Origin of the sequence: Parasedimentitalea psychrophila (genome assembly GCF_030285785.1) — a bacterium.
Lineage (GTDB): Bacteria > Pseudomonadota > Alphaproteobacteria > Rhodobacterales > Rhodobacteraceae > Parasedimentitalea > Parasedimentitalea psychrophila.
In genome coordinates this window covers 3,753,038-3,868,380 of record NZ_CP127247.1, presented here as the reverse complement: position 1 = coordinate 3,868,380, position 115,343 = coordinate 3,753,038, and the positions used below count along the sequence as shown (strand labels likewise).

94 protein-coding genes, 2 tRNA genes and 22 pseudogenes (2 of these 118 running past the window's edge) are annotated in these 115,343 nt (G+C 54.4%); 55 read left to right on the top strand and 63 right to left on the bottom strand.

Annotated features, from left to right (window positions below):
- The 8 genes from QPJ95_RS18780 to fabD all read right to left on the bottom strand — a co-directional run.
- Nucleotides 1–106, bottom strand: partial view of a VOC family protein gene (locus tag QPJ95_RS18780; protein ID WP_270920913.1) — the 5' end (the start) only. The gene continues 287 nt to the left of window position 1, outside the view; the window shows 106 of its 393 coding nt (coding positions 1–106); the start codon lies at nt 104–106; its stop codon lies beyond the left edge, outside the window.
- A 67-nt stretch (nt 107–173) separates the two neighbouring features.
- Nucleotides 174–749: a hypothetical protein gene (locus QPJ95_RS18775; RefSeq protein ID WP_270920912.1), complete on the bottom strand. Its 576-nt coding sequence runs from the start codon at nt 747–749 to the stop codon at nt 174–176.
- 165 nt (nt 750–914) lie between these two features.
- Nucleotides 915–2,069 carry an endolytic transglycosylase MltG gene (mltG, locus tag QPJ95_RS18770; RefSeq protein ID WP_270920911.1) on the bottom strand — a complete coding sequence of 385 codons (1,155 nt, stop codon included), beginning with the start codon at nt 2,067–2,069 and terminating at the stop codon, nt 915–917.
- Complete coding sequence (gene fabF, locus QPJ95_RS18765; RefSeq protein WP_270920910.1) at nt 2,069–3,334, bottom strand: beta-ketoacyl-ACP synthase II; 1,266 nt, start codon at nt 3,332–3,334, stop codon at nt 2,069–2,071. Before fabF ends, mltG begins: the two co-directional genes overlap by 1 nt.
- A gap of 318 nt (nt 3,335–3,652) precedes the next feature.
- Nucleotides 3,653–4,396, bottom strand: a complete 744-nt coding sequence (locus QPJ95_RS18760) for a 1-(5-phosphoribosyl)-5-[(5-phosphoribosylamino)methylideneamino]imidazole-4-carboxamide isomerase (RefSeq protein WP_270920909.1) — start codon at nt 4,394–4,396, stop codon at nt 3,653–3,655.
- A 157-nt stretch (nt 4,397–4,553) separates the two neighbouring features.
- Nucleotides 4,554–4,787: an acyl carrier protein gene (locus QPJ95_RS18755; protein WP_108800206.1), complete on the bottom strand. Its 234-nt coding sequence runs from the start codon at nt 4,785–4,787 to the stop codon at nt 4,554–4,556.
- 330 nt (nt 4,788–5,117) lie between these two features.
- Nucleotides 5,118–5,855: a 3-oxoacyl-[acyl-carrier-protein] reductase gene (fabG, locus tag QPJ95_RS18750; protein ID WP_270920908.1), complete on the bottom strand. Its 738-nt coding sequence runs from the start codon at nt 5,853–5,855 to the stop codon at nt 5,118–5,120.
- A gap of 82 nt (nt 5,856–5,937) precedes the next feature.
- Nucleotides 5,938–6,873: an ACP S-malonyltransferase gene (gene fabD / locus QPJ95_RS18745; RefSeq protein WP_270920907.1), complete on the bottom strand. Its 936-nt coding sequence runs from the start codon at nt 6,871–6,873 to the stop codon at nt 5,938–5,940.
- 184 nt (nt 6,874–7,057) lie between these two features.
- Here fabD and QPJ95_RS18740 point away from each other — a divergent pair, with 184 nt between their 5' ends.
- Nucleotides 7,058–8,299 (top strand): cytochrome b/b6 domain-containing protein, encoded by a 1,242-nt coding sequence (locus QPJ95_RS18740; RefSeq protein WP_270920906.1) that lies wholly within the window; start codon nt 7,058–7,060, stop codon nt 8,297–8,299.
- A 30-nt stretch (nt 8,300–8,329) separates the two neighbouring features.
- Here QPJ95_RS18740 and QPJ95_RS18735 read toward each other — a convergent pair whose 3' ends face one another.
- The gene (locus QPJ95_RS18735) at nt 8,330–8,905 is read right to left on the bottom strand and encodes a YceI family protein (RefSeq protein ID WP_270920905.1); all 576 of its coding nucleotides are present in this window, start codon (nt 8,903–8,905) and stop codon (nt 8,330–8,332) included.
- 156 nt (nt 8,906–9,061) lie between these two features.
- Nucleotides 9,062–9,595: a hypothetical protein gene (locus tag QPJ95_RS18730; RefSeq protein WP_270920904.1), complete on the bottom strand. Its 534-nt coding sequence runs from the start codon at nt 9,593–9,595 to the stop codon at nt 9,062–9,064.
- A 314-nt stretch (nt 9,596–9,909) separates the two neighbouring features.
- Here QPJ95_RS18730 and rpsF point away from each other — a divergent pair, with 314 nt between their 5' ends.
- The 8 genes from rpsF to QPJ95_RS18690 all read left to right on the top strand — a co-directional run bounded on the left by rpsF (nt 9,910) and on the right by QPJ95_RS18690 (nt 16,437).
- Nucleotides 9,910–10,263 carry a 30S ribosomal protein S6 gene (rpsF, locus tag QPJ95_RS18725; RefSeq protein ID WP_270920903.1) on the top strand — a complete coding sequence of 118 codons (354 nt, stop codon included), beginning with the start codon at nt 9,910–9,912 and terminating at the stop codon, nt 10,261–10,263.
- A 25-nt stretch (nt 10,264–10,288) separates the two neighbouring features.
- Nucleotides 10,289–10,516 carry a 30S ribosomal protein S18 gene (gene rpsR / locus QPJ95_RS18720; RefSeq protein ID WP_005852865.1) on the top strand — a complete coding sequence of 76 codons (228 nt, stop codon included), beginning with the start codon at nt 10,289–10,291 and terminating at the stop codon, nt 10,514–10,516.
- A 12-nt stretch (nt 10,517–10,528) separates the two neighbouring features.
- Entirely contained in the window at nt 10,529–11,128 is a 600-nt protein-coding gene (rplI, locus tag QPJ95_RS18715; RefSeq protein ID WP_270920902.1) for a 50S ribosomal protein L9, read from the top strand.
- A gap of 138 nt (nt 11,129–11,266) precedes the next feature.
- Nucleotides 11,267–11,629: a hypothetical protein gene (locus tag QPJ95_RS18710; protein WP_270920901.1), complete on the top strand. Its 363-nt coding sequence runs from the start codon at nt 11,267–11,269 to the stop codon at nt 11,627–11,629.
- Between the two features lie 121 nt (nt 11,630–11,750).
- Entirely contained in the window at nt 11,751–12,224 is a 474-nt protein-coding gene (locus QPJ95_RS18705; RefSeq protein ID WP_270920900.1) for a lytic transglycosylase domain-containing protein, read from the top strand.
- A 108-nt stretch (nt 12,225–12,332) separates the two neighbouring features.
- Nucleotides 12,333–14,291: a bifunctional 2',3'-cyclic-nucleotide 2'-phosphodiesterase/3'-nucleotidase gene (locus QPJ95_RS18700; protein WP_270920899.1), complete on the top strand. Its 1,959-nt coding sequence runs from the start codon at nt 12,333–12,335 to the stop codon at nt 14,289–14,291.
- A 121-nt stretch (nt 14,292–14,412) separates the two neighbouring features.
- Nucleotides 14,413–15,042: a glutathione S-transferase gene (locus QPJ95_RS18695; RefSeq protein WP_270920898.1), complete on the top strand. Its 630-nt coding sequence runs from the start codon at nt 14,413–14,415 to the stop codon at nt 15,040–15,042.
- Between the two features lie 552 nt (nt 15,043–15,594).
- The gene (locus tag QPJ95_RS18690; RefSeq protein ID WP_270920897.1) at nt 15,595–16,437 is read left to right on the top strand and encodes a flagellin N-terminal helical domain-containing protein; all 843 of its coding nucleotides are present in this window, start codon (nt 15,595–15,597) and stop codon (nt 16,435–16,437) included.
- A 203-nt stretch (nt 16,438–16,640) separates the two neighbouring features.
- Here QPJ95_RS18690 and tig read toward each other — a convergent pair whose 3' ends face one another.
- Nucleotides 16,641–17,972: a trigger factor gene (gene tig, locus QPJ95_RS18685; RefSeq protein ID WP_270920914.1), complete on the bottom strand. Its 1,332-nt coding sequence runs from the start codon at nt 17,970–17,972 to the stop codon at nt 16,641–16,643.
- 206 nt (nt 17,973–18,178) lie between these two features.
- On the bottom strand, nt 18,179–19,294 hold the full coding sequence (locus QPJ95_RS18680) for a porin (protein ID WP_270920896.1): 1,116 nt from the start codon (nt 19,292–19,294) through the stop codon (nt 18,179–18,181).
- A 671-nt stretch (nt 19,295–19,965) separates the two neighbouring features.
- Here QPJ95_RS18680 and QPJ95_RS18675 point away from each other — a divergent pair.
- Nucleotides 19,966–20,040: transfer RNA gene (locus QPJ95_RS18675), tRNA-Asn, on the top strand.
- Here QPJ95_RS18675 and QPJ95_RS18670 read toward each other — a convergent pair.
- The 8 genes and pseudogenes from QPJ95_RS18670 to QPJ95_RS18635 form a co-directional block, all read right to left on the bottom strand.
- Nucleotides 20,026–20,223 carry a hypothetical protein gene (locus QPJ95_RS18670; RefSeq protein ID WP_270920895.1) on the bottom strand — a complete coding sequence of 66 codons (198 nt, stop codon included), beginning with the start codon at nt 20,221–20,223 and terminating at the stop codon, nt 20,026–20,028. The genes QPJ95_RS18675 and QPJ95_RS18670 overlap by 15 nt on opposite strands.
- Before the next feature lie 45 nt (nt 20,224–20,268).
- On the bottom strand, nt 20,269–21,297 hold the full coding sequence (locus QPJ95_RS18665) for a site-specific integrase (protein WP_286018186.1): 1,029 nt from the start codon (nt 21,295–21,297) through the stop codon (nt 20,269–20,271).
- Nucleotides 21,294–21,485 (bottom strand): hypothetical protein, encoded by a 192-nt coding sequence (locus QPJ95_RS18660; RefSeq protein ID WP_286018185.1) that lies wholly within the window; start codon nt 21,483–21,485, stop codon nt 21,294–21,296. Before QPJ95_RS18660 ends, QPJ95_RS18665 begins: the two co-directional genes overlap by 4 nt.
- Before the next feature lie 431 nt (nt 21,486–21,916).
- Nucleotides 21,917–22,894, bottom strand: a complete 978-nt coding sequence (locus QPJ95_RS18655) for a hypothetical protein (RefSeq protein WP_270920772.1) — start codon at nt 22,892–22,894, stop codon at nt 21,917–21,919.
- A gap of 644 nt (nt 22,895–23,538) precedes the next feature.
- A complete protein-coding gene (locus QPJ95_RS18650; RefSeq protein WP_270920773.1) occupies nt 23,539–24,573 on the bottom strand; it encodes an IS110 family RNA-guided transposase in 1,035 nt (344 codons plus the stop codon).
- A gap of 275 nt (nt 24,574–24,848) precedes the next feature.
- A complete protein-coding gene (locus tag QPJ95_RS18645) occupies nt 24,849–25,841 on the bottom strand; it encodes a pentapeptide repeat-containing protein (protein WP_270920774.1) in 993 nt (330 codons plus the stop codon).
- A gap of 7 nt (nt 25,842–25,848) precedes the next feature.
- Nucleotides 25,849–26,499, bottom strand: a complete 651-nt coding sequence (locus tag QPJ95_RS18640) for an LOG family protein (RefSeq protein ID WP_270920775.1) — start codon at nt 26,497–26,499, stop codon at nt 25,849–25,851.
- 131 nt (nt 26,500–26,630) lie between these two features.
- A pseudogene (locus tag QPJ95_RS18635) lies at nt 26,631–26,935 on the bottom strand (IS3 family transposase); the annotation flags it as partial.
- A gap of 149 nt (nt 26,936–27,084) precedes the next feature.
- On the opposite strand from QPJ95_RS18635, the pseudogene QPJ95_RS18630 reads away from it, so the two are divergent.
- The 4 genes and pseudogenes from QPJ95_RS18630 to QPJ95_RS18615 all read left to right on the top strand — a co-directional run.
- Nucleotides 27,085–27,555: pseudogene (locus QPJ95_RS18630) on the top strand (IS21 family transposase); the annotation flags it as partial.
- Between the two features lie 87 nt (nt 27,556–27,642).
- Nucleotides 27,643–28,278: pseudogene (locus QPJ95_RS18625) on the top strand (IS110 family transposase); the annotation flags it as partial.
- A 237-nt stretch (nt 28,279–28,515) separates the two neighbouring features.
- Nucleotides 28,516–28,662, top strand: a pseudogene (locus QPJ95_RS18620) (ATP-binding protein); the annotation flags it as partial.
- Between the two features lie 188 nt (nt 28,663–28,850).
- Nucleotides 28,851–29,267, top strand: a complete 417-nt coding sequence (locus QPJ95_RS18615) for a hypothetical protein (RefSeq protein ID WP_270920777.1) — start codon at nt 28,851–28,853, stop codon at nt 29,265–29,267.
- Here QPJ95_RS18615 and QPJ95_RS18610 read toward each other — a convergent pair.
- Genes QPJ95_RS18610 through QPJ95_RS18590 form a run of 5 tightly spaced genes read right to left on the bottom strand, consistent with a single transcriptional unit; the run spans nt 29,264 to nt 35,065 of the window.
- The gene (locus QPJ95_RS18610) at nt 29,264–29,827 is read right to left on the bottom strand and encodes a hypothetical protein (RefSeq protein WP_270920778.1); all 564 of its coding nucleotides are present in this window, start codon (nt 29,825–29,827) and stop codon (nt 29,264–29,266) included. The two genes, QPJ95_RS18615 and QPJ95_RS18610, sit on opposite strands and share 4 nt — an antisense overlap.
- Before the next feature lie 12 nt (nt 29,828–29,839).
- Nucleotides 29,840–30,346: a hypothetical protein gene (locus tag QPJ95_RS18605; RefSeq protein ID WP_270920779.1), complete on the bottom strand. Its 507-nt coding sequence runs from the start codon at nt 30,344–30,346 to the stop codon at nt 29,840–29,842.
- A gap of 24 nt (nt 30,347–30,370) precedes the next feature.
- Nucleotides 30,371–30,778: a hypothetical protein gene (locus tag QPJ95_RS18600; protein ID WP_270920780.1), complete on the bottom strand. Its 408-nt coding sequence runs from the start codon at nt 30,776–30,778 to the stop codon at nt 30,371–30,373.
- A complete protein-coding gene (locus QPJ95_RS18595) occupies nt 30,766–31,704 on the bottom strand; it encodes a hypothetical protein (RefSeq protein ID WP_270920781.1) in 939 nt (312 codons plus the stop codon). Before QPJ95_RS18595 ends, QPJ95_RS18600 begins: the two co-directional genes overlap by 13 nt.
- Nucleotides 31,694–35,065, bottom strand: a complete 3,372-nt coding sequence (locus QPJ95_RS18590; protein ID WP_270920782.1) for a hypothetical protein — start codon at nt 35,063–35,065, stop codon at nt 31,694–31,696. Before QPJ95_RS18590 ends, QPJ95_RS18595 begins: the two co-directional genes overlap by 11 nt.
- A 287-nt stretch (nt 35,066–35,352) precedes the next feature.
- On the opposite strand from QPJ95_RS18590, the gene QPJ95_RS18585 reads away from it, so the two are divergent.
- The 4 genes from QPJ95_RS18585 to QPJ95_RS18570 all read left to right on the top strand — a co-directional run bounded on the left by QPJ95_RS18585 (nt 35,353) and on the right by QPJ95_RS18570 (nt 39,413).
- Nucleotides 35,353–36,440 (top strand): IS3 family transposase gene (locus QPJ95_RS18585; protein WP_270920783.1). Its coding sequence is split into 2 segments (ribosomal slippage): nt 35,353–35,614 and nt 35,614–36,440, totalling 1,089 coding nucleotides; the frame shifts between segments, so codons are not numbered across the junction.
- A gap of 206 nt (nt 36,441–36,646) precedes the next feature.
- On the top strand, nt 36,647–37,576 hold the full coding sequence (locus QPJ95_RS18580) for a hypothetical protein (protein WP_270920784.1): 930 nt from the start codon (nt 36,647–36,649) through the stop codon (nt 37,574–37,576).
- A gap of 3 nt (nt 37,577–37,579) precedes the next feature.
- Complete coding sequence (locus tag QPJ95_RS18575) at nt 37,580–37,939, top strand: hypothetical protein (RefSeq protein ID WP_270920785.1); 360 nt, start codon at nt 37,580–37,582, stop codon at nt 37,937–37,939.
- Nucleotides 37,940–38,372: 433 nt separating this feature from the next.
- The gene (locus tag QPJ95_RS18570; protein WP_270920786.1) at nt 38,373–39,413 is read left to right on the top strand and encodes a DUF2235 domain-containing protein; all 1,041 of its coding nucleotides are present in this window, start codon (nt 38,373–38,375) and stop codon (nt 39,411–39,413) included.
- A gap of 196 nt (nt 39,414–39,609) precedes the next feature.
- Here QPJ95_RS18570 and QPJ95_RS18565 read toward each other — a convergent pair.
- Nucleotides 39,610–40,221: pseudogene (locus QPJ95_RS18565) on the bottom strand (IS256 family transposase); the annotation flags it as partial.
- A 128-nt stretch (nt 40,222–40,349) separates the two neighbouring features.
- Between QPJ95_RS18565 and QPJ95_RS18560 the strand changes: the two are divergent.
- Nucleotides 40,350–41,353 (top strand): annotated as a pseudogene (locus QPJ95_RS18560) (IS3 family transposase); the annotation flags it as partial.
- Nucleotides 41,354–41,722: 369 nt separating this feature from the next.
- Here QPJ95_RS18560 and QPJ95_RS18550 read toward each other — a convergent pair.
- A pseudogene (locus QPJ95_RS18550) lies at nt 41,723–42,037 on the bottom strand (transposase); the annotation flags it as partial.
- A 144-nt stretch (nt 42,038–42,181) separates the two neighbouring features.
- On the opposite strand from QPJ95_RS18550, the pseudogene QPJ95_RS18540 reads away from it, so the two are divergent.
- Nucleotides 42,182–42,577, top strand: a pseudogene (locus QPJ95_RS18540) (DDE-type integrase/transposase/recombinase); the annotation flags it as partial.
- A gap of 62 nt (nt 42,578–42,639) precedes the next feature.
- Here QPJ95_RS18540 and QPJ95_RS18535 read toward each other — a convergent pair.
- From QPJ95_RS18535 to QPJ95_RS18515, 5 genes are all read right to left on the bottom strand, one after another.
- Nucleotides 42,640–43,254 (bottom strand): hypothetical protein, encoded by a 615-nt coding sequence (locus QPJ95_RS18535; protein ID WP_270920788.1) that lies wholly within the window; start codon nt 43,252–43,254, stop codon nt 42,640–42,642.
- Nucleotides 43,230–44,021 (bottom strand): peptidoglycan recognition protein family protein, encoded by a 792-nt coding sequence (locus QPJ95_RS18530; protein ID WP_270920789.1) that lies wholly within the window; start codon nt 44,019–44,021, stop codon nt 43,230–43,232. The genes QPJ95_RS18535 and QPJ95_RS18530 overlap by 25 nt, the downstream gene beginning before the upstream one ends.
- Complete coding sequence (locus QPJ95_RS18525) at nt 44,022–44,432, bottom strand: hypothetical protein (RefSeq protein WP_270920790.1); 411 nt, start codon at nt 44,430–44,432, stop codon at nt 44,022–44,024.
- A 926-nt stretch (nt 44,433–45,358) separates the two neighbouring features.
- Nucleotides 45,359–46,114 (bottom strand): globin domain-containing protein, encoded by a 756-nt coding sequence (locus QPJ95_RS18520; protein ID WP_270920791.1) that lies wholly within the window; start codon nt 46,112–46,114, stop codon nt 45,359–45,361.
- A gap of 366 nt (nt 46,115–46,480) precedes the next feature.
- Nucleotides 46,481–46,972 (bottom strand): asparaginase domain-containing protein, encoded by a 492-nt coding sequence (locus QPJ95_RS18515; RefSeq protein WP_270920792.1) that lies wholly within the window; start codon nt 46,970–46,972, stop codon nt 46,481–46,483.
- A gap of 77 nt (nt 46,973–47,049) precedes the next feature.
- Here QPJ95_RS18515 and QPJ95_RS18510 point away from each other — a divergent pair, with 77 nt between their 5' ends.
- Nucleotides 47,050–47,634 carry a 3'-5' exonuclease gene (locus QPJ95_RS18510; RefSeq protein ID WP_286018129.1) on the top strand — a complete coding sequence of 195 codons (585 nt, stop codon included), beginning with the start codon at nt 47,050–47,052 and terminating at the stop codon, nt 47,632–47,634.
- 320 nt (nt 47,635–47,954) lie between these two features.
- Here QPJ95_RS18510 and QPJ95_RS18505 read toward each other — a convergent pair.
- Nucleotides 47,955–49,030, bottom strand: a pseudogene (locus tag QPJ95_RS18505) (IS256 family transposase).
- 193 nt (nt 49,031–49,223) lie between these two features.
- Here QPJ95_RS18505 and QPJ95_RS18500 point away from each other — a divergent pair.
- From QPJ95_RS18500 to QPJ95_RS18490, 3 genes and pseudogenes are all read left to right on the top strand, one after another.
- A pseudogene (locus QPJ95_RS18500) lies at nt 49,224–49,490 on the top strand (transposase); the annotation flags it as partial.
- A gap of 437 nt (nt 49,491–49,927) precedes the next feature.
- Complete coding sequence (locus QPJ95_RS18495; protein WP_270921093.1) at nt 49,928–50,269, top strand: RidA family protein; 342 nt, start codon at nt 49,928–49,930, stop codon at nt 50,267–50,269.
- A gap of 523 nt (nt 50,270–50,792) precedes the next feature.
- Nucleotides 50,793–51,860, top strand: coding sequence for a helix-turn-helix domain-containing protein (locus tag QPJ95_RS18490; protein WP_270921092.1), 1,068 nt, complete (start codon nt 50,793–50,795; stop codon nt 51,858–51,860).
- Between the two features lie 412 nt (nt 51,861–52,272).
- On the opposite strand, the gene QPJ95_RS18485 is transcribed toward QPJ95_RS18490, so the two are convergent.
- Complete coding sequence (locus tag QPJ95_RS18485; RefSeq protein ID WP_270921091.1) at nt 52,273–53,124, bottom strand: LysR family transcriptional regulator; 852 nt, start codon at nt 53,122–53,124, stop codon at nt 52,273–52,275.
- A 105-nt stretch (nt 53,125–53,229) separates the two neighbouring features.
- On the opposite strand from QPJ95_RS18485, the gene QPJ95_RS18480 reads away from it, so the two are divergent.
- The 4 genes from QPJ95_RS18480 (at nt 53,230) to QPJ95_RS18465 (ending at nt 56,592) form a co-directional block, all read left to right on the top strand.
- Nucleotides 53,230–53,829: a short chain dehydrogenase gene (locus tag QPJ95_RS18480; RefSeq protein WP_270921090.1), complete on the top strand. Its 600-nt coding sequence runs from the start codon at nt 53,230–53,232 to the stop codon at nt 53,827–53,829.
- A gap of 76 nt (nt 53,830–53,905) precedes the next feature.
- On the top strand, nt 53,906–54,904 hold the full coding sequence (locus tag QPJ95_RS18475; RefSeq protein ID WP_270921089.1) for a haloalkane dehalogenase: 999 nt from the start codon (nt 53,906–53,908) through the stop codon (nt 54,902–54,904).
- A gap of 52 nt (nt 54,905–54,956) precedes the next feature.
- Complete coding sequence (locus QPJ95_RS18470; protein WP_270921088.1) at nt 54,957–55,826, top strand: oxidoreductase; 870 nt, start codon at nt 54,957–54,959, stop codon at nt 55,824–55,826.
- A 43-nt stretch (nt 55,827–55,869) separates the two neighbouring features.
- A complete protein-coding gene (locus QPJ95_RS18465) occupies nt 55,870–56,592 on the top strand; it encodes a hypothetical protein (protein ID WP_270921087.1) in 723 nt (240 codons plus the stop codon).
- 396 nt (nt 56,593–56,988) lie between these two features.
- Here QPJ95_RS18465 and QPJ95_RS18460 read toward each other — a convergent pair whose 3' ends face one another.
- The 3 genes from QPJ95_RS18460 to QPJ95_RS18450 form a co-directional block, all read right to left on the bottom strand.
- Complete coding sequence (locus QPJ95_RS18460; protein ID WP_270921086.1) at nt 56,989–57,702, bottom strand: helix-turn-helix domain-containing protein; 714 nt, start codon at nt 57,700–57,702, stop codon at nt 56,989–56,991.
- Between the two features lie 411 nt (nt 57,703–58,113).
- Complete coding sequence (locus tag QPJ95_RS18455; RefSeq protein WP_270921085.1) at nt 58,114–58,806, bottom strand: hypothetical protein; 693 nt, start codon at nt 58,804–58,806, stop codon at nt 58,114–58,116.
- Nucleotides 58,799–60,106 carry a tyrosine-type recombinase/integrase gene (locus tag QPJ95_RS18450; RefSeq protein ID WP_270921084.1) on the bottom strand — a complete coding sequence of 436 codons (1,308 nt, stop codon included), beginning with the start codon at nt 60,104–60,106 and terminating at the stop codon, nt 58,799–58,801. The genes QPJ95_RS18455 and QPJ95_RS18450 overlap by 8 nt, the downstream gene beginning before the upstream one ends.
- Before the next feature lie 458 nt (nt 60,107–60,564).
- Here QPJ95_RS18450 and QPJ95_RS18445 point away from each other — a divergent pair, with 458 nt between their 5' ends.
- From QPJ95_RS18445 to QPJ95_RS18435, 3 genes are all read left to right on the top strand, one after another.
- Complete coding sequence (locus tag QPJ95_RS18445) at nt 60,565–61,095, top strand: site-specific integrase (RefSeq protein ID WP_286018183.1); 531 nt, start codon at nt 60,565–60,567, stop codon at nt 61,093–61,095.
- Nucleotides 61,092–61,766, top strand: coding sequence for a hypothetical protein (locus tag QPJ95_RS18440; protein WP_286018182.1), 675 nt, complete (start codon nt 61,092–61,094; stop codon nt 61,764–61,766). Before QPJ95_RS18445 ends, QPJ95_RS18440 begins: the two co-directional genes overlap by 4 nt.
- Before the next feature lie 126 nt (nt 61,767–61,892).
- Nucleotides 61,893–62,429, top strand: coding sequence for a hypothetical protein (locus QPJ95_RS18435; RefSeq protein WP_286018181.1), 537 nt, complete (start codon nt 61,893–61,895; stop codon nt 62,427–62,429).
- A gap of 510 nt (nt 62,430–62,939) precedes the next feature.
- Here QPJ95_RS18435 and QPJ95_RS18430 read toward each other — a convergent pair.
- The 6 genes and pseudogenes from QPJ95_RS18430 to QPJ95_RS18405 all read right to left on the bottom strand — a co-directional run bounded on the left by QPJ95_RS18430 (nt 62,940) and on the right by QPJ95_RS18405 (nt 69,022).
- Complete coding sequence (locus tag QPJ95_RS18430; RefSeq protein WP_286018180.1) at nt 62,940–63,884, bottom strand: cytochrome P450; 945 nt, start codon at nt 63,882–63,884, stop codon at nt 62,940–62,942.
- A 298-nt stretch (nt 63,885–64,182) separates the two neighbouring features.
- Nucleotides 64,183–64,596 (bottom strand): OsmC family protein, encoded by a 414-nt coding sequence (locus tag QPJ95_RS18425; RefSeq protein ID WP_270921167.1) that lies wholly within the window; start codon nt 64,594–64,596, stop codon nt 64,183–64,185.
- A gap of 16 nt (nt 64,597–64,612) precedes the next feature.
- A complete protein-coding gene (locus tag QPJ95_RS18420; RefSeq protein ID WP_270921168.1) occupies nt 64,613–65,902 on the bottom strand; it encodes a TRAP transporter large permease in 1,290 nt (429 codons plus the stop codon).
- Entirely contained in the window at nt 65,902–66,453 is a 552-nt protein-coding gene (locus QPJ95_RS18415; protein WP_270921169.1) for a TRAP transporter small permease, read from the bottom strand. Before QPJ95_RS18415 ends, QPJ95_RS18420 begins: the two co-directional genes overlap by 1 nt.
- A 9-nt stretch (nt 66,454–66,462) precedes the next feature.
- Complete coding sequence (gene dctP, locus QPJ95_RS18410; protein ID WP_270921170.1) at nt 66,463–67,473, bottom strand: TRAP transporter substrate-binding protein DctP; 1,011 nt, start codon at nt 67,471–67,473, stop codon at nt 66,463–66,465.
- A 351-nt stretch (nt 67,474–67,824) separates the two neighbouring features.
- Nucleotides 67,825–69,022 (bottom strand): annotated as a pseudogene (locus tag QPJ95_RS18405) (IS30 family transposase).
- Between the two features lie 374 nt (nt 69,023–69,396).
- On the opposite strand from QPJ95_RS18405, the gene QPJ95_RS18400 reads away from it, so the two are divergent.
- Entirely contained in the window at nt 69,397–70,404 is a 1,008-nt protein-coding gene (locus tag QPJ95_RS18400; RefSeq protein ID WP_270921265.1) for an LLM class flavin-dependent oxidoreductase, read from the top strand.
- A gap of 269 nt (nt 70,405–70,673) precedes the next feature.
- Here QPJ95_RS18400 and QPJ95_RS18395 read toward each other — a convergent pair.
- Nucleotides 70,674–70,976, bottom strand: a pseudogene (locus QPJ95_RS18395) (transposase); the annotation flags it as partial.
- 236 nt (nt 70,977–71,212) lie between these two features.
- On the opposite strand from QPJ95_RS18395, the gene QPJ95_RS18390 reads away from it, so the two are divergent.
- Complete coding sequence (locus QPJ95_RS18390; RefSeq protein WP_270921266.1) at nt 71,213–71,413, top strand: hypothetical protein; 201 nt, start codon at nt 71,213–71,215, stop codon at nt 71,411–71,413.
- A gap of 248 nt (nt 71,414–71,661) precedes the next feature.
- On the opposite strand, the gene QPJ95_RS18385 is transcribed toward QPJ95_RS18390, so the two are convergent.
- The 6 genes and pseudogenes from QPJ95_RS18385 to QPJ95_RS18360 form a co-directional block, all read right to left on the bottom strand.
- Nucleotides 71,662–72,791, bottom strand: a protein-coding gene (locus QPJ95_RS18385; protein WP_390922428.1) for an IS3 family transposase whose coding sequence is annotated in 2 segments (ribosomal slippage) — nt 71,662–72,548 and nt 72,548–72,791 — 1,131 coding nt in all. Because the reading frame shifts where the segments join, the coding sequence is not laid out codon by codon here.
- Entirely contained in the window at nt 72,737–73,318 is a 582-nt protein-coding gene (locus QPJ95_RS18380; protein ID WP_286018179.1) for a hypothetical protein, read from the bottom strand. Before QPJ95_RS18380 ends, QPJ95_RS18385 begins: the two co-directional genes overlap by 55 nt.
- 93 nt (nt 73,319–73,411) lie before the next feature.
- A protein-coding gene (locus tag QPJ95_RS18375; RefSeq protein WP_286018159.1) for an IS3 family transposase occupies nt 73,412–74,499 on the bottom strand; the annotation gives its coding sequence in 2 pieces (ribosomal slippage) (nt 73,412–74,238 and nt 74,238–74,499; 1,089 coding nt in all).
- Between the two features lie 49 nt (nt 74,500–74,548).
- Nucleotides 74,549–74,755, bottom strand: a pseudogene (locus QPJ95_RS18370) (IS3 family transposase); the annotation flags it as partial.
- Nucleotides 74,752–75,183, bottom strand: coding sequence for an IS3 family transposase (locus tag QPJ95_RS18365; protein ID WP_286018288.1), 432 nt, complete (start codon nt 75,181–75,183; stop codon nt 74,752–74,754). The pseudogene QPJ95_RS18370 and the gene QPJ95_RS18365, both read right to left, overlap by 4 nt.
- Nucleotides 75,184–75,464: 281 nt before the next feature.
- A complete protein-coding gene (locus QPJ95_RS18360; protein WP_286018178.1) occupies nt 75,465–75,635 on the bottom strand; it encodes a hypothetical protein in 171 nt (56 codons plus the stop codon).
- A 167-nt stretch (nt 75,636–75,802) separates the two neighbouring features.
- Between QPJ95_RS18360 and QPJ95_RS18355 the strand changes: the two genes are divergently transcribed.
- The 3 genes and pseudogenes from QPJ95_RS18355 to QPJ95_RS18345 all read left to right on the top strand — a co-directional run bounded on the left by QPJ95_RS18355 (nt 75,803) and on the right by QPJ95_RS18345 (nt 78,313).
- Nucleotides 75,803–76,237: a site-specific integrase gene (locus tag QPJ95_RS18355; RefSeq protein WP_286018177.1), complete on the top strand. Its 435-nt coding sequence runs from the start codon at nt 75,803–75,805 to the stop codon at nt 76,235–76,237.
- Nucleotides 76,238–76,403: 166 nt separating this feature from the next.
- Nucleotides 76,404–77,210 carry a hypothetical protein gene (locus QPJ95_RS18350; RefSeq protein WP_286018176.1) on the top strand — a complete coding sequence of 269 codons (807 nt, stop codon included), beginning with the start codon at nt 76,404–76,406 and terminating at the stop codon, nt 77,208–77,210.
- A 241-nt stretch (nt 77,211–77,451) separates the two neighbouring features.
- Nucleotides 77,452–78,313: pseudogene (locus tag QPJ95_RS18345) on the top strand (IS5 family transposase).
- Nucleotides 78,314–78,744: 431 nt separating this feature from the next.
- On the opposite strand, the gene QPJ95_RS18340 reads toward QPJ95_RS18345, so the two are convergent.
- Together QPJ95_RS18340 and QPJ95_RS18335 are read right to left on the bottom strand one after the other, a co-directional pair.
- A complete protein-coding gene (locus QPJ95_RS18340) occupies nt 78,745–79,179 on the bottom strand; it encodes a hypothetical protein (protein ID WP_270921205.1) in 435 nt (144 codons plus the stop codon).
- A 148-nt stretch (nt 79,180–79,327) separates the two neighbouring features.
- Nucleotides 79,328–80,200: a hypothetical protein gene (locus tag QPJ95_RS18335; RefSeq protein ID WP_270921204.1), complete on the bottom strand. Its 873-nt coding sequence runs from the start codon at nt 80,198–80,200 to the stop codon at nt 79,328–79,330.
- A gap of 197 nt (nt 80,201–80,397) precedes the next feature.
- Between QPJ95_RS18335 and QPJ95_RS24350 the strand changes: the two are divergent.
- A pseudogene (locus QPJ95_RS24350) lies at nt 80,398–80,612 on the top strand (hypothetical protein); the annotation flags it as partial.
- A gap of 167 nt (nt 80,613–80,779) precedes the next feature.
- Here QPJ95_RS24350 and QPJ95_RS18325 read toward each other — a convergent pair.
- Nucleotides 80,780–80,955: pseudogene (locus tag QPJ95_RS18325) on the bottom strand (IS6 family transposase); the annotation flags it as partial.
- Between the two features lie 270 nt (nt 80,956–81,225).
- Between QPJ95_RS18325 and QPJ95_RS18320 the strand changes: the two are divergent.
- The 3 genes from QPJ95_RS18320 to QPJ95_RS18305 all read left to right on the top strand — a co-directional run bounded on the left by QPJ95_RS18320 (nt 81,226) and on the right by QPJ95_RS18305 (nt 88,641).
- On the top strand, nt 81,226–87,066 hold the full coding sequence (locus tag QPJ95_RS18320; protein WP_286018175.1) for a right-handed parallel beta-helix repeat-containing protein: 5,841 nt from the start codon (nt 81,226–81,228) through the stop codon (nt 87,064–87,066).
- Between the two features lie 403 nt (nt 87,067–87,469).
- A complete protein-coding gene (locus QPJ95_RS18310; protein ID WP_270921172.1) occupies nt 87,470–88,027 on the top strand; it encodes a hypothetical protein in 558 nt (185 codons plus the stop codon).
- A 410-nt stretch (nt 88,028–88,437) separates the two neighbouring features.
- The gene (locus tag QPJ95_RS18305) at nt 88,438–88,641 is read left to right on the top strand and encodes an Arm DNA-binding domain-containing protein (protein WP_270921173.1); all 204 of its coding nucleotides are present in this window, start codon (nt 88,438–88,440) and stop codon (nt 88,639–88,641) included.
- A gap of 202 nt (nt 88,642–88,843) precedes the next feature.
- Here QPJ95_RS18305 and QPJ95_RS18300 read toward each other — a convergent pair whose 3' ends face one another.
- Nucleotides 88,844–91,789, bottom strand: a complete 2,946-nt coding sequence (locus QPJ95_RS18300; RefSeq protein WP_270921174.1) for a hypothetical protein — start codon at nt 91,787–91,789, stop codon at nt 88,844–88,846.
- A gap of 546 nt (nt 91,790–92,335) precedes the next feature.
- Nucleotides 92,336–92,416 (bottom strand) — tRNA-Met (locus QPJ95_RS18295).
- A 115-nt stretch (nt 92,417–92,531) separates the two neighbouring features.
- Between QPJ95_RS18295 and QPJ95_RS18290 the strand changes: the two are divergent.
- Together QPJ95_RS18290 and QPJ95_RS18285 are read left to right on the top strand one after the other, a co-directional pair.
- A pseudogene (locus tag QPJ95_RS18290) lies at nt 92,532–92,717 on the top strand (integrase core domain-containing protein); the annotation flags it as partial.
- Nucleotides 92,718–92,776: 59 nt separating this feature from the next.
- Nucleotides 92,777–93,906, top strand: a protein-coding gene (locus QPJ95_RS18285) for an IS3 family transposase (RefSeq protein ID WP_390922366.1) whose coding sequence is annotated in 2 segments (ribosomal slippage) — nt 92,777–93,020 and nt 93,020–93,906 — 1,131 coding nt in all. Because the reading frame shifts where the segments join, the coding sequence is not laid out codon by codon here.
- A 417-nt stretch (nt 93,907–94,323) separates the two neighbouring features.
- Here QPJ95_RS18285 and QPJ95_RS18280 read toward each other — a convergent pair.
- Nucleotides 94,324–95,175 carry a delta-class carbonic anhydrase gene (locus tag QPJ95_RS18280; RefSeq protein WP_270921111.1) on the bottom strand — a complete coding sequence of 284 codons (852 nt, stop codon included), beginning with the start codon at nt 95,173–95,175 and terminating at the stop codon, nt 94,324–94,326.
- 759 nt (nt 95,176–95,934) lie between these two features.
- Nucleotides 95,935–96,562, bottom strand: a pseudogene (locus QPJ95_RS18275) (transposase).
- A gap of 62 nt (nt 96,563–96,624) precedes the next feature.
- Here QPJ95_RS18275 and QPJ95_RS18270 point away from each other — a divergent pair.
- The 6 genes from QPJ95_RS18270 to QPJ95_RS18245 all read left to right on the top strand — a co-directional run bounded on the left by QPJ95_RS18270 (nt 96,625) and on the right by QPJ95_RS18245 (nt 100,775).
- Complete coding sequence (locus QPJ95_RS18270; protein WP_270921110.1) at nt 96,625–96,906, top strand: hypothetical protein; 282 nt, start codon at nt 96,625–96,627, stop codon at nt 96,904–96,906.
- 133 nt (nt 96,907–97,039) lie between these two features.
- Nucleotides 97,040–97,315 (top strand): hypothetical protein, encoded by a 276-nt coding sequence (locus QPJ95_RS18265; protein ID WP_270921109.1) that lies wholly within the window; start codon nt 97,040–97,042, stop codon nt 97,313–97,315.
- A 9-nt stretch (nt 97,316–97,324) separates the two neighbouring features.
- The gene (locus QPJ95_RS18260; RefSeq protein WP_270921108.1) at nt 97,325–97,597 is read left to right on the top strand and encodes a hypothetical protein; all 273 of its coding nucleotides are present in this window, start codon (nt 97,325–97,327) and stop codon (nt 97,595–97,597) included.
- Between the two features lie 245 nt (nt 97,598–97,842).
- Nucleotides 97,843–98,043, top strand: a complete 201-nt coding sequence (locus tag QPJ95_RS18255; protein ID WP_270921107.1) for a hypothetical protein — start codon at nt 97,843–97,845, stop codon at nt 98,041–98,043.
- 87 nt (nt 98,044–98,130) lie between these two features.
- On the top strand, nt 98,131–98,895 hold the full coding sequence (locus QPJ95_RS18250; protein WP_270921106.1) for a hypothetical protein: 765 nt from the start codon (nt 98,131–98,133) through the stop codon (nt 98,893–98,895).
- Between the two features lie 1,259 nt (nt 98,896–100,154).
- A complete protein-coding gene (locus QPJ95_RS18245; RefSeq protein ID WP_270921105.1) occupies nt 100,155–100,775 on the top strand; it encodes a response regulator in 621 nt (206 codons plus the stop codon).
- A gap of 18 nt (nt 100,776–100,793) precedes the next feature.
- Here QPJ95_RS18245 and QPJ95_RS18240 read toward each other — a convergent pair whose 3' ends face one another.
- Entirely contained in the window at nt 100,794–102,527 is a 1,734-nt protein-coding gene (locus QPJ95_RS18240; RefSeq protein WP_270921104.1) for an ATP-binding response regulator, read from the bottom strand.
- Nucleotides 102,528–102,999: 472 nt separating this feature from the next.
- On the opposite strand from QPJ95_RS18240, the gene QPJ95_RS24345 reads away from it, so the two are divergent.
- Both QPJ95_RS24345 and QPJ95_RS18235 read left to right on the top strand, forming a co-directional pair.
- Nucleotides 103,000–103,413, top strand: coding sequence for a PAN domain-containing protein (locus QPJ95_RS24345; RefSeq protein ID WP_390922494.1), 414 nt, complete (start codon nt 103,000–103,002; stop codon nt 103,411–103,413).
- 8 nt (nt 103,414–103,421) lie between these two features.
- Complete coding sequence (locus tag QPJ95_RS18235; protein WP_270921103.1) at nt 103,422–103,961, top strand: hypothetical protein; 540 nt, start codon at nt 103,422–103,424, stop codon at nt 103,959–103,961.
- Between the two features lie 83 nt (nt 103,962–104,044).
- Here QPJ95_RS18235 and QPJ95_RS18230 read toward each other — a convergent pair.
- A pseudogene (locus tag QPJ95_RS18230) lies at nt 104,045–105,235 on the bottom strand (IS3 family transposase).
- 184 nt (nt 105,236–105,419) lie between these two features.
- Between QPJ95_RS18230 and QPJ95_RS18225 the strand changes: the two are divergent.
- From QPJ95_RS18225 to QPJ95_RS18205, 5 genes are all read left to right on the top strand, one after another.
- Entirely contained in the window at nt 105,420–107,645 is a 2,226-nt protein-coding gene (locus QPJ95_RS18225) for an adenylate/guanylate cyclase domain-containing protein (RefSeq protein ID WP_270921254.1), read from the top strand.
- A gap of 700 nt (nt 107,646–108,345) precedes the next feature.
- Nucleotides 108,346–108,849 (top strand): site-specific integrase, encoded by a 504-nt coding sequence (locus QPJ95_RS18220; protein ID WP_286018174.1) that lies wholly within the window; start codon nt 108,346–108,348, stop codon nt 108,847–108,849.
- Nucleotides 108,846–109,520: a hypothetical protein gene (locus QPJ95_RS18215; protein ID WP_286018173.1), complete on the top strand. Its 675-nt coding sequence runs from the start codon at nt 108,846–108,848 to the stop codon at nt 109,518–109,520. Before QPJ95_RS18220 ends, QPJ95_RS18215 begins: the two co-directional genes overlap by 4 nt.
- 99 nt (nt 109,521–109,619) lie before the next feature.
- Nucleotides 109,620–110,749, top strand: a protein-coding gene (locus QPJ95_RS18210) for an IS3 family transposase (protein ID WP_390922490.1) whose coding sequence is annotated in 2 segments (ribosomal slippage) — nt 109,620–109,863 and nt 109,863–110,749 — 1,131 coding nt in all. Because the reading frame shifts where the segments join, the coding sequence is not laid out codon by codon here.
- A 131-nt stretch (nt 110,750–110,880) separates the two neighbouring features.
- Nucleotides 110,881–111,417: a hypothetical protein gene (locus tag QPJ95_RS18205; protein ID WP_270921318.1), complete on the top strand. Its 537-nt coding sequence runs from the start codon at nt 110,881–110,883 to the stop codon at nt 111,415–111,417.
- A gap of 98 nt (nt 111,418–111,515) precedes the next feature.
- On the opposite strand, the pseudogene QPJ95_RS18200 reads toward QPJ95_RS18205, so the two are convergent.
- The 4 genes and pseudogenes from QPJ95_RS18200 to QPJ95_RS18185 all read right to left on the bottom strand — a co-directional run.
- Nucleotides 111,516–112,316 (bottom strand): annotated as a pseudogene (locus QPJ95_RS18200) (IS5 family transposase).
- A 90-nt stretch (nt 112,317–112,406) separates the two neighbouring features.
- Nucleotides 112,407–112,714 (bottom strand): annotated as a pseudogene (locus tag QPJ95_RS18195) (hypothetical protein); the annotation flags it as partial.
- Between the two features lie 679 nt (nt 112,715–113,393).
- Nucleotides 113,394–113,567: pseudogene (locus tag QPJ95_RS24485) on the bottom strand (transposase); the annotation flags it as partial.
- A 700-nt stretch (nt 113,568–114,267) separates the two neighbouring features.
- A protein-coding gene (locus QPJ95_RS18185; protein WP_286018130.1) for an IS3 family transposase occupies nt 114,268–115,343 on the bottom strand; the annotation gives its coding sequence in 2 pieces (ribosomal slippage) (nt 114,268–115,094 and nt 115,094–115,343; 1,089 coding nt in all); it runs 12 nt beyond the window's last position.

Genomic DNA, 115,343 nt, shown 5'->3' with positions numbered 1-115,343 from the left:
GTGGGTCGGTCAGGACACGCTGCATGCCGATGGTGGCCAAAACACTGTCGTAGAATTGAGTGGCAGCGGCAATGTCATTGGTGCCGATACATACGCCTGACAGCATGTTTTCTGGTTCCTCTTAAACCGCTTGGAGCTTTATGTGTGAATGAGTTCACCAGATTGAAATTTTCTCAGCAAATCCGACCCGAATATGACTTTTCCTTGGTCACGTCACCCCTCATCGCAGGCGCCATGGCACCACAATGGCAAGATAAAAGTGTCTTCACCAAGTAGATGAACCTGTTTTGCTGTTCCAAATTTTGAAATTCCTCGAATTTCTTTTTTTTCGGCAAATTGCTAGAAATTTTTACCCATGGATAAGTCTCATAGTCTGGCAACATCAACGTTCGAAATATTTGGTCGACATGCCAGATCGGCTCTCCCTGTTCAGTTCTTTCCTGGAAGTTGGGGCAAAATGAAACCTGCGCCGGATCGTCCTTTTCACTTGTTACGATTACAAACACGTTATCCAAGTGAAGTTTCGCATAGCTATGTCCTTTGTAATCAAATGCCGCAAATCGATGGAAAGTCATGTAAATGCTCTCGTCGCTTGTACGAATTGAGTCGGTATTGGGATCCAACCAATATTCCAATCCGTCATCAGCAATATAATGGCGTACTCGACTAAGATCGAGAGGGAGTCTGGAGGCCCTGGGATCAACCCAGTTCGGAGGGCGCTTCAGGACATCAAAAATCTTTTCTACCATCGTTACATTTCCTGAAAACTTCCACCCTAGAAGGAGTAAGCCTATGCACTCTCATCCTGGTTTGAAAGTGGGTTAAGTGCGCGTCAATTCTCTTGGGTGTGTTCAGTGCGCAAGTTCAAAAAAAGGGCGCCGAAGCGCCCTCTTCCCTTGGCCTGTGGTCAATCTTTAATTATTCTGCCGCTCCGCCTCAATCGCGCGCCATTTTTTGACGTTGCGGTTGTGCTCGTTCAGGGTTTCGGCAAAGGCGTGACCGCCGGTGCCATCGGCAACAAAGAACACGTATTTGGTCTGATCCGGGTTCACCGCAGCCTCAAGACTGGCCATGCCGGGGTTGGCGATGGGGGTTGGAGGCAGGCCCTCGATCACATAGGTGTTCCAAGGGGTCAGCTTGCGCAGCTCGCTTTGGCGCAGGCCCCGTCCCAGAATGCCCTCGCCCTTGGTGACGCCATAGATCACCGTGGGGTCGGTCTGCAGCCGCATGCCGCGGTTCAGGCGGTTGGTGAAGACGCTGGCGACCTGACGGCGCTCAGATGGGACACCGGTTTCTTTCTCGATGATCGAGGCAAGGATCAGCATTTCCTCAGCATTGGCCAGTGGCAGACCATCGGTGCGAGCCTCCCAGGCGGCGTTGATGCGCAGCATTTGGCGGCTCTGCATCTCGGCCAGAATATCAACCCGTTTGGCACCGGGCACCACCTCGTAGCTGTCGGGGGCCAGCATGCCCTCGGCGGGGCGGATGCCGGGATCACCCTCGAGCATATCCATCATCTTCAGCGCCTCAACCACTTGCCAGCTGGTCACGCCTTCGGCCAGCGCGATCCGGTAGCGGGTGTCATTCTCGCCGCGTTTATCAGTGTAGATGGCTGGGATCTCGTCACTGGCCAGCTGGAAATCGGCGCGTTTAACAAATTTATTGCTGGCCGGATCCAGTTCACGGACCTGCGCCGTGATGCGGGTGATGCCAACGCGGTAGACGATTTCAGTGCCGCAGGAACTGGCCCCCGAGGTGGTCACCTGTTCCACGATCTGTTCCATCGAAGACCCGGCGTTTACCAGAAAACTGCCGGCCTTTAGGTCGCCAGTTCTCTCGCTGTATTTGGCTCCCAATCGGAACATTGCGCCACTGGTCACCGCGCCTTGGGTCTCCAGGTCGCGGCTTACCTTTGTCATGTTCGAGCCCCGCTCGACCCGCAGGCAGATCGCTGTCTCCAGCGGCCCCCCGGCGGTATACTGGGATTTACCCCAAAGGATGACACCGCCCAGCAGGAACAAGCCCACCACCAGCATCGTCAGCATGTTCGAAGCAAGGGCCCGCCACATCAGTCGGCCTTTCCGAAGATCACAGAGGCATTGGTGCCGCCAAAGCCAAAGGAGTTGGACAGCGCCACCTCAATCTTACGCGGGCGTTTGGCGTTGGGGGCCAGATCCACAACCGCGTCCACCGCTGGATTGTCGAGGTTGATGGTTGGGGGTGCCACCTGATCGCGGATCGCCAGGATCGAGAAGATCGCCTCGATGGCGCCAGCCGCGCCCAGCAAGTGACCGGTGGAGGATTTGGTCGAGGACATGGTCACCGAGGCGGCATGATCGCCCAGCATCCGCTCAACCGCGCCCAATTCAATGGTATCCGCCATGGTCGAGGTGCCATGGGCGTTGATATAGTCGATATCCGAAGGCTGCAGCCCGGCATTTTTCAGCGCCGCCCGCATCGAGCGTTCGCCGCCTTCACCGCTCTCGGATGGGGCGGTGATGTGATAGGCATCGCCGGACATGCCATAGCCCAGCACCTCGGCATAGATCTTGGCGCCGCGCGCCACGGCGTGTTCGTATTCTTCCAGAACCACCACGCCGGCCCCCTCACCCATCACAAAACCATCGCGGTCATTGTCATAAGGGCGGCTGGCCTTGGTGGGATCATCGGCCATTTTGGTCGACAGCGCCTTGCAGGCGTTGAAACCGGCAATGCCAATCTCGCAGATTGCCGCCTCGGCGCCACCGGCGATCATCACATCCGCGTCGCCGCATTTGATCAGACGGCTGGCGTCGCCAATGGCGTGGGCACCGGTCGAACAGGCGGTCACAACCGAGTGGTTGGGGCCTTTGAAACCGTGCTGGATCGACACCTGACCCGAGATCAGATTGATCAGCGCGCCGGGGATAAAGAAAGGCGACACCCGGCGGGGACCGCGTTCTTTCATCATGATTGCGGTATCGGCGATGGAACTGAGACCACCAATACCCGACCCAATCATCACACCGGTGCGGAACTGGTCATCTTCGGTTTCAGCCGTCCAGCCAGCATCACGCACCGCCATATCGGCAGCCGCGATTCCATACAGAATGAAATCATCGACTTTGCGCTGCTCTTTTTTGGCCAGCCAGTCATCGGGGTTAAAGCTGCCATCGGATCCGTCACCGCGCGGCACTTCGCAGGCATAGGTGGTGGCGACACCACTTTCGACTGCATCAAACCGGGTGATTGGCCCCGCGCCGGACTTTCCGTCCAGCAACCGAGACCAGGTTTCCTCGACGCCACAAGCCAGCGGTGTGACCATTCCCAGTCCGGTAACAACAACTCGACGCATTCCTTGCTCTCCTCTGCCTCGGCAATTTGTTCTCAAATAACTTAGATTGCCCCAAAAGTGCAAGTGGCCCAAGTGTCTGCTGATTTAACGGGGAACTAACGACGATGGCAGGCTCTGGTTAACCCATCGCCGTCAAACTCGTGGTGTGATGATGTTGAATAGGTAACGAGTATACGATTCCTGACCCCAATATGTTCTTTGGGGCCAGGTTAGATGCAGGCCGCGATCGTGAGCCACGCCTTCCGGTCTGCATCAATTTATTGTGCGCATTCTCCGCCCCCTAGCGCGTCTTGCACCGGGGCCAACATCGGGGCGACGTCAGAGAAAATCAGCCACGATCTCGGGTTCGGGCATTGCGGTCTGCAGGGCCTCCTCGACGGTCAGTGTTTTGCGGAACAAGGCCCGCCCCACCAATGCGCCGGAAATGGTGCCGATGTATTTCAGACGGGAGATATCATCACAGGTCCGCACCACGCCGCTGGCGATTACCGGCGCCCGGGCGCTGCTGGCCAAACCGGCAATAAGCCCAAGCTGCGCCTCGACGTTGGACATATCACTGTCAATGTCGGTGATAATAATGCCGGCAAAAGGTGCGTCACCAAAGGCGGCAATAAAGGCCTCCGGGGTGAAGGCCCCGGACTGGCGCCAACCATCCGTCATCACCTGCCCCTGCCAGATATCAACCGCCAGCACGATCTGATCCGGGTGCTGCCGGGCCAGATCCACAACCAATGTCGGATCCAGCGCCGCCAGGGTGCCCACCACAATGCGGCCTGCCCCCTTGTCCAGCCAATGTTCGATATGTTCGCGACTGCGCATACCGCCGCCCAGTTGCACCGGGATACCAACGCTGCGGATGATCTGTTCGATCAACTCCGCATTGTCACCGTTTCCTTCGATCGCGTTGAAATCGGTCAGATGCATCCACTCAGCCCCAGATGCGGCAAATCCACAGGCAGTTTCAACCGGATCCACATGCCAGAGCATCGGATCGCTTAACCGGCCCTTGTCCAGGGTCACGCAAAGCCCGTTTTGCAGCTCCATCGTTGGGTAAATCATCATGGTGAATAGCCTCCAGTAACTAACACTAAGGGCATGATAGCACATCCTGCCCGGTTTCCTAAGACTGGGCCAATTTCCGCCATCCGCGCCAAACAAAAACGGCGCTTTCCATTGGAAAGCGCCGTTTAGGCAATCACAATAATGCGATTGGAAAGCTTTAGGAAGCTTCGGTGATGAACTTCACTGCATCGCCGAAAGACTGGATGGTCTCCGCAGCGTCGTCAGGGATTTCAATGCCGAACTCTTCTTCGAAGGCCATAACCAGCTCAACTGTGTCCAGGCTGTCAGCGCCCAGATCGTCGATGAACGAAGCGTTCTCGGTTACTTTGTCTTCTTCAACACCCAGGTGCTCTACAACGATCTTTTTTACGCGGTCTGCGACGTCGCTCATGTCATTTCCTCGTTATTCGGGGCTCTATCTGCCCGTTTCTGCCCTTGCCCACTCGGGGGGACATGTTTTACCCGATCCGGGCGGTTCGATCCCCGGCAAGCGGGGCTGCCGAATGGATCCGCTAAGGAAACCACTGCAGCAAATATGCGCCGCCTATAGCACAGCTAACAGCAGAGGCAAACAATTTCGCTTGGTCACTTGCTTGCTGTGCCGACCCTTAACAGGCGTCAAGCAACGCAGATGGGAAGCGCAAAGGCCGGTTACAAGAACGGCATTGAACTTATCGGGCAATCCAATGTTTTATATGGGGTATCCCGGGCGTCCTGCGGTTTAGAGCATCGCCATACCGCCGTTGACATGCAGGGTGGTGCCGGTGACATAGGCGGACTCGACGCTGGCAAGATAGAGCACTGCGGCGGCGATTTCCTTGGCATCGCCCATGCGGCCAGCCGGAATCTGGGTCAGAATCGCGTCTTTCTGAGTCTCGTTCAGCTTGTCCGTCATTGCGGTGGCAATAAATCCGGGAGCGACGGCATTGACCGTGATGCCACGGCTGGCAACCTCGTAAGCCAGCGATTTGGACATCGCGACCATACCCGCCTTGGAGGCGGCGTAATTGGCCTGGCCCGGATTGCCGGTGGCACCCACGATGGAAGAAATATTGATGATGCGGCCCCAGCGCGCCTTCATCATGCCGCGCAGCACCCCCCGGCACAGGCGCATAGTGGAGGTCAGGTTGACGTTTATCACGCTATCCCATTCGTCGTCTTTCATCCGCATGAACAGGTTGTCGCGGGTGATGCCGGCGTTGTTGACCAGAATATCAACCGAGCCCATGGCGGCGATGGCCGCCTTGGGCAGCGCCTCGACCGAGTCCTTTTCGGACAGGTTACAGGTCAGGACATGGGCCCGTTCGCCCAGTTCAGCCGCCAGCGCCTGCAATGGCTCCTCGCGGGTGCCGGACAGCACCACAGTGGCCCCGGCGGCGTGTAGCGCCCGGGCGATATCGCCGCCAATACCACCGGAGGCGCCAGTGATGAGGGCATTTTTTCCAGATAAATCAAACATTTCTTTTCCTTTTTGGCGAAACCGGCCCGCGATCACCGTTTTCTGCGCAGAAAACGGACCGGAATTTTTTGAAAATTCCGGTTTAGCTGGCAACCGTTGCTTTGACGTCGTCCGGGGTGCCGATCTGGCGGCACACCAGGCTGCGGTCAATTTTGCGGATCATGCCGGACAGCGCCTTGCCGGCGCCAATCTCCCAGAACTCGGTGACGCCCTTGGCGGCCATCAGCTGAACGCTTTCACGCCAGCGCACCGAGCCAGTGACCTGCTCGACCAGCAGCGCCCGAATCTCAGTCGGGTCGCTCACTACATCGGCACGGACATTGGCGATCAGCGCAACATTTGGCGAGGTCACCGCAACAGCAGCCAGCGCCTCAGCCATGACTTCGGCGGCGGGTTGCATCAGGGCACAGTGGAACGGCGCGCTGACGGGCAGCATCACCACCCGGCGGGCGCCGCGGCTCTTGGCAATCTCAGCGGCGCGCTCAACCGCGGACTTGTGACCCGAGATCACCACCTGCGTCGGATCGTTATCGTTGGCCGCCTGCAAGACTTCACCGTCAACAGCGGCTTCGGCAGCAATGTCCTTGACGGTGTCAAAATCTAACCCCAGCAGCGCCGCCATGGCGCCGATGCCCACCGGAACGGCACTTTGCATCGCCAGACCACGGGTGCGCAGCAGCCGGGCGGTGTCAGCAATCGAAATGGCACCGGTCGCGGCCAGCGCCGAATATTCGCCCAGCGAATGGCCGGCCACAAAAGAAGCCTTGTCGATGGTGATCCCTTCGCTTTCCAGCGCCCTGAGCGCCGCGATGGAGGTGGCCATCAGCGCCGGTTGGGCGTTCTGGGTCAGGGTCAGGGTCTCAATATCCCCTTCCCAGATCAGGTCACTGAGGCGCTCACCCAGCGCCGCGTCGACCTCATCGAACACAGCCCGGGCTGCCGGATAGGCCTCTGCCAGGGCCTTGCCCATTCCAATTGCCTGCGCGCCCTGGCCGGGAAAAACGAATGCGGTTGTCATCCAACACCTCATCTAATCTGAATATTTAGCGATTTTGGCCGGTTTAGCGGTCTGGGGCGGTTCACACAAGAGAGCTGCAGCACTGCGCACCAATCCTGTGCGCACAGAGAGATCCCGCCACGTTGCAACCCGCCGCGTGATTGTTAGGGTGGGGCCAACTGACCGCCCATAAGGAAAACCGCTCGTGTCCAGATACAACAGTCGCTCCAGATACGGCAGCGTTGCCAAGGGTTTTCACTGGGTGATGGCCTTGCTGATCCTCACCGCCATTCCACTGGGGCTGATCGCCAATGATCTGGCGCAGCATATCCGCAGCCCTGAATTTGATGGCTCTCTGGCGGTTATATCGCGAGTCTTTTTGCTGTTTTCACTGCATAAAACCATTGGCGTCGCAATATTCTTCACCGCCCTTCTGCGCATTCTCTGGGCCATCAGCCAGCCCAAGCCGGGGCTGCTTCACCCGGATCGCAGGCTCGAATCATGGGCCGCCGAGACCGTGCATTGGTTGTTGTACGGATCCTTGGTGCTGGTGCCGCTGTGCGGCTGGATCGAACATGCCGCAACCAGTGGCTTTGCGCCGATCTGGTGGCCCTTTGGCCAGGATCTGCCGCTGGTCCCTAAATCTGAAAGTGTTGCGCATCTCTTTGCGTCGATGCACGTTTTGTTCGTCCGGGTACTGATTGTGTCGCTGCTGCTGCATATCGCCGGCGCGGTGAAACACCATGTGATTGACCGCGATGCCACCCTGCATCGGATGCTGCCGGGCAAGGTGGAGCTGCCGCCAGTGCCGGACCACAGTAGCAGTCACCTGCCACTTGTCACTGCGCTGGCGGTTTGGGCCGCGGTACTTGGTACAGGTGTTCTGTTGGGCTTTTTCACTTCGGCGGATCAAACGGTCACACAGGCCGCTCCGGCTCAATCTGCCCCGCTGCAACAGGTGGCGTCCGGCTGGACGGTTCAAAACGGCACGTTGGGTATCAGCATTACCCAGATGGGCAGTCAGGTGTCGGGCAGTTTCACCGACTGGACTGCCGCCATCAATTTTGACGCCGCCGCCCCTATTGGCGCTGTTGGGGATGTCGAGGTGAATATTGCCGTAGGGTCCTTTGCCCTGGGCACCGTCACTGCCCAGGCGATGGGCCCGGACTATTTTGACAATGCCAGCTACCCAACGGCAGTGTTCAAGGCGCAGTTGGAAAAGCTGGAGCTGGATTATCAGGCTGTCGGGACACTAACGATTCGCGACCAGGTGGTGCCCCTCACCCTGCCCTTTACACTGGAGCTGCACGGCGACCATGCGGAGATGAGCGGCAGTGTGACCCTGGACCGGTTGGATTTCGACATCGGCCAGGGCCTGCCGGATGAGGCGTCTTTGGGGTTTGCCGTTGAGGTTGAAATCAACCTCAACGCGGACCGCGTAAACTAGCGGCCTTTGCCCCTAGACGCCTCGGCTGGCTTATTCAGCCTTCATTGCTTCGATCGAGATCTTGATCTGGACCTCATCGCTAACGAAGGGGGCAAATTTGCCCAGGTTGAAGTCCGAGCGCAGTACGGTGGCGCTGGCATCAAAACCGGCCCAGGGCTTGCCCGCCATCGGGTGATCACCGGACTGGTTCAAAATCGCATCCAGGACCACTGGTTTGGTGGTGCCATTGATGGTCAGATCACCGGTGATCTGCGCGGTTGCTTCACCGGTCACTTCGATGCCGGTGGAGGAGAAGCTGATCAGGTCGCCGTCCTTGGCGCCAAAGAAGTCCTGCGACATGAAGTGGCCAAAGCGCTCTTCCCAGCCGGTGAACATTGATTTGGTTGGCATCGACACAGTCACGCTGGAACCCGCTGGATTTTCCTGGTCGAACATCACGTCGCCCTCAAAACCCGAGAACAACCCCCAGGTGGTTGAGAACCCAAGGTGGTTATAGCTGAACAGGATCTGGCTGTGGCTGGCGTCCAGCACATATTTTTCTGGGGCGGCAACAGCAGCGGTGGCGGCGACAGTCGCCAGGGCGGCAGCAAGCAGGGTCTTTTTCATGGGGAGGCGCTCCGATTGAACATTTGATAGGGTGTTAGAAATCGCAACTGACGCCCCAAATGGGAAGTCAGCAAAAACCAACATACCCTGTGAACCAGCGAACGGAAAACCCGGCCGTGCCGGGCCGGGTTCATTCTCGCGCAAATGTGATGTGGATCAGCTGAGGATTGGCACCAGCCCGCTGAGCTGTTCGCGCAGCAATTTCCGGGTAGACCCGAGACTGAGCGGCAGCCGGATCAGCAGCGAGCCGTCAATCTCGAACAGCTCAACCGAGCGATCCTTGAACCGCACCGAGCCAAGACTGTCATAGCCACGCCGCAGCACGGTGCGGGGGCGGCCCTGGCCAGAGCGTTGCAGCACCCGCAGCTCGCGCCGGATCGGGTCAAAATAAGCATCGGGGTGGTTGTCGGGGTCATTGACCATCATCAGGGCGATGCCGGCAAACAGGAAGAACACCGAAATCCCGATCTTGATCAGCGCCATTTCGGGGTCATAGGCCTCCCCCGGCATCAACCAGATCCCGGTTGAGCTGAGCACCATCGCTGCGCCGACGACCCGCAGCACGATGGAGCGCAGTTGATAGTTGGGGCGAAAGCTGAGCACCAGCGGCAGCGCCTCTGCCATTGCATATAACCCGCGCGGTGACACTATGCCCGCACCGTTCATCGGGATGTTTTCCGTTACTGCCATAACCTCTGCCCGTCCTCATTACCCGTGCCCCTTGGGGGCTGTTAATCATTTGTTAATCCCAATCAAGCCGAACAATGCGACGGCAATAGGGCCGCAACAGGGAAAAGAGCGGGCACTGGCGCCGCTGCACGATTTGCACGATTTGCACGATTTGCGCAGTGCCGCTGCACTGCCGTCTTGCCCTTTTGGCCGTAGCCTGTATATGGGGGCAACCTTCCGTATCTATTTCGATCCGCGCAGACTCTCGTGGTGGGGCAGCGGAAGGTTCAAACGCCCTACCTTTGAAATGCGCCTTGAACATAACAGGAGCACACATGCCGCTATATGAGCATGTTATGATTGCGCGTCAGGACCTGTCCAACACGCAAGCAGAAGGTCTCATCGAACATTTCGGTGCTATTCTGTCCGACAACGGCGGTAGCCTTGTCGACAGTGAGTACTGGGGCGTCAAAACGATGGCCTATAAGATCAACAAAAACCGCAAGGGCCACTATGCCTTCCTGCGCACCGATGCCCCGGCACCGGCGATCCAGGAAATGGAGCGCCTGATGCGACTGCATGACGACGTGATGCGCGTTCTGACCATCAAGATGGACGAGCACAAAGAGGGCCCTTCGGTCCAGATGCAGAAACGTGACGAACGCGACTCCCGTCGCGAGCGCCGTTGATCGCTTAGGAAAAGGACGCTAAACCATGGCCGCAAAACCATTTTTCCGTCGTCGCAAAGTCTGCCCATTCTCGGGTGACAATGCTCCGGCGATTGATTACAAAGACACCCGCCTGCTGCAACGCTACATCTCTGAGCGCGGCAAAATTGTTCCCTCGCGGATCACCGCCGTCTCGGCGAAAAAACAGCGTGAACTGGCCCGTGCCATCAAACGCGCACGTTTTCTCGCCCTGCTGCCCTACGCTGTTAAATAAGGAGCAACTGACATGAAAGTTATCCTTCTTGAGCGCGTAGCGAAACTGGGCCAGATGGGCGACGTTGTTGACGTCAAACCAGGTTACGCACGTAACTTCCTGCTGCCACAGGGCAAAGGCTTGACTGCTTCGGCAGCCAACATTGCCAACTTTGAAACCCAGAAAGCGCAGCTTGAAGCTCGCAATCTGGAAACCAAAGCAGAAGCAGAAGCCCTGGGCGCTAAGCTGGCTGGCCAGCAGTTCGTCGTGATTCGTTCGGCATCGGATGCCGGCGCTCTGTACGGGTCGGTCACTCCACGTGACGCCGCAGACGCCGCCACCGCCGAAGGCTTCTCGGTCGACAAAAAGCAGATCTCTTTGATCCACCCGATCAAAGACCTCGGCCTGCACGCTGTCGCCGTGAACCTGCACCCAGAAGTTTCGGTTGAGATCGAAATGAACGTAGCCCGCTCGGTTGAAGAAGCCGAACTGCAGGCAACGGGCAAGTCGATCCAGGAAAGAGCCGCGGAAGAAGAAGCCGCAGCCGAGTTCGAAATTTCTGAACTGTTCGACGATATCGGCAGCGCCGCATCGGATGATGACGGTGCCCCAATCTCGGAAGAAGAAGCTTAAGCGCTTCGCTTCTCAGCTAAGTCTTTGGAAAAGGCCGCCCCTAGTGGGTGGCCTTTTTCTATGGCAACGCTGGTCCAATCGCCGCCTGCGTCCTATCCTTGGCCCATTGATGGAACATTTTGACAAAGGAAACTGGAAATGACCGGCAAATTTCTGACACTCACCGCATTGATCCTGCTGCTTACGGCATGCGATGAAACCGTCCCGGTGAATGCGCCGTTGCAATTGAATGGGCCCACAGGCACTCATTTTGAAGCCGACGAGGCGCAGTGCCGGTCGATGGCGCGGCAGGTTGGCCAGGGTTACATCCAGCAAAGCGCCGCCCTTGGTGGGGTCGGAGGGGCGCTGGTCGGGGCCACCGAAAGCCGCGACAAGGCAGCAGTCGGAGCCCTATTGGGGGCAGTTACTGGTGCCGCGATAGCTGATGCGCAGGTCAAACAGGCGCAACGGGACTATCTGGTCGACTGTATGCAGCAAGCGGGACATCCGGTGGTCGGCTGATCTGCCCTGAGGGTGGGCCTTGTCGTTGCCCCCTGATCTCATCGGCGGTTTTGCACCCATCCGGTTGCCCTTGGTGGTCGTTCCGCTAATTTAGCATCAAAGCTGACACCGGGAGATCACAATGCATCGTAGAACTATACTGGGGCTGATCGTTATTACTGCGGTTTCTCTCTCGGCTTGCACTGGCAGTTTTGCAGAGCAATCGGGGGATGATTTTGACCCACCGCTCTATCCCAATGAAACGCCTGAGCTGCGCGGCCAGATCAATCACTGGGCAGACCACTATGAGGTACCGCGCGCCCTGGTGCACCGGCTGGCGATCCGCGAAAGCACCCACCGGCCCTGGGCGATGAACTCTCCGTATTATGGGCTGTTGCAGATCCTGCCCGCCACCGCCCGCTCCATGGGGTTCAGTGGCCCGTCCAAGGACCTGCTGGATGCGGATACCAATCTCGAATTTGCAGTCAAATATCTGCGGGGCGCCTGGCTTTTGTCTGACGGCAGTCACGACATGGCGGTGAAACACTATTCGCGCGGCTTTTACCCCGAGGCCAAACGGCGTGGGATGCTGAAAGAGACCGGGCTGGTCAACTAGGCAAGGCGAACACCAAGGCGGCGGACCACACCTATAAAGAATGTCATCTGAATGTCGCGGCACCGTGTTATCCTGTCTGGATAACAACAAAAGCTTTGGGAGTTCACCATGCCTATTCAGATCGATCGCCGTTCCTTTCTGGCCGGCAGCGCCGGCCTTGTTGCGCTGCATCCGTTTTCACTTCAGGCCGCGACCAATCAGGTGCATCTGCGGCTGATGGAGACCACCGATCTGCATGTGCATGTATTCCCCTATGATTATTACGCCGACAAACCGCGCGACACTGTTGGCTTGGCCCGCACCGCCTCTCTCATCAAAGACATCCGCGCCGAGGCCAGCAACTCGTTACTGCTGGACAATGGTGACTTTCTGCAGGGCAACCCGATGGGCGATTACATCGCCTATGAGCGCGGCATGAAGGAGGGTGACATGCACCCGGTGATCGCCGCGATGAACACACTGGGGTTTGAGGCCTCGACGCTGGGCAATCACGAGTTCAACTATGGCCTCGATTTCCTGATGAAGTCACTGGCCGGCGCCAATTACCCGGTGGTCTGCGCCAATATCGCCACCGAGATCGGCGCCTCTCCACGTGACGACAAAACCCTGCTGCCACCCTATGTGATGATTGAGCGGCAGCTGACCGACGGAGCGGGTAACAGCCACCCCATTAAGATCGGCTTGATCGGCTTTGTGCCGCCGCAGGTGATGAACTGGGATCGCCGCCACCTAGAGGGCAAGGTGCAGGCGCGCGACATTCTGCAAACTGCGCGCGCCTATGTGCCCGAGATGAAGGAAAAAGGCGCCGATATCATCATCGCGCTGTCACACTCGGGCATTGGCTCGGCACAGGAAAGCGACGGCATGGAGAACGCCTCGGTGCCGCTGGCCGCCGTTGAGGGCATTGACGCCATCATGACCGGTCACAGCCACCTGGTGTTCCCCTCCTCCAAATACGCCGATTTTGCCGCTGTGGACGCCGACAAGGGCACCATCCATGGCACCCCGGCCACCATGGGCGGGTTCTGGGGCAGCCATTTGGGGCTGATTGATCTGATGCTGGAACGTGATGCCGACGGCTGGCGCGTGGTTGGTCACGCATCAGAGGCGCGCCCCATTTCCAAACGCAACGAGGACCGCAGCTATACTGCGCTGGTTGGCGACGATGCTGCGGTGCTGGCCGCCGTAGAGACCGAGCACGATGAAACCCTGGCCTATATCCGCCGCGCCGTGGGCAAGACCGACGCACCGCTGCACAGCTACTTTGCGCTGGTGGCGGATGATCCCTCGGTGCAGATCGTCTCAATTGCCCAGCAATGGTATATCAGTGAGATGCTGAAGGGCACCGAGTACGCGAGCCTGCCGATTCTGTCAGCCGCAGCACCGTTCAAGGCCGGCGGTCGCGGCGGCCCTGAGTATTACACCGATGTGCCCAAGGGCGATGTGGCGATCAAACATGTCGCTGACCTGTATCTCTATCCCAACACGGCGCGCGCGGTGCTGGTGACGGGGGCGCAGGTCAAGGACTGGCTGGAACGCTCGGCCGGGATTTTCAATCAGGTAGAGGTTGGCAAGCAGGATCAAGTGCTGCTGAACCCCTCGTTCCCCAGCTACAACTATGATGTGATCGACGGGGTGACCTATCAGATCGACCTGAGCCAGCCGTCAAAATTTGGCCCCAAGGGCGAGCCGGGCGATGCCAGTGCCAGCCGCATCGTCAACCTGATGTTTGACGGCAAGCCGATTGATCCCGAGGCCAAGTTCATCATTGCCACCAACAATTACCGGGCCAGCGGTGGCGGCAAGTTCCCCGGCGCCATGGGCGACACCATTGTGTTTGAAGGCCCCGACACCAACCGCGATGTGATCGTGCGCTATATCGTCGAGAAGGGCACCATCAGCCCCCGCGCCGATGCCAACTGGTCGTTTGCCCCGCTGCCCGGTACCTCGGTGTTGTTCGACACGGGCCCCAAGGCAAACGACTACGTTGACAGCATCGAAGGGGTGAATGTCGCCCCGGCCGGCGAAGGCCCCGACGGCTTTGCCCGGTTCAAGATCGAGCTGTGAGCCAATCGAAGCGGCGCGAACTTGAACCGCGCAGCTTCATTTTCCCAGACAGCAGGCTGCGGCCTTGCCTGTTGTCTGGGGGGGATCTAAATTCAGCCAACTTCCGTGATCTGGATCCCCCATGCCCCCTATCTTCTATTCCTTCCGCCGCTGCCCCTATGCCATGCGGGCACGTCTGGCGCTGGTCTCATCCGGCCAGCAGGTCGCGCTGCGCGAGGTGGTGTTGCGCGACAAACCGGCCGCCTTTCTTGAGGCCTCACCCAGTGCCACGGTGCCCTGCCTGGTGACAGTGGACGGTGTGATCGACGAAAGCCTCGACATCATGACCTGGGCCTTGCACCGGTCAGACCCCGAGGGCTGGCTGCAGATGCCGGATGCCGGATGGGACTGGATTGCCCGCGCCGATGGGCCGTTCAAGGCGGCGCTAGACCATACCAAATACGCCAGCCGCTACCCGGATATGGATGCCAGCGAGCAGCGGGCGCTGGCGGCAGAGTTTCTGGCGGATCTGGATCAGCAGATTGACCCGTGGATTTTTGCGCAGCCAAGCCTAGCCGATTACGCCATGCTGCCCTTTGTGCGCCAGTTTGCTTTTGTCGACAAAGCCTGGTTCGACGCCCAGCCCTGGCCGCAATTGCAGGCCTGGCTGGAGCGGTTTCTGGCCTCAGACCGGTTTGCCGCCATCATGAACAAATATCCACAATGGGCCGAGTCGGCCGACGTTATACATTTCCCGCCCAGATCAGCCTGACGCGCCTCTGATGGCCCAGGGCAATTCCCGCATCTGCCGCCAGCAAAGCCATTGAAATGGCTGCCCAGCATCCACAAAACCCGTTCTGGTAGAGTGATCTCCACAGCGCCACCTGCGCCTAGGCATTAATTTTGACCGCAAGGATCGTTTCCAACAGCGACCCCATCCGATTCTACCGGTCAGATCCGGGCCTGCGCCGGTCCGAACCACCCCGTCATACAATCGGAAAATTGAACGTCAACCCATTGTTTTAATGTGGCTATTACCAGACATGCAGAAATCATTGGGCGGCGGTGCGCTGCTCCCTGTCATCGCAGTGACCACAGAAGCCGCTGCTTATATTCAATTTTTCACACATCTTTAATTATCGGCCCAGCCGCAATTAGGGGCCTGTTAAGGTTTAAAGCTCAGATTGGGACCTGCATCCTGGGTGGGGTGGCGCCGATAAGTTGAGTGATAATCGAACAACTATTAGCAAGATCAGAATGACCTTCAATTGCCTTTAGGGGCGACACAGCGTGAGGAATCTCACGTTCCGTAAGGATTATTAATATGACCAGCATTCTGACAAACAACGGCGCAATGGTTGCTCTGCAGACTCTGTCTACGGTGAACAACGATCTGACCACCGCGCAGAACGAAATCTCAACTGGTAAAAGGGTTGGGACCGCCGGTGACAACGCTGCGGTTTGGGCCATTTCCAAAACCATGGAATCTGACATTTCAGGCTTCAACGCGATTTCGGAAAGCCTGGCCGTGGGCGAAGCGACTGTCGCCGTCGCCTCTGCCGGCGCCGAACAGATCGTGGATAAACTGATCGAAATCAAAGAATTGATCGTATCGGCCCAATCTGAGAACGTCGATCACGACAAAATCCAGCTCGACATCTTGAAGAAATCCGAACAGGTTGCTGCGATTATGGCTTCGGCCCAGTTCAACGGCGTCAATCTGCTGCTGGATACCGTTGACGGCACCGAATCCAGTCTGGGCGTTCTTGCCTCGCTTGACCGGGTTGGCCCAACCGGCACACCAGCGGGAACTGAGATTACCATCGATGCTCTTGATTTCACGAACACTTTGGATCTGAGCACCATGCAGACGATCTCAACCTCTACCGAAGCGGCCACCGCCTTGGTTGACATCGAGGCCTTCCTGGCCACTGCCATTACCGGCGCCGCTCAGCTGGGTTCAGATTCTGCCCGCCTGTCCGACCAGGGAGAGTTTGTCTCGAAACTGACCGACGCCATGAAGATGGGCGTCAGTTCGATGACCGACACCAACATGGAAGAGGCCTCGGCCCGCCTGAAGGCCCTGCAGACCCAGCAGCAGCTGGCCGTGCAGTCGCTGTCCATCGCCAACGGCGCCCCGTCCTCGCTGATGACACTGTTCCGCTAAACCAATCCTCCGGGGCGCCCTTGGCGCCTCGGACCATAGCCTAAAGACAATAGCCGCATCCAATAGACTGGAGCGGCTATTTTCTATTTGTTGCCCAAGATCAGATCGCCCGGCAGGCCTCTGCCGTAAAAATTTCAGGCCTCTGCGCAAAAGAAAAAGGCCGCCCAATGGGCGGCCTCTTCTGAATTGGTGTCAAAGAAGATTTACTCTTCTTCCAGCGCCTCAACAGCCTTTTGAAGCTCGTCCTTGGAGACTTCCTTTTCGGAGACGGTGGCCAGTTCAAACACATAGTCGATGACTTTGTCTTCAAAGATCGGCGCCCGCAACTGCTGCTGCATCTGAGCGTTTTTCTGAACGAATTCAAAGAACTCACGTTCCTTGCCCGGATACTGACGTGCCTGACCCATGATGGCCTGGGTCATTTCAGCGTCGGTCACTTCAACTTCGGCTTTCTGACCCAGCTCGGCCAGCAGCAGACCCAGACGGACCCGGCGTTCGGCCAGCGAGGTGTGCTCCTCGGTGGTTTCGATCTCGGGGTGATCATGGCCTTCAACTTCGGGGTTGTCTTCGTGCCACAGCTGATGCGCGATCTGGCTGGCTTCGGCGTCCAGCAGCGATGGCGGCAGATCAAACGAGACCAGCTTGTCCAGGGCGTCCAAGGTGGCACGCTTCATCACCGCGCGCGAAGCACCAGCGTATTCAGCTTCCAGACGCTCACCGATCTGAGACTTCAGAGCGTCCAGATCTTCGGCGCCGAATTTCTTGGCCAGCTCGTCGTTCAGCTCAGCCGCAACCGGTGCTTTGACTTCTTTTACCGTGCAGGTAAAGACAGCCTCTTTACCGGCCAGATTTTCGGCCTGATACTCATCAGGGAAAGACACGGTGACGTCTTTTTCTTCACCGGCTTTAACACCAACCAACTGCGGCTCAAAGCCGGGGATGAAAGAGTTGGATCCCAGAACCAGCGGGAAATCGTCTCCAGCACCGCCATCAAAGGCTACGCCGTCGATTTTGCCCAGGAAGTCGATGACAACCTGATCACCATCCTCGGAGGCAGCATCTTCATCGCGAGCCTGGAAATCCTGAGCGGTTTCAGCCAGATTGGCCAGCGCTTCGTCAACGTCGGCTTCACCGGCTTTGACAATCAGCTTTTCCAGGGTCACCGACTTCAGATCAACTTCGGGAATTTCTGGCAGCGCTTCGTAGGACATGTCGACATTGACGTCGTCGCCCGGCTTCCAGTCTTCGTTGGACATCTTGACATCGGGCTGCATGGCAGGACGATCGCCGCTGTCTTCAAAGTGCTGGTTCATAGCGCCGTCGATGCTTTCCTGCATCGCTTCGCCCATCAGGCGTTCGCCGTACTGCTTTTTCAGCAGCGCCATCGGCACCTTACCCTTGCGGAAACCCTTCATTTCGATTCCCGGCTGAGCTTCGACCAGCTTTTCGTTTACCTTGGCGTCCAGTTCGGCAGCACTAACGGTAATCGCATAGCCGCGTTTCAGACCTTCGTTCAGCGTCTCAGTGACCTGCATGTCATTCCCCATAGAGATTAGGGGCATGCACAGTGACATCCCCCAGATAAATTTGACGCCTTGTATTTCTCCTACGCGCCTCGCGCAAGAGGCATTGCTGTCTGAGGCGGATAGTTGAGCGGGAAAGCCCCGAATTTTACCCTCGGGCATGAAAAAACACGCCCCGAAGGGCGTGTTCCTGCTGTTTAAGACCTAGTTCGGGTCGCTTAGAATTTCCAGCGGGCGCCAGCCATGATCACGCTACTGTCGCTGTAGGTGGTGGAGACGTCGTCATAGTCATACTCGCGGTAGGCCAGGTAGGCCTCAACATTGTAGTTGTCGATTTTCTGAACCGCAGCAACGCCCCAGGACTGAGCCGAGTCACCAGCCGAGACCATGTCGGAACCGTCATAGTAATCGACTGAGAAAGACGTCGAACCCAAAGAGGTCCAGTTGGCGGTATAGCCCAGCTTTGCATAAGCATAGCTGCCAGCGATATCGCGTTCGCCTGCGGCAACGGCCAATGACAATCCGGTTGGCGTATGCTCCACTGCGACCGAGCCGACGATGTCGCGCTTATCGGCGGTACCGGTTTCTTCGGTCCAGGCTGCGCCCAGGGCCGCATCCAGAGCAAAGTCACCCATGTTTTCGTTGTTATAGCTAACAGCGATGTCATAGGTTTCGCGGTCATTGCTGGTTTTCAGAATGTCGGTACCGTAAGATGCCGAGAACACGAACCCGTTATAGTTTTCGGTGTCGTAACGCACACGACCAAGACGTCCACCGTCATAGTCGGTGAAAGCATCACTCACATCGACACCACTCAGCGCACCAGCCGAGGTCCGGAAGGCGTATCCACCAGCAGAGTCAGCCGTTGCAACACCGGCAACAACACCGGTACCGGACCGGTCACTGCCTGAGATACCGTCTGAAGCCATCGAGCCCTGACCTGCCGAGAACGTACCGTAGCTGGCGGTATCAAACTGCAGATCAACGTGGCGGATATTGGTGCGGTCCCAGCTCAGGGAATCGCCGGTTGATCCCTGGTCAACACCATCAGATTGGCGAAAACCAAGGGCGGTTTCAAATTTGAACAGCAAAGTGTTTTCGCCGAAGGCCTGCTTCAGGCGGAACCCGATCCGCGAGTTGGAGCCGGCGTTGTCGACCAAGCGATCATAGGTATTGGCGCCATCGTCATAAGACTGGAAGGACGGGTTAAGCTGACCATACCAGGTAAAACTGCCACCGGTGTCATTTTCATATGTCGGGCCGGCAAATGCCGGTGACGCGATGGCGGTGGCAAGTGCAGCTGCACTGGCGTTGAATGCTAAACGTTTGTTCATGAGTAGGTGCTCCTAGTTCCTCATCACAGTCAGGAGTACCCTCGTTCCATCCATAAGGGACCCGACTTGTGACAAGCGGCTAACACGGGTTTTATTTGCTGCCGAGACTTGAAAAATCAGGTCCGTATTCAGGATGAATATGAGTGGCGGAATTTTGCTCACGAACAGCACTTCTGGCAGGTTTTCCGCTTAATGGCAAGACTTTATGTGATCTAGTTCACATAACCATGCAGCCGGCGATTGGCTGCTTTGCGCATGGCGCATCCCCAAGACTCACAGCTGGGAATCTTGATGGGACACTGTTGGGTTTCAGCCGGGATATCATTGCGGGCCGAAGCCCCGCCGTCCGCCGTGAAAACCAAATTGGTCCCCGCGCCTGCGTCCTCGTGTAGCCCTCAATTTGTGAGACCGGATGTGGGACCGGATGCGGGACTGGATGTAGGACTGGCATCAGCCCGGCTGAAAGCCCGGCAGCCCCAGCAGCAATTGGCGGTGCGGTCCCTCTCGGTCGCTGATCGTGCACCTCGGGTGGGTCAGACCCGTGACACTCAAACTAACCATTTGATTAGTAACGTATTTCCCCGCATCTCCACCGCAACGAAGTAATTTTCACAAAAAGCATTTTCCCCTCTGGACCTCGCCAATTTCCATGGCTATACGGTGCCTTGTGATCCGGCGTAGCTCAGCGGTAGAGCAGTTGACTGTTAATCAATTGGTCGTAGGTTCGACCCCTACCGCCGGAGCCATAAAAAGCCACTAAGCTCAATCGCTTGGTGGCTTTTTTGGTTTTTCGTATCTACTGGTAATTTCGACTTGTCACCGAATTTGTCACCATATTTTTGCACGCAATGAGATAACCGGATTGCAAATCCGTGTACACGAGTTCGATTCTCGTACTCGCCTCCAATCTTTTCAATGACTTGCGTCATGACCTCACTCCTACTACCTGAATTTTGAAACAAGCGTTGAAACTTTCACGTTCTGGTCTTGTTCCGTTCCATGCGATTTCGCGCCTCTTGTGCACGCGTCGCCAGTTCACGTTGCCTAATCGCTCCCCCATATTTCTTCAGCATCTCAACGCCAGAATGCCCTGTGACGGCTTTCACCATCTCATCGTCGCAACCTGACTGATAAAGCTCGATAGTTGCGTTCTTGCGCAGCCCGTGCGTGACGAATGTTGCAGCGTCCGGATGCTTCATCTTCGATTTGATCTTGCGCATTTCCTCGGCGACAGTCCGATACTGCACCGGGCGGCCATGTTTGCCGGTAATGATCGTCAGGCCCTCTTTGGAGACGGTGCCCAAATAGGCCTTGAGCCGGTCGGTAAGCGGGATCCACATGGGCTTGTCAGTTTTGCCCTGGGTGAAGTCATAGGCGCCGTCTTTTATGTGATCCCAACGGATAGCCACCACGTCGCCAATCCGCTGTCCTGTGCCGATGCACAACTCGTAGACCAGCCGTGCGCGGGGCGACGCCACCGCCTCGTACTCTTGCCGCACATCATCAGGCCAAGGCTCCCAGCCCTCACTTTTCTGTTTGAAAAGTGGAATCCCCTTCGCCGGGTTTCCGTGTTCTTTTTTGAGAAAGCCGATCAAGCGGGCGCGGTTCATCAGGATCACCATGACTTGAACCAGATAGTTCGCCTGCCGCCAGTGGTCAGCATTCGCACGGTGCAGCTCATAAATATGTTGCGTTTCGACCTTCCGGGGGTCTTTTTTGCCCCAGATTTTGCGGATGTGTTCAATGTATTTCCGGTAATCAGATTTGGTGCGCGGCTTGAGCTTTTTGTACGCGTCACTCTCAAAGTAGCTCAGCGCCAGCGCTTCAAAGTTGCGCTTGGACGATATTGGCTCGCGGCCTTTCAACAGTCGATTGTAATGGTCCCAGAATTCGAGAGTGCCAAATTCCTCTTTCATCATCACGGACTGCCCACGCGACCGGCGGATAAACCGGACATAGCCCCGATCAGCGTAGACGTACTTGGGAAAGCCTTTTTTGGTCATTTACCCATCCTCAAATCACTCGCCAGAAAATCGTCACCACCCTCTTGGGTCGTCATACCTGCATCGACAGTCACGCTGCCGTCAGGCTTGATTTCGAATTTCGCCCGGACCCAACCAGCTTCGCGCGCCTCCCGAAGGAGAGCGATCACGGTATTTCTGGCCATAGTCTGAGGGCTAAAGTTAGCCATTTTTACTGCCCACCTGCTGGTCCGACACGGTCATATTGAGGGGAGAAAAACACGTTCTTCGCCCGACAGGTCGCGACTATCCCCATCGGCCTTGCCATGGATGGTATTCATTTCGGCAATATTCTTGCCGCGTGACTCTTTTAGGTCTCGCAGGTTATTAGGAAGCATCTTAGTTCCTCTCATCAGGAGTTGAGGTGGAAGGCCCGCGCGGGTTGGTCGCCAAACACATTCCCGCGCTGGCCGGTTGGACACGTCGCTGAGATCACGCCACCACACGGTGGGGCTCCAATCTCAACACCCATTTTGATTGTGTTATTTGATCAGACTCCAGTCAGGCTCATCTGGGAACGTCTCCCAAAAAAAGCTCGTCAAATAGTTTGGCCGAAAACGTAAATGTTCGCTTGTGATCACCGTTCCTGTGTGGGCGTCGGTCAGTCGCCTAAAACCATCTTAGCGAATGCCAGTTTCCCAAGCGGCGTTCCACTCGACGGATACTCATGGTTTTCGGGCTTATAGACGCCGTCGACCATAAGGTCAGTTTGAAAACTGCCGTCGGGTCTGTCCACACGGTTCATAGAAACCGCGACCGTTATAAAGCTGCCGTCACCGTCCACGTCGCGAATTTTCGCCTGACAGGATTGCCCGACCAACTGGAATTTGAACGTACCTGATTTGCCTCCCGATGCCTTGATCGCCGCCTCGAACATGGTGTTGCGGATTTGATCCTGTTTACGCTCCGACAGCATGTCTAGCGACCATTCCCTGACAGGTCCGAACATGCCGCTGTCGTTCGCGGCTTCCAGCGTCTTGCGAATGTGGCCACCTGTGTTCTGGTTCACGAACAGAGATGACCGCGACCCGTGGGGCCGCCCCATGAGTTCCGAACGCATGTTCCACCATGTTTCGGCAACGTCTGAAAATCTCCCTGACTTTGCCAGACCTTCAAAGTGCCAGCGCATGACCTGACGCAGTGGGATAGTGCCATCGCCTTCCAACTCGATTTCGATGGCGGTCACCTTCACTGGGAATGTGCCTTCGCTCCACAGTGGTTCGTAAAGGCGTTCGGCGGACAGCCCGTTAAATTGGTCGGCGGCTTCCACAAGAGCGTCGGAGGTTGCTTCATTGAACGGACACGTCACGAAGCCTTTGACGAACAGAATGGTGTGATCCTTGCCGCTGTAGGTGTCGATCTCGTCGAAGAATTTGACGCGGCCATTGTGATTCCGCCCCGGGGCTGTGCGTATTGGGTGCCAGTCAGGAAAGCCTTCAACCGGGTCGCCCAGTTCTTCGAATAGTTTTTCCAAGGCGGCCACGCCGATTTCGACGTCTTTGTTTGGCAGGTGTTCAGTAAATCGCTTGATAGTTTTTCTTCGCGCCTGTGCGCTGGCAGTTGGGGATCTGAAGTCCATAACGCAAATATCCATTTATACGTGAAGTATATACTTTACGTAATATATGCACTTACGCAAGATGGCAAGCTGCTCGCCGAAGAAAGACCCTGCGCATTGGCAGGGCTCTTATAGAAGCTGTTGGTGGGGGCTGGCATTGACCCGGGAGGCATCCGGGGCAAACCACCCTTCCGCGGGCCAGAGGCAGTGCTGGCCTATCTCTGCCAATACACGCACCGGGTGACTCACTTCACGCCTTCCCCATTGGAACCGCCAAGCCAACGCGGCTTCCACCTTGGGAGGATTTCCAACACGGGCCACAGTCAGTCCGCGCCGAAACCTTGCACCCTGGCCCGCATCGAAAATCCTTCACCATCGCCGACCTTGGTGCTCTGTGCGGCAGAGGTCCGCTTCTCTAATTGGGTATTTGGGTCAAGCTCATTTTCCTTCTTTCTTTTGGGTCATTGTCACTCATCCGGGTCACGCTTCTCTCCGCAGTCCGGTTGATGCCGTGTTGGCACCGCTGCACGCATATGTCGGATCGGCAGTGGAGAGCCTTGCTTTGAGACGCGCTTCAGGTTGCGCATCAGCCATTTTCGGCTTCTTCCACAAACCTCGTCCGGTGAGGGACGACCCCGTCAGGATTGGGTGGGTAGCGTTTTAGATCATGCTGTGTCTCCCACCTGGTCCTGACGGAATTCCGTGCCATCGGTCCACATCCTGTGCAGCAAGACGGCGAGTTTACGGGCGACCGCAACAACGGCGCGACGGCGGCCTTTTGTGCGCATCAGCCGCATGCCCCACGATTTGATCTGAGACCCGGCCATCGTTCGCATGAGCAAAGCGTTGGCGGCAGCGTACAAAGTTGCCCGGACATCGCTGTCGCCAGCCTTTGATATACGGCCAGGATTGTCGTGTTCACCCGACTGGTATCGTCTCGGCGTCAGGCCAAACTGCGCGCCAACAGTCCGTGACCGTTTGAAGCGCGAGGGGGCATAGACTGCGGCCTTGAAGGTCAGCGATGCTATCGGTCCGACACCCGGAACCGTCATCATTCGCATGCAAACCTCATCATGGCTGGCGGCGCGTTTGACACGCCGATCCAGTTCCAGAAAGTGCTGAAACAAAACCACACGTGCGTCCAAGAGCGGAACCAAAGCATGCGCCAGAACATCGTCCATTTCGATCATCGGCCGAACGACGCCATCGAAACTGCCGTGCTTCACGGTTTTGGGCAGGCGAATGCCAAATATCTTCAATAACCCGCGCACTTCATTGGCCAAATTCATTATCTTCTTCAGCAATGCCTTACGCGTTCTGAGCAAGGCACGGACACCATGGGCCTCTCGGCTCTTCATATGAACTGGGCTAAACCAACCGGTACGCAGCACTTGAGCGATACCACGGGCATCGTTTTTATCAGTCTTGTTGCGCATCGCTGACAGTGCCGCGTTGACCTGACGCGCTTCCATGCAGACCACATCAAAGCCTTCGGCTTTCAAACCGAAGTACAGGTGCTGGCTCATGGTGCCCGCTTCAAAGCCAATCCGTTCAATCGGATGCGGGAAGTCGGCGAGGCACTCAGCAATATCCTTGATCTCACAAGACAGTTCGCGCTCGAATAGCGTCGTTCCCCTACTATCAACAATGCACAGCGCACAGTATCGTGGCGATACGTCTAATCCGGCAAAATATTCCATATTCTATCTCCCTTGTTCACAAGCCACCTTGTGATCTTATCGGGAGCTCGACCTCAAAACAGAGGGGGCCCAATTACGCATGCTTAGAGCCCTTTCTGCGTGATGCTGCGGTCTACACAAAGGTCCGCTTTGCCTATCGACAGGTCATCCAGGAAGAACCTTCGAGTGACCAGGTGCGGCGACAAAGCCCTTTTGCTCAGGCGTCTATTTTGGACTAATCACGATTTAAACCAATCAGTAAACTCAGTCGCAACTGCGTAGCAATATGTTCGAATTTAGGCTTCGCTGCCCTCGATCCACTTCTCGATTGGAACTAGTATGCTCCCATCTCCTTCAGCGGAGCAGTCCACTAGATGGCCCTTCAGGTTTTTGATTGATTTTGCACGCCTAACTTCAACTCCAAAGACCTTGGCCTGGTCGAAGTTTGCGCCGTCAAGAACTGCATCGACGAAGGTCGCCCTACGCAAATCTGACGAGGTGAAGTTCGTCTCTACACATTTCGATTCATCAAAAACGGCACCTTGCAAGTCAGCTTCCCGGAATTGCGCGTATTCCAGCGAAGATCTTCTGAATGAGGTCGCACCTAAGTCAGCTTGAAAGAAATCAGTTTCAAAAAAGTCGCACCGAGCCCAATAAGCATCACTACCACATGCGCCAGACAGATCCAATTCGCGCAAATCTGACAAATTCTCATTTTCGTCAGACGCATCAAGTGCTATATTGATCGTAATTGTCTTGCGAACTTTTTGATCGGCCTCAATGGATAGGGCTGCAGCAAAAATCTGTTTCGTCAATTGAATGATCTGTCGCCGTCTCTTCGAGCCAACGTCCCACTCAACCGGAAAAGACTTGAGAATGGCGCCAAGTTTCACCGCAGCCGCAGCCCTAAGTATCTGAGAATCTGCTGATAACTCGTGCACAATCGATTGATATGCCGCGTCTACGTCTTTTCGGTGTTCAAAGCTTAGTTTTTTGTCCGTAGTGTAGCTTTGCCCGATTAGATACCCCCCAACTGCACCTCCAACAGTGACAAAAAGCGCAATCAGTTTTAACCAAAATAAGCTCCCTGCCGTATCGCTTCGAATACGGCTAATTTCCGCCACAAGTTTGGAGATTTCATACTCAATCTTTCTGTCGCCCAGCCCCTCGCTAGTGATACTAATTTCGGGGTCAATAAAATACTGTACGCCGTAAATGACGGCGATCATAACAGCTAACAGCATCGCGATAAGCATGATGATAGAACTTTGGCTTAGGCCCTTTTCCATTCGCATCTCAGACAAAGCTCCCGACCGTGTTTAACTCTATTCTTTTTTCTTTCATTCCGTATGATTTCAGTGGACCAATAATGCTTAGGCTGCGCTCTCGGGGGTTGATGTGAAAAATAGGTAACCCCATTGTTTTCGCCACGTTAATCGCTTGCGCAGTACCACCGGGTGATCCATTGGATTGACTGTCCCAGACACCAATTAAGCTATGCGACCTAATCACTACCAACTCCATACTCTTCTTATACGCAGACACACTCCGCTTCGAAAAGTTGGCGCACACCGAGTTTGAGGATCGCTCATGAAGTACCTCCATTTTTTTCAAACCCAATTCTGTTTGAAAATCGCTAGCAAATTCTTTGAATGGTGTAATTATGTCTAATTTTATTTCCAAACTTAGTGCCACATCTGCGAAAATTGTGTCGGCCCCCTGTGACGAAGCCGATACCGCTACGAGACCAGGGTGCTTACGTTGAAATTCTGACAGCAGCTTAAAACAGCAAAACCATACGTAGTTTGAGGCTTCAATCCCGCCTAGGTAGCGGTGCCCCACAACTCCAACTCTATAGTTTTTCGAGCTCGTTGCAGTCAATCTAAAGGCTCTTTTGCTAGAGTATTCGCCAAACGTACCAGATCTGAGATCAGCTTGGGCGGTCAAAATTCTGCCCTAGGGTTTTACAAAACCGTAAGTCCACCCAGTTAGCAAGGTAGACTTTTGGGGATTTGAGCGAACGAGACCCTTGTGCACTGAACCGGACGCATCCGTCAAAGTGAATAGCCCCGAGTTTCCTAGATGCCTTGCAGATTCAGGGCTTGTTTTCTTTCAAAGTTTGCTGGCGCAGCATCCCGTTCCTAGCGTGTTTGCGCCTGGGATTATAGAATATCTCGATGTAGTCGAACACGTCGTGCCTTGCGTCCTCTCTGGTTTTGTATGTCCTGCGACGAATGCGTTCGCGTTTGAGCAGGTTGAAGAAACTTTCCGCGACAGCGTTATCATGGCAATTTCCACGGCAGCTCATGCTGTGTTCAAGATTGTGGTGCTTGAGAAACAACGCCCAATCGATGCTGGTGAACTGTAGACCTTGATCTGAATGCGTATTCCGGGGCATGTGGCCACCCATTGAGGGTCTGTGCTGAGCAGCGGTTCATAGGTGTCAGTTGAGGTCGTTTTCGTCAATGCTTTCGGCTTGGGTTTTGCGCATGGACTGCCCTACGATAACCAGACGATAAGAATTGTGGACGATATGTCCATGAGGTCGTCATCGGCTGCAGCGCTGGCGTGATCGCCCGCCATCAGCGATCCTACCAGAAGGCAGATATGGTCTTCGATCCGATGTACTTCCTACCGCTGTTGGAACAGAAGGTTGGCGCGCTTGATCAGGCGGCCCCGCTGCAAGGCTGGGACCTGCCGGAGGAGCTTGCCATCTTGCATCGACTGCTGGAAGCGCGGATGGGAAAGAAGGGAAAGCGCGAATACGTCCAGGTACTGCGCCTGCTGGAAAGCTTCGAGATGGGCCATGTTCATGGCGCCATCAGGCAGTCGCTGGAACTCGGGGCTATGGGCTATGATGCGGTCAAGCATCTGGTTCTGTGCCGTATCGAGAAACGCCCACCACGGCTTAATCTGGAGATTTACCCCTACCTTCCCAGAGCGAAGGTCGAGACAACGGATCCTGCCAGTTACATGAGCCTGATGAGGCAGGAACCGGCATGACCGATATACGAACGTGGTTCCATCATCATCACATAAAATCTGAAGGGGTGGATGGCTCCTGCTCCAACCGGCGTCGCAATGCGCCATATCCGCCAACGCACGCAGCTGATCAATGGCTTGCGTGGTATGGTCGCGGAGTTTAGCGTTTACATCGCGAAGGGCCTCGCGCGGGTCATCGGATTTGCGGAGGGCATTTTTGCAGGCGAACTGCTGGACCTGCCCGAGGTTGCCAATGAAGTGATCCATAATCTTTGCGAGCATCTGATGGCATTGCGTGCACGGATCCGCTGGTATGAAGATCGGCTCAAGCTGGTCGCCAAGGAAGATGCGCGGGTCCGTTTGTTGCGCACCATACCAGGCGTCGGCGTTGTGACGGCCTCGGCAATCATCGCCAGCATTGGTGATGGTCATCAGTTCCGTAATGGCCGCGAGTTTGCAGCATGGTTGGGTCTGACGCCCGCGAACAAATCCAGCGGCGGCAAAGAGAAGCTCGGGCGCATTACAAAAATGGGTGATCAATACTTACGATCATTGCTGGTCGTTGGCATGACGTCGCTCGTCCGACAGACCAAGTCACACCCGGAGCGCGCCAGTAAATGACTGGCATCGCTGCTGGAACGCAAACCAGCGCGCGTCGCAACTGTCGCTATGGCCAATAAAACGGCAAGGACCGTCTGGGCAGCTTTGACCAGCAACGAACCTTATACACCGCACACTGCCTAAGGGAGGAAGAACAACGAGTTAGCAAGACCCGCGGGATGATGGTGCATGAGTCTGCCGCCAAAACCAAGACACCCCGCCGAATGGCTCGGGCATTATAGCCCGCAAAGCTGATAGGGACTTGGTTTGCGGAACCCTTCAGGGCCAGCGGTCAAAACCGCGCAAACAGGCCGGACACATGACTGCTTCTGACAAATGCACAATCCGATCAAAAATGTCTTGCTATGCAGGAGCCATCCACACATGCCATTCGATGAATGGACCGAGGTCTTCGGTGCGGAACGTCTCACGGGTGCCATTCTCGACCGTCTCACCCACCACGTCCATATCCTGGAGATGAACGGCGAAAGCTACCGGTTGCGCCAGAGCAAAATCACCAAACCGTAATCCCTAAAACACCGACACTGCGAAAAGTTAGCCTGCGGCCAACACACCCTGGCGCGTCAGCTACTTGGAAAGCTCACGCACCAGGCTGCGCACCAAAATCAACCAAATGGCCCCGTTTTAAACCGGGTTATGGCCCCTTGTTCGTCCGGGATTGACATCGCAAACACGCTGATCGCGGAAAATAGGGAATGGACCCACAAATTGGCTTGACCATCAACACAGATGCTTCACCATTGCTGACACTCGTTGATCGAAAAGATTTCTGCGGTGCAGCCCGTCATACCGGACATTCGAGCGCCAAGGAGCATATCGCCGAAATGCAGGGAATGTGGCATGTGCTGCATTCAATAAACGGATATCCCCCCGCCCACAGCCCCGATCTCAATCACATCGAACACAAATGGGCAGAAGCCAAATCCTACAGGCGAAACCCGGAAAATCCGTCGACGAAAACTTCACTCACCAAAACTGGAATCAAAATTGAGTCGTCAGGCTATATGAGTGATTCTGACCAGCACGAGATGCTGACTAGCAGACATAACAAGCCATGCTCATCGTCGATTCAAAGGTTCACCTTACTACGCCAAACGTGTCGGAAAAATTAAGGATGGTCCAGAAATTCAAGGCGAGTCAGAATGAATTGGCAAGCTGAATCACTTTCCAACTCAGGCTCCAAGCATTTTTCCTTTATCTGAAAATGAATTATCGTGTATTTTTGTTGAATTCTGAATTCGTTTTGCCTGTTGCTCGAAATGCAATTCTCCCTAGTATTCCTCAAGATTAAAATATTATTGGTTTCCTTGGCGGTCTGAGTGTCAGAGCAAAATTCCCAATTTCTATAATATTGTTGTGAAAATTTGTCCAACTTCCGATTTTCCTCTTCGAGAGATTCCTTTATTATATCTAGACGTTCTAGATCGACTTCCAGTATCGCAATCCTATCAATGAACTCTCTAGCTTCTATATGGCTTATAACGAATGGGAAGAACGAAACTGAAATCTGTCGAAGGGGTTTTCCGTCCGCCACATAGATGAAGAGCCAAACGCAAGAGGCAGCAGATATACCGACGAGGAAACCCCGCAGATAGCGGCTGCGAATCAAAGCCAGGAATCGCAGCGCTGCTTTTTCCGCCAGCACGTCTAGGAACTTATCTTTGGCAGACATGACTCTTTTCCCCTATTCGCCCGATGCTTGTCCCGCGGCATAGTCCGCTACCAATGACGCGAAGGTGGGACTAATCTCAAGGGCAGCTGCGATCTCGACGGCACTGGCCGCTGAGGGTCGCAGGTCATCTCCGAACTGATCAACAACTGCCTCGGCGACGGCAGCAATCAGAGGCGGATTGAAAAGTGCGCGATCATCATAGCGCTCAGCCAGAAGATTCGACAGCTCGACCATAAATGCGTCTCCGTCCTCGGCCAGAATGGCTTCAGCGACTTCTTGCGGGGTCGCGGTGCTACCTAGCGCGGTAATGCTCTGCTCTATCGCTGCGCGCTGCGCCCCACCTTCAGCGATACCGATGTTTGCCGCATCCAGAACCTCAGCTTGATCTGATTGCATCGATTGAAGCTGAGCTATCTCTGTTCGTAGTGTTTCGATACTCGTGCTCGCATTCAGTTCAAATAGACCCAGCCCGGCGACGGCTAAGACCAATAGACCGATTAAAACGCGTTCTAGTGACATAATTGAACCTCCAATAAATCTTTCCTAAGCAGTCTGCATCTTGCGGGCCTCAACCAGACTTCGGGCCAAGCTCGCCCGTTCTGCCGCTGGCAAATCCCTCGTGAGTTGCTCGAACATCTGGAAATCCTGTAGAGTTCGGGCAATATGAATGATCCGCTGGATCGTGCCGGCCAATGTTACTCCGGAAAGGACCGTAATCGCCGAAAGCGTGAACACGCCTTCACCGCGGAAGATGATCACCAAAGCCATCATTAGAAGAAAGATGACGATCATCAGCCCCGCGGCGATGTTCAGCCACAACTTTGCTTGGGCAGCACCCGATTCTACAATTTCAGACCGCCGACCGCCACCGCCGCCAAGCGCACCAGCATCAGCCCTGACGCTATCGAGTTCTTGACTGAGAATGGATTCCAGTGAATTCACGGATAACATGGTGCTGCCTCCAGAGTGTCTTTTGAGAAGATTATGTGCGCGCGCAAACGCAGATCTCTGTAATTCTGCGGACCCACCTTCAGTTGCACCAACAGCCACTGCAACTCACGAATCGCTCGGGCGGGATGTTTAAGGCGCTCATTGGTAATGACTTGTCGGCAATCTTGTTCAGCTTTGAGAACTTCGGCAAGCTCCGCCGAATTGCACACTGCTAGGTCAAGAATTCCCGCCCAATCGCTTGCAATTGACTTGGCGCATTCTTCTGCGAAATGCATGCCGTCGCGAAGTTCCAGCGCGTAGCCAGGGAAAACGTTCTCGCCCGCAATTTCTTCCAAGAAGAAGCGTCGATCGGCGCGCTCATGGATAGGCGCACATTCCAGATAATCCTCGTTGAGCCAGGTGCCCATGCTGCGGATTGCATTGTGCGACCGTTCGAAGTCGCGAGAGTGTAATACAGCATGTAGCCCTGGATCACGCGCCGCCGGGGCAGGTGCGGCGCGATACGCTACAAGGTTCTTCCGGGCAGCATCTGTGAGATCATCGTCGAAAAGCTCAAAATCGCGCCAATGCGCCAGAATCAGAATCAGCCGCGCACCGCTTTCAGTCACTTCAGTCAAATCTTGCAGAGTTGCCTCGTGCCGAACCTGCTTCTCCGGCAAATTTAGCTCTCGCGCCATATCCACGAGATCCTGCGTTAGCTTTGCGTGCGTGCTAGCCGCCACCTCCCAAACTTCTGCCGCACTACGATCCGGCAGCCGCCGTAGAGCTCCCATAGCATAGTCGCCGCGACGCGCCCCGCCACTTTTAGCCGCGATGTCCTCCAGAAATGCGGCTTTGGTCAAGGGAAGCCCGATCAGAAGAGCAACCTGATCAAAGTAAACAATGGGTTCTACGGGATTGAAGGGCATTTCGATGTCACCGTACAAAGTGTCTGTCTTGCGAAAGAATCCGCAGGCGCACAATATGCACGTCCGTCAGATACTCAGGGTCTAAGAGACGCTTCCACAGATATGGATTGCCTCGAAGCTCTTCGCGATAGTCGTTTCGGATACGCAACAATATCTCTCCCAAAATGGGATCAGGGTCGGTCGCAGCGCCCTTTTCCAACGCTGCCTGATCAAGATTTCGCCGGGCCACCTCAGACATCTTTGCTAAATCACTCTCGGTTGCGGTACGGCCGGTAAAAGTGGCATTCAACTCGGCTACGACTGTTGTCTGCTTTTCGGTGGGCATCTCAATACGGATTGTAGCTGTTTTGGAATTCAGCAGACCGTCGCGCTTAATACCGGCCGGGCGCAGCTCTGTCACCACTGCTCTGCGCCAGTCGAGGTCCTTACGGCGCAGCGTCTTTTGGCTCCGAAAAAAATCGCCAAATATCCGCAATGGTTCGCGGCCAAATCGACGCCCCTCGCCACCGCTCCCCGAGCCGCGCCCGCCAGAGAAGAAATAACCAAATCGACTCCCTGAGTTGGGTGGCTTGATCCCGCCTCCTCCAGAAGCCGCCTCGGCGACAATTTGTTGCGCCTCAAAGCTACGCGTGAAGTTCAGCGCATCCGCCTCGGAAAGCCCATTTCGGGTAACCACAGCCACACTGTCTCGACCGTTTTGCGTCTGTGCGACCTCCGTCATCAGGCGTTGTAGCTGCGCCCTATAGGCGATTAGTGTGCCAGATTGGTGGACAACCGGCGGCCTCGTCCCGGCAACGTAGATCAGGTAGCGACCGTCTACGCGCTCAGCTACAATCTGCGCGTTATATTCGGCCAAATAATCCTCGTAGGATCTTGCTTCAGCTTTTTTGAGCGCTCGTGTGGGTTCGGTCGCAAAAACGCGATTCTTGTTCAAGTGCCTGCGAAGGCCACGCCCGTACCCAACGGGTTCTGGCGAGCGCGCAAGCGCGGAAGCAGTCATGGGCACCGCCTCGCGCCAGGGCTGCCGCAAAACGCTTTCCAACTCGCGCTCAATGCGTCGCTTGTCTGCGCTCGTCCCGAACTTATAAGTCAGGCGCTGCCGCTCAAATACCCGCGCGGCCTGTGGGGCCAAACCGATATCCCTAGGCGATAGTTTCAACGTGCCGGTTTCGGCGTCCAGGCTGAACTTTCCCGGAGAGATTGACCGGTCGGGAACGAGTTTAAGGGTGCGACCGTCAACGTTGTGTCCACCCACTGATCGCCAGCCATCATCGGATCGCGACACAACTATGGAAGGCGTCTTGTAGACCGCCCCCTGAATGTCGGCATTCCCAGCAATTACGGCCTCTATTGCTATAGTGCAATTTCCAGCTGCGGTGACAAGATAATTGAAACCACCAACTGATGTCAGCGCATCTGCGCGCTCAAGAACGTTTTCCAGTTTGGACTGCCAATCATTTAGTTGTGCCTCAAGTCCATCGATGGACTTGCTAAGCATGTCAATCCTCGCCTCCCGCATCACAAACTTCGCTGCGGCGCAACTCCGCTCCTGTGAGTGGCCACCAGAAATCTGGCAGCGCTCCGCGTCAGTGTTGTAGGAATCAATCTCGTCATTCACCTCGTCGACCTGCATGTTGTACTTGGCCTCGGACCGTTGCAGCTCTGCCAACCGGTCTGCGACAAACGTCGTGCGATCCATGACCGCGCTGACAACATTTCCCGAACCAGTCCAGAGCTCGATGAGTTGATCGTGGTCTTCAGCTAAGAATTCAAATGTGCTTTGTGGATCTTCTTCACACGCTGTCGGCGGAAATTCTGTGGCCTGCGTTTCTGACCTTTGAGTCAAGCGGTTCATTGCGGCAGCGAATTCATCCGCGAGTCCGGACCATCGCTGTTTGTAGTTGGGCTTGCCGGGGATTGGTGACACCCGCTGTGCCTTGATCTCCGCGTCCAGAAATATCTGGTGCAGAGCTGTATACTGCGCTACGCGGACCAAATGCGGATTGGAAAGCCCAGCGAAGAACGCCCAATATCTGTCTTCAGCAGACCGCAATGCATCGTTTTCAGTCTCCCGTCCACCGTCAGAACCAAAGTCTGGCAGATAGGAGACAGGCAGCGACCCGGTTCGATTGACGGCAAAGATATCAACCTCGGCGAACGTCACCCAAGACCCAAAACCAGCCGTGTTCCAGTTAAAAGTGAGTGACGTAACCTCTCGTCCGAGCTGGTCAGAAAGCAATCGCATCACACCTGTGACAGTGGGGAACTGAAGTGGTTGAGTGTAGATGAAATTGCCGTAGTCGATTGAGCCGGATAGCGACCAGGATTTCAGCAGCTGATCCGCGATATTCAGGAGATGACCGAACTCGGTGTGGGTCAACTCGCGGCTCAGTAGAATTGGTGCCCAATCGACGCCGATTTCCCCGAAAATCAGCGAAGCGAACTGATTTTTTATGCCTGGCGGCTCCAGCGTTGCCTCCAGATCGTGCGAGCTGACCTTGCCGGCAAAGGGCAAATTGCGTTCGTAGCTTTGTCCCAGATCAGCGCTTTCGACCGCTGCCAGTGCGAGGATCATGTCCAAGCGCAGAGGGCGTGCTTCGCTCAGGCTGGCCTGGCGCTCACGCCCAACGAGCACCAGCCGGTTGCTTTGTTTCAGATGCGCGGCCCCAAGGATCACGTCGCTATCCAAAGTGAAGGCACGCAAATCTGTTTTGGCCGCATTCAGATCAACGGTCGTATCCAGCACCAGTAGAACCAGCCCGGGCTCCTGCGAATAGAGCAATCCAACCCGGCCAGGCTCCAGATGCGCATCAATCGGCATCGGCTCACCGTGGCTACCGGAATTGACGCCAGCAGCGACAAAGCGCGCAGTTTCACCAAAGAGCCACTTATGTAGAGAGGTTTGTGACACCTGAAGGTTTGAAACGGAACTGGAGGGCACATAGCGGAGATCGCCGCGCCAGGGCTTTGGCTCAAAGACGGCGAATGACGCCTTGTAATCCGTCCCATAGGCTTCGCGTGCCAAGGCGCTAATCTGCGACACGAGAACTGGCTCGCTCGGAGAGGCTAAGGTGAACAGCAGATCCTTTGCCCAACCGTCAAAGCCTATTGGGTGCTTCTGAACCGCTACGCTTAGGAGCGTTTGGCCGAAAACGCGCAGCGCAATTGCATCTGCATTTTGTAACACGCTTGCGGGCGGCTCCGTGAAAATCACGTAGGTTTCATCCATGTCTGCATTATGTGAAACAGCAATGTCCTGATGCAGATACGGATGAAGCTGACGGTATTGCCACCAAGCCTCATCTCCTTCAGCGCAGTATCCAGGCAAGCTGCATAGAGTTGTAAAGATAGTAAAAAATACCGTGATAGCATGTTGCATGGATCACCTAAGTTGTATTTAGCATAATCAAATCAGATCTAGCACCAAATACCCGCAAGTAAAGTCGCAGCAAGATGTCGCATTCACGCATCAAACGTTGCCTCAATGAGCTGGATGAATACGCTCCCGGAAGCCTTGATGGAATTTTCGAAGCAAATGCAGATGCGCTAGTTGTCGAGCTGCCTGCAGAATGGTTCCCGATCTTGGAACAAGTAGGGTAATCCCCCCGAAAATTAACGGTGTTCAACAGTAGAATTTTCTCGGCAAGATATCTGAGGAGATTTTTGATGAAGACAGCACGATATAGCGACGCACAGATCATGGGCATCCTGAAGCAGGCAGAGGGCGGTGTGCCTGTGTCTGAACTGTGCCGGGAGCATGGGATGAGCAGCGCCTCCTTTTACAAGTGGCGGGCCAAATTTGGTGGCATGGATGCATCGCTGATTGGCGAGATGAAAGATTTGGCGGAGCAAAACCGGCGGCTTAAGAAGATGTATGCAGAGATGAGCATGCAGAATGAGCTTCTGAAGGAGGCGCTCGGAAAAAAGCACTAAGGCCATCCCTGCGCAAGGAGATGGCGGTTCATGCGGTCGCACACCACAGGGTCAGCATCGCGCTGGCCTGCCGGACATTTTTCATCAGCGAGACCTGTTATCGTTACGAGCGCGAGCTATGCGATGAGAACGCCAAAATTGCCGAATGGCTTGTGAAGCTGACGAGCAACCGGCGCACCTGGGGTTTTGGCCTGTGCTTTTTGTATCTGCGCAACGTCAAAGGCTTCGGCTGGAACCACAAACGTGTTTACCGGATTTACTGCGAGCTGGAACTGAACCTGCGGATTATGCCCAGAAAGCGCCTGAAGCGGGATAAACCGGAGGCGTTGGCCGTGCCTGACGTGCCCAATCACACATGGTCGATGGACTTCATGGCCGATCAACTGGCGGATGGGCGGTCGATCAGGACGTTGAACGTTCTGGATGACTTCAATCGTGAGGGTTTGGGTATCGAGGTCGACTTTTCGCTGCCTGCGGAAAGGGTTGTGCGCAACTTGAACCAGATCATTGAATGGCGCGGCAAACCGAAGATTATTCGTGTGGACAACGGGCCGGAATATGTCAGTGCCAAACTAATGACATGGGCCGAAAAACAAGACATTGCCATCCAATACATCCAACCCGGAAAACCTCAGCAGAACGCCTACATCGAGCGCTACAACCGCACGGTTCGCGGAGAATGGCTGGGGCAGAACATCTTTGAAACGATAGAGGAGGCTCAGGAACAGGCCACTGAATGGCTATGGACATACAACAACGACCGACCCAACATGGGCATCGGCGGGATCACCCCTGCCATGAAACTGAAAATGGCCGCGTGAATTCTATGGCTGAGCCCCATTAAAAATGGGGGGATTACCCCGCGTCGATCCGTTGAAACCCCAGCTGCCTTTCGGCCAAAGCGCCGCCAACTCCCATTTTTGAGCCCAAAGCGTCATTATTCCGGGAGAATGAATTATTGTTGATTATACCCAGTAGTTGTGGCATGTTTCTTTAAAACGAAATTTATCTTTCGGAGGTGATTTTGGTGAATAGAATTTTGACTATTTGTTTTGTATTGGGGGCATTTTCTGCTTGCACGACCGAACGTGTCACTACTGAATTCTCTGCACTGAGCGAGCTTGCACAAAATACGAAAAAAAAACTGGCCCAAAAACTGAAGCCAGGGCTTGACGCTGCTGCTGAAGCGGAGCTCGATGTCTCGGCTGCTTCTGGGGATGTTTGGTTGCTTAGCGATGATTGCAATTTTGTCATGGCGGGTGACACTAGCGTGCCAGCCTCAAATTGCATCGTTGAAAAAGTGGTCCTCGGCAACAGAAAACCGGTTCAAAACGAAGCGACGTCGGCACAGAGAAAGATGACAGCTCTCACAACTTATGTTTCGGCCTTGTCGCTATTAACGGACGCATCGCTCGAAGAGGAGGTCATTTCAGGATATTCATCGGCTCTGACAGCTTTAACGGATTTTGCTAAAGCAGCGGAATCTGCAACTCTATTGGAGTTCCTAAAGGACAGATCCGAGCGCGAAAGTGCTGAAACTGCAGTTGTGAGCGAAGTAATTGCTACTCTTCGTTACAAGAAAATGCGGTCGGTTGTTCTGAAGTCCGAGAAGGACGTTGCCACGATAGTACGGGAACTTCAATTGCATCTGATTAACCTTGGTATTGATGGGGATTTCAAAATCCGATCTGAGGCGCTAACGACTAGGAATAATGCGGTTCTAAACTATGACGTAGAGACACAGGGCGCTACCGGGTATAAGGCCGCGATCAAGGCTCTTCAAGCCGAGCATCAAGCGTTCATGAAATATTATAAGGGCACAGTGATTTACGAGGTTGGCATGATTGCCCGCGTCCACTCCACCCTAGCAGATGCGCTACGTTCACCCGGGTCGCCAGAGGAGGTCGTCAAATATCTCGAATCGCTAAAAACACTAGTTGAAAAAGTGGAGGGGTGAATTATGGTTGAAGAAACGGCGATCTCAATCGAGTATTTCCAGCAGCTTCGCAACCGGCAGAACGTACTTTACCGCGTGAATACGGCTGAGATTCGCGCGACGGCTAAGAAGAAAGACATGGCGACACTCAACGCGCTGCGGGCAGATCGGGCAAAAATGGCCCAAAATGATCAATTGATTTTCAAAGCGGAGTTGGCCTTTCAAGCCACGCAGCTGGGTCAGTCTGAGGCGGAGAAGCGTCTGCGTCAGCACGTTCGAGAGATCAATAAATTCGTCAAAACCGTCAAAACGGTGGCCAAAGTACTAGAATCAACGGCGAAGGTTGCATCGATTCTTGCACGCCTGATCAAGGTTCTGACATAGCGCCCCAGACTGCAAACCCAGGTTATAAAGACCGGGGCGGGAACTGTTCGCCGCGCCTGTTCTATTACATTCAAAATGCCCGAGGTCGCCGTCAGCGGCGATCTGGTGAACTTCATCCTCGTGACCATCGATCGGTTTCGCGCGCCGCCGACTTCGATGTGACGGCGTCAATGGCAGAACTAAAGAAAAGCGGCCCTACGGGTCTGTCCAAATGGGTGTTGATCATACCAAAAGCTAGGTCAATCCCACCACCGAGAACAAAAATTGTGCTCGATTCAAGTGACAGATGCCCGAAGCAAGGTGCAACTTGCGCTAGAGCGCTTGATTGGGATCCAAAATAGCCACAACTTGCAGGAGCAAGGTATTTCAATTAGGGAATGTCGATTAGAACATTTTCTTTTAGATAATGCACTAGCTAGAAAGAAGCGATCAGATGTCAAAAAATATTGTCTTATTTTCAGATGGAACTGGGCAAGATGGCGGAACAGGCTCAGATTCAAACGTCTACAAGCTTTTCAAGGCTGTCGAGAACCGCACTCCAAAACAAATAGCATTTTATGACCGTGGACTTGGCACCGATCGCTGGTGGTTGTCAGGCAAAGTTAGTGGAGCTGGAATAAGTAAGAACATAATCGAATGTTATAGGTTTATTTTCGACAATTATGAAACTGAAGATCAAATATACCTTTTTGGATTTAGCCGTGGTGCTGCGACAGTTCGAAGCCTAACTGGATTCATCAATTTATTTGGCATCTTGCCAAAATCTCGCCCGGAGCTAATTGATATAGCTTACAAAATATACAAAATTCGCAACGCCGAAAAGCGCAAGAAATTGGCCAAAGAATTCTGTGAACGCCATCATACCATGTGGATCAAAGTCAAGTTTCTGGGTGTTTGGGATACGGTGCCAGCTCTTGGAGCGCCGCTGAAATCTTTGTCGCACTTTTTGGATGCAATTCCCTTTTTTAGACATAAATTCCACGATTTTTCTTTAAGTAGATGTGTCGAGAATGCTTTTCATGCACTCGCCATTGACGATGAAAGGAAATCTTTTCATCCAAAGCTTTGGGATGTAGAGACGGAACCTAGCCAATCAATGAAACAGGTCTGGTTTTCGGGAATGCACACTGATGTAGGTGGTGGCTACGAGGATGGGACATTATCCAGAATTTCTCTGAAGTGGATGGTTGATAATGCAACTGATTGCCAGCTACGTATTTGGGATGACAGTTTTCTCGACCTTCCCAGCAGCGAGATTGACTTTGTCGCAGATGCGAACAGTTTCATGAATAATTCTCGGAGCAGTTTCTGGACAAAATTGTACAGGAAAAAAATTCGCGAGTGGCCTATGCGCGATGCGCAAGGTGTTGCAAGGGGAAAGCCGGATATCCACAGCAGCGTAAGTTTACGGACTATAAACCGCGATAACAATGCTGAACTGCCTTATAGACCTTGGATAGGTAATCCCCCCTAAAAATAGTGGTGATGGATTCAGGCGGTCACCGGAACACACCATGTTTACCAAATCATTTGGAGGATACGGTGTATGCAAATATCACCGGCGCTGGATGACGAGAAGAAAGCCGTAATTTGGCGGGAGTAGGAAAACGGCGGGAGTATCCGAAACTCTGTGTATGACCATCAGCCCATGCCGCTGAAACGGGGCATCTGTTGAACTGTTCCGGGGTAAGAATAGCGAACTGATTGCGGGCAGCAACCCACTCCCTGACGCACCGTCCCGTCTTTTCGAAATTGCGAATGGCCAAGTAAATCGGCTTGGTCGCCGCGTCATTTGTTGGAGAGCTGCCACGGGTTTTGGTGGTTTTTCTGATCCCTCGGTTCAGGCTCTCGATTGCATTCGTCGTGTAGATGATTTTGCGCACGGCTGGCGGGAAGACAAAAAACGGGATGACCTCCTGCCAGGCGCGTCGCCACGAGGGTGCGATTGAGGGGTATTTTTCGCCGCATTCAGCCTCGAAATCATCGAGGGCCTTCTCCGCCTCGGCGTCATCCGTGGCCCGATAGACCCGTTTCAGGCTTTTGGCCACATTCTTGCGGTCTTTCCAGCCGCAGAAATTCAAGAAATGGCGCACAAGGTGCACAATACAGGTCTGAACCGTGGTATCCGGGAAGGCGGCGTTGATGGCATCAGGGAAGCCCTTCAGGCCGTCTGTCACCCGACAGTGGTTTGCTTGCATACCATGAGAGGGCACAACGGCAATCAGGATATCCTCCATGCCCCTGTTCTTCAGGTTGTTCATGATCGAGGGCCAGAATTGGGCACTGCACTGCCCGCCAGGGCATTTGCAAAATGCCCGAGTATCCGTATTGGTCAAGCCGGTGTTTCAGTCCATTTTCGCCCATCACGCACCAGTGCGTTTGCCATGACCAGCAGTTTACGCATCACAGCTGTTATCGCTGGAAGAAGAAATACGGTGGAATGGGAACGGAACAACTCAAGGAACTAAAGCGGCTTCAGAAAGAGAATGAGCGCCTTCGGCGTGCGGTTTCTGACCTGACACTGGATAAACTGATCTTGAGGGAGGCCGCATCGGGAAACTTCTGAGCCCCTCGCGCCGACGTGCCTGTATTGATCATGTGCGCAGCCAGATGAAGGTTTCTGAGCGTCGTGTGTGCTACGTCCTGGGCCAGCACCGATCCACGCAACGTCGAGTACCACAGGGGCGTGATGACGAAGAACGCCTGATCGCAGACATGATCGAGCTGACGCGTCAGTACGGTCGATATGGCTATCGTCGGGTTGGTGCCTTGTTGCGAGACGCAGGCTGGCAGGTGAATGACAAACGTGTTGAGCGTTTGTGGAAACGTGAGGGGCTGAAAGTGCCTATGAAACAACCCAAGAAGGGGCGACTCTGGCTAAACGACGGATCATGTATCCGGCTACGTCCCGAGTATCGCAATCATGTCTGGTCGTACGACTTCGTGCATCACCGAACCGATGATGGCAGGGCGTTCAGGACATTGAACATTCTGGACGAACACAGTCGGGAATGTTTGGCGATCCGGGTGAAGCGGAAGCTGAACTCGACCGAAGTCATCGACGCGCTGACGGACCTGTTTATCCTGCGTGGCGTGCCTGCGTACATTCGGTCAAACAACGGCCCTGAGTTTATTGCTGAGGCGGTCAGGGGCTGGATCAAAGCCGTTGGGTCGAAGACCGCCTATATCGAACCTGGGTCTCCTTGGGAGAACGGATACTGCGAAAGTTTCAACGGGCGAATGCGAGACGAATTACTCAACGGTGAGATATTCTACTCGCTACGCGAAGCCCAGATCGTCATCGAAAGCTGGAGGAAACACTACAACACCAAACGACCCCACAGTGCTCTGGGCTACCGCCCACCAGCGCCTGAGGCCATCGTACCGGTGGACCAAAGGCCAACCATGCACTAACTTTCAACTTGGACCACGCAAGTGGGGCTGCTCAGTCCGGCCGACGATGCGGTTTGAGCCAGTGAAGACTGCCGTACAGCAATCCCGATCAATGTGTTTAAGATTCGTGATCTTTTGGTTCGGCAATGCAATCAACTGATCAATGCACTCCGTGGTCATTTGATGGAATATGGGATCATCGCTCCACCGGGCCGGAACTTTGTGAAGAAGCTGGCGAAACAGATCGAAAACTCGGAGAGCGGCTTTTGACCGTGCCGATCCGCACATCAGGTTCGAGAAGCGATCGGGGTGACCTTTCCTCCGTCTCCTGGCAGTTTGCGGCAATATTCCGGGATTAACTTCCTTTTCTCAGTTGATTTTTAGCCGCCGTCAGATTGCCGACGCCGTCTGATCAGGGCGATAGCCTTCTTGCCGCGACAACACTGACCAAACGATCCTGGCGTTCTTGTTGCCGAGTGCGACAGTGACAACATTCGGATGTCGGCGTTCGCGCATTCGGCCAATCCTATGGCTTCTTGGATCGGTTTTCCCACTCGCCTTACCCAGAACAGCTCGGGCACCGTGGATCATCAGCGTGCGCAGGTATCGAACACCACGCTTGCTGATCCCAAACAGCCTGGTCTTCCCTCCGCTTGATCGTTGTTTAGGAACCAACCCCAACCAGGCGGCAAACTGGCGGCCATTCGTTCAGACGGCCGATGTGGCCTTGTAGCTTTCTCCCTTCGCGAGCAATGCCCATGCGGTACGGGCAGTCTTGTTGGCGATGGCGACGGTGACAACCCGGGTCGGCTTGCATTCTAGGAGTGATCGAACCCAAGCGCCCGTTCGGGTGAAGTGCTTGAGTTCTATGTCACGAAGAGTCGGGATAAGAAAAGTGCATTGAAATTTCTCCGGAAATTGATGAATCTCTACGGTCAACCACATGTCATGGTGACCGATAAATTTCGCTCCTACAGCGCTGCGATGAAGGCAATTGGGAACGCCCAGAATCAAGAAACCGGTCGCTGGCAGAACAACAGAGGCGAAAATTCGCATCTTCCGTTTCGAAGGCGAGAACGGGCGATGCAGCGGTTCCAGAGCATGCGAAGTCTGCAGAAAGCCGCCTCCGTTCATTCTTCGGTGCACAACCATTTCAATCTGGAGCACCACCTTTATTCACGCGCCAATTCCAAGCTCAACCGCACCGCCGTTCTCGCGGAGTGGCGCCAGCTTTGTTCGGCATAAATTCCGGTAATCTGGCGGAAGCAGAGACTAGTTAGAATCCGCCTGATAGCACGTCCTCGCGGCTACCAACGCGCCAGAATGAGCCCAACGAGTCGTTGGCACCCCTCCTCAGGCGCGAAAGCCAAACGTAGTGCCGCCCCGTTTTCCGGCGGCTCCCCGGAGATAAATTCCACAATCCCTTCCTCGGGATATTTGTCTGCGGCGTTATCGAAGGTTGTCCCACGGCCCTTTCCTGGATCATGTGCGATCGGCTCTGCGGTCTCGAAATGCAACTCCTGATTGGTAACATATTCAGACACAAATGCGGCACCGGTCCTTTCGATCGGTTTTCCCGACCCTTCCTTATCACCCCAGTAGTAGGTTTCAGGGTCGGACCAGAGCGCCCAGACCGCATTTCGGTCCAACACTCTGTCCAACACCCTGTCTGATCCCTCCAGATCCTCCTCCTCAGCTATTACGTAAGCGGCGGTTGAGACGCGAACCCCCAATCCGTCATGGATCAGTTCAGAGAGCGCTGTTACGTCCTCCGCATACAGCGCATCCCGAACCTCCCGTGCCGCCGCATAGACCGATTTCGGACAATCGCTCGCGGCCCAAAGAGGCGACGCCGTCGTAGTTGCAAGGGCTAGAGACAGCCCTGTATATGCAAAGATCAGACGGATGAGAGAGCCTCCCATGTCTTAGGTCCAACGATCCCGTCAGGCACCAGCCCGTGTTTTCGTTGGAAAGCCCGCATTGCCGCCTCCGTTTTCGGACCGAAGTCTCCGTCGGTATCGACCCCGACCTTCGCCTGAATCTCTTTTACCAGATCGCCCGATGCCGGTCGGCGAAGTGTCGGACGGCCTGTGTTGTCCTCGGCTGGAGTTCTCGGTCTCGGCACTCCAGTACCGTCCATGAACCCTTGTACCCGCGCCCGAAAGATGTCCATATCATCATGGTTTCCTTTGTTCATGTCGAAGGTCGGATCGATTTTTCGTTTGGTCCATTCTTTGTGTCCGCAACACATGCTCACTGGAGCGCCGATATGGCTCAGGATTGCCGCACAACCGCGCGCATAGGCGTCCATCTGCACATCAGGCCAGGGAAAATCGTTGGAAAGGCCGGTGTTTTCGGCCTCAATACCGATGAAGCTTGAGTTGCCCGTGGTCACTCCCTTCCACTCGCCTCGCCCGGCATGGTTTGCAACGCCAGCAGCGATCACATAAAAAGTACCGTCCCTGCCGAGCCCCAATTGTGAAAGCGGGCCCGGTAGGTCGCTCCGACCAACGCGAACGACCCTATGGCTTGGGAAGTTGCCACTCAGACCTCCAGCGGTATGATGGCACATCACGCCGCGAACAGTACCCATTTCACGGCGTCCATGGGTTTGCCAGCCGGGATCTTCAGCGACTTTCACGCCCGCGTCCAGCAATGTTTCTGCCAACCAAGTTAGTTTGAATGCCATCTATCCAACTCCTCCTGTGGACAGCGGCAAATCTTCATCGGCCGCCTCGACCTCAGCTGCAAAATTAATATCGCAGCCGTCCAGCTCCTCATCGGCGCCTCCTACTCCACCAGACGCTTCGGGCAGATCCGCATCGTTCGTCTGCTCTTCGGCTGTGAAATCGATGTCACAGCCGTCGATGTCTTCGTCCTCGATGCGATTTCTTTTCATAACCATGTTCCTCCATTTGTTGCCTTTTATACCATGCAACATTACCCATTCGCATTGGCACCTTCTCTCGAGCGCACAACCGGAGCCGAGCTTCGGCTGTGCAATCTGTGTAAGATCGAGCGCGCCCAGCTCGCCGTTGATTGCTCCCCAGAGGACCCCGACGACGGTGTTCCTGGCCTTTTCCAGCGTCGTCAGCGTCATGCTTGCCAAGGACTAGGCGAAGGTGCGGGCCTTGTCCTCGATCGGCTGCAGGAAATACTCGAACAGTTCGTCATCATCCCTGAGTGCCCCCGTGCCGAAACGCGACCCATACGCCGACACCTTGTCTGACATTCTGAACGCATGTCGTAATGCACCAGTCTTGGTTGATATTCCACAAGTAGAGCATTATGTGGCAATGTCATGCTAAGGATGAATTTATTGCCTGCATTATACATTTATTGATGGCGGGCAGTTCAGATTCCAGCGTTTGGCTTCATCGTTGTTGTCTTGTGCCCATCTGGGGGAACGAGCGGTTAATGCAGCGGTTCCGGAGCATGCGAAATCTGCAGAAATCCGCCTCCGTTCATTCTTCGGTTCTGAGCCTCCCCCCAAAAAGTGGTCCGCGACTGTGCTGCGTGTCGCATCAGGGAAACCATTTCGGTTGAACCAAACCTGATCCTGCACGACGTCAGTATCTCTAACCTCACAGATCTCAAAATTTTCGTTCTCATCGGTCCCGGGAACGGGCCGGTAAAGCATATCCCTTTGAAGGAATGCATCGTAGTGCAAGCAGCCCTGCCAATCCTCATGTTTCTTCATAAGCTCAATCGCTGTGGCCGGACACCAAACGGGCAAGCCCTTTGCGTTCCGGACGACAAGGATATCATCATGGCGACACCCCTTAACTGCTACCGAAGCAGAGCGTCCACACATCGCACTTGATAAACGAACGCCGGGCGCAGCATACTTCGACAGCAAGGCAATGAAGAAAGTGGCATGATTATCAAACCCGATACATCTTAGCTCCGCCACAAACTTGTCCAGAAAAGCAGGACCACTTCAGCATTCATGCTGCGCGACAATTTGAAAATGAAATATGAGCTGCATTACAATTCCAGTGATGTCACGGGAAACCTAATTTAGGATCACATCATAAGCGCCTTGCTGACCAGCGCCTCTTTGCCATCGTATTTGGATATATCGACGCCGCGTTCTACGAGCGCCGTGCTGAGTTCATCTTCACTCAACGCCTCTATCGCCTGTTCCGTCATCTTCATGAAATTGATCCTCCGCTTGAACGGCGGATTGGTTTCGCCGAAAAGGCTTCGGTTTTCGAATGCGAACTCTTTCGAATACTTGGTCATGAAATGGGACAGAAACGTATTGATGCTTATCCGAACCCTTGGGTCTTTGCTCATTTGGTCTGCTGACGCATCAAGTGTTTCCAACATCAGCTGCGACCACCGATCTGCGCCCTTTTCGTTCATCAACTGCATTGCATTGTGGTTGTGGTGGAAGTTCAGCCTGAACTCTGCGCCATGATAGTAGGGCCCGCCGCCCATCACGTCGATCCACATTGAGGCCTGCGTGTTGATGTGATGACCGATTCCGCCAACACGCGCAAAAACGGATGTGAACCAATCTTCGTCCGCAAAAACACGCTCATAGAAACTGTGAACAATCCTCACGATGGGATCTTGGCCCAGCACGGAGTATAATTGCCAAAACTGAATAGGCTTTGAGACAACACTTGGTGCATTCAACGAGACGATTTCCGCCATCCGATGCGCCTCGGTTGGCAGCAAGTTCTTTGATACTGCTGAGGCGATGTAATCCCGCTGAATCTTCTCCGACATGTAGCCATGGCGAGTTGGATATTTGGGGAGTTCGATTATTGCCATGGGGTGCTCCCTTTCAGTTGTCAGGCCCTTTCTGCTGCCAGATAGATCTGCACCTGCACCATTTGTCGAAGCAGGAGTTTGCACTTAAGCGTGGAGCGAGTGGGTTTCAACCAACACCAGATTTGCCTCGAACACCGAATTCGGGCTCGCAACAAGAACCTCCCCGACAGAAGTTTCACGAAAAAGTTTCGTGACGAAAGTTCTTGGCGGTTCTTACGTGAGGAGCTTTCTGGAAGAGTTGATTAAATCAATGGCACCTCTATTAATGCCATTTTCCCGACCCTTACGTGAAGTAATCCATTGATTTAAAGGGGTGCAGCATTTGAAAATCTGTATTGATAGAGGTGCCCTCAAGTACTTCGAGCCCTACTCTGAAAGACTAGGCGGCGATCTCGGAATGTACTCATCCCACCGCTTCAATTCCCCGCAAAGAGCGATGTAAACGCCAGCAGGAAGACATTGGATCGCACCTACCGCCATGCCGAGGTTAAAGTCTGCATCGGAATCACGAAGCCGCTCTGGTTTTAATGCTCCAGTCAGAACAATAACTTTACCCGATATGTCCGCTAGATGTTTGGCCGTGACATGCAGCGTATCGGTGCCATGGGTGATGATGATCTTGTCCTCTGCAACCTCAGAGGCGATCCGCCTGATCGTATCTCGATCTTGGTCATCCATGTCAGAGCTGTCTTTCTGACAGGCCATCGTGAAGCCAACTGGATAGGGTATTTCGGCTCGATCTGTGATGGATCGATAGGCGGGATCGCCAATCACAAAATTATAAGCGCGATGATCATCATCGGTCAGATAATCCTTGTCGATGGTTCCTCCGGCTTGGATGAAATGTATGATGTTCATGATTCCATTCCTGATCAAATGCCCCCATTAGCTTACGAAAGAATACCGCAAACTCCACCTGCAAAGGCCATGATAATTTGACAGACGCTCTTCCCCATGGTGATTTCCGCTTCATAGCTTTGGATGTAGAAACGTCCTGCGGTGACAGCGCCAGTATTTGCCAAATCGGTCTGGCTTGCGTTGGATTAGATCGTAGCATTCAAACTTGGTCGGCATTCGTCGACCCTTTGATGCCTTTTGCGCCTTTTAACGTTGAGCTGCATGGGATCAGCGCCAAGACCGTTGAAAACGCACCGACTTTCGCTGAGATATGGCCCAAACTTCAGGTGCTGCTGACTAGGCACGCAATCGTTCAACACAGCCGCTTTGACGAACACGCTATCAACGCGGCATGCAAAGCACATGGTCTGTATCAACCTCGATTGAGTTGGAGCAATAGTGTGACCATCGCCAGAACTGCTTGGCCTGGGCTGAAAGGGAATGGAGGCCATGGACTGGCCAATCTTAAACAACACCTAAGCCTGGAATTTCAGCACCACGATGCAGGCGAAGACGCTCGTGCAGCGGCCTTAGTTGTGCTGCGAGCAGAAGTCGAGTTGAGCAAGCCGTTTGAACAGATCACCTCAAACAACACCGCGTTCCAACTCTCATTTTCGTTCTAGACTTGCGGGCTTGCTGCACTGTTCGTTGAAAAGTTAGCGGAGAAGGATAAGGCCCAATTGCTGCACCATGCACAAATCGACTTGAAGGGCGGTTAGCCGCCCTTCAAGTCGATTTGCTACGAAAGTTCGTTTTCCGGTGTTCAAGCCAAATGTACTTGATGCGGCATTGGTCATTTGACTTCCCCTAAACAGAAATCTGATGCATCAAACTTCTTATGAAGTCTAGGGGTGCGCTGGCATGAGCATAGGTCAATTTGTCAGGCAAATTGGAGTCAGCCCGATTACGCAACCTATCGTCTGGAAATTAGGTTTTGGGGCATTCACGCATCCTGGCATTCCCATTTGATGTAGGCTTTTGTGTCAACTGCCCATCGTTCGTCGATCTCGACCAGCACAGCGCTGACGAGACGTTCCAGAGCCTCTTCATTTGGAAAGACCCTGACCTTGATGGTTCGGCGTTTGAGCTCCTGCTGGATGGCGCGCTCAATTAGGTTCGAGGCCCGCAAGCGACGGCGGTGGTGCTCTGGAAGGGAGAAGACTGTCAGGCCTTCGGGCACGTTCTCTTCCAGCCATTCGGCCAGTTTCGGGGCGGTTTCGCGATAGGCTGTCACGAGATCGGCCAGCGCGGTTTCCGCCTTGGCCAGCGAGGTTGCATTCCAGACCGTGCGCAGCTCAGCACCGATGCGCTTGCGTACTCTCTGGCTGGGCGCATGATGGATGGCATTCTGGGCCAGGTGGAATTGGCAACGCTGCCATTTGGCGCCCCCGAAGACGGCCCTGCGGGCGGCGCGTAGACCGGCGTGTCGTCGGAGACGACGTATTCGACACCGCGCATGCCACGGCTCTGCAAGCTTTCGAGGAATGCTCTCCAGTGGACCTCCGCCTCTGACAGGGCCACCGAGACGCCAAGCACGCGGCGGCGCTCATCCGGGCCAATACCTATTGCCGAAAGGACGGCCGCATCACGAACCACACCGCCGATGCGCACCTTTTCATAGCGCGCGTCAATGAAGAGATATTTGATTTCGCCGAGGGGGCGAGTGCGCCAGGCTTCCAGTTCCCCGTCAAGCAGCTTGGTGGCACGGCTGACCTGCGAAGACGACAGGCTCTCGATACCGAACTCGCACATCACCGCCTCGACTTCGCGGGTGGATACGCCCCTAGTGTACATCTCGGCCACCGCCAGCATCACCGCACGCACCGACCGGCGACCGCGGTCCAGGGACTGGGGGTAGAAGGCTGCGTCCGTATGGCCGGCAGTCTTGGGAACCTGCACCGTGACCGTTCCCGCAGGTGTGTCAATCCGCTTGGGCTTGGTGCCGTTGGCATAGCCTTGTCGGCTGGCCGTCCGCTCATAATGACCAGCGCCGAGAAACCGCTCACGCTCAATGCGCATCGCCAACTCAAAGGCCCGCGCAAAAACCGTGGCTATGTCATTCGCGCCATATTCGATCAGATGTTCCAAGATGGCCTCAAAGCCTGTATCCTTCTGTCTGTCCATTTCCGGTTCTCCACGGTTGGTTTTGCAACTCCATGGAACACCAGTTTGGATCGCTCCAGCTGAGGCTCTCAGCGCAATCTCCAACAAAATTTCCAGACTTCAGGTTACAGTACCGTCAGCCCTTCAACGGAAACGGTTACAAACCCTTGAGGACCATGTCCTCCAGGGCCACTTGTTGCGCTCTATTGACCGGTTCGTGGACTTATCCGGCATACGCGAATACCTGGTTCCGTTTTATAGCAACACGGGCCGCCCCTCGATTGATCCTGAGCTTCTTATCCGGATGCTGCTGGTGGGGTATTGTTTGAGCATTCGCTCTGAGCGCCGATTGTGTGAAGAAGTGCAACTGAACCTACCCAATAATCTTTAATCCGGGTCCCAGCATTCAAAGGCGGGCGTTCACTATAAAGTCAGGTTCTAGTTTCGCCACTTGCAGCCAACAACATCAACAACCCTAACCTCACCCCTCATCGAGCCTAAAACAGATGGCGGACACGGGGTGTGAATTACCCGCATGTCTGTTGGGCCTGGGAAGGACCCGAACGATACTTCGACGGTGTGAGCTAACGGTAAAATGTGTTAGTTCCAGACCTTAGCTGCGATGATACAGGGACCAGGTTGCGCGACCTTCAAGACCTTCACAGGGATCAGCCCAACTGGTGCTTCCGGCCCTAGCCAGACCTTGAACACGCGTGTGGAGAAGGTCCGCTTCGGTTCGCTTCGACAGTTGAAGTGTTTAGCTTTAGGCGGCATAGAATGCGTTGTGGAATTTGACTGATCAAGGGGCGTGGAATGATCGAACGTATCGAAACCGGGGCCAGGTCCTCGAAAATTGTAAAGCACAATGGAGTCGCCTATATCACCGGGCAGGTTGGTGAAGGAGAGACCATCCAAGCGCAGACCGAGGAATGCCTTAGGCGCCTCGAGGTATTGCTGGTCCAGGCCGGGTCGTCGCGCGAAAAGATGTTGCGGGCTACTATATGGCTGGCGGATATGAGTGACTTTGCTGGACTTAATGAGGTCTGGAATGCTTGGATGCCTGAAGGACATGCACCTGCGCGGGCCTGTGGCGAGGCAAAACTTGCGCGGCCGGAACTCAAGGTCGAGATCATCGTGGATGCTGCCTACGACTGAAGTGTGGCCATAACGCTGTAGTTCCGAGATACAGTGGTGCTTACCCCTATCACCTGCCATCGATGCAATTTGTTGAGCAGGTGGGCCACTGGTATCCACCCTCGATGCCGAAGCCTCCACTTGAACCTGAAGGCAGAAAACGGCCCAAAACCGACCTTGGTGCGCAGAACGTCTGACGGCAGTTTCCTACCACGAAACGGACACGGGCGTTCGCACCGCCTATAGCAGAAGTAGACCTTCAAGCTTGGTTACCCCAGTGTCTTCAGAGGGGGGAATGCCGACCTTGCAGCTACGCTGCCGGGCCTTGCGGTGCCCAAGAATGCGACCTTTGCGCGTTGGTTCGCTCCAGTCTTGCAGTCACCGAGCTTCGGTGGATAACTCGGCGCAATTTACCAGTCTAATCCGTTAGTATTGGAACGATTTTCAGAATCGGCGTATCATTTTCAGAAATCGACGCGCGGAACGAGGGCCGTGTCACTATATTGGCCCCAATCCAATACTTGTGGAAAAGAATGGGCCGATTATGATTTACCTCGACCTTGCGCTGCGTGGCGGTGCTGTTACAATATTGATGTTGCTGGCCTTATTGCTCTGGCGCGCGCCGATCAGCTTGGAAGGGCGCTTATCTGTGTCGGCGCTGGCCCTGTCCGAATCCGCTTTCCTTATCACTACGGCGGCTCTGCCGCTCGACCTGCACCCAGCTTTGCTTTCAAATCTCACGCTTATAGCCAGCCTCACACCTGCAGCGATTACCTGGCTGATCGTGACCATATTTATCGATGCCCCCGGTCAGCGTTGGCCTTGGCTGGTAGCATCGCTGGCCGCCTCAATCGCGTTTTATGCCCATGAGGCCTTCCCAGGCCTTTTCTCCGTTTGCTTGCCAATGTCCGTGGTCCTTTATGGGGCGCTTGTCATCCTCTCGCTCTGGTCCACTCGTGACGATTTGGTGGAATGCCGCTGCCGTGCACGACCTTGGTTCGCAGCAGCTATTGCTGGCCTTGCATTGTTTCTGACTGCGGGTCAGGCCACCGGTTTGCTACAAGAGGACGGTATAATATTGGCTCTCTTGCAAGCTGTCGGCACACTTGTGGTTTCCCTCGCATTTGCAGTGTGGCTGTTGCGCCCCGATGCGAACCGCTGGCCGGGCGAGACATCCCCAGACATCGACAGCCGTTTGGCGATCCACGATGAATTTGCAGACCCCGCCCTGATCGCAGGCATCCAGTCAGCTATGACCGCAGGCATCTGGCGAGAAGAAGGGCTGACCATCGGCGCACTCGCAGGAAAACTCGCCGTACCGGAGCACCGTTTGCGGCGCGCGATAAACCAAGGACTGGGCTATCGCAACTTCTCAAATTTCATCAACCGGGCACGAATCGAGGCGGCCTGTACCGCTTTGACGGATCCCGCCCAGATGAACGCAACAGTGCTGGAAATTGCATATGAAGTCGGCTTTGCTTCAGTGGGACCGTTCAACCGGGCCTTCCGCGCAGAAACCGGGTACAGTCCGACCGAATACCGACACACCGTGCAGTCCGGTGCATTCACCGATTCTGAAAAATCATCGCCAATTGCTGCAAACTTGCACTGATTTCCAAATTCGACGCGCGAGGATGCGTTTGGCGTAACAAACTATGGGCATCAATTCCACGAAACGGAGATGCTCAATGCGCGCCCTAATTCTCACCGTGCTGATATTTTTTGCCAACCCCGCTCAGATCCAGGCTCAAACAATGCAGACGATGCCACCTTCCACTTATCCCGAAACCGGAATCTTTTGCGGTTTGCTAAAGCTATGCTCGAAAACTGCTACTCCCAAGCATGACGACTAAATCGCTTATCCGTTCTGACTCAGGAAGCGAAACCGCCCTTTGTGCCTAAATGTGCATGGTGCAGCAATCGGACCACTTCCCTCTACCCTAACTGTCGAGAACGGCCCACAGCTGTCGTTCGTGACCAATGCGACGAAGGGCTGGTTTGGTGCCAAGTAAATGAAAAAGTAGTTACAAAAAATATTCCCAAATCCGTTTACCAACGGGTCCCAGCGACCGGTTGGCAAGTTTGGTCAGATAAATGGGGAGCGAAAGGTCACCTAAGGTACTAAGTACCACGAGCTTTCCGTTGGATATTTCTGGCTCGGCAAAGTGATGCGGAAGCCGACCCCAGCCGAGGCCCGCACAAATCAGTGCCTTCTTTGCGTGCAGATCTGTGACGTACCATTTCAAGGCATCATCGAGTATCCCGACATCCGGCGACTTTTCATCGGTGGACTTTACAATGACCTGAGGGTGACGGGCCAAATCGGTTTCGGAAATCTTCGCAGGGTCGTTCTCAATTAGGTCGCTGGAAATTACCAAAGGAACATTCATGCTATCGATTTGCTGGTAATCAATAAACACGCTTTGGCTCGGGGCTCCAAAAATCGCGATGTCCACTTTTTCTTCTTGGAGGATACGCTCACCTGACGCGATTTCCATTTCCAGATGAATGGTTGTCGTGGGAAAGTCAGCCTTTAGGGACTTCAACAGCCCTGTAAGCTTTTCGAGTGGAAAGTGACTGCTGACGCCAAGTCTCAGCTCAACTTCATTTTCGCCTTTCAACTCGTGCACAAAATCCTCGAAATTTTGCGCCTGTTTCAACAGGTAGCGGATTTGCACGAGAAGTATTTTTCCGTCTGCGGTTAGCTCAGGCCGGTATTTCGAGCGGTCAAATATCTGAATTTGGTAGAATTCTTCGACCTGTTTAACCGAGTAAGACACTGCAGACCGGGCCTTGTTCAGCTTTTCGCTGGCCAGTTGAAAGCTGCCCACGTCGCAGATGGTGCTTACAACGTTTAGATGGTCGAGATTGGTCATGGTCTAATTATATGACCATCTTGTTCGAGAAGCTATGCTTTTTACTGACCGCTTCGACCTCTAGTTCCTACTCAACACGTAATCAAACGTACAAGGGAACACCTCATGAAAATACTCGTAGTCGGCGCCTCGGGGGTCATCGGCAGCGCCATCGTCAACGCTCTATCGGGCGAGCATCAGGTCATTTCGGCCAGCCGCTCATCGGGTGATGTCAATGTTGACCTTTCCAACCCGGCCTCCATTCGCGCAATGTTTGCCCAAATTGATCAGGTTGATGCGATCATCTCTGCCGCTGGCGAGGCTGACATCAAGCCGCTGGAGGCGCTGACAGATCAGGATTATGACCGCGCCTCGGGTATGCAGCTTATGGACCAGATCAACCTGTTTCGCTACGGCAAAGACAGCCTTGCCCCAGGTGGTTCGGTGACGCTGACATCTGGTGCCGCCAGCAAATACAATTTCCCGGGTGCTGCCGCCATTGGCATGGCCTTTGCTGGGCTTGAACGCTTTGCTGACGCGGCTGCGCAAGAACTGACAGACATCCGTCTGAACGTCGTGTCGCCGACATCGGTGACAGAATCCATGGAAAAACTGGGCTGGCCAACCGAAGGGTCCATTACTGCTGCCGATACCGCCAAGTCTTATCTCGCCGCAGTCACCGGTACGATGAATGGCCAGACATTGAGCACAGCTGAATACGCGTAGCACTGCCAACAGAGACCGAATGTACGGGCAGACACCGGCCCGCACATCCTGATCAGCCAACACATCAGAGGCCAACATGTCCAAGCTTGAGACGTTTCAATCAACACCCGTCAAATCCGGCGTTTTCAGAACACCTGACTCAGCGTTTGCCAATCTTCCCGATTTTCAGTTTGAGCCGAACTACATCGACGTAGACGGTATGCGAATGCACTACGTTGACCAGGGTCGCGATAATCCCAGGACCATCTTTCTGCTGCATGGGCAACCGTCCTGGAGCTACCTTTACCGCAAGATGATCCCGTTGTTTGTCGCCGCCGGTTATCGCGTCATTGCCCCCGACCTTATTGGCTTTGGCCGCTCGGACAAGCCCGCAAACTCGGATGCGCATAGCTATCAGGCACATGTGAACTGGATGACGACTTTTGTGCAGAAATTGGGCATCAAAGACGCCACCGTCTTTATGCAGGATTGGGGCGGCATGATTGGCCTGCGCGTGTTGGCAAACAACCCGGACTGGGCGTCGCACTTGGTTGTCGCCAATACGGCGCTTGGCAATGCCAAAGGCCCGTTCAAGTATATTTTGCCACGCATGCTCAAGGCGATGCGGGTCTTTGCGGGCAAGCCAAAAATTGAGGATCTGGCTGCCAAACAATCCTATGGCAACTGGGCGGGCTATTTCCTGCGGTCTCCAAAACTGGACTTCGGCAAGGTCATGCAGATCCTCACGAATTCCAAACTGTCTGCCGCTGAAATGTCTGCCTATGACGCCCCCATTGCGGATCATCGCTTTTATGCAGGCCCGCGCAAGATGCCTCAGATCGTAGTCGAACAGCAGGACGAAGGTCGTGATGCCTGGGCCAAGCTGGGGCAAAGCAACAGGCCAGTTCTGACCCTGTTCAGTGACAAGGATCCGTTTCTCGCTGATACCGGATATGACAAGCAGTTTCAGGCGCTTCCCGGTGCGGCGTCGCAACCCCATGAAACAATCACCAACGCGTCGCATTTCCTGCAGGAAGACAAAGGCGTTGAGATTGCAGACAAGGTCCTGAAGTGGCTGCAAAGCAAAGGCTATTGAAGCAGCCTCCTGGGGCCTGTGGCAAACCAATTCGCAAAAGGCGAGAGACGCTATGAAAGATCAGGTGCAAAAAACCGCCATTGTCACAGGCGCCAACACTGGCCTCGGATATGAAACGGCGCTCGACCTTTACCGGCGGGGGATGAATGTCATCGTTGCCAGCCGCAATCCCGACAAGGCGCGGGAGGCCATCGAGCGTATGCGTGTCGTGGCCCCCATTTCAAACGGTAAGGTTGAGTTCGTGCAGTTGAACCTGTCGAGTCTTGAGGCAGTAGAAAGCTTTGCCGACTGGGCGAACAGCCATCTGGAGCGACTGGATCTGTTGATCAACAACGCGGGTATCATGACGCCACCACCCACAAGGACCGATGATGGATACGAAGCCCAGTTTGGCGTGAATTTCGTGGCTCATTTTGCCCTGACTGGACGTTTGTTTGCACTGCTGGAAAAAACACCAGGTGCCCGTGTTGTCTCGCTGAGCAGCAGGGCGCATCGCGGCGGCGTAATTGATTTTGCGAACTTCGCCCTCGAAAAGCCATACGATCCGGGGCGGGCATACGCCCAAAGCAAACTTGCCAACCTGATTTTCGCGTTGGAATTCGACCGCCGCATACGTATTTCAGGTCACCAACTCAGGTCTCTGGCCGCGCATCCTGGGGTCAGTCAGACTGATCTTTTCCGCCATATCGGCCCAACGCCGGATGGGATAAAGTTCATGTCTGCTGCGGAGGGTGCGGCTCCTACGGTCATGGCGGCGACCTTGGACACTGCCCAGGGCGGTCAGTATTTTGGACCGGACGGGCCGGGAGAGGCCAACGGTAAACCCGCTCTGGCAAAAATTGATGCAGCAGCAATGGACGCAACTGTGAACAGCAATCTCTGGCAATGGGCGCAAAAGGCTACTGGTGTGTACTACCCCTAAACTCGACGGCCTGGCCTAATGTTCAAAAGCGAAGGAAACAAAAATGCAATCTGACTTCCCAATAGCAACACCGCACGGCGAAATTCGCCAGATTTTCAAAGACGTGTTCATCGTTACCGGCAGTGTCATGATGGTGCCAGGGATACAGCTTAGCCGGAACATGATTATACTGCGCGAAGGTGAGGCACTGACCTTGATCAGCACCGTTCGCCTGAACGACCAAGGCTTGAAGGCGCTGGAGGCCTTGGGGCGGGTCGAAAATATCGTCAAGCTGGGCGCCTATCACCTGGGTGTTCACAATGGTTTGGACGACCCGTTCTACGTGGATCGCTACGCCGCCAATTTGTGGGCGGTGGACGGGATGCAACACAGAGGCGGTCTAAGAACCACTCACTCGCTGCGCCCGGGCGGCGAAATGCCGGTAACGCAGGCGTCCCTGTTCACTTACGACAGTTCCAAAATGCCCGAAGGGATGCTTTTGCTTCACAAAGAGGGCGGTGTTTTGGTCTCAGCTGACAGTTTGCAAAACTGGGCTGAGGTCGATGAGTTCTTCAGCAAAAACGCCGCTATCAGGATGCAGCAAGCGGGGTTCATTAAACCCGCGAACATCGGTCCGGAATGGCTGCGTGTATGCCAGCCAGAACCAAAAGAGTTTGCCAGGGTGGCTGAACTGGATTTCGCTCATCTCATACCCTCGCATGGAACTCCAATTCTGAACACGGCGAAGGAAGAGTTCCAAACGACGTTTGCGAAACAACCTTTCTGAAAAATCTAGCCTGTGAGCGAACACTTGGGTGCTGTTAAACAAACGCTCAACCCGGAGCCGTAAACTCAGTACAAAAAGCTTGGCGACAAGGATCCAAACTTACTCGGGATCTGCCAAATCGAGGTGCAGGTGCGCGCCTTCCAGCGGCGATACTGTCAACAGTCAAGAATGATCGCGGAGCAGACATTGGTGGGGGGCGCAGCGAAGGGCCGCTAACCGCCCATCCTGACTAATTTCTCGCAGTGCAGCATTTTTAGAAAGTACTCGGAGTTACCGATAGCCGCGCCTTGCACTAAGGTTCGGTCTGTGCCGCGACTGGCCATTCGCGCTAAACAACCGGAGGCCGCAATGTCCGCAACCAACGCTGCACTACAGCGCTGATTTCCCTAGCCATCACTACAGCTTCTCCCGCGCTGTCCGATAGCTATCGAGCAATTCCCCAACTGCCTCACCAAACGAGAGATGGCCGCTGCAAAGCCGTTGAAATACGTGTTCCATCTCATCTGCTGGAAGCATCAACAAACCTTCATAGCCATAACCTTCCCGTTCGAACACTTTCACAATCCTGCGTTCAAATTCGCCAAGGTCGATATCCAAGGATGGTTGGCGGCCAGTATCACCTGACAGGGCCTGACCTATTGCATTCGTGTTCTCAGCCCCTTCGTTTTTCTTTATAGTTTCTTTTATTGTTTCGGGTGCAGTCCGTTGCAGGTTCTGAAGGCAATGCATTGCAGGGGTTGCGGCAGCAGGCTGCAGGCTCGGACGCTGACCCGCCCGCCTTTTTGGATTCGCCGATCGCTGATTTTGCTCAAGTTCTGCCACTGAATAAATCAGAAACTGGTTGCGGGAACGCCGCGCCACTCGATTCCGTTTGATAACACCTCGTTCTTCTAGCTCCTTGAAGGCGCCGCGGATGCTCCTTTCCGAGAACCCGGTCTCCTCGGCAAGCCCAACGGCCGAGGGATCACAACGTCCAGTTTTTGTGTTCTGACGATCCAACAATCTCATGAGCACACAGAAACTGGCTCTTGTGAGCTGCGGTTGTTGGCAGACCCAGTACTGGGGCACCAACCACTTTTGCATCAGGTTCAAGGGTTGCCGCTTTGTCATTGATTGCCCCCCTGCCCGCCGTCAGCATAGTACGAGCCACATTTTGACTGTTGGCAGGTTTTGCCAATGGGCGCCGAGAGTGAGAATTTGGACCTGGCCCGCATAACCAAAGCCCGCCGGGCCTCGCCGCGCAACAAATCAAGAACGTCCCTCACGACGTTGTCCTTGATGATCTTGGTTGGACTTGCTCCTTGGACAGAAGCCAAGCCTCAATCGCTGCGGGCCGGTAGTACACGTTCCGACCAACCTTAATGAACGGTGGGCCGACGCGTTGTGCGCGCTCACGTTGAACAGACCGAATGGAAACGCCACGCTGGTCGGCGTAACTCGCTTCGGTGATTAGGTTACAAAATGTCATCATTGACCTCGTGCTGGTTTCAACATGAGGCTATGTCGCTGAATGTCAGAGGATCATTCGCTCCTGCCTGATCCAGCTTTTTTGGGATTATTCAAGTTTCTCTTGATCGTGATTGGGCTTACGCCGAAATTCTCCGCCGCCTTTCTCTGCAGATCTGCCCAAGACAAATGAGGCTTTCGGATATGGAGCTCGTTGACAAACTTTTGTGCTCGGTTTCCATTTTTTGCGAGGAAACTATTGTCGGTCCGCATGGCATTTCCATCTTGGCCGTTTTTGACTTGTCGGCGCCCCGATAAGGCCAACTCCTCAGGCCGTTTACCTGTCGCCTCATCAATCCCCTGACGCCACTGAAAACGTTCGTGCTGTCTGCCGAGTTCTTCGGCGTGCATGATCATCAATTGCAAATCGAAGGCTTTCGAACCGCTTGCCAAATCGTCTCGCTCTCTGTTTAGTCGATGGTATTCCATCAACCATCGCGCAGAGATGTATTGCACAGAATCTTCGCCTTGCTGTCCATAAACCATATCGTTCAGTGCAGCCGTACCTGGGTCAGGCAACCCACACGCTGTGAGAATGGCTTGGAAACCTGCGGCGATTCGATCTCGCCCTTCATCCGGGCCAACCATCGTTTTCTTCATATGCTCGATGCATGCTGTCCACTCAGCCTCCCCGCCATCACCAGTCAAATCGAATCGAAGCCGGGTACGCTCCATCATGCCAACACCGTGTTTCACCTTTTTAGGCATTGGTGCGTGCCTCCTCTATCGAAACAACATTCGCCACTGTCGTTTCAGTGCCCTGCCCCTCAATAATCGCCATCAAACGACCTTCCCAGCTTATCAACGCGCCACGCCGTTCATCCTCAAATGCGTGTTGGTCGTAAACGGCAACCATCCCGGTTTTGACGTGGCCGATTGTGAGCTCTGCGATGTCGGGTCGAACCTTGCAGGCAGAGAGCCCAGTACGCATCGTCCGGCGTAGGTCATGCGGCGTCCACCGCCCCCAAGGGTGCACGTCCTTCGCGTAGAGCGATACATGGTGCCGATTTACGGCGCGACAAAGCGCGGCATTGGTAACAGGAGACCCTGGCCTAGCCTCAAAAAGATAGCCTTCCCACGGCACCGGCCTTCGCACTTGCAGTCGATCCAGTTCTGCCTTTGCCTCATTTAGGATATCAAGCGCAGTGTCAGACAGGTATACTTCATGAGCTGTTTGGGTTTTGCCCCGTCGATCCGCGGGGATTGTCCAAATACGACCGCTAATTTCGCTTTCATGTAAGCCAGCCACTTCACCGGGTCGCTGGCCAGTCACTAGGACAAGTTTAAGTGCCAATGCAGTCAATCGGTGAAGGCCACAGGACTCAATATTGAGCCAAAATGCTTTGATTTCCTCTTCATCGAGAACTCTGGTCCTCACAATAGGCTTTAGCGGATCCCGTTTGCCTTTGACTTTAATCGCAGACGGTTTGAGGCCAGCCACAGGGTTTGCCTGAAGGTAATCCCTGTCGGTCGCATAATCGAGCATGCGGCGCGCATAGAGGAGCAACTGGGCTGCCGCCCGAGGCGTTTTCTCGGCCTTTTTTTCCACCAGCTCGATCACATCACGACGGCGGACATCACTCACCTTCAGACGGCCAATGGCGGGAATAAGGTCGTTTTCGATGTAACCACGAATGGCCGTCTCGCTCTTCAGGCCTGTGGCATGCATATCGAGCCAATCTGCGGCCAGCTCCCTGATCAGGGGTTCGGCCTTGCGCCGACGTCCCTCTTCGAGCGGGTCTGCGCCAGAACTAATTTTCAAAATTAGGTCACGCGCCTCAATACGGGCAGCTTCCAATGACCAAGTTGGCCATGGGCCGATTGTCATGCGGCGTTTTCTTCCATCGACAGTGTAACTCAGGATAAACGCCTTGCCGCCAGCAGCCGTGATGCGCAATCCGAACCCACGCGGAGAATCCCTGTGGTCATCATAAATAAATCGCTGTCCGCGTTCCGGAGCCTGCGCCTTCGCAATTACTCCATTTCTTCCGTCAGTTAGCTTGGCCATTGGTCCCCAATCTTTAGCCCGCATGGGCGGTTTTCTAATTCCACACCTGGTAAATTGGGCCACCAGGCAGGCCAGCGTCCAAGAGGCTGCAGTACAGAAGCGAACCAAAAAACCGTCACCGGATTTGTCACCGGATTTGTCACCGTCTGTAACGGTAACCAGCGTCGTTGAAAGTCAGTTGCAGTCACTTCAATAGCCGCAAATGTCATTGGGATTCCACAACAAAATATACCTGACGCGCGATACGTCACGATATCAACAACTTGAGGTTGGGAACAAAATCGCCTGTTAATCAATTGGTCGTAGGTTCGATCCCTACCGCCGGAGCCAATTCCCCTTGATTTTGCTATAAATGCAAAGAAACCAAGGGGTATTGGACCCTTTTGGGACACCAAAGCTGATGAAGCCCTCCCCTCACTTACCTGCGGCGTTTGGATGCCCTCAGGTACAGAGACTTATTGCTAAAACGGGCCTGCCCCAACAGCGTGACCCGCTACGTCAATGTCATCAGAGCAGTGGTGAACCACACAATCGACGAGCGTGGCCTGTCGGTTAGCAACCCTTTCCACAAATTGCAGATCAAAGGCGCCGGGAATACTGCCGGAGACCGCCTAGGGTTGAAGACAGTAAGCAGCGAGCGACGGCTGCCTATATCTGACCGATTGGTCGAAGCGTTACAGGAGCATAGAGAGAACAAGCTGGACGAGGCACCAATTTTTGATCGGTATGGTCGCGGCAAAGGAAATACTGCAGCCTCAGCAACGATGATGAAACGCTTCAGGAAAGTCATCTCTGACCCCAAGAAGGCGTTGCACAGCCTACGGCACAGGAAGAAGGACGACCTGAGAAACACCAGTTGTCCTGAAGAAATCAGCAAAGTGATCCTTGGTCACAGCAACAAAGAGGTCGCTGCACGGTACGGAGCTGGGTTCAAAATTGACGTGTTGCGCGACTGGATGGACAAATCCAACCTAGAGAATGGCCTATGACACCCTCCGGGAATTCAGGAGCAGCCCCGCTCAAGTCGGATCCAACGACTGACGATATTCCTGCCCGCCCTTTCAACCCACATCGTTGCTGTGCCTCCACTGCCATGACGGCGCTGGTCCAGGACGTTCTGCGATTCATGGAAGGGTATGAAGCCTACTATAAGAAGCGCAAACGAAGACGGAATGCTGCTGCTCAAGCCACCTACGAAGCCACAGTTGAAGCTGTTGTGTGTGATTTGGTTCACCGCCAGTTGGAAGTTCTTGGTGGGCAAGTTCATGTCACCCAAAGCCACCAGATCCTGAGATCGAAATCCCGCTACAAAGGTGTGGCGCTTGGCAAGACCCTTTCTGATATCCTGAAGGTAATGTCTGCCGAAGAGATGTCTTTCATCACTTTGACAGCGGGAGAACGTAAGTTCACGATCAAAGATCAGGCTTTGAACGTTGCCGTCAGCGGAAAACAGACAGTTCTTGGCTCGGGATCTAGGCTTTTGCGCCTGATTGAAGGCTCATGCATCACCTTTGCTGACATCGGACGAACACCTGATGAAGAAGTCATTCTGCTGAGAGAGCCTAAACAACGGGACGATAAACCCGGAAAACTGGTCGACTATGCGGACACAGAAGAGACCCCTACCCTCAGAGAGCAGGTGCAGGTCATCAACACTTGACTGGAAAAGACAGACGTCTCCTGCTCCCTCCTGGACATCAACTCTCATAATCGTCGTCTGAAGCGCATATTTAACAACTCTGACTTTGCGCAGGGAGGCAGGCTGTATGGCGGATTCTGGCAACTTTTGAAACACTCTGAACGTCTTGAAAACATTATGCTGGGCGAGGAATACGTTGCAGAGCTCGACTACGGCCAGATGGGTCTCATGCTGCTTTATGGACTTGAGGGGACTACGCCTCCAGAAGGCGACCTCTACGACCTGTCTGAATTTGGTATCCCGACAAGCTGTCGCCCCGGCATCAAGAAGGTCATTCAGGCGGCCATTAACGCCAGTAAACCTCTGGGACGCATGCCCAAGCGAGCCAGGAAAACCATACCAAAAAGGATATCACTGACTGAAATACTTGAGGCAGTCAGCAATAGGCACCCACCGATCGTTCATCGATTTGGTGCCGGGGTTGGCATGCTGCTCATGCGGCAGGAGTCAGACAACCTTGTTTCTGTTCTTTTGGCCCTGAAAGACAAGAACATACCAGTGCTCCCCATTCATGATGCTGTGCTTGTGCCTGTGGAGAACGATTTTGAGGCACAGGAGGTCATGATCCGGGTATTCAAAGAGCATGTCGACCTGACCCCAGAAGTCAGTATTGAGCACCCTTAATCAGCCAGAGGATATATCAGTAAGTTACTAATAATATTACTAAATATACATAATACAAGAAGAAGTATGCTTAATGAATAAGGTTACCTAAGGTTACCCCTAACCCCACCTCATATATGGGACCCGTATGGGTTGTGACGCCTATCTCGCGGTGAAAAGCAGTCATTAGTCGAGATCATATGCAATGAGCAAAGTACGAAGGTCCCGACCTTTGCTCTGATCGATCCGACTGGTACTTTCTGCCCAATGCAGACCTTTGCGGAAAACGCGTCTAACGGCAGGTTCCAGCCCAGAGCGGACGCAATTGTTAACGGCAACCTTGGCGAAAGCCGACATTCATCGCACCTAACAGCAACGACCATGAACGGGATATAGTGGGCTTTCGCTGCGTTTGCGCCAATGGCTTTTAGCGGCACATTATGTCTGCGTCGACATGCACAGCGTGCGGTCCTTCGCCGTGATCTGAACAAATGGCCATAGCGTGCATTTCCCCAGCTTTCGCTACAAGCGCTACCTCAAGTTTACCGGCAGCGAGGTCGGACCGCGAAACGCAAACCCTGTGAATTTAACTGCTTTCTGGTTCACCAGAGAAAGCGCGGGAAAACGCTCAAACAACTTGGGTAAAACCGCTTTGGAAACCAATAGGCGATATATGTTGCCGCCCAGACATTGATGGGATCCGTCCCCGAACGCCTGATTGCCATGAGGTTCTCGCTGGGGATTGAACAGATGCGGCTGATCCCAAATATCCTCATCGTGATTTGCCGATGCCTGAATGGCCATGACGGTTTCACCTTTAGGTATATTCACGCCCCGCATGACCAGCGACTTCTTCACAATCCTAGGGCTGGCCTGAATAGGTGCCATCCAGCGCAGGCCCTCTTCGCAGACCCGATCCCAGGCGTTTTGATCGATGGAATATCGAAGCTGTTCTGGATTGCTGAGCAAGCCGTACAGGGTGGACAGCACTGCATCCCGCGTCTCGACCACCGCGCCACCAATGCAGATCTTCATATTGGTTCTGATTTGGCTCAGCGGTATTGGGTCCGGCTGATTTACCATCACCGACAGGACCGAGCAGTTGGGGTTACGCAAGTGCCGTTCGATCATTTGATCAAGGCATTCGTTCATTTCACTGTTGGCTTGATCACTCTCTTGGAAGATTTCCGGGTCCAAGCCAGCATTCATGGCGCCACGGATCAATGCCTGAGCCCAGCGGAATAGCTGCGCATCAGTGGCTTGCTCTATCCCCAGAACAAGTTTCAGATACCCGGCCGACAGCGGAACCGCCAGCGCGGGAAATAGGTCGACGGTTGTCAGCTGCGCAAGCTCGTCCAGAAGCGTTTCGGTCAGGGCATCGAATTCAGTTTGCCAATGATTGTGAAGGAGCGACGGCTCAAACGCACCCACCATGGCCCGTCGCTCGCGCATGTGTTCACAGCCATCCTTGCGCATCAACGTGTGGCCGCCGAAAGCTCTTTGCATGGGCGAGGTGGTGTCAAATGACCCAAAATGTTCGATGTCGGCTTTGACCCTGTAGACATCCTCGGCTTTTGTGAAAACGATCCGTCCGATTGCTTTCAGGCGCACAATCGAGGTTTCCCGCCGTAGCCGTTGATAGACCGCGCCCGGATCGGTTTCTAGCATTGCCAGCGTGGTATGGAGGTCAATCGGGACATCTTTGCCTGCGGCAGGATCATCGCTCATCGAAATCTCCGATTGTCATAATTTTCAACAGGGGGCGAAACCCACTTCACGTTATTGGTCCCGCCTGAATTTTGATGCCCAAGTCGCTGTTTAATGAATTACTGACCGTGCAAATCGCTTTGGCCTGTTTCACGATACGCGGCGCGAGAGCTTCATCCGCGACTAGGGTTCCAAAAATTGTAATATCCACCCTTTCAAGTCGGCCAGGAAGTTCCGTGGACTTGGTGCCCTCGACCTTGACGGTAAACGGGTTCAGGTCAACTTTGCGTTGCTCGGCAGACCATTGAATCGACTTAACAATACAAGACCCCAAAGACGCCAATAACGTGTCTACGGGTGTGTTTGTTGGTGGGTAAGGGCTGGTATCCGATGGATCAGAAAACGCAAAGAGAATGGCGTCTTTGTCATCAAGGGAAACAAATACCGGTCCAAACGACTTTGGTCTAATTTTTAGAGCCATTTTCGGATTTCCTTTGTCAAAAGAGCAGGTTGGGAAGGAAAAGCGCCAATATCGGAAACATCGTCAGGATCAGAATGGCGAACAGATGGATGATCCAGTAGGGAACAGTCGCCACCGCGACACGCCCGAGGCTGACCTCATTGTTGGTCAGTGCCGTTAGAACTGAAAGGTTTAGACCAACAGGAGGAGTGACCTGACCAATTTCGATGACAATCGTGATTATAACGCCAATCCAGATCGGGTCGAAGCCAAGACCTGTCAGAAGTGGGAACACCACCGGTAGAGTCATGATCATGAGCGAAAGACCGTCAAAGAAACACCCAAGAACCAAATAAAACAGCACGACGACCAGCAACACGCTGTAAGTGCCAAGCCCGCTGAGCGCGACAGTTTCCAGGATCTTCTGTGGTACGCCGAGGATGCTCACCGATTGCGCAAGGATTGTTGCCCCGAGCACGAGGAAACCCACAGCCGAAAACAGGAGAACCGAGTGATAAATGGCGTCAATCAGTTTGCGAAATGTGAGATCGCCCCAGATGGACGAGATAAACACAGCGAGAACGACGCCGACTCCTGCCGCCTCGGTTGGAGTGGCCAGACCGGCGACGATGGTGCCGATGACTGAGAAGATCAGGGCCAATAGCGGCCAGATATGTTTGAAACCCGCCAGGATTTCCCAAAACGACGTCTCTGACTGGTCACGAGGCGCGATGGCTGGGTTCTTGATACATTTCACCAAGAGATAGATACTGAACATGCTGCCAACCAGGAAACCCGGTATGATGCCCGCCGCGAACAACCGGCCAATCGAGGTTTCCGTCAACGCACCGTAGATCAGGAACGACAGGCTTGGGGGGATGAGCAAGCCAAGCGTACCTCCGCCGGCCAGGCTGCCAACCACAGTATCTTTGTCATAGCCACGTTTCGACATTTCCGGATAGGCCACCGACCCCACCGCGGCGGCGGTTGACAGGCTTGATCCACTGACCGCGCCGAAAAGCGTACAAACCGCGATATTGGTATGAAGCAACCCGCCTGGGATCTTTCGAAACACGGGAGAAAACGCCGAGTAGGCCTTTTCACTGATCCCACTGCGCAACAGCACTTCGCCCAGAAGAATGAACATGGGAACAGCGCTGAGCGTGAACGAGTTGAACACGCTCCAGATTGCGTCGATCGCAAGCGAAGTTGCCCCATTTGAGAAAAAATAAAGGATGATCATCCCGGTAAGGCCAAGCGCTGCGCCCAAGGCTACGCCGGTGCTGGCGGCGGCGACAAGCACACCAATAAGGGTAGTCCAGAACATTAACTATTTGCCTCGCCTTGTTCGTTCTGCCCACTCTCGATCTCGGTATCGTTGTCGTCAATCCGATCAATGAAGCCGAATAAGCGGGCAAATAGTATTGCGCATGTGAGGGAAAGCGACAGCGGCATCAGTGCCATCCAAGGATAAAGCAGGATCCGCGTGGTTTCGGTCTTCAAGTTCCTCTTAAAGGCAAATTCGAACCACGGGATGGATTCAACGATCAGCCAGGTGAAAAAGCCAACCCCAATCATCAAAGCCACAATTTGCACCGCGACGTGCCATTTGCCTTTGAACATATTAGCCACCAGCGCGATCCGGACGTGCTTTGCCCGGAGAGTGACCATGGGAAGGCCAAGGAACAATGACACGCTCAGCAGCAATCCAACAACTTCTTCGGTGATGTGCAAAGGCGAGTTTGCAAATTTTCGCATCAGAACGCTGGTCACTATGACGCCTACAATCGTGACCATTCCAAGTGCAGCCGCCCCCGCGCACGCAAGGGCCAGCATTTCCAGCCCCTGCGCAGTGATTTTTTTGAGCGTTTTACGCATCTTCCGCTCTTAGCGTCCGAGAGCTTTTAAAACACGTTCGCGATAGGCGGGAGCATTGCCACCGGCTTCTTCGGCAAGCATCTTCCACGTCTCGGTAACCGAAGATACGAACAGGTCGCGATCAGCCTGAGAGAAGTCTTCGCCCCAAGTGACACCACCTTCGACTAGATTTTCACGCGCGGCCAGCTCACGTTCAAAATCGTCCTCGTACTGGTTGGTCCGGTCCCACAGGTCATCCGCTGCGCTTGTAAGAGCTTGCTTGATGGTGTCGTCAGTTGCGTCCCAACGATCGGTGGAAACGCCGATCACGTAAGGACCCGAAGCCATCGGATACAGGAATGACGCATATTGGGCGACTTCCTGAAGCGATACGGTGTGGGCGTAGAGTGCGGGATACAACGCGCAATCGACAACGCCAGTTTTCAACGCGACATACATTTCCTCTTGCGGAATAATCTGTGCAGCCACACCAAGGCGGGTAAAGGTCTCTACCTGATCACGCGCCCAAACCCGCAGTTTTTTCGATTTCAGCGCATCGATTGTCCGTACTGCTTCGTCTCGGCAGAAGACAGAAACCGACAACATCGGGATCGCCACATAACCAACCGAGGATACGCCCCAATCGGCAAATTCTTCTTCATAGATTTCGCGGACTGTCGGGATCGCCTTTTCGAATTCTTCGATTGAGCCGATCGTGCCTTGCACAACAACAGAGCTCAACGCAGGCGCGTCCCGCCCTAGATAGTTGGCCCACATGAGGCTCATTTCCACCGCACCTTTTGGCAAGAAGCGAAGGGTATCAGTGTTTGGCAGGCCCAAAGAGCCACCACTATAGAGTTTCAGCGAGACTTCACCGCCCAGAGCTTCGTTTGCCTCTGCGACAAACTGCTCTAACTCGGTGGATTCGGGGCGCGTCTCCGGCAGAAAGTTGTTAAAGCGCCATTCGTCGGCAGTAACGCTAGACATAGAAATACCAAAACCGGTCAGGCCGACGGCTAGATTTCGAAAAAGCTTCTTCATGATGGTTCCTCCTGAGGGCAGCTTATGGCCGCGCAACTAAAACAATTCCACTTATTTTTCACCTATTCGCACCAATGGTGTGTCACAGAATCGACAATGAGTCGGGGTCGTAGATTGGTATCACATATTGACCCTTCAGAGCGTTCATTTTGCTTGGAAAGGAATCGCCGGATTTCCCCACCCATTCGAAGCATGCGCCGGGTCAATGGTAGCTTTAGACGCTTTACGTCAATAAGAGTGCGATGCAGTATCTTGCTAATTGGGCTCGGTACGGTCCTACGTCGCGCGCCCATCCAATGTCGGCTTCGGTGCTACAGCCAAAGTTTGCAAAGTCCGTAACCTGCGGCGGTTTCAACGGGTCGACGCAACACATGCATTGAAACGCTCGGCTGGTGTCTCATATCCTAGCGTTTTTCGAGGTCGTTCATTGAGCTGTCTTGCGACAGCACTCAGCTTTGCTTGACTATGTATCGACAAATCTGTGCCCTTTGGGAAGTACTGTCGCAGCAAACGATTGGTGTTTTCGTTCGTGCCGCGTTGCCACGGTGGTCGCGGATCACAGAAATAGACGTCGATATCAGTCGCCAAGGTAAACTTCTTGTGCCCCGCCATCTCGCTTCCACGATCCCATGTCAGTGAATGGTAGAGTTCTTTTGGTAGCTTGTGAGCTTGCTTGATCAGCGCCTGAACAACGCTGTGACTGTCTTTGTTGCCAACCTTGGCCAGCATCACATAACGCGTATGTCGCTCGACCAACGTGGCAATGAAGCTGTTGCCAGAACCGGCGATCAAATCGCCTTCCCAGTGTCCTGGAACGGCACGGTCTTCCACATCCGCCGGTCTTTGTCGGATCGATATAGTGTCCTTGATTTGGCCAAGGCCGCTGCGCTTCATGGTGGCGTGGCGAGAGCGACGAATGGATCGCGTCGCCCGCAAGTGCGACAGCAATTCTTTCTTAAGTACATTGCGTGTCTGGATAAATAGGCTTCGGTAGATCGTCTCGTGAGAGACCCGTTTGTCTTCCTCATCGGGATGTGCGCGCATCAGCCAACCTGCGATTTGTTGCGGGGACCATTTGCGGGTCAGCTTGGCCGATATCGCCCCCTCTCATCGATACTTCGTATCGACTGCCGGGCAGTGGACATAGATAGATATTGCCTGCCAGTTTGCAGGGCTTTGGCCGATGGGCACGAGCCCATGCCGCTGCATCTGATTGAGCCGCACGGTAAAGTTTGGCACCACCGTTGCGCCGGATCTCGCGGCTGATGGTCGACGCAGACCGTTTCAAGGATCTCGCAATTGATCGCACAGATAGTTGCGCAGTCAGGCCTCGTGATATCTCCTCGCGTTCAGCCAAACTCAGAGCCAAACGGGACCTCATGCGATCTGGCGGACGGATACCACCGGTGCGCGCCAGCAGAGGATAAATCGATGATGATGCACGATCAAATCCACGTCCAATCGAACTCATCGACTCTCCGCGTTGCCAACGATCCCAGATCTCCGACTTCTGTTTATCTGTAAAAAAATGTCTGCGGCGATAGGCCATGATTTACACTCCATCTTTCCATAAAGACTAAAGTGTTGCGCCGACCCGTTGAAACCGCCGCGCATTGCCGCCATTGGTGCGGATTGCAGCGAACGGCAACAATCCGCCCTTCTCGTCGAAATGTACGTGGTGCAGCAATCGGGCCTCTTTCCTCTCCCCAAACTGTTAAGAACGGCCCTGAGCAGCCGTTGAATCTTGGCGCAGCGAATTCACACCTTCAGTCCCATTCCGGCCCTCGTGCTTCAGGTAGCCATTTGGTTGGGATGACACCAAATGGCCAGACGGCACCGAAATCGCTGCTTACAGAACAAAGCCTCGGTTGAGCTTGGGTTCTACACTTGGAGCAATTAGGTGTCGCTCGAACGGAGTCTCACATGCAAAAATTCTCGCTGCTCGATTTATCGCCTATCCCAGAAGGGAAGACTGCGGCCCACGCATTATCTAACACAACCGAGCTCGCGCGAGCGGCAGAGAAGGCTGGGTATCACCGTTATTGGCTGGCGGAACATCACAACATGCCTGGGATAGCTAGCGCGGCGACAGCGGTCGTTATTGGCTATGTGGCTGCAGCAACCAATACCATGCGGATAGGGGCCGGGGGGATTATGTTACCCAATCATGCCCCATTGATGGTGGCTGAACAGTTTGGAACGCTGGCGACGCTTTATCCGGACCGGATCGATCTGGGCATAGGCCGTGCGCCGGGGACAGATGTGGCGACGGCCCGGGCGCTGCGCCGTCACATGGCGCCCGAGGATAGCTTTCCTCAGGATGTGCAAGAACTGATAGGGTATTTTGACGATGTGCCGGGTGACGCTGCTGTTCAGGCTGTTCCCGGAGCAGGCACACAGGTTCCAGTCTGGATTCTCGGCTCAAGCCTTTATGGCGCGCAGTTAGCAGCTTATCTTGGTCTACCATACGCCTTTGCCTCGCATTTTGCACCAGCTATGCTGGAGGACGCCTTGTCAGTTTACCGGACATCGTTTCAACCCTCTGCCACCCTATCGCAGCCGTATGTGATGGTTGCTGCCGGGGTTTGCGCGGCGGAAACAGATGCAGAAGCTGAATTTCTGCGGTCATCACAATTGCTCGCATTTTCAAATTTACGAACAGGCAAACCCGGGAAGTTACCATACCCGACCCATGATTTAGCCGCCGAAATCCCAAGCTCAGTGTTTGCACAGGTGAAGCAGGCGATGTCGTGCTCCGCGACAGGTTCTCCGATGACGATCGAGGCTCAGCTTCGCACAATTATCGACAAGTATCAGCCTGACGAACTTTTGGTGACTGGCATGATTCACGACCACTCGGCACGGGTTCGATCTTTTGAGATTGCCGCCGCCGCATTGACGGCATTGCGCAAGCCGACGACGATCGCCTGATGATGTACTTCAGCTGTAAACGGTCCGGCCCAATGTATGTACCGGCTACTGTTCGCAAATGATTTTTCGCACGTTCTCGGAAGTCGCTCATATGTATCCGGCCTGTTGATCGACACGCGGGTCGTGGCCTCATTGGGATTACGCTCGCTCCGTGGTCTCATTAGCCGCAAGGTCTATAATGTCCAAATGGGCCGTCAGACTCTGGGGGCGTAGTATTTCCGTTCCATGCTGTTGATCTTTCGCGAACTCCTTTGGATCGTAGCGGCGCATTAGACGCCGACCGCGACCTCGTCTCTGGGGGCATCAAACGTGGTGCCATGGTGCAGGATGCTCCAGGCTGTTCGTGCAAGTTTATTGGCAAGCGCAACCGCCTGCTTGTTGCGATGCATGCGGGGTTCGGCCCTGATCAGCCAGTCACCGAAGCTAAAGTCGGGCCAGCGATGCGGGCGCATCAGGATCACCTTGGCGGCCTGCACAAACAGCATTCGCAAATATCGGCTGCCGCGTTTTGTGATACGCCCGAGCACAGTTCGGCCGCAGGAAGTGAACCTTGCAAAGTCACGCGCACGGTCCTTCGCTGCCATTCACCACCAGCAAAAAATACTGCGGTGCGCCCCGTCATTGCGGTCGTTCGCGTAAAACTCAATGGTAACGCAGAGGTTCTCCAGATTAACATCGGGGTCCTTTTTGTATCATGCAGGGCATGAATTGAACCTGTAGGTTATTGTTATTACAGGTCGCTTGTTGTGTTCGGTGCCATGTAAACTATTTATAATCAAAAGGTTAGAAACCTTTGGGATTATCGGCAATGGACATCGAAAAAAGTACTGAAGCAACTCAGGCAGTAGACGAACATTTACTGGCGATGCTACCTCATGTCATTACACTAATCGGGCATGACGAAGCCCTTACCCTTTACGGTGGGTTCTTGCACGGCGTTGATGCCGAGCCAGACACTATGCAGTCATTTCGTCTTGCTTACGAAGCGGCCGGCCATGTCGATAAATGAACTCACAAACGACACGCCGGATGTGATCAGATCTTTGAGTTACATCACTCGTTTATGTCATTTTTCAACTGAACCAGCCAACGAAGGAAGCCCAGCCCTTGCGATACGATTAGCACAGCATGTGCCTCAGTGGGTTGATACGGCTCCGGCTGCCCTGATGCGTGACGATAGAAATGCGCGCTGTCTGCCCATTGTCTGAAGCTGTCAGCCTGGACCTGTCCCGCTTTCGTTCCGCCCCTTGTGCTCATTTAGGCGGCGATCTTTTCAAAAGCCAAGGGACTTTTCCAGCCTAATGCCGAGTGTCTCCGGCGGGGATTATAGAACCCATTAATGTACTCGAAGATGGCGATCTCAGCAGCCCTGCGGGTTTGCCAAGAGTGCCGCCAGATCAATTCCGCTTTGATGGTTTTGAAGAAGGTTTCCATTGCGGCGTTATCATAGCAATTACCCTTGCCGCTCATGGATACCTTGAAGCCATACCGGCGCAGGATTTTCTGGTAATCCTGCGAGCAATATTGGCTGCCCCTATCAGAATGATGGATGCATCCTTTGGGCGGCCTGCGCAGGGTTATGGCCATGTTCAGCGCCCGTATGGCCAGATCGCGCTTCATCCGGTTGCTGACAGCCCAACCGACCACGCGCCTGGAGTACAGGTCCAGAACCACGGCCAGATAGAGCCAGCCCTCGCGGGTCCAGATGTGGCTGATATCAACAACCCATTTTTGATTGGGTCGATCTGCTGAGAAGTTCCGGTTCAGCAGGTTTGGCGTGATGTTGAACTTGTGATTGCTGTCCGTTGTGGCCTTGTACTTACGGGTTCTGACAACAGATATGCCGTTCTGGCGCATCAATCGGCCGACACGGCGGTGACCAATATCCAGACCAAGCTCTTTCAGTTCTTCGACCATTCTCGGTCGGCCGTAGCTCTGCAAACTCAGGCGGTGCTGCTCCCGGATGTGGGCCAACAGAACCATATCCCCACGTTGACGCTGGCAGGCAGGGCGTTTGCGCCAGGCTCGGTAGCCACGTGGGGTGACATCCACAATCCGGCAAAGTCGCTCTGTGGGAATGCTATTGCGGTGCTTTTCAACAAATGAAAACCTCATTTGCTTTGGTCCGCAAAGAAGATTGTTGCTTTTTTTAGCAGCTCCCTCTCCTCACGTAGAAGGCGGTTTTCCCGGCGAAGGCGCTCGTTCTCATTGGCCAGTTCCTGATCCTCTTTCGAAACAACGTCCGCGTCACGATAGGTTCCGATCCACTTGCACAGGGTGGACATACCAACCCCAAGATCGGAGGACGCCTGTCGGCGGGTCAGCCCGCTGGTCAGTGCGATCCGCACTGCGTCGCGTTTGAATTCTTCGGATGGTCGTGGTGCCATGGTGTATCTCCTTTGGGGCAGAATATGCTCTCAAAGGGGCGGAACAATACCGTGACAGGTCCAACTTGGGTCTCTGAAAAGATGCGACGAGCGGTCGACAAGAATTGCCCACGGTGGTTTGCTTTCGCGAAACGAAACATTAGCGCAATCAAGTCAAGCAGATCCTCAATCGACGCGTCTTTCAACACCCGCTCAAAATTTACAAATCCGCCTGAATATCCACCGCTACCGATGACTGAAATCCCAATCTCTCTCTCGACAATTCTACCAAACTTTACGTCGACATTATATTGCCCAAGTGCGACATCAGAAAACAGCCTCGCCATACGAAACCACATCCGGTTGCTGTCTCTTAGAACTTCGTCAGTCTTCATATAGGTCAGTGAAAATCGGCGCCCTTGTTGCGGGATGTTATCGTCGGTCATCCTACTGTGACGCGTGAGTGTGGCGATTGTCATGGATTCGGTAGTCTTGAATGTCGGCATCAGCGAGTAGTGATCCTCGTCCCTAAAACCGGACAGTTTCACTATTGACCCTATGCGGCCATTTTCAAGGTTGTATCTTCAAATGCCTGCAGGGGCGGTAATCCCCCCATTTTTAACAGGGGGCGGTCGTAGAATTTACGCGGCCATTTTCAGTTTCATTGCGGGTGTGATGCCGCCGAGGCCCATATTCGGGCGGTCATTATTGTAAGTCCATAGCCATTGTGTGGCAAAGTCCTGTGCCTCCTCTATGTTTTCGATGATATGTTGGTCCAACCATTCATGCCTGACGGTGCGATTATAGCGCTCGATGTAAGCGTTCTGCTGCGGCTTTCCGGGTTGAATGTACTGGATGATAATACCTTGTTTCTCAGCCCATTCCAGCAGCTTACCACTGATGTACTCCGGCCCATTATCGACCCGAATGGTTCCTGGTTTCCCACGCCATTCAATGATCCGATTAAGGCTGCGAATAACCCGTTCGGCTGGCAAAGAAAAATCGACCTCGATGCCCAAACCCTCGCGGTTAAAATCATCCAGCACGTTCAAGAGCCGAAACGCCCGACCATCCCCGAGGCGATCCGCCATGAAGTCCATCGACCAGGTCATGTTCGGGGCGTCCGGCACTGCCAGCGCATCGGGTTTGTCCCGCTTTAACCGTTTCCGAGGTTTGATCCGCAAGTTCAGTTCCAGTTCGCAGTAAATCCGGTAAACCCTTTTGTGGTTCCACGAATGACCTTGCACGTTACGTAGATGCAGGAAACATAGCCCAAACCCCCAAGTCTTCCGTGCGGCCGTCAGCCCAACCAGCAGATCGGCAATCTCTTCGTTCTCATCGCTCAAGAGCGGGCTGTAACGATAGCACGTCTCACTGACATCAAACGTGCGGCAGGCCAGCGCAATGCTGATACCGTGGCGCGCCACCGCTTTCTCGGCCAGACCCCGTCGTAAGGCTGGCCGGATCACTTTTTTCCCAGGGCTTCCTTCAGTAATTCTGCTTGCATGCTCATCTCGGCATACATCTTTTTCAGCCGCCGGTTCTCGTCTTCAAGCGCCTTCATTTGGCTGATCATCGACGCGTCCATACCACCGTATTTTGATCGCCATTTGTAGAACGACGCGTTGCTCATCCCGTGCTCGCGGCACAGCTCCGTTACAGGCACACCGCCTTCGGCTTGGCGTAGGATCGCAAGAATTTGGGGTTCGCTATATCTCGTCATCTTCATCAAAATCTCCTCATGCATTCTGCCGAGAAAATTCTACTTCCACATCCCCTTAGTTTCGGGGGGGATTACCGGGCGTTTTGTAGCCGATACTGGAGTGGCGGCGTTGGCGATTGTAGAAGACCTCAATGTATTCGAAGATTGCAGCTTTGGCTTGAGCGCGCGTTCTGAACCGCTGGCGATGCACGAGTTCTTTTTTCAATGGAGCAAAAAAGCTCTCCATTGGCGCGTTATCCAGGCATTCTCCTTTGCGGCTCATGCAGTGCCTGGCAGTGCATGTTCACATGCACGAGAGGGGATTGGGTGATGGAGGCCTTGCCAATCAGCTCGCGGTATTTCCCACCTGCATACTGGCTCCCCCTGTCCACTGCCCGGCAGGCTATTGCGCAGCAATGCACGAGAGGGAGTGTCGATATAGGTAATATCCGCCAGCCAAACGGTGTTGGGCGTCTGGCAGTTGAACTTCTGCTCCAGTAGATTTGGTGAAGGCTTCATGTCGTGTTTGCTGTCAGTAGTTTTGGGCTTTCGGCGCTTACGCAGAAGCGGAGACTCCTTGTTTTCTTTCATTATTATCGCCACACGCCGCTCAGAAGCGATCTCACCATCAGCCATTAGACCCTGATGAATGCGCTTGGACCCATAGCATTTCCCGCTGGCTTTGAAAAACGCCTTTATCTTTGGCAGCAACTCCAGATCTCGCGCTTCACGGATGACAAGCCGCTGATCGCGGGCGTCCTGACTGGTCAGAAAGCCATAGAACCAACCCCGGGATATCTTGAGGTGTCGGCATAATGTGGCAACCGCATATTGCGCTTTGTGGGCCGTGACGAAGCTGTGCTTGTTCGTCCGCTGCCCGGCAGGGCATTGCAAGGCGATGTCCCGAGAGGGATGGTTTCACCGCCCTCGTTGCGAAAAAAGCGGATGCTTTCACCGGGATATCGATCCCCCGGATCGGTCCCCGTTCCGGCTCAATCCAAAATCGCCACTTCCTCAGCAAGACGCTTGTTCTCTTTGCGAAGGCGGGCCAGTTCAGCGGCATCCGCCTTCTGACGGCGCTTGGCTTCTGATGAACCAAACACCTCAATCTCAAGCCTCCACGTCTTCAGTTGTGTACCGGTGATCCCAAGCTCGCTCGACACGCTACCCTGCGTCGCACTAGGCTCATAAAGTCATTCAACTGCCGCAGCCTTATAATCGTCCGTATATTTCCGTCGCTGTCGTCCCATTTGGTGCCCCTTTCATGGACAAGGGTAAAGTACCGCAATGTCCGGGAACAAGGACGAGGTTCACCCTTAAATGGGACTACGTGACGTATAGCCACTTGGAATTGCCCGACAGCAAAACCGGGCGGCGGCGCATCCCCCTGCCCCGCGAGGCCCATGACATTCTGATGGGTCTGCCACGCTTGCAGGGAAACCCCTATGTCATCTTGGGGAACACTGAGGACGGTCACCTAACCGACCTCGAAAAACCGTGGCGGCGCATTCGCAAGCGCGCAGGTCTCGAAGATGTTCGGTTGCATGACCTGAGACATACCTATGCATCCGTTGCGGTTACAAACGGTATTGATCCGTTCATGCTCAAGGAAATCATGGGCCACAAGAACCTGAGCACGACGTTGCGATACGCGCATTTGGCGGATGATGCCGTGCAAAGGGCCGCTGGCTCCGTTGCCAGCCGATTGGCGGGGGCATTGCAGGCTCAGACAACGGCAAGGCACAAGTTGAGGGTTGTTTCTTAAGGGCTGAACGGTTGCGCCAGCCCGTAGCAGAACCGTTCGATCCAACCGTTCAACCGTCTAATAGGGCCACTCGTAGACCATACGCATTGGTCCGTGATCTGCTTGCATCCTTAACAATAGGGCGCAACAGTGCAGCTGCTAAATAACGGATGACTCGAGGAAATATATGGTAAATCTACGGCTTGATCTGCGGTCAAAATATTCATTACTGCACGCATTTGATGAAGTAGGTCGCGCACAGTTTCCAAAGGATTGGCAGGGTGACGAAGCCTGGGCCAAGCCTGCCCCGACTGACCTTCTTGATGTCCAGCGGCAGCGCCAGGAGGCAGAAGCCAATTTGGCTAACGTGCTCAAAAAAATCCTCCAAATCAAAACGGAATTTGATGTCAGCCGAACCATGGTGGAACGAGATATTTTCTCATCGCTCTTGTCAAAGCTCTATCAGGAGCAAGCCGGCCATAGAGAGGTAATTATCTCACTACCCAACCCGAACCAGGGCGAAATTGAAGATGGCGAACGGTTCGCCCGCCGAGCTGCTGCCGAGAGGCACTTGAACGCGGCTTTTTGCTCGGGTGAGCTGATGGTTCAATTTGGTCGAAACTGTTTGGTGCCATGGAATGATTGCGCTCGAGAAGATGGGCTAACGATCAATTACATCTTGTCCCAAGTCACCCTGCCCGCCGACAAGGCCCCCGCAGGTTCGCATCCAGCCTTCATAGATCGCGCGCAGCTTGATGATTGGCTAGGCCGCATGTTCGAACTCCAAGAGGACGGAAACGCGGTCTTGACCACCGCCGAACTCTTGCGGCGGTGGCTGGAAGAACAGGTGCGAGATCTGCAACCCCGCGAAAAAACCAAAACCGCTTTCAAAAGGGAAGCGATGAAGAAATATCCAGAGCTAACCAATCGAAAGTTCGATCACGTCTGGGCCAACACAGTGCCGGAAAGCTGGACAAAAGCCGGTCGCAGGTAACTAAATCATCACATCGCGTGTGATGATTATCCAGCATGTATTTTTTTACTCAATTAAATCAACGGTATAAATCATTACGTTCATGCGTTATGATTAAAGGAAATCGTGCAGACTATTTGCATCATCCCCGCTGCTTTATCCCTTTGTCACATGAAGTCTGGCGCAATTAGCAGACACAGCAACGGGAGATAAACCCATGATTAAACTGAACAATGACCCGATCATCGACCATAACCGTTTGATGGACGAAAAAGAAGCGGCGAGCCTGATTTGCTACTCGGTGCGCGCCTTGCAGAACTGGCGTCATCGCGGCGGAGGACCGAAGTTCATTCGCGTCTCGTCGTCGATCTGGTTTGATGCTGAGATGGCGTGGGAGGCGAAGCCTTCAGGCCATCGTGGGCGTCAGCAGGCCTACAGCGATGCGGCCATACAAGCATGCTTGACCATCAAAGTGCTGTTCGGTTTGCCTTTGCGGCAGGCGACCGGGTTTGTGGAACGCCTGCTGGAATTGGCCGGGCTGGATTGGACGGTGCCGGACTTCAGCACACTGTGCCGGCAGGGTCATGCAAAGCATGATCCCGAGAGGGGGATCAACGAGGAAACGCTGGAGATACGGGCGATAGAAGTGACAAGTAGCAGCATCGGGGACGCGCCCATGCTGCCAGAACTCCTCGAACAGGTCCCGCCAGATGAAGAGATTGGCGCCGATACGGCAGACGGGGCTTATGACACGCGCAAATGCCACGACGCGATTGCGGCCCGTAAAGCCCATGCTGTGATCCCGCCGCGCAAGAACGCTAAGCTGTGGAAGCCCCCCTTTCGTGCATGCAGACATGCACTGTCGGGCAGTGGACACGCCGGGAGCCAGGGCGCGAAACGAAGCGGTTCGATCATCAAGATATCTGGGGCGAGCACTTTGGCGACAGCTGACCGGATACCACCGCCGAAGCCGCATTGAGACAAAAATGCACTGTGTGAAACTGCTCGGTCAGCGCCTCTCTGCGCGGGACTTCGAGCGCCAGGTTGCCGAGATCCAAATTCGCGCCGCGATCCTCAACGGCTTCACTGCGCTTGGCATACCCGAAACTGTTGTCGTAGGATAAATCCGTCTAGGGTAAGGGGGACGCTAACCTCAGGCCGGTTTGTGCAACAAAGCCGGGTCGACGTCGGAATTTCTGTGCTGAGCGGCGATCCGGTCGATCTCGACGACCTAGTCAACGAAGCGCATCAAATTCAGTCCGAGGTCGATTCAGGGTATCCGTTTCTCACCTTTGGACTCACCTATACGTTTTAGGGTCTGGCCTCATAGCCAGAACATATCAGTAGCCGAGAGCGCGGTGGCAGAGAGGAAGATTTGCGAACACCTGTCATATCTGCCGCCTCCTTAGTTGGACTTTTTGCCGGTTCACCCACCATCAATTACTCTGGAGGATACGCGGTGATCCGCAGTGTACTAGCCGGTCTTCGCCGCGAAAAAGTCAACTCCGTCCAAGAAGAGACCAGTTCGCGTTGTCTGACAGGCCCCCAGATAGGCTTACCCGCTCGGCTTGAGCTCTTCAGGTGCAGACAAAATCCCGTCGGCAATCATTTTGCACATGAGACGGCCGTCATAATACCGTTCTTCTGAAATTCTTCCGTCGATCCATTTTTGCCAGCAAAGGCCATCAATTTGGTGCGTAGCACCGACACCCGTGCCAAAGCTAGATTTGTTGCGAAAGACGCAGGTTTCCGACGCTACATGTATTCTCAAATCCGTGATTAGCCCATGTATTGAGGTGGCAGCCGATATGAACGGTTCCTGCTTTTTTCGGCCTTCCTCTGCACTGCTTGCAAACAGAACATCATTTGCAAACATTAAACCACTTGCCGAAAAGCAGACGTCAAAAGCTTCCAGCGGCAATCCTGCGCCCAAGAGTTCCACCTGGGCCAGAACACGGTCCTCAAAAGAAGGGTTAATTGCATCCTGCACAGGAAATTCCTTTTAACTCGGATCACCCAACTGAACGCAGATATCCTGAAGGGCCAGGTTAAGGGCCGAGTCGTTATCGACGTGAACGCTTGATCTGAAGACCTGGCGCGGGATCTCGATCTGCGCGCCAGGGACTTTGTTATAAAACTTAGGAGTTTAGCTCTCCAGCGTTGACGATCGGAGCACGGAAATTGGGAGTTTTGAAACGACTGCGCGATTTGTTGCCAAAACTAAGATTCAGACCAAAGAGAACCGAGTGAAAAGTTGCTTGCTCATCAATGAATTCGCGTCCAACTCTTACGAAATCCCCTTGATAGCCTATAAACCAACCCCAATTATCCGAAATCGGCTGCTGGTATCGCAAACCCAATTGAAGCCATTCGCCATCATCGTGGTCAGAACTTTCTTCAAAATCGCCAAAGCCAGCGGCAAGGTTGCCGACGAGGAGACCATTGAACAGCGCATGTGAGTGACCGATATTCATATAGGCCATATCCTCGATACCGTCATGATCTGGGTCCAGACCGTCGCCTGCCATATGCATATATCCACCCTGAACAAAGGTGTTTCCCCAGGCTTTTTCAGCGCCAATCCCAAATAATGGGCCACCGTGTTCGTCATCGGCATGATTGTTGGCATCTGCCCATGTTGCAAAGAGTCCCCAAGGAGCCTGTTCGGACCCGAGGGAATAGTGCAGCCCGAAACCATGATACCGCGCGTTATCGTTCCGGGAGGACGGAGTGCTGTGGGTTTCACCGTGCTCATCATAGGTGAAATCCAGGTAGATCTGGTGGTCATTTTCAAAGGTAACCAGCCCCCCAGCGTAGACGCCACCACCACTGGCAGTTGAGCATAGTTCCGTGCCTCCATTAGCACAGGAAACGCCATCGTCCTTCGCGCCAGACGGGATTACTTGTTGAAGCCAAAATTCAGTTTCGGCACTAAAGCTTTGGGCTGTGGCACCAGTAGAAAAGGAAAGAGATGCGATGACAAGACCGCAACCAAAGAAGACATAATCCATGAGTTTAAACTTTATTACCTATCATCCGGCATTCCCCAAGTAGAATACCTTCTCTTGTGTGTAGTATCATCGGCTTACCGTATTCTAAAGAAAGCTGACCTAATCACCGCACCAGATTAAGTGGTGATCAAAGCGGCCGAAGAGTTCACGGACAAAGCCACCACCATTAACGAGATGTGGCAGACTGACTTCACCTGACCGGATACCACCGCCGTAGCCGCGTCGAAACGAACCCTCTCGGGATCATGCTTCGCATAACCCTGCCGGGCAGTGGATGCATTGTATGAAACTTTTAGGTCAGCGCCTCTCCGCAAGAGACTTCGAGCGCCAGGTTGCTGAGATCCAAATCCGCGCCGCAATCCTCAATGGCTTCACAGCTCTTGGCATACCCCATACTGAGGCCGTAGGATAAATCCGTCCGGGGGAAGGCGAAGTCCGTACTCAGGCCGATTTGTGCAACAAAGCCCAAAATACCCATTGAATCGGCCGGATGATCTGACCGTCGCGGAGCAAAACTCCGCAGTCTGACACCTAAGGCGAACGAGCTGAGGGTGGGGAGATGTATTCAGTGGAACTTTATGGTCGGGTGCGGCGAGCGTGCCATGTGACCGACTCGTGGCTAACATCAATACCACGTTCGTGAAACAAACCTTCGGGATTTCGCAGCGAATGAGTAAAACGAACATACATTATCACCGCCAAGAGGATGATCTCCGGACTGGTTTGAAGTAGCTAAATGGCGAAGATTTGGTCATCCGCAAACGCTACGAACCCGCCCTGCCCTGTTCAAGCCAGTTTCTTCTGACACTGCTCCGCGCGCTAATGTTGGAAAAAACGATGAGTAGGCTGTGACACGCCGATACATGGCACTGGAATCCGTCAGACTGGATACCGTCGCCGCCATCTGCGATAATGAAACCATGGATTCGACGCAAGTCGCCTCCCCGTAAATCGGCTCAAAACCCGGTTGGGGAACAAGATCCACCGCCCCTCGAAACGCTACCAGATCGAGAGAGGGAAACCTAATGGACAATAATCTTTTGCAGGCAGAGCTGGCCTTTGACGGTGCACAAGGATTTGGCGCCGAAGCAGATGGCGGACGCGGCGGCGAGGTCGTAAAGGTCACCACTCTCGCGGATTCTGGACCCGGGTCACTCAGATGGGCTCTAGAAGAGCTCGACGGGCCGCGGATCGTGGTCTTTGAAGTCAGCGGTCAAATCACCCTGACAGACTCCATCAAAGTCAATGGCGACGTCACCGTCGCCGGTCAGACCTCGCCCGAGGGCGTAACGATTACCGGAGCCAAACTCCGGGTCATCGGAAGTGACGTCATCATACGTGGCCTGCAGTTCCGCCCCGGCGACGGGGAAGGTGATGAGCCTGAAAACCGGGATGGGATCTCGATCGGCAACAAAAATCAAACCGTCGAGAATGTTATCATCGATAGCAATTCGTTCAGCTGGTCGATCGACGAACTTGTCACGGTTTTGTACGGATCTCAAAACATCACCATCTCCAACAACATTATGGCCGAGGCGCTGCGAAACTCGCTCCACCCCAAGGGCGACCACTCGATGGGCCTGCTGATTGGCGATGGCAGTTCGAATGTCACGATCGTTGGCAACCTGATTGCCCACAACCAGTTCCGGAACATCATGGTTGAAGACGACGCGAAGAGCATCGAATTCATAAACAACCTTGTCTACAACTATGGAGATACAGGCTTTAAGGGGCACGAAGGCACCACCGCACATCTGATCGGCAACGTCTACATCGCAGGCAAGGATTCCGTCGACCGCGCGGCCATTCTGCTGTTGGAGCCACATTCTGACACTGGCTACTACCTTGAAGACAACGTCGCCGAAGTCGATGGCCCGGCGATGTCCAAGATCTCGGACAGCTACGTGTTCACCCCAAGCAATGTCACCGTATTGTCGTCTTCCGAGGTTTTCGACCACGTCCTGGCGAATGCCGGCGCTCGCTATCCGTCGCTGACCGTAACCGATGAACGGATCATCCAGACGGTGATTGACGGGACCGGTCGTATTATCGACTCCCCAGATGACGTCGGCGGCTACGATTCTGTGCCCAACACCGAAGCCCCGAGCGACCGGGATGACGATGGGATACCGGACGCCCACGAAGTAATTTCTGGCACCAATCCTGACGTGTCTGACGCACATGAGGATGCCGACGGCAACGGCGTGTCCAACATCGAGGATTACATCAACGGGCTGATCGTTAGTGTCGATACGGCCGCGCCGGTCGTCCAGTCGTCTTCGGCGCCGAATATCGGCTCTGCCCAGGCCGGAGAGGTGAGCACCGACATCACCGTTGTCTTCTCGGACAACGTGGCCGTTGACGTGTCAACTATCGACATCGGGGACATCACCGTTACCGGGCCGGGCGGCAGCCTTGCGGTGACCGGCGTTAGTGTCGACACCAGCATCGTCGGAACCCTGCGGACGGCGACCTATATGGTGACCGCGCCAGGCGGCACGTGGGACGTTGCCGACGACGGCAGCTATACCGTTGCGCTTCTGGACAGCGAGGTGCAGGACACCAGCGGCAACTCGGTAGTGGCCGACCCGTCTATGGCAACATTCACGGTCGATAGTGACGATACGATCGCGCCGTTCGTCCAGTCGTCTTCGGCGCCCGATATCGGCTCTGCTCAGGCCGGTGAGATGAGCACCGACATCACCGTTGTCTTCTCAGACAACGTGGCCGTTGACGTGTCGACCATCGACATCGGTGACATCACCGTTACCGGGCCGGGCGGCAGCCTTGCGGTGACCGGCGTTAGTGTCGACACCAGCATCGCCGGAACCCCGCGGACGGCGACCTATACGGTGACCGCGCCAGGCGGCACGTGGGACGTTGCCGACGACGGCAGCTATACCGTTGCGCTTCTGGACAACGAGGTACAGGACACCAGCGGCAACTCGGTGGTGGCCGACCCGTCTATGACGGCCTTCACGGTCGATGGTGCCGATACGACCGCGCCTGTCGTGCAGTCGTCTTCAGCGCCGAATATCGGCTCTGTCCAGGCCGGTGAGGTGAGCACCGACATCACCGTTGTCTTCTCGGACAACGTGGCCGTTGACGTGTCGACTATCGACATCGGTGACATCACCGTGACCGGGCCGGGCGGCAGCCTTGCGGTGACCGGCGTTAGTGTCGACACCAGCATCGCCGGAACCCCGCGGACGGCGACCTATACGGTGACCGCGCCAGGCGGCACGTGGGACCTTGCCGACGACGGCAACTATACCGTTGCGCTTCTGAACAGCGAGGTGCAGGACACCAGCGGCAACTCGGTGGTGGCCGACCCGTCTATGACGACCTTCACGGTTGATCTGACCGTGCCGCCGCCCGAACCGTTCCGGATCGAGGCCGAAACCTTCGACATTGTCAGCGGCTTCAATGTCAGGAACAACAGCTTGGCGTCCAACGATCAGTATCTGCAGGTCGGCGGCAGCGGCGAGCAGCGGGCCTCGTATACCTTCACCGAAGCCGACGGTATCTACGATCTGGGCATTGGCCATTACGACGAATCCGACGGTCAGTCGCAAATGAGCGCCCTGGTTAACGGGACCACGATTGACACGTTTATCTGGAATGCCGATGCCGGGTCCGCCTTTGCCGACCAGACAACTTTGGCCGAACACGCCATCACCAACGTGTCACTGTCGGCTGGCGACGTGATCGAGCTCGTCGGCTTCAAGGATGGCAGCGAGCCGCTGCGCACCGACTATATCGACTTCACATGGGTCAGTGGCGGCGATACGACCGCGCCTGTCGTCCAGTCGTCTTCAGCGCCGAATATCGGCTCTGCCCAGGCCGGAGAGGTGAGCACCGACATCACCGTTGTCTTCTCGGACAACGTGGCCGTTGACGTGTCGACTATCGACATCGGTGACATCACCGTGACCGGGCCGGGCGGCAGCCTTGCGGTGACCGGCGTTAGTGTCGACACCAGCATCGCTGGAACCCCGCGGACGGCGACCTATACGGTGACCGCGCCAGGCGGGATGTGGGACGTTGCCGACGACGGCAACTATACCGTTGCGCTTCTGGACAGCGAGGTGCAGGACACCAGCGGCAACTCGGTGGTGGCCGACCCGTCTATGACGGCCTTCACGGTCGATGGTGCCGATACGACCGCGCCTGTCGTGCAGTCGTCTTCGGCGCCCGATATCGGCTCTGCTCAGGCCGGTGAGATGAGCACCGACATCACCGTTGTCTTCTCAGACAACGTGGCCGTTGACGTGTCGACCATCGACATCGGTGACATCACCGTTACCGGGCCGGGCGGCAGCCTTGCGGTGACCGGCGTTAGTGTCGACACCAGCATCGCCGGAACCCCGCGGACGGCGACCTATACGGTGACCGCGCCAGGCGGCACGTGGGACGTTGCCGACGACGGCAGCTATACCGTTGCGCTTCTGGACAACGAGGTACAGGACACCAGCGGCAACTCTGTGGTGGCCGACCCGTCTATGACGGCCTTCACGGTCGATAGTGCCGATACGACCGCGCCTGTCGTCCAGTCGTCTTCGGCGCCGAATATCGGCTCTGTCCAGGCCGGTGAGGTGAGCACCGACATCACCGTTGTCTTCTCGGACAACGTGGCCGTTGACGTGTCGACCATCGACATCGGTGACATCACCGTTATCGGGCCGGGCGGCAGCCTTGCGGTGACCGGCGTTAGTGTCGACACCAGCATCGCTGGAACCCCGCGGACGGCGACCTATATGGTGACCGCGCCAGGCGGCACGTGGGACGTTGCCGACGACGGCAGCTATACCGTTGCGCTTCTGGACAGCGAGGTGCAGGACACCAGCGGCAACTCGGTGGTGGCCGACCCGTCTATGGCAACATTCATGGTTGATCTGACCGTGCCGCCGCCCGAACCGTTCCGGATCGAGGCCGAAACCTTCGACATTGTCAGCGGCTTCAATGTCAAGAACAACAGCTTGGCGTCCAACGATCAGTATCTGCAGGCCGGCGGCAGCGGCGAGCAGCGGGCTTCGTATACCTTCACCGAAGCCGACGGTATCTACGATCTGGGCATTGGCCATTACGACGAGTCCGACGGTCAGTCGCAAATGAGCGCCCTGGTAAACGGGACCACGATTGACACGTTTATCTGGAATACCGATGCCGGGTCCGCCTTTGCCGACCAGACAACTTTGGCCGAACACGCCATCACCAACGTGTCACTGTCGGCTGGCGACGTGATAGAGCTCGTCGGCTTCAAGGATGGCAGCGAGCCGCTGCGCACCGACTATATCGACTTCACATGGGTCAGTGGCGGCGATACGACCGCGCCTGTCGTCCAGTTATCTTCAGCGCCGAATATCGGCTCTGCCCAGGTCGGTGAGATGAGCACCGACATCACCGTTGTCTTCTCGGACAACGTGGCCGTTGACGTGTCGACTATCGACATCGGTGACATCACCGTTACCGGGCCGGGCGGCAGCCTTGCGGTGACCGGCGTTAGTGTCGACACCAGCATCGTCGGAACCCTGCGGACGGCGACCTATATGGTGACCGCGCCAGGCGGCACGTGGGACGTTGCCGACGACGGCAGCTATACCGTTGCGCTTCTGGACAGCGAGGTGCAGGACACCAGCGGCAACTCGGTAGTGGCCGACCCGTCTATGGCAACATTCACGGTCGATAGTGACGATACGATCGCGCCGTTCGTCCAGTCGTCTTCGGCGCCCGATATCGGCTCTGCTCAGGCCGGTGAGATGAGCACCGACATCACCGTTGTCTTCTCAGACAACGTGGCCGTTGACGTGTCGACCATCGACATCGGTGACATCACCGTTACCGGGCCGGGCGGCAGCCTTGCGGTGACCGGCGTTAGTGTCGACACCAGCATCGCCGAAACCCCGCGGACGGCGACCTATACGGTGACCGCGCCAGGCGGCACGTGGGACGTTGCCGACGACGGCAGCTATACCGTTGCGCTTCTGGACAACGAGGTACAGGACACCAGCGGCAACTCGGTGGTGGCCGACCCGTCTATGACGGCCTTCACGGTCGATGGTGCCGATACGACCGCGCCTGTCGTGCAGTCGTCTTCAGCGCCGAATATCGGCTCTGTCCAGGCCGGTGAGGTGAGCACCGACATCACCGTTGTCTTCTCGGACAACGTGGCCGTTGACGTGTCGACTATCGACATCGGTGACATCACCGTGACCGGGCCGGGCGGCAGCCTTGCGGTGACCGGCGTTAGTGTCGACACCAGCATCGCCGGAACCCCGCGGACGGCGACCTATACGGTGACCGCGCCAGGCGGCACGTGGGACCTTGCCGACGACGGCAACTATACCGTTGCGCTTCTGAACAGCGAGGTGCAGGACACCAGCGGCAACTCGGTGGTGGCCGACCCGTCTATGGCAACATTCACGGCTGATCTGACCGTGCCGCCGCCCGAACCGTTCCGGATCGAGGCCGAAACCTTCGACATTGTCAGCGGCTTCAATGTCAGGAACAACAGCTTGGCGTCCAACGATCAGTATCTGCAGGCCGGCGGCAGCGGCGAGCAGCGGGCCTCGTATACCTTCACCGAAGCCGACGGTATCTACGATCTGGGCATTGGCCATTACGACGAATCCGACGGTCAGTCGCAAATGAGCGCCCTGGTTAACGGGACCACGATTGACACGTTTATCTGGAATGCCGATGCCGGGTCCGCCTTTGCCGACCAGACAACTTTGGCCGAACACGCCATCACCAACGTGTCACTGTCGGCTGGCGACGTGATAGAGCTCGTCGGCCTCAAGGATGGCAGCGAGCCGCTGCGCACCGACTATATCGACTTTGTGTATGTTGACGAACTGATCGGATAGATGCAACTTTAGCGAACTTTCCTTTTCGCAGATCCGTACAAAATGCTGCGATAGTCGTATTGGCGTTGATACGTTAATTTTAGTGGACCGCCAAAGTGGAAAGTTCCCGCTATTACGCAGTAACGATTTCATTCCACGCCACATAGGCTGAGGCGCGCGTTTGACGGAAAGTTGGGCGAGAGATCAGATGACGTTGCAGATTGAAATGGTTGTAGATGGCATCGTGGACGGACAGAAAATGCTGCATTGATCCAAGCGGCTTGAACCGGCCCATTCGGCGCTCTCGTCGACGTGTAGGTTGATGTGAAACTTCGGCCCGTTTGTTCAATCCACTAAGCGAGCCAATATTTCCGAAGAGCTTCTCGGGGATCAGTTCAAGGGAGATGGGTTTTCACGCCTCGTTATGGCCGGTGGCGGAGTTCCACGTGATGTGCTGTCGCTTTTTATAGATGTCTTGGGGAGTGGTGCAGAAACAAGAATCGGAAAGGATGAAGTCCGCCTATTGAGCAAGGCGAACCTTGAGAGACGTATAGACGAGCTCAAGCAGGATTCTCAATATGATGAACAAGATGCGTTACTTAAAGGTATATATTCGATCAGAGAATTTTGTCTGCGAAGGAAAACTAATGTTTTTCTGATAGCGGAAAAAGTTCTTCAGCAAGATGATAGCGTGAAAGCACTAATTTTCCGATTGATGGACTATCGCATTATTCACAGCTGTGCCGACGCGCTCACCCATAAATCTCAAGAAGGATCTTATCAAGCATTCGCGATCGACATTGGTTGCTACGCACATATGAGAAAACTGACTGGGAAATTATCTGAAATTGATTTAACTCAGGCAACCGCAAAAGAAAAAATGCGGTCGGCACCCATTCTCGGCCTCAAAGAGTTGGGGGAGTCTCTCGTTTCTGCACCGGAGAATATCGAGGATGAATTGCTCAAAGACGTAGATTCTTAATATCCCATAACTTCCTAGATATCTGCATTTTCGAACCGGGGTGAATCCCACCTAACTGCGCATTGCTGCCGTTGGACTTGACCGCAGCGAAGGTCCGGAACCCGCCCTTCAAGTCGAATTGTGCATGGCGCAGCAATCAGACCGCCCCCTTCCATCACGGTCACTATCGGCCCTAAGCCGCCCCCTTCATTCTGGGGGCGCTTTTGGGTTCGGTTTTGACCGCTCTTTCCAGAATTGAAACGGTGAGCCCCTCAGATGCCCCCAGAATGGCTGATTTCGCAAAGTGGGTGGTTGCACCTCGCCAGCCTTCAGGTGGCCTGAGAGGGCATTTCTGCCCCCCCCTACGCGGCCAATCGAGAGACCAGGACCAGTCCGCAATCTAAAATGGCCCGGTGGCTTTTGGGCGGCGTGTGACGCCATCAAGAGCCCAGACCTATCAGGCGCAATGTCGCAAAGGTGGAAGAACCCGGCGCGTGTCCATCGGGCGGCATGGCAAGATTACCGTGGACGAGGCGCGCAAACTCGCCAAGGAAGGCATGGGACAGGTCGCAAAGGGCGAAGACCCTGCCGAGGATAGAATTGGTAAGGCACGAGGAAAGTACCGACTGACGTGAGATCGGCACAAAGGGCGGATTCCGGTCATTCGCTGTAATCTGACGAATAACCGAGTTGCGGGACAAAGCGGACTTCTCCTGCGGCTCAAGGGGCATTGCAACGATGGAAACCAGCGCGCCCTGCACTAACTTTGAGCGCCAACAATGCGGGTCAAGCCGATCGCGTGCAAACCGCTTTTCAATCCCTCCAAAATGCTGTCACCTAAAAGATGAAGATGAAATCGACGTAATCAATGCGCAGCGGCTCGCCGGCGTCACCGAACCCATAAAACTGCATGATGTCGCCATTGCTGATCGGAACGTCATCGATCTCCCGGGTGGTTTTGGTCATGCTATTGGCGAGCGGGCTTCCCAGATCCTGGTCCCAGACGAAATCGACGATTTGGGACTCCTCGATCGTGAATTGAAAGCTGGCCTCGCCGTCGTTCTCGTCGTAGTAACCGATGACGACATCGTATGGCCCGCTCGGCCCCGGGAAGTTAATGCTCGCAAGTTGCTGCCCCGCATCACCCGCCTTCAAAACCTGCCCGCCGGAAGCTCCGCCGAGCGAACTCACGACGAAACCCCCATCTATCATGAAGTCCTCCGCCTCAACCCTGATTGGCGACGGCGGAGCCGGGGTATTGACGAAGGTGATCTGGCGGAAATCGGTTATACCGTGCACCAATATGGTATCTCCGGCCCCCTCGTGATCGGTGTCGGGTCCAAAGTTAATTTCTACTCCCGAACTATGCTCGCTGAACCAGTTTATGCTGTAACCACCCAGATCAATCACATCGATCCCGGGTTCATAGTCTCTGACATCCGACCAGCCCCAGGGACGGCCACTGACCAAGTTCCCGACCGAGAAGGTATCGCTGCCCGGTCCTCCGAAGAGTTCGTGGTTATCACTGCCGCCTTCCAGCAAGTCGTCGCCGGTGCCGCCCACCAAAGTGCGGCCCTCAAGATGGTCGTTCCCCGCGCCACCGAAGATGAATTCATCCCCATTTCCGCCAACGACGTGATCATCGCCGGCAAAGCCATGCATGATCAGCCGCGCGCCGGGCGTGGCGGCGGGCGCCTGAAGTTGATTGTCGCCGGAATCACCTATGACAAAGACCTCTCCACCCTCCTTGCGCAGGAAGCCATAATCGATCCCGGAGGCAGAGGAGGCGGCATTGAGATAGGTGTCGGCGGCAATGTCAGGGTCGTTGGTGGCCGCCGCAGTGCCTATGGTCTGCCACATTTCCCCATAGACCTCCTGCCCGAAGTCTTCCATGACCCGGGCGTGGAACGAAACCAGCAGGCCGGAGCCATCCCAGTCAAACATGCCGCCAGGGATGTCGGGAGCGTCGTTCACATCAATCGTGTTGCTCCAGTCAAGCGCCGGATCCTGAAGATAGTACTGGCTCAGATCGTCGAGAAGCTCGTCCCGCAACGCATCATAAGGAATGCTGTTGTCGTGTGGCGCCGGGTCGAGACCGGCCGCCTCTATCGCGAAATAGCGGTTGGCCACGGCGAAGGTCACCGGCACGTTGATCGGCATGGCACCGATCTGGTCGGAATAGAACCAGAAATTCCGCCCCAATTCATAAAACAGGATCTGATCGTATTGGTTGTTGTCGCGGACGTTGTCATGCATCCATTCGTTGAAGTATGGCTGTGCCCAGATCTCGATTCCTGTAAGACCCAGAAAGGCGCAACCGGCGCCGCAGGTCCGCTCGACTACCGCGATTGTGCCAAGGCCATCGATATGACGCCCAGCAAGCAATGCTGGTTCGCGTCCGGTGATCTGGCGGTAGAAGTTCCAACCCTCGTCGAGTGCGTCGACGATCAGGTCAAGGGCATCGTCATCGTACCTGTCGGCATTGGCCAGCGGCGTCAGCAGTGCGATATCCTGACCGCGCCGGACCTCCATTTCGACATTGGGCAACTCACTCAAAAACGGGTCGTAGATGATCGTCTCGACACCTGAAGCGCCGGCAAAGTCGACATAGTCAAAGCGCAGCGGCTCGCCACCGTCCTTCATTCCAGCGACTTCGATCACATCGCCCATATTGATGTTAACACCTTGGATCGTGTGGGTCGTGGCCGTCATATTGTTGGCGAATGCGCTACCGAGATCCTCATCCCACAACCAGTTGTCGATTTCGACGTCATCGACGAAGACGCCGAAACTGGAGACACCATCATTCTCGTCGAAATATCCTATGGTGAGTTCGTAGGTGCCGGTCGGACGATTAAAGACGTAAGAGGCACGCTGCTCGCCCTGCCCTTCAGCCTGCAAAACCTGGTCGCCTGATGCAGGGGCCAGTGACTTCACTTGGAACGCGACGTCGCGCGTGAAGTTTTCCGCCTCGATGCGGAAAGACGGGGGCGGGGGTTGGTCATCAATGGCGACGGTGAACGAGGCCAGGTCGACGATCGCCTGCGCTGCATTGAACGAGGTGTCGTGAACCTCAAGGGCTTCGAGCGAAATCGAATAGAATCCATTGTCGGCGGGATCCCAAGTGAGGCCCGGGGCCTCGATCGTGTAGGTGACGGTGCGCGGAGTTCCGTCCGACGGTGTATCGACGGAGAAGCCTATGACGTCCACGTCAATGCCTCTAGGTCCCGTTACTCTGATATCATCAATGTCGAAATACAAGACATCCAGCGCGACATTATCCGAATAGGTCACGCTGATCTCGGTTGATGCAGTGCCGGCCTGCGCAAGCCCAATGTCGGGCGCCATGACGTTAACGACCTCGGGCGCGATCACATCGGCTCCCAAAGGCGCGAAGTCGACGAAGTCAAAGCGCAGCGGTTCGCCGCCGTCCTTCATTCCTACCACTTCAATCGCCTCGCCCTGATTGATCTGGACGCCCGTGATTGTGCGGGTCGTGGCCGTCATATTGTTGGCGAATGCGCTTCCGAGATCCTCATCCCACAACCAGTTGTCGATTTCGACGCCATCGACGAAGACGCCGAAACTGGAGACGCCATCGTTCTCGTCGAAATAACCAATGGTGAGGGCGTAGGTGCCGGCCGAGCGGTCAAAGACGTAGGAAGCTCGTTGCTCTCCGCTCCCGTCGGCCTGCAAGACTTGGTTGGCTGAGGCCGGGGCCAGTGACTTGACCTTGAATGCGACGTCTCTCGAAAAAGATTCGGCTTCAATTCTAAAGGCCATAGTACTACTCCCGGAAGGGCGGACTTTCGCCGCTTTCGCGTGAGCTGGGGTGCTGGAGGCACAATTAGTGGAGTTACATTCAGCACCTGGCAACAGCGAATGCGACGCCATCCGCAATTGAGGTGCGCATGCTAGGCCTCAAAATTGATTCATTCAAGTGAAACTTTCAGAAGCGCTCCGAAAATTAGGCGGACCAAAGTTAAGCGGTTATTGAGGCTGCCCTGGATTGCGACGCTGGCGGGCAGTTCTCGACAAATTGAGGTTATGGATTCATCTCTGGAATCCGGAGCGGTAGCGGATAGGCTTGAGCCGACCAGAACCGCCGGAAAATATGTCCCTGAACTGGGCGGTCTCTCCGTCGGCGGACAGCTGCCCGTCGTCGCTGCAATGACGTCTGCCAAGCAATTTGGTCCGTTTAGGAATCCAACTTGCCGTTCGCTGCAGCGTGACGGGATGACCCCGGATGCTTCCACTGCCAAACCACAAACGCAGGAACTTTCTCGAAAAATGCGATTAACATATTGATATACAAAGTAAACATAGATTTCGAGAGTAGGATTTGAACCTACGACCTTCAGGGTATGAGCCTGAAGATTATTGCATCCTCATTTTCCAGCCATCACCTCCGCCGCGTCACGCAAGGGGTCGTCCGCCAAATGAGCATAGCGCTGTGTCGTCATTGGGTTGGTACGGCCCAGCAAGCGCCCGAGGATTGCCAAGCGGAGCCGCGACCAGCCGGGACAGGTCCAGCCTGCTGAGTGATAACGGTTCCAGCTACGTCTCAGGGGAACTGGCGGAATGGCTGCAAGACAAGGGCATGAAGCACAGCCGTGGCGCGCCGTATCACCCGCAAACCCAAGGTAAGATCGAGCGGTGGCATCAAACCTTGAAGAACCGCATCTTGTTAGAGCACTACTTCCTGCCTGGACCTGTCACGGTATTGTTCCGCCCCTTTGAGAGCATATTCTGCCCCAAAGGAGATACACCATGGCACCACGACCATCCGAAGAATTCAAACGCGACGCAGTGCGGATCGCACTGACCAGCGGGCTGACCCGCCGACAGGCGTCCTCCGATCTTGGGGTTGGTATGTCCACCCTGTGCAAGTGGATCAGAACCTATCGTGACGCGGACGTTGTTTCGAAAGAGGATCAGGAACTGGCCAATGAGAACGAGCGCCTTCGCCGGGAAAACCGCCTTCTACGTGAGGAGAGGGAGCTGCTAAAAAAAGCAACAATCTTCTTTGCGGACCAAAGCAAATGAGGTTTTCATTTGTTGAAAAGCACCGCAATAGCATTCCCACAGAGCGACTTTGCCGGATTGTGGATGTCACCCCACGTGGCTACCGAGCCTGGCGCAAACGCCCTGCCTGCCAGCGTCAACGTGGGGATATGGTTCTGTTGGCCCACATCCGGGAGCAGCACCGCCTGAGTTTGCAGAGCTACGGCCGACCGAGAATGGTCGAAGAACTGAAAGAGCTTGGTCTGGATATTGGTCACCGCCGTGTCGGCCGATTGATGCGCCAGAACGGCATATCTGTTGTCAGAACCCGTAAGTACAAGGCCACAACGGACAGCAATCACAAGTTCAACATCACGCCAAACCTGCTGAACCGGAACTTCTCAGCAGATCGACCCAATCAAAAATGGGTTGTTGATATCAGCTACATCTGGACCCGCGAGGGCTGGCTCTATCTGGCCGTGGTTCTGGACCTGTACTCCAGGCGCGTGGTCGGTTGGGCTGTCAGCAACCGGATGAAGCGCGATCTGGCCATACGGGCGCTGAACATGGCCATAACCCTGCGCAGGCCGCCCAAAGGATGCATCCATCATTCTGATAGGGGCAGCCAATATTGCTCGCAGGATTACCAGAAAATCCTGCGCCGGTATGGCTTCAAGGTATCCATGAGCGGCAAGGGTAATTGCTATGATAACGCCGCAATGGAAACCTTCTTCAAAACCATCAAAGCGGAATTGATCTGGCGGCACTCTTGGCAAACCCGCAGGGCTGCTGAGATCGCCATCTTCGAGTACATTAATGGGTTCTATAATCCCCGCCGGAGACACTCGGCATTAGGCTGGAAAAGTCCCTTGGCTTTTGAAAAGATCGCCGCCTAAATGAGCACAAGGGGCGGAACGAAAGCGGGACAGGTCCATCGCCACGAAGGCCATCCAGGACGATCCTGATCTTCTCTTCGGATGAGTAATGCTTGCGCCCCTCTCACACATGCTGCGCATGTGCCGCCGGGCAGGGGTGGCCCGCTTGATATCTTTGACGATCTTCTCGCCAGGGCTTTTGCCTGTTCCAGTTGTATGTCTCATGTTCCACTCCTCAATGGTTACGATGAGCCAGAAACACTCTCTTATCAAATAACGCTATTTGGACCCATAGGCGCTGACGTCAGACACTTCCCGGAGCGGGGCAAAATCGGTCGTTTTTGCCCGCGACAAACATGAATGAGTTTTGTCCACCCAAGCAGAACCGCCTCAGAGAAAAAGGCGGGCAGAATTGCCCACCCCTAGCCGAATTTGCGATTAGTAGATCTGCGACAGAAGGTCGGGATTGATGAGCAAATTCCTCACGCCATGGGCATGATCTTCGCTGAAGGAGTTGTCATGCAACCACTCGCCTACCGAAGCAATGCTTAGCTTCAAGACATTCGGGCGCACGCTCCAGGTCACCTGAAAGGGCGAGCCTTTTTCATTGTAGCCAGGGCCGGTGGTCGAGCCGTCGTAGACGACCGGTTCACCCAGATCAGTCGGCAGGTTAGGAACCTGGTTCAGGCCGTTAATCTCTCCGATATGAGCCACTTCGGTAAAGTCGGCTCCGCCCTCGGATACCAGCACCGCAACGACGGTTTCGACGCGCAATTGCGGGTTGCCGATGGCATCGCTCAGGCATGTGGCAAGACTATTGCCAAGAGTCGCCTGCGCGGTGGAATGAACAAAGTGAATCTCGATGGTATCGCCCGGAACAAGGTCGCCATGCTTGCTTTCGCCGACTGGCAAATCGATAGGAGCCAATTCCGCCTCGGTCAGCACGCCGTTGTACTTGAAGCCAGTGCCATATCCGTGACCGTCGCCATTTCCGGCAAAGGTTGTGAATTCACCGCCCTTGTGCTCGGCGTTCTCGTGGAAATGGATGTCGCAAAGCGCCATCTGAGTTACCGCAGGCGCGGTGCCGAACGCACGATGGTTGGCGCCATTATGTGCATCGATATCGCGTGGCGACTGTGGGCCATATCCCATGCCGTCGGTGGCGGCAGCGAGCGCTGCGCGCTGCTCAGCTATCACTTCATCCGATACGGGGTGGTCGTCACCTGCGGCCAAAGCTGCGGAGCCGATCATTGCGGCCGATACGCAGAGCCAGAAATTTAATTTGAACATTATTTTCTTCCTTAAAAATCACAACGGGTAATGGGTCAGACCCAAATCGATTGTAGCCCGCTGTGTATCTGAATCAATGAGAGAGTCGAAATGGATGAGCGAGGTTTTGAATCCACTTCAAAGGTTCATCTCACGATCCAATTAGTGCCAACCGGGGTCTTACTGCTTGCTTGATCAAAAGTGTGCCGCCGAAACCTACACGCCAAAAGCGGTCGTTTTGGTCACGCTACAATCAAGTACCGAAACGGCTTCCCGTCCACAGCACAGCATCCAGTCGGTTGAGCTCAGACCTGCCAATTGCCATATCCGGCACCAAGGCCTACTTTCGGGAGGCCGACAAGACTTTGCAAAGCCCGGTTTCTGCGCATAGCGGCCCTTGGAGTGGAACGCAGCGAATGGCCGGAAACCGCGGCCCTTTGTGACCGGTGCTGCACAGCGTACCAATGTCGTAACAAGTTTCTCAATCGACATTGCAGTTACGCGTCCAGAAAAGCCCAACAGGTCAGCGTAAGCCACTGAGATTTAGTATTTTGTCAATCGCCACCAGTTTGCCGTTGGCACAAGCGCGCCCCTTTGCCTCGGCCAACATGGCGTCAAACATCTGGCCCTCATCTTGCGGCACCGGGCCTGTATGGCCTGGGCAATTGGTCAACAGATCTGGTGGCACATTATGTGGCACCGGTGCGGCAACGATCTTATCTGGGGGGCTTTGTTGCACAAATCAGTTTGAGGTCAGGCTTTCCCTTACACCGGACGGATTTAGCCTACGGCCTCTGTCTTGGGGATTCCAAGCGCAGTGAAGCCGTTGAGAATCGCGGCGCGGATTTGGATTTCCGCGACCTGTCGATCGAAGTCACGCGCGGAGAGGCGCTGACCGAGCAGTTTCACACAATGCATCCACTGCCCGGCAGGGTTATGCGAAGCATGATCCCGAGAGGGTTCGTCTCAACGCGGCTTCGGCGGTGGTATCCGGTCAGCTGTCGCCACAGTGCCCGGCAGGCGCATCCGCAGGATGCTGCCGAGAGGGGGCCTTGATGCCTGTACTATCAATCAAGAGATGCAAGGGACCTCCTGAGCCACGATATGGAATGTTCACCGCTAAGGTTTTCTGGCGACGACACAGCGTACTGAAGTCTGGAACCGCCCAACTCAACCCGACCAGCTCAAGCAGGCTTTCTATAAACCCTGTCATTTGCCTCAGAGGCAAGCCGAACAGAACCTTAAGGGTCAGACATGCTTGGATTGCAGCGTCGCTATAAGCTTGCTGCCGTCCCCGGCGACCAGAAGGTTCGGCTTCCCAAGCCATCTCAGCATCAAACCAGATTGATAGGGAACCGACGCCAGAACCAAACGATCTGGACCAGACGCTGGACCGCGTTGCGGCCAAAACCCGCGCAATCGCACAGGCCAAGGGGCATGCCCTGCCCCCAGCAGCATAGGGGAGTGACCATGTTCCAGACCCTCGCTAACCGATTTGCGGACACGCCGTCTGCCCTGCCCCTGGGCGAACGCCGCGACGTGGTCGCCTGCGCGGTGATTGAAACCGGCGGGTACTATCCATTTCAGGTGCCATATCGCGCTGCACTCGAGATCCAGCTGTATGGCACCGCCGCTATCGGCTGGACCGAGGATGAGGCGATCCAGAATTGGATCGAAACCGCGCAGCGAACGCCCGCCGGCATCCACACCACCGAACCTCCCATGGTGCCCGAACCAGCGACCTACAGCTAGGGCGTCCACTTGGCCGGGGCCTCTGTCCCGGCCCTTTTCCCCACACCGGCGCGCTGCGGCCCGCCACCGGGGAGCGAAAGCCACTCACGGATTTTGCAAACCGCGCCCCCGCCAATTTCACGGATCGGACCAGATGCCAGGATCACTAAGAACCCTGTTCGGCGGCCTGCCCGCTGCCCAACAGGCAGGCATGCTCTGCAATGAGCCCCGGTTCGCAGATTTCCTGCGCAAGGTTCACCAGTTCCCCGGCGAACCGCGGGCCTTTGTCCTTGGCTGGTGCAATATCGTCAGCCGCCGCGACCTCGGAACTGATCAGAACGCCGCCGCGCGCTTTCAACACCTGCGCTCGGAATGCGACGCCTGGCGCGGCGCTATCCCCAAGCCCGCCGCCGCAAATTTATCCAACTAAGGAACCCAAGTGGACGCCATGCCGGCACAATTTGAAACCAACATTTGTGCACCAGCAACTGGTGCACAAGAGCACCGCGAAATGACAGGTGACGCCACGACCACCACAGAGCCATTTGGCCTCAGGGCAGCATGGCTGCACTTCGCAAACCAAATCGAGATCCGGCGACTGGCAAAGCTTCATGTTCGCATTGAACGCAAGAAAGCTGCCTTGGCTGAGCTTGTGGGTGAGCGGCACACCATCATGAGGCGCCGGATGCGCAGAGCTGGCGGAAAGCACTGATCTCTCTCTGTGGCCCTTCACCACCGAAGGACCAGCGACGGAAACCAGGAGGACGCCATGTCCGCACCACTGATCATCGACAGCTTTGCCGGAGGCGGTGGCGCCAGCACTGGGATTGAAATGGCTCTGGGCCGCAGCCCTGACTACGCCATCAACCACAGCGCCGCAGCCCTAGCGCTGCACCAGGCCAACCACCCGGACACCATCCATCTGGATAGCAATATCTGGATAGCAATATCTGGGAGGTGGATCCGACCGAGCTGGTGCAGGGCCGCCCTGTCGGCCTGTTGTGGGCCAGCGCGGATTGCAAGCATTTCAGCAAGGCCAAGGGCGGCGCACCGCGCGATCGCAATATCCGCGATCTGGCTTGGGTCATTGTCGACTGGGCCGAGAAGGTGAAAGGCGCTCTCTGTCCGCCAGCTGTGGCCCGCCAAACGATCTCGTGAGCCAACTGCCACGGCAGTTGAAACCGGGACGATCCCGCCGCTACACTTGGGCCAGAGTTATCTGCCTCAGGGGACTATTGCTGCCCGATGATGATTATTGCCGACAACCAGCTGCTGCTAATCCTGATGTGTTTTGCCATGGGTTGTGTCGGCACTGGCTTTTTGTTTCGCAACCCTGCCGGTCACCACGCCTGGAAAGTCGCCGATCTGGTCTGGGTGGTACTGGGTGGCTTTGGAGCCCTGGTGGCGGTGATATCGGGCATTTACACCACCGACAGTTCGCGGCTGGAACGCCAGATCGACATCGCATTTGCCGCAACAGCCGCCTTTGACCGCGACGCCGCCCGTTTTCGCCTGCGGTTCTGCGACCCGGCTTATGACACCGACATTTCTGTGCTGTGTGACAAGATCGAATTCCTGTCTGCTTCAACGGCAGGCAATGCTGACTTGCCCCTGTTTCTGGCAGTCACGGATGAAGTCGCCCCGTTGCGCAGCCTGTCGTTTTTACTGGGCGGGCGCGATGATATGGGCGAAATGAGGGAGATGGCCGCCAAGGCAAATGCCTTTGATCCCGCAGCCTTTATTGTCTTTACTGCGCTGGATGACGCAACCCAGTCGGCAGTCGACAACATGCGCCGCAAAGTGCCCGCTATCGCCGGAGATTTCCTGATACTCGCGCGGACTTATGATGATCTGATCTCCCATGTCACCCAGCTCAAAAGCGAATGGGAAGTGCTGCAGGACAATGTCCGGATCTTGATCTTGCAAATCCTTGCTCTCTGCCTGGTTAGCTTTGCCGCACCGTTTCGGCTGGGAAAATCCCTCGTAGAGCTGCGCCTCTTTGCTCGTTAAACTGTCGAAAAATGAGGACCCCACATGCCCACCATCCGGCAGTCACACGGACACTCCAAACTTCCACCAAACAAAACCCACTCTGCAGGAACGGCCCAATGCTGCCATTCGAGTCAAACCCGCCTAACGGTAGTTTCCAGCCCGAAGCCGACCTTCTATCTGATGAGGTGGCGGCAGGAGAGACCATGCAGGAGGGGCGGAAACCGGCCATTCGGTGCGACAGACATCGAAGTCTGCTGAGCGGGGCTGAGTTCATTGCAGTCATTGAATTAATTAGGGACGAGGGAAATAGAAGTCGTGTAAAATCCCAAACACGAGAGCGACCCCAAGGAGGAACCCGCCCAAAATGATCGGAAGGAATACACCGCTGAGGAAGCTCATACCCTCGATGCGAGAGCGAAGATTGTCTTTTCGCACTTGAAACACAGGGGCTTTGGGCCCGCGTGCTAGGGGATATAGGCGGTGTGCCAAGCAGTGGGCGGTTGTCGTGAACAGTTGATAAGCGATAAGGCTTCCAACAATGGAATACGTCCAAAATCCGGTGTCATGGGCTCTGATGACGAAGAAATATATGATGAATGAAAGGGCCAAAACGCCGACGATTAACGTGTAGCCAATGTGGGACAACGGAATTATTTCAACGCCATTGTCGCAGGTGTTACATTGATATTTGGTCACGGAATTGTAGCGATCCCATGTTTTCGATACAGCCTTCATTCTGGCGGCGTCATTACAGGTACACTGCCGATCTTGGCTGTTGGTCGGCATGGTTGTTAATCCTTATTCCTCGGCGGCATCGAATTTCAGGATATTTTTGCACCGTTTGTACTGTCGCAGCCCCGTGCCCCAGGCACAAAGCCAGACTATTAGCCACAACACCAGCCCGATAACCGTTTGAAAAACGGTGCAGCCCAGACTGAACGATGCAAGCGAAAGGGTGAGTTGAATAAAGCCGGTGAAGACCTTCTTTATCAGCAGAAGCAGCGAGCCCAGACCAGGGATGATCTAATTGTAAATAATCCCGAGCAATCCAATTGCCTCCTTTAGTGTTTCAATCCACTAAACCTCAAGCACAGTTGCATTGGCACTAGATGGTCGTGGTTTTTCTAACGCTTAACTTATAGGAAACTTGGGTCCGGAAATATTAGGACATCTGCACTAAGGTCGTAGCCAGTATCCGGTGGCTTCGCTTTAGCACAGGATTGACTCTCCCGATGTTTAGCAGTCCGTTGGTATTGGGGGCAAAAAAGAGGATGGGTATGACGACAGACACGATCATTGTTGCCGACGATCACCCTATTTTCCGCGAGGGAATGACGAGAATCATTCGTCGTATCCTACCGGGGACTATCCTAGAAGCGGCAGAATTCGGAGCCTTATTAAGCCTCATTGAGGATGACAGCCATCCGACTCTTTTAATTTTAGATTTGGTTTTTCCAGGTTTTGATGGAGCAAATTCTGTCGAATATTTGCGGCAAAAGTGTTCGCAATCCGCGATCATCGTGGTCTCAATGAACGAAGACCCTAAAATAGCCCGTATGATGTTGGCGGCGGGGGCAAATGGCTATATTTCGAAATCAGTCCTCCCTGAGCAAATTCAAAAGGCCATCGCCGATGTTTTGGACGGCGAGGTTGTTATGCTGCTCGAAGCACAGCCAGAAAATGACCTTGAAAACCCGGACATCACCCTGGGTCTGTCGCCCCGCCATATCGATCTGCTCGTACGCCTTGGCCAAGGCAAATCCAACAAAGAGATTGCCAGAGAACTCGATATTTCGCCTTTCACCGTGCGGGCACATATGTCTGCCCTCTTCAAAAAGCTAGATGTCTCAAACCGAGCAAGCGCTGCCGCAATTGCGGCGCTCAATGGATTGGTCTAGGCAAGGGACGGGCCGTTTTTACTCGGTTGTTTTGTGCCGCATCGCCAACAATGTTGAGCGCAGTTCACGAGGTGAAACCGGTTTGAGAAGCGTCCAGCACCCGGCCTTCTTGGCAGACAATTCAAGCTCGGGCGTCAAGGTTCCACTGATGATAAGCGTCGGAATTTTTCGGCCGTAATGCGCGACAATTTTCTGCGCCAGTTCAAGGCCGTTACTCTCGATGTTCAGGTGCAAATCGCTGATCACTACGTCCGGCGCTGTTTTGGGGAAACTCAGTGAATGCGGCTCGATTGCAACGACTTCGTAGCGCCACTTCGATAATAGCAGTTGCAAACCGGCAAGTATTTGCGGGTTGTCATCGATTACCATGATTGTCTGGTTTTTTGGCTGGACATGAGCGCCTGTAGCTCCGTTCTGATCCGGGCTGAGCGGTTTGTCGACAGCCTTCAGGTCGCACAGCGCAAGATGCGAGCCTCGGCCTTCTATTGACTTTAGTTCAATCGAAAAATCCAAAAGTTTCGCCGTTCTGGCAACAATCGCCAAACCAAGGCCAAGCCCTTCTACACGATTTGGCCCGTCCGAGTTGCCGCGCTCAAACTCACAAAAGACCCGTGATTGCAACTCTTCAGACATGCCAAAGCCTTGGTCAAGAACTTCCACAGAAACGCAGTCGCGACGCCGGCGTACACCGATCAAAACCCGTTGCCCTCTTGAGTAATTGACGGCGTTGAAAACTAGATTTTGCAAAATGGACGTCAAAAGTGCTTTGTCCGTTTCGACCCACACAGATGTTGCGACATGCGCCAATTTCGTCTTATGCTCACTCGCTTCGGGTAGGGCCTGGCGCACCACTTGCTCGATGACATCGTTGAGCTCAAAGACACTAATATCCTTTTGAATGGCACCGGTTTCAAGTGAAGTGATGTTAAGTAATGACTTGAAAAGACTTGCTAAATTTCCAACTGAGGCATCTATCGTGTCGAGAATTTTTCGACCCTCCTCATTCATAGTTTGATCTCGCAAGCATTCGGAGAGCAAGCCAATTGCATGGATCGGTTGACGCAAATCATGATTTGCTTGGACGAGAAATTGAGTCTTTGCCAAATTGGCTGCATTGGCCTCATACGCCGCGCGCTCAAACTTCTGCGCGAGATCTAGATTTTCCACCTTTGTCGCGAGATAATCAGAGAGCTCCTCACTGGTATCATTGGCAAGCCGACACAGCATACCCATGAAAATAAGTACCAAAATCCCAAGCAGGATGTAGTCGCCACCCAGCATGAAAATGCGAAGGGCAAGTAGGCCCGTGAAAGGGATGACATAGACATAAAATGAGAACCGGAAAATCCCCAGAGAGCGCGAAGCCGAGGCACAGGCACCAGCAACAATGGCCATTTGAATAGAAAAATGAGCGGGGTTTTCAACATCCAGGCCGAGTGCAACAAACAGCCCCCAACTCACACCTACAAAAGCAAAAAGCCCATGCAGACGTATTTGCCATGCGGAAAGATCAAAATCAGCAGTCGATGTTGTTGGCACGGATTTCGTGAGCTGGTGAAGTAAAATGGGGGTTCCAAAAATCTCCCATGCTGCCCAAATGACCAGCACAAAAAACGGCAATACATCCCACGCCAGATAGGTTAGTACCATAAATGACGCGATATGGCCGAAATAGATCTTGGAAGGTGCACGCGCAAAAAGCTTTGCCCGGTCCTCGGTGAAATCACTGGGGGGAATGAGCAATATCGCCATATGGGTCTCCGATCCAGAGCGCCATCCTACTTGGCCATGCCTTCAAGGCAACTAGTACATTTACCCTAATATGTAGGTCGTCAAATTCATCGTAGAAAAGGGTCAATGAGCCTCTGAAATATGAAAGAAAGATCGATATGCCGAACTCAACTGGAAAAAAGACAAACGCAATTTTGGTTGCATCCGCCTTGGCAATTGGCAGCGTGTTTGCAGCGGGCGCGGCAAGTGCCCAAGGCAATTTATACTATATGCATAATGCGAGCGCCTACTATGTTTGGTCAGATCTTTCCATATGTGAAAGCGATTTGACAAGAAGTGGCAACACATGTGTTTCTTGGGGAGACAGAAAATGTGGGCGCAATATTTGGGCCACTTCGGCGACCACAAGGGTCGCAAGCGACAAATTGCGGCGAAATGATACCGTGATCTTGAAGCATACCAACGGCAATTCCGAATTTTGTAGACTGGAGCCATGATCGGCAGCGCGCCAATGAGACGTGCGACCGTTTTGGCTCTGGCTTTGCTTGCAGCACAGCCCGCAGCAGCAGGATGTTCTTTTTCAAAGGCACCTGTTGCAGGTAACTATGGTGGCTATACGTTTTATCAGGGTTTGATGCACCAGAAGGACCCCGAGACAGGCAGGACCTTGAATGCAAATCAGGCGGTCACTGCCGGGCACATTTCCGAATGTGTGCAAGTATGCCTCGACAATCCAGCCTGTACGGGCGTTACCTACCGGCGCACGTCGCATGGGCAATGTTTGACCTACGCAGGGTATGATTTCGAGTCCGGCCGCCCTATGGGATTGGCCCTTTCGTACTCGTCAGAAATCAAAGCGACCTCGGCACTCGTTCGCACATGGTTTCAAGGCCCGACATGCCAATAGGATCATTTGTGAAACAGAGCCCCCCCATCATTCGTTTGTTCAACGGACTTGCCTGCCTGAGTTTGACTGCTGTGCTGGGAACTGGCAGCGCTGCCTTCGCGCAATCGTGGATGGCTACTGATAGCAGAAACCCGATGGGACTTCATTCGCTGTCTCTTTCCGTGCAAAAGCATGAATTCGCCTTGCAAATTGGCTGCGATGAATCGGGACAAGAGACCCGTCAGTTGAAAATGATGTTTTTTGGGCCCGCACTGCCACGCCTCTATGGCACCGACGGCCAAACCGAAACGCTCTTGTTGCATTTCACCCAAGCCTCGGAACCTTCCTATACAATTGAATGGGACGTCTACTATTTTGACGGCGGTCTCGGCGATCAAGCCTGGATTGGCGACCTCACCGTAAACGCTCATTTTTTGCGCGAATTCTCACAAGCCATCGACATCGAGATCTTGAATTCGGACTTGGAGTTGATCTACCGCTTCCCTGCAAAAGGCAGTAGCATGGGCGCCAACGAGATTTGGCAGGTCTGCGGGATTGGCTCAAAATAGCGGGCTCAACGGGTTTTTGGACCAGCAGGATAGGCTCGAAGTACATCGCGGAAACCTGAGAACTTTGAATAGCCCCAAGTTTCTTAGACGCCTTGCAGCTTCCGTTGTTGTTGTCTTTCAAAGGCCGCTGGCGACAACATCCCATTCCTAGCGTGTTTGCGCTTCGGATTGTAAAACATCTCGATGTAATCGAACACGTCAGATCTAGCGTCTTCTCTGGTCTTGTATGTCCTGCGACGGATGCGTTCGCGTTTAGGCAGGTTGAAGAAGCTCTCGGCCACGGCATTATCATGGCAATTCCCGCGGCGGCTCATACTGTGTTCTAGATTGTGGTGTTTGAGAAACGACGCCCAATCAATGCTTGTGAACTGTGAACCTTGGTCAGAATGTACCAGGACTTTGCTCGTTGGTTTGCGCCGCCAAACGGCCATGAGTAACGCCTGCAACACCAAGTCTGTTGGCTGCCTATTTTGCATAGACCAACCGACGATGCGGCGGGAGAAGAGGTCGATCACTACAGCCAGATACGAGAACCCTTCATGTGTTTTGATGTAGGTAATGTCTGTCACCCAGACGTTGTTGGGGGCCTCGACATCGAATTGACGGTCTAGCGTATTGTCAACGACGACTGATGGCTTGCCACCATACTTACCGGGGCGGCGTTTATATCCGATTTGCGCGTATATCCCAGCCAATCGGGCCAGTCGGGCCACACGGTTTGGACAACATGTCTCACCCAGATCGCAGAGATCATCATGCAGCTTGCGATAACCGTAAATGTTGCCGCTTTCTTCCCAAGCTTCTTTGAGCAGCTTTGTCTGGCGTTCATCTTCTTGCGCACGATGACTTAACGGGTTTTTAACCCATGCATAGAAACCGCTCGGATGCAGACGCAAGCAACGGCACATGGCGCGAACCGAAAAAATCGGCCGATGCTCTGCCCCTTTCGTGCATTGCTGCGCAATACCCTGCCGGGCAGCGCATAAACGCGTACCTCACTTTGCATCCCTGGCGAAGTACGCGGTGGCCTTTTTTAGAATATCGCGCTCCTCAGAAACGCGGGCAAGTTCTTTCTTCAAACGCCTGATCTCTGCGGCTTGCTCCGTGGTCTCGATGATCTGTTTGCGCGGCTGCGAAAACTGGGCCTTCCACGTGTAAAGTGACTTGGTGCTGATCCCTAATCGCTCCGAAACGTCCGCAACTGAGTATCCCCGATCCACAACTTGTGCGACCGCGTCACGCTTAAACTCATCGGTAAATCTAATCCCTGACATCACAGTCTCCTTGCTTCCAAAATTACCAAGCAAGGCGTCTACAAATCTAGGGGCTATTCACGCAACTGAACTAAAAGTTTGCAATGTGATTCGCGGAAATTCAACGGGAATGACTAATTCCTGAAACATGTGTATGATTGACGCGAACAGGGACACGACGCTTTTTTTGAGTTGCGGGGCACATATGTCCACCAAATTGGAATCCAGAAGACTGGCCGCGATTGTTGCAGCCGACATGGTTGGCTACAGCCACCTTGTGGAAGTCGATGAGGCAGGCACGATTGCCCGGCAAAAGGTGATCAACGACGATCTCATCAGGCCAAAAGTGAAGGAATTCGGTGGCCGTGTTGTCAAAACTACTGGCGACGGGGCGCTCATCGAGTTTCCCAGCGCGATCAACGCTGTATTGTGCTCGGTTGCCGTCCAGCGCGAGATGGCAGACCGCGAAGTGGATATCCCCGAAGACCGTCGCATTGCCTATCGCGTCGGTATCAACCTTGGCGACATCATTCACGACGGCGGCGATATTTTTGGCGACGGCGTGAATGTGGCCTCAAGATTGGAAGGTCTGGCGGAACCGGGCGGCATTTACATTTCAGAGGCTGTTTTTAACAACGTGAAAGGCAAGCTTGATCTGGGATTCGCTGATCTTGGTCCGCAGAAGGTAAAGAACCTGTCTGAACCAATTTCAACGTTCAAAATTCTGCTTGATCCCGGTGACATCGGCAAGATCGTTAACTTAGGAACTCCGCATTCCGATCTGGTCCGAAACGTGTTGGCCGCATTTGCCATCTTTGTGTTGATCGCAAGTGGCGGATATTTTGCCTTTGACAGTGCTGCGACACGCGGGTCCGGACCGCCCAGGCTCCTGATTTTACCGCTGAAAGCCGAAATTTCCTCTAACAAAACATTTGCCGACGCAGCGACTGAAAACCTGATCACTTCCTTCGCTCGATTGAGCAGGCTGACAATTGTGCCGCGCATCGTTTCAATGGAATACAAAGGCATCGAGGTCACGCACAAAGATTTGCCTGAAGAATTCGACATCCGTTACATTCTGGACGGAACTGTGCGCTCGAAAGACGGTAACGTTGAAATAGCAGCCCGCCTTCGCGACACGCAAGACGGAAGTGAGGAGGTCATTTGGAAGCAAACTTTGAGTGCACCATCAGAGCAATTTTTCGACCTTCTGGCAACGCTAAAGCAGAGCGCGGTCGGCGCAATGAAAATCAAGTTAAATAACTCAGAACGCTCAGCTTTCAACACCCAACTAACCAACAATATTGAGGCCTATCTTGCTTTCGTCAAAGCGCAGCGACTGTTAAACGGCAGGAATTTCTCGAAGGTCAAACCGGCGCTTCTGCTTTATGAAAAAGCTATGGAACTTGATCCGGGCTTCGTTGACGCCAAAATTGGCTATGCAGAATTGAACTATATAATTTGGGAGCGGAGTTGGAACACAGTCAAACCTGTGCCTGAAGCTTTTGTTGACCTTGAAAATACAATCGAAACAATATTGGCCGCAGACGCACAAAATGCACGCGCAATCGGCCTTCGAATACGATTGCATATTGAGCATATGAACTTTGAGCAGGCGTTGTTGGAAGCTCGGGCTGCTATCTTTCTGGAAACAGATGATCCACGATTGAGGAACGTCCTTGGACTGGTGTTACTCGCATCAGGCGATTATTCTACTGCCAAGGAGGAGTTTGTCGCATATGAAGAGCTTTCTCCAAGGCTCAACGTGGGTGAAAAAAGAGACCTCGCGCAGCAATATCTTAGATTGGGCAATGTAAAGAAAGCACTTTCACTCGTTGCAGGCATTCAAATGGGAGAAGCGAAACTTTCTCTGCAACTGTTGCTGGCTGAGGCGCATGCGCGAAACGGTGATGTTGAGATTGCAAAAACCTATATAGACGAACTTCTGAAAGAAGTGCCATGGCTAAGCGTGATCTGGTACAAACCGCTATTTGACAGTTATTCTGACCCGAGCATCTATAAAGCTTGGGCTGAAGCCATGATTGCGGCTGGGCTTCCAGAAACGCCATACGATTTTGCCAATAGCACCGACCACGGCAGATTGTTGCATGACGACCTTATCGAGCTGTTCTCTGACCGCTACGTAGAGACACATGATAAAGATCCTTTTGGCGCACCCTACAGAGAAGTTCGCCGCGGTGACGGTTCGATTTCGATGGAATTTCAATGGCTGAACGGGCAAATCATCACGGGAATTTGGTACATCAAGGGCGACTATTTGTGTACTATACTTAGCAGCCAGCAAATGGGTCGGGAAGAGTGCAGCACCGTTTATATTGACGCGGAGCAGTCAACTGGCGAAGTAAAACATGTTTTAAAGCTTCATTCTTTTGGCCTGATAAAATCTGAATTCAGACTCGTAGCAGAGTGAATGGGCCAAGAGCTCCAGCAGGAATTATCCAACGGAAAGTTCTGGAAAGTCCGCACAGCAGACACTGGTGCTACGCGCAGCGAATGGCGGCTGTCCGCCCTTTGTGCTCGATATACCGCGTCATGCTGCACCCAGCACGAATGTCGTAGAAGGGCTGGAAGCTGCCGTTAGACGGGTTTTGCACGAGGGGCCGGTTTGGGCCGTCCGCGGCAGTTGGATTTACAACCGAAAAATCTGCAAAGTTGCCTTGTTGTCATCGACACATGCCGAAACGAATGTCTCCTTTTGCCTGTTCACCAAGGCCTCGGAGAATGGCGACCCAAGGGGGGTGGTCAGTCCTCTGGTCATATCTTTCAGCCCGACTACCTGGCTACTTGACTACTCCAGTTTACGGCTGCCCAAATTGCCTGTTGCCCTACCAACCTGCTCGATGCATCTGTGACGGAGCCGCGCCCATCAGAGGACGGCCAAGATCGACAAAACAGAGGAGTTAACAAGATCCGACGATCTGCCTTTGGACCCTTTTCGGACCCTTTTATTTTCAGATCACCGGATATAGTTTCATTAAAACAAGAAGTTATTTACAAAGTCGATCCCTACCGCCGGAGCCAATTCCCCTTGATTTTGCTATAAATGCAAAGAAACCAAGGGGTATTGGACCCTTTTGGGACACTAAAGCTGATGAAGCCCCCCCAACAGCGTGACCCGCTACGTCAATTTCATCAGAGCAGTGGTGAACCACACAATCGACGAGCGCGGCCTGTCGGCTAGCAACCCTTTCCACAAATTGAAGATCAAAGACGCCGGGAATACTGCCGGAGACCACCTAGGGTTGAAGACAGTTAGCAGCGAGCGACGGCTGCCCATATCTGACCGATTGGACGAAGCGTTACAGGAGCATAGAGAGAACAAGCTGGAGGAGGCACCAATTTTTGATCGGTATGGTCGCGACAAAGGAAATACTGCAGCCTCAGCAACGATGATGAAACGCTTCAGGAAAGTCATCTCTGACCCCAAGAAGGCGTTGCACAGCCTACGGCACAGGAAGAAGGACGACCTGAGAAACACCAGTTGTCCTGAAGAAATCAGCAAAGTGATCCTTGGTCACAGCAACAAAGAGGTCGCTGCACGGTACGGAGCTGGGTTCAAAATTGACGTGTTGCGCGACTGGATGGACAAATCCAACCTAGAGAATGGCCTATGACACCCTCCGGGAATTCAGGAGCAGCCCCGCTCAAGTCGGATCCAACGACTGACGATATTCCTGCCCGCCCTTTCAACCCACATCGTTGCTGTGCCTCCACTGCCATGACGGCGCTGGTCCAGGACGTTCTGCGATTCATGGAAGGGTATGAAGCCTACTATAAGAAGCGCAAACGAAGACGGAATGCTGCTGCTCAAGCCACCTACGAAGCCACAGTTGAAGCTGTTGTGTGTGATTTGGTTCACCGCCAGTTGGAAGTTCTTGGTGGGCAAGTTCATGTCACCCAAAGCCACCAGATCCTGCGATCGAAATCCCGCTACAAAGATGTGGCGCTTGGCAAGACCCTTTCTGATATCCTGAAGGTAATGTCTGCCGAAGAGATGTCTTTCATCTCTTTGTCTGCGGGAGAACGTAAGTTCACGATCAAAGATCAGGCTTTGAACGTTGCCGTCAGCGGAAAACAGACAGTTCTTGGCTCGGGATCTAGGCTTTTGCGCCTGATTGAAGGCTCATGCATCACCTTTGCTGATATCGGACGAACACCAGATGAAGAAGTCATTCTGCTGAGAGAACCTAAACAACGGGACGATAAACCCGGCAAACTGGTCGAATATGCAGACACAGAAGAGACCCCTACCCTCAGAGAGCAGATGCAGGTCATCAACACTTGACTGGAAAAGACAGACGTCTCCTGCTCCCTCCCGGACTGGACCTGTCACGGTATTGTTCCGCCCCTTTGAGAGCATATTCTGCCCCAAAGGAGATACACCATGGCACCACGACCATCCGAAGAATTCAAACGCGACGCAGTGCGGATCGCACTGACCAGCGGGCTGACCCGCCGACAGGTGTCCTCCGATCTTGGGGTTGGTATGTCCACCCTGTGCAAGTGGATCAGAACCTATCGTGACGCGGACGTTGTTTCGAAAGAGGATCAGGAACTGGCCAATGAGAACGAGCGCCTTCGCCGGGAAAACCGCCTTCTACGTGAGGAGAGGGAGCTGCTAAAAAAAGCAACAATCTTCTTTGCGGACCAAAGCAAATGAGGTTTTCATTTGTTGAAAAGCACCGCAATAGCATTCCCACAGAGCGACTTTGCCGGATTGTGGATGTCACCCCACGTGGCTACCGAGCCTGGCGCAAACGCCCTGCCTGCCAGCGTCAACGTGGGGATATGGTTCTGTTGGCCCACATCCGGGAGCAGCACCGCCTGAGTTTGCAGAGCTACGGCCGACCGAGAATGGTCGAAGAACTGAAAGAGCTTGGTCTGGATATTGGTCACCGCCGTGTCGGCCGATTGATGCGCCAGAACGGCATATCTGTTGTCAGAACCCGTAAGTACAAGGCCACAACGGACAGCAATCACAAGTTCAACATCACGCCAAACCTGCTGAACCGGAACTTCTCAGCAGATCGACCCAATCAAAAATGGGTTGTTGATATCAGCTACATCTGGACCCGCGAGGGCTGGCTCTATCTGGCCGTGGTTCTGGACCTGTACTCCAGGCGCGTGGTCGGTTGGGCTGTCAGCAACCGGATGAAGCGCGATCTGGCCATACGGGCGCTGAACATGGCCATAACCCTGCGCAGGCCGCCCAAAGGATGCATCCATCATTCTGATAGGGGCAGCCAATATTGCTCGCAGGATTACCAGAAAATCCTGCGCCGGTATGGCTTCAAGGTATCCATGAGCGGCAAGGGTAATTGCTATGATAACGCCGCAATGGAAACCTTCTTCAAAACCATCAAAGCGGAATTGATCTGGCGGCACTCTTGGCAAACCCGCAGGGCTGCTGAGATCGCCATCTTCGAGTACATTAATGGGTTCTATAATCCCCGCCGGAGACACTCGGCATTAGGCTGGAAAAGTCCCTTGGCTTTTGAAAAGATCGCCGCCTAAATGAGCACAAGGGGCGGAACGAAAGCGGGACAGGTCCAGACATCAACTCTCATGATCGTCGTCTGAAGCGCATATTTAACATCTCTGACTTTGCGCAGGGAGGCAGGCTGTATGGCGGATTCTGGCAACGTTTGAAACTCTCTGAACGTCTTGAAAACATGATGCTAGGCGAGGATTACGTTGCAGAGCTCGACTACGGCCAGATGGGTCTCATGCTGCTTTACGGACTTGAGGGGACTACGCCTCCAGAAGGCGACCTCTACGACCTGTCTGAATTTGGTATCCCGACAAGCTGTCGTCCTGGCGTCAAGAAGGTCATTCAGGCGGCCATTAACGCCAGTAAACCTCTGGGACGCATGCCCAAGCGAGCCAGGAAAACCATCCCAAAGAGGATATCACTGACTGAAATACTTGAGGCAGTCAGCAATAGGCATCCACTGATTGTTCATCGATTTGGTGCCGGGGTTGGCATGCTGCTCATGCGGCAGGAGTCAGACATCCTTGTTTCTGTTCTTTTGGCCCTGAAAGACAAGAACATACCAGCGCTCCCCATTCATGGTGCTGTGCTTGTGCCGGGGGAGAACGATGTTGAGGCACAGGAGGTCATGATCCGGGTATTCAAAGAGCATGTGGGCCTGACCCCAGAAGTCAGTATTGAGCACTCTTAATAAGCCAGGGGAGATATCAGTAAGTTATTAATAGTATTACTAAATATACAGAATACAAGAAGAATGCATAAAGAATAAGATGTCTCTAGGGTCAGGACTCATAACCAAAATAAGACGATTGCGGCGAGTGCAACGGCAGAGAGGAAGAGTTCAGGGCATCTGTCATAACGCATGGCGATGCGTCGCCAGTCTTTGAGCTTACTGAACATGTTTTCGATTTTGTGGCGGGATTTGTACCGGGACTTGTCATGCAAGATGATCTGTTTGCGCGATTTTCGTGCCGGAATGCAGGGCTCAATCTTCATATCTTTCAATCCATTACGAAACCAATCTGCGTCATATCCACGATCAGCGAGCAACCATTTGGCCCTCGGAAGGGACGCCATCAGGGCACGTGCGCCGATGTAATCACTCACGTCGTTTCCAGCGATCAGCTACAACCGGATCGGGCGACCGAATGCATCGGTCACGGCGTGCAGTTTTGAGTTCAAACCACCCTTTGTCAGCCCAATCAGGCGGGTTTTGCCCCCTTTTTGAGAGCCAGGCTTGATGCCGTTCGGTGCGCTTTAAGATGGGTCGCATCAATCATAAGCACGTCGGTCTTGTCACACTCGCAGGCCAACTCCATGAGAATGCGGGCGAATATCGCCTTGCGGCTCCAGCGGACCCACCTGTTGTAGAGTGTCTTCGGGGTGGCGTATTCCGCTGGAGCATCCCGCCACCTTAACCCATTGCGGTTAATAAATATTAGTCCGCTCAGGACACGTCCATCATCCCTCTCGGGACATTGCTATTCAATGCCCTGCCGGGCAGTGAACGCGAGGCTTCCCATGCGATTTTGGAAAGAACGGCTTAAGACGGGACATCTGGGAGTCCGTTAGCCAGAAAAGATCGCTCATATCACTGCTCCTGTTTGGGGACAGTGATTCAGACTTCCATCACAAAATCAATGGGTCCTGACCCTAGACCGTTTCCAAGACGGCCATCACTCCCGTTGTGGCCTCCCTCAAGATCAATTTGTCCAGGGTCAGGTCAGAAACCGCACGCCGAAGGCGCTCATTCTTTTTCTGAAGCCGCTTTAGTTCCTTGAGTTGTTCCGTGCCCATTCCGCATTCGCCGCTGGGCTCGAACCAATGGCGCCTTCAACGGCTCATTTCTTCTTCCAGCGGTAATAGATTTGTTCAGTCACACTGATCTGTCTGATCGCGCCTATTCGGGCCATACCTTGCCCCATCAAAACTTCAACCTGCCATAACTTCACGACAATCTCTTCGGCCTTGGGTCTCTTAATTGCCACCTATGGTCCTCCGGTTTCCTTATCATAGGGGCGGGCCACTTTGGGGGGAGGCTCAATCCGATATCTGCCCCAGAGATGCCCTTAACTTGCCGCTAAATATCCTATTTATACCCGAAATCATTAAGCCGATCAGCCCCTACCCGCTTAATGGCAGCTTACCGTAAACGCCTGACGGCATCACCTACAGACCAGATATGAGGGGTTCCCATCAAGTCGGCCTGGCTAAGCGGTTAAGTTGGCGACCGGATGTGGATCACTCGATCGGCCAGCATGTCCATGGTGCGCGCGCCGCAGGCCTTCATATGCGCCGATCTGGCATGCACGCCAGGGACTCCAATTTCTCGACGCCGACAATGGAGTCGGGGCCAAATGAGGTTTGCATCGGCCCAGCCTTCGCGGAGCCAATTGGAGCGATCGCCCCAAGGACAAAGCAACCACTGCGGCAATGACGCCAGGGGTTATTCGTCGCGCGCTGGTCCGGGTGGTTCTTGCAAATCCGGACCCCGCCAAGGAAGCCACTGGTAGCAATCCACACTAAGGAAATTTCCGGCGTTCAAAGCTGCGCTCTGGCCGGTTGATAAATATCCGGCAGCGCCTGGCATGACATGTGGAGCAGGGTCTTCATGATTGAGAGCCAGAATTTGGCCCTGCACTGCCCGGCAGGGCATTTGCAAAATACCCGAAGGGGAGCATCGCGGATATTCACCCTGAGCGCCTCAATATAAACAATCGGATATATCGATTCCAGAGCGCGGTTCTGCCGGTCCGACACCTCAGCCGGAACAGCGTCGGTGACGCGGCTGATAAGGTCGCCAGACAGCCGCAGGCGGTAAGGCTCTTGCAGGTCGGCGCGGAACGGACCGCACCTTCGTTCAATCAGCCCAAGCTCGTGGTCCTTCATCAGGCCTTTGTCGCCGCGTATATCCTCGGGTTGGTCAACGCCGCCGCAGCCGTTATCAAGGGTAGGTTCAACAGCCGCGAGCATGTCCTCGTATTTCTCCATACCATCAGGAGTGTCGCGCTCGCCGCAATAGACAATTATTTTCAGCCCCTGCACCCGCGGCTGGATCGCCAAGGCTGCGTCATTGAACGCATCATCCACCAGCGATATTTCAACACCTGCGTCGTTTAGCCTGCCTTTTCAGAGAGTATTTTGTCAGCTGGGTTGATCGTTATAATTGTGGCGTCGATCTGTGCGAGGTCGCGTTCAACTTGGCGCAAGCGCAGGATGGATTGCTTCTTCAACAGCGGGTGTATTGCGGAGGTTTGGTTCTTGATCAGGGCCTGCCGGGCGGTTTGGTGTTGGAGAATTGTTTGTGCTGGCGCTTCGAGAACCCAAATGCGTCCAGCGTATCTTTAGAAATGCCGATTCCGCGCCTCAGCGATGCGGCGCAATACCCTGCCGGTCGACACAACACTGGCATCGAACCCTGAAGACCCGCATCCTGCTGGAAAATTGCGCCCTGCCAGCTGATTTAGAAGCCCAAATCGAAGCCTTGGTCGATCACTACCACGGTAATCCCCCCATTTTTAACAGGGGGCGGTCGTAGAATTTACGCGGCCATTTTCAGTTTCATTGCGGGTGTGATGCCGCCGAGGCCCATATTCGGGCGGTCATTATTGTAAGTCCATAGCCATTGTGTGGCAAAGTCCTGTGCCTCCTCTATGTTTTCGATGATATGTTGGTCCAACCATTCATGCCTGACGGTGCGATTATAGCGCTCGATGTAAGCGTTCTGCTGCGGCTTTCCGGGTTGAATGTACTGGATGATAATACCTTGTTTCTCAGCCCATTCCAGCAGCTTACCACTGATGTACTCCGGCCCATTATCGACCCGAATGGTTCCTGGTTTCCCACGCCATTCAATGATCCGATTAAGGCTGCGAATAACCCGTTCGGCTGGCAAAGAAAAATCGACCTCGATGCCCAAACCCTCGCGGTTAAAATCATCCAGCACGTTCAAGAGCCGAAACGCCCGACCATCCCCGAGGCGATCCGCCATGAAGTCCATCGACCAGGTCATGTTCGGGGCGTCCGGCACTGCCAGCGCATCGGGTTTGTCCCGCTTTAACCGTTTCCGAGGTTTGATCCGCAAGTTCAGTTCCAGTTCGCAGTAAATCCGGTAAACCCTTTTGTGGTTCCACGAATGACCTTGCACGTTACGTAGATGCAGGAAACATAGCCCAAACCCCCAAGTCTTCCGTGCGGCCGTCAGCCCAACCAGCAGATCGGCAATCTCTTCGTTCTCATCGCTCAAGAGCGGGCTGTAACGATAGCACGTCTCACTGACATCAAACGTGCGGCAGGCCAGCGCAATGCTGATACCGTGGCGCGCCACCGCTTTCTCGGCCAGACCCCGTCGTAAGGCTGGCCGGATCACTTTTTTCCCAGGGCTTCCTTCAGTAATTCTGCTTGCATGCTCATCTCGGAATACATCTTTTTCAGCCGCCGGTTCTCGTCTTCAAGCGCCTTCATTTGGCTGATCATCGACGCGTCCATACCACCGTATTTTGATCGCCATTTGTAGAACGACGCGTTGCTCATCCCGTGCTCGCGGCACAGCTCCGTTACAGGCACACCGCCTTCGGCTTGGCGTAGGATCGCAAGAATTTGGGGTTCGCTATATCT

Coding starts and splice junctions, on each gene's coding strand:
- QPJ95_RS18775 (WP_270920912.1), bottom strand. CDS start 749: ATGGTAGAAAAGATTTTTGATGTCCTGAAGCGCCCTCCGAACTGGGTT.
- mltG (WP_270920911.1), bottom strand. CDS start 2,069: ATGTGGCGGGCCCTTGCTTCGAACATGCTGACGATGCTGGTGGTGGGC.
- fabF (WP_270920910.1), bottom strand. CDS start 3,334: ATGCGTCGAGTTGTTGTTACCGGACTGGGAATGGTCACACCGCTGGCT.
- QPJ95_RS18760 (WP_270920909.1), bottom strand. CDS start 4,396: ATGATGATTTACCCAACGATGGAGCTGCAAAACGGGCTTTGCGTGACC.
- QPJ95_RS18755 (WP_108800206.1), bottom strand. CDS start 4,787: ATGAGCGACGTCGCAGACCGCGTAAAAAAGATCGTTGTAGAGCACCTG.
- fabG (WP_270920908.1), bottom strand. CDS start 5,855: ATGTTTGATTTATCTGGAAAAAATGCCCTCATCACTGGCGCCTCCGGT.
- fabD (WP_270920907.1), bottom strand. CDS start 6,873: ATGACAACCGCATTCGTTTTTCCCGGCCAGGGCGCGCAGGCAATTGGA.
- QPJ95_RS18735 (WP_270920905.1), bottom strand. CDS start 8,905: ATGAAAAAGACCCTGCTTGCTGCCGCCCTGGCGACTGTCGCCGCCACC.
- QPJ95_RS18730 (WP_270920904.1), bottom strand. CDS start 9,595: ATGGCAGTAACGGAAAACATCCCGATGAACGGTGCGGGCATAGTGTCA.
- rpsF (WP_270920903.1), top strand. CDS start 9,910: ATGCCGCTATATGAGCATGTTATGATTGCGCGTCAGGACCTGTCCAAC.
- rpsR (WP_005852865.1), top strand. CDS start 10,289: ATGGCCGCAAAACCATTTTTCCGTCGTCGCAAAGTCTGCCCATTCTCG.
- rplI (WP_270920902.1), top strand. CDS start 10,529: ATGAAAGTTATCCTTCTTGAGCGCGTAGCGAAACTGGGCCAGATGGGC.
- QPJ95_RS18710 (WP_270920901.1), top strand. CDS start 11,267: ATGACCGGCAAATTTCTGACACTCACCGCATTGATCCTGCTGCTTACG.
- QPJ95_RS18705 (WP_270920900.1), top strand. CDS start 11,751: ATGCATCGTAGAACTATACTGGGGCTGATCGTTATTACTGCGGTTTCT.
- QPJ95_RS18700 (WP_270920899.1), top strand. CDS start 12,333: ATGCCTATTCAGATCGATCGCCGTTCCTTTCTGGCCGGCAGCGCCGGC.
- QPJ95_RS18695 (WP_270920898.1), top strand. CDS start 14,413: ATGCCCCCTATCTTCTATTCCTTCCGCCGCTGCCCCTATGCCATGCGG.
- QPJ95_RS18690 (WP_270920897.1), top strand. CDS start 15,595: ATGACCAGCATTCTGACAAACAACGGCGCAATGGTTGCTCTGCAGACT.
- tig (WP_270920914.1), bottom strand. CDS start 17,972: ATGCAGGTCACTGAGACGCTGAACGAAGGTCTGAAACGCGGCTATGCG.
- QPJ95_RS18680 (WP_270920896.1), bottom strand. CDS start 19,294: ATGAACAAACGTTTAGCATTCAACGCCAGTGCAGCTGCACTTGCCACC.
- QPJ95_RS18670 (WP_270920895.1), bottom strand. CDS start 20,223: ATGACGCAAGTCATTGAAAAGATTGGAGGCGAGTACGAGAATCGAACT.
- QPJ95_RS18665 (WP_286018186.1), bottom strand. CDS start 21,297: ATGACCAAAAAAGGCTTTCCCAAGTACGTCTACGCTGATCGGGGCTAT.
- QPJ95_RS18660 (WP_286018185.1), bottom strand. CDS start 21,485: ATGGCTAACTTTAGCCCTCAGACTATGGCCAGAAATACCGTGATCGCT.
- QPJ95_RS18655 (WP_270920772.1), bottom strand. CDS start 22,894: ATGGACTTCAGATCCCCAACTGCCAGCGCACAGGCGCGAAGAAAAACT.
- QPJ95_RS18650 (WP_270920773.1), bottom strand. CDS start 24,573: ATGGAATATTTTGCCGGATTAGACGTATCGCCACGATACTGTGCGCTG.
- QPJ95_RS18645 (WP_270920774.1), bottom strand. CDS start 25,841: ATGGAAAAGGGCCTAAGCCAAAGTTCTATCATCATGCTTATCGCGATG.
- QPJ95_RS18615 (WP_270920777.1), top strand. CDS start 28,851: ATGGACCCACAAATTGGCTTGACCATCAACACAGATGCTTCACCATTG.
- QPJ95_RS18610 (WP_270920778.1), bottom strand. CDS start 29,827: ATGTCTGCCAAAGATAAGTTCCTAGACGTGCTGGCGGAAAAAGCAGCG.
- QPJ95_RS18605 (WP_270920779.1), bottom strand. CDS start 30,346: ATGTCACTAGAACGCGTTTTAATCGGTCTATTGGTCTTAGCCGTCGCC.
- QPJ95_RS18600 (WP_270920780.1), bottom strand. CDS start 30,778: ATGTTATCCGTGAATTCACTGGAATCCATTCTCAGTCAAGAACTCGAT.
- QPJ95_RS18590 (WP_270920782.1), bottom strand. CDS start 35,065: ATGCAACATGCTATCACGGTATTTTTTACTATCTTTACAACTCTATGC.
- QPJ95_RS18575 (WP_270920785.1), top strand. CDS start 37,580: ATGGTTGAAGAAACGGCGATCTCAATCGAGTATTTCCAGCAGCTTCGC.
- QPJ95_RS18570 (WP_270920786.1), top strand. CDS start 38,373: ATGTCAAAAAATATTGTCTTATTTTCAGATGGAACTGGGCAAGATGGC.
- QPJ95_RS18535 (WP_270920788.1), bottom strand. CDS start 43,254: ATGGGAGGCTCTCTCATCCGTCTGATCTTTGCATATACAGGGCTGTCT.
- QPJ95_RS18530 (WP_270920789.1), bottom strand. CDS start 44,021: ATGGCATTCAAACTAACTTGGTTGGCAGAAACATTGCTGGACGCGGGC.
- QPJ95_RS18525 (WP_270920790.1), bottom strand. CDS start 44,432: ATGACGCTGACGACGCTGGAAAAGGCCAGGAACACCGTCGTCGGGGTC.
- QPJ95_RS18520 (WP_270920791.1), bottom strand. CDS start 46,114: ATGGCAATAATCGAACTCCCCAAATATCCAACTCGCCATGGCTACATG.
- QPJ95_RS18515 (WP_270920792.1), bottom strand. CDS start 46,972: ATGAACATCATACATTTCATCCAAGCCGGAGGAACCATCGACAAGGAT.
- QPJ95_RS18495 (WP_270921093.1), top strand. CDS start 49,928: ATGATCGAACGTATCGAAACCGGGGCCAGGTCCTCGAAAATTGTAAAG.
- QPJ95_RS18490 (WP_270921092.1), top strand. CDS start 50,793: ATGATTTACCTCGACCTTGCGCTGCGTGGCGGTGCTGTTACAATATTG.
- QPJ95_RS18485 (WP_270921091.1), bottom strand. CDS start 53,124: ATGACCAATCTCGACCATCTAAACGTTGTAAGCACCATCTGCGACGTG.
- QPJ95_RS18480 (WP_270921090.1), top strand. CDS start 53,230: ATGAAAATACTCGTAGTCGGCGCCTCGGGGGTCATCGGCAGCGCCATC.
- QPJ95_RS18475 (WP_270921089.1), top strand. CDS start 53,906: ATGTCCAAGCTTGAGACGTTTCAATCAACACCCGTCAAATCCGGCGTT.
- QPJ95_RS18470 (WP_270921088.1), top strand. CDS start 54,957: ATGAAAGATCAGGTGCAAAAAACCGCCATTGTCACAGGCGCCAACACT.
- QPJ95_RS18465 (WP_270921087.1), top strand. CDS start 55,870: ATGCAATCTGACTTCCCAATAGCAACACCGCACGGCGAAATTCGCCAG.
- QPJ95_RS18460 (WP_270921086.1), bottom strand. CDS start 57,702: ATGACAAAGCGGCAACCCTTGAACCTGATGCAAAAGTGGTTGGTGCCC.
- QPJ95_RS18455 (WP_270921085.1), bottom strand. CDS start 58,806: ATGCCTAAAAAGGTGAAACACGGTGTTGGCATGATGGAGCGTACCCGG.
- QPJ95_RS18450 (WP_270921084.1), bottom strand. CDS start 60,106: ATGGCCAAGCTAACTGACGGAAGAAATGGAGTAATTGCGAAGGCGCAG.
- QPJ95_RS18440 (WP_286018182.1), top strand. CDS start 61,092: ATGACACCCTCCGGGAATTCAGGAGCAGCCCCGCTCAAGTCGGATCCA.
- QPJ95_RS18430 (WP_286018180.1), bottom strand. CDS start 63,884: ATGCGCAAGGATGGCTGTGAACACATGCGCGAGCGACGGGCCATGGTG.
- QPJ95_RS18425 (WP_270921167.1), bottom strand. CDS start 64,596: ATGGCTCTAAAAATTAGACCAAAGTCGTTTGGACCGGTATTTGTTTCC.
- QPJ95_RS18420 (WP_270921168.1), bottom strand. CDS start 65,902: ATGTTCTGGACTACCCTTATTGGTGTGCTTGTCGCCGCCGCCAGCACC.
- QPJ95_RS18415 (WP_270921169.1), bottom strand. CDS start 66,453: ATGCGTAAAACGCTCAAAAAAATCACTGCGCAGGGGCTGGAAATGCTG.
- dctP (WP_270921170.1), bottom strand. CDS start 67,473: ATGAAGAAGCTTTTTCGAAATCTAGCCGTCGGCCTGACCGGTTTTGGT.
- QPJ95_RS18400 (WP_270921265.1), top strand. CDS start 69,397: ATGCAAAAATTCTCGCTGCTCGATTTATCGCCTATCCCAGAAGGGAAG.
- QPJ95_RS18390 (WP_270921266.1), top strand. CDS start 71,213: ATGGACATCGAAAAAAGTACTGAAGCAACTCAGGCAGTAGACGAACAT.
- QPJ95_RS18350 (WP_286018176.1), top strand. CDS start 76,404: ATGGTAAATCTACGGCTTGATCTGCGGTCAAAATATTCATTACTGCAC.
- QPJ95_RS18335 (WP_270921204.1), bottom strand. CDS start 80,200: ATGGATTATGTCTTCTTTGGTTGCGGTCTTGTCATCGCATCTCTTTCC.
- QPJ95_RS18320 (WP_286018175.1), top strand. CDS start 81,226: ATGGACAATAATCTTTTGCAGGCAGAGCTGGCCTTTGACGGTGCACAA.
- QPJ95_RS18310 (WP_270921172.1), top strand. CDS start 87,470: ATGGCCGGTGGCGGAGTTCCACGTGATGTGCTGTCGCTTTTTATAGAT.
- QPJ95_RS18300 (WP_270921174.1), bottom strand. CDS start 91,789: ATGGCCTTTAGAATTGAAGCCGAATCTTTTTCGAGAGACGTCGCATTC.
- QPJ95_RS18280 (WP_270921111.1), bottom strand. CDS start 95,175: ATGTTCAAATTAAATTTCTGGCTCTGCGTATCGGCCGCAATGATCGGC.
- QPJ95_RS18270 (WP_270921110.1), top strand. CDS start 96,625: ATGTTCCAGACCCTCGCTAACCGATTTGCGGACACGCCGTCTGCCCTG.
- QPJ95_RS18265 (WP_270921109.1), top strand. CDS start 97,040: ATGCCAGGATCACTAAGAACCCTGTTCGGCGGCCTGCCCGCTGCCCAA.
- QPJ95_RS18250 (WP_270921106.1), top strand. CDS start 98,131: ATGATGATTATTGCCGACAACCAGCTGCTGCTAATCCTGATGTGTTTT.
- QPJ95_RS18245 (WP_270921105.1), top strand. CDS start 100,155: ATGACGACAGACACGATCATTGTTGCCGACGATCACCCTATTTTCCGC.
- QPJ95_RS18240 (WP_270921104.1), bottom strand. CDS start 102,527: ATGGCGATATTGCTCATTCCCCCCAGTGATTTCACCGAGGACCGGGCA.
- QPJ95_RS24345 (WP_390922494.1), top strand. CDS start 103,000: ATGATCGGCAGCGCGCCAATGAGACGTGCGACCGTTTTGGCTCTGGCT.
- QPJ95_RS18225 (WP_270921254.1), top strand. CDS start 105,420: ATGTCCACCAAATTGGAATCCAGAAGACTGGCCGCGATTGTTGCAGCC.
- QPJ95_RS18215 (WP_286018173.1), top strand. CDS start 108,846: ATGACACCCTCCGGGAATTCAGGAGCAGCCCCGCTCAAGTCGGATCCA.